The 113,679-nt window shown below is 72.3% G+C and carries 102 protein-coding genes and 1 pseudogene (1 of these 103 only partly in view); 64 read left to right on the forward strand and 39 right to left on the reverse strand.

All coding sequences use genetic code 11. From position 1 onward, the window contains the following. Positions 1-58: 58 nt before the first annotated feature. The gene (locus tag Pen02_RS11135; RefSeq protein WP_203865898.1) at positions 59-1,015 is read right to left on the reverse strand and encodes a zinc-binding dehydrogenase; all 957 of its coding nucleotides are present in this window, start codon (positions 1,013-1,015) and stop codon (positions 59-61) included. A 296-nt stretch (positions 1,016-1,311) separates the two neighbouring features. Here Pen02_RS11135 and Pen02_RS11140 point away from each other — a divergent pair, with 296 nt between their 5' ends. Beyond that, positions 1,312-2,295, forward strand: coding sequence for a pirin family protein (locus Pen02_RS11140; RefSeq protein ID WP_203865899.1), 984 nt, complete (start codon positions 1,312-1,314; stop codon positions 2,293-2,295). Positions 2,296-2,375: 80 nt separating this feature from the next. Next, positions 2,376-3,041, forward strand: coding sequence for a hypothetical protein (locus Pen02_RS11145; RefSeq protein ID WP_203865900.1), 666 nt, complete (start codon positions 2,376-2,378; stop codon positions 3,039-3,041). Between the two features lie 241 nt (positions 3,042-3,282). Here Pen02_RS11145 and Pen02_RS11150 read toward each other — a convergent pair whose 3' ends face one another. The 3 genes from Pen02_RS11150 to Pen02_RS11160 all read right to left on the reverse strand — a co-directional run bounded on the left by Pen02_RS11150 (position 3,283) and on the right by Pen02_RS11160 (position 5,655). Next, positions 3,283-3,933, reverse strand: a complete 651-nt coding sequence (locus Pen02_RS11150; protein ID WP_203865901.1) for a DUF1345 domain-containing protein — start codon at positions 3,931-3,933, stop codon at positions 3,283-3,285. 15 nt (positions 3,934-3,948) lie between these two features. Beyond that, positions 3,949-4,221 carry a DUF2795 domain-containing protein gene (locus Pen02_RS11155; RefSeq protein WP_203865902.1) on the reverse strand — a complete coding sequence of 91 codons (273 nt, stop codon included), beginning with the start codon at positions 4,219-4,221 and terminating at the stop codon, positions 3,949-3,951. A gap of 261 nt (positions 4,222-4,482) precedes the next feature. Then, positions 4,483-5,655, reverse strand: a complete 1,173-nt coding sequence (locus Pen02_RS11160; protein ID WP_203865903.1) for a CaiB/BaiF CoA transferase family protein — start codon at positions 5,653-5,655, stop codon at positions 4,483-4,485. Positions 5,656-6,021: 366 nt separating this feature from the next. On the opposite strand from Pen02_RS11160, the gene Pen02_RS11165 reads away from it, so the two are divergent. The 6 genes from Pen02_RS11165 to Pen02_RS11190 all read left to right on the forward strand — a co-directional run bounded on the left by Pen02_RS11165 (position 6,022) and on the right by Pen02_RS11190 (position 11,220). Further along, the gene (locus Pen02_RS11165) at positions 6,022-7,896 is read left to right on the forward strand and encodes a glycosyltransferase family 2 protein (RefSeq protein WP_203865904.1); all 1,875 of its coding nucleotides are present in this window, start codon (positions 6,022-6,024) and stop codon (positions 7,894-7,896) included. 43 nt (positions 7,897-7,939) lie between these two features. Then, positions 7,940-8,530, forward strand: a complete 591-nt coding sequence (locus tag Pen02_RS11170; RefSeq protein WP_203866001.1) for a molybdopterin-dependent oxidoreductase — start codon at positions 7,940-7,942, stop codon at positions 8,528-8,530. Beyond that, complete coding sequence (locus tag Pen02_RS11175; RefSeq protein ID WP_203865905.1) at positions 8,530-9,261, forward strand: ferredoxin reductase; 732 nt, start codon at positions 8,530-8,532, stop codon at positions 9,259-9,261. Before Pen02_RS11170 ends, Pen02_RS11175 begins: the two co-directional genes overlap by 1 nt. A 123-nt stretch (positions 9,262-9,384) precedes the next feature. Then, entirely contained in the window at positions 9,385-9,711 is a 327-nt protein-coding gene (locus tag Pen02_RS11180; protein WP_307837708.1) for a DUF6510 family protein, read from the forward strand. A 150-nt stretch (positions 9,712-9,861) separates the two neighbouring features. Continuing rightward, positions 9,862-10,587 carry an SAM-dependent methyltransferase gene (locus Pen02_RS11185; protein ID WP_239140467.1) on the forward strand — a complete coding sequence of 242 codons (726 nt, stop codon included), beginning with the start codon at positions 9,862-9,864 and terminating at the stop codon, positions 10,585-10,587. Positions 10,588-10,701: 114 nt separating this feature from the next. After that, positions 10,702-11,220, forward strand: a complete 519-nt coding sequence (locus Pen02_RS11190; RefSeq protein ID WP_203865906.1) for a TrmH family RNA methyltransferase — start codon at positions 10,702-10,704, stop codon at positions 11,218-11,220. Positions 11,221-11,331: 111 nt separating this feature from the next. On the opposite strand, the gene Pen02_RS11195 is transcribed toward Pen02_RS11190, so the two are convergent. The 4 genes from Pen02_RS11195 to Pen02_RS11210 are packed head-to-tail and all read right to left on the reverse strand — an operon-like array spanning position 11,332 to position 14,521. Further along, positions 11,332-12,453, reverse strand: a complete 1,122-nt coding sequence (locus Pen02_RS11195) for an ABC transporter ATP-binding protein (RefSeq protein ID WP_239140469.1) — start codon at positions 12,451-12,453, stop codon at positions 11,332-11,334. Further along, on the reverse strand, positions 12,450-13,295 hold the full coding sequence (locus Pen02_RS11200) for an ABC transporter permease (protein ID WP_203865907.1): 846 nt from the start codon (positions 13,293-13,295) through the stop codon (positions 12,450-12,452). The genes Pen02_RS11195 and Pen02_RS11200 overlap by 4 nt, the downstream gene beginning before the upstream one ends. A 3-nt stretch (positions 13,296-13,298) precedes the next feature. Then, positions 13,299-14,099, reverse strand: coding sequence for a molybdate ABC transporter substrate-binding protein (gene modA, locus Pen02_RS11205; protein ID WP_203865908.1), 801 nt, complete (start codon positions 14,097-14,099; stop codon positions 13,299-13,301). Beyond that, a complete protein-coding gene (locus tag Pen02_RS11210; protein ID WP_203865909.1) occupies positions 14,096-14,521 on the reverse strand; it encodes a TOBE domain-containing protein in 426 nt (141 codons plus the stop codon). Before Pen02_RS11210 ends, modA begins: the two co-directional genes overlap by 4 nt. Before the next feature lie 103 nt (positions 14,522-14,624). On the opposite strand from Pen02_RS11210, the gene Pen02_RS11215 reads away from it, so the two are divergent. The 3 genes from Pen02_RS11215 (at position 14,625) to Pen02_RS11225 (ending at position 19,797) form a co-directional block, all read left to right on the forward strand. Beyond that, complete coding sequence (locus Pen02_RS11215) at positions 14,625-15,692, forward strand: class I SAM-dependent methyltransferase (RefSeq protein WP_203865910.1); 1,068 nt, start codon at positions 14,625-14,627, stop codon at positions 15,690-15,692. A gap of 153 nt (positions 15,693-15,845) precedes the next feature. After that, on the forward strand, positions 15,846-17,027 hold the full coding sequence (locus Pen02_RS11220) for a molybdopterin molybdotransferase MoeA (protein WP_203865911.1): 1,182 nt from the start codon (positions 15,846-15,848) through the stop codon (positions 17,025-17,027). A 169-nt stretch (positions 17,028-17,196) separates the two neighbouring features. Then, positions 17,197-19,797, forward strand: coding sequence for a DUF4132 domain-containing protein (locus Pen02_RS11225; RefSeq protein WP_203865912.1), 2,601 nt, complete (start codon positions 17,197-17,199; stop codon positions 19,795-19,797). Between the two features lie 119 nt (positions 19,798-19,916). Here the strand turns inward: Pen02_RS11225 and Pen02_RS11230 are convergent, their stop codons facing one another. Next, complete coding sequence (locus Pen02_RS11230) at positions 19,917-21,017, reverse strand: hypothetical protein (RefSeq protein ID WP_203865913.1); 1,101 nt, start codon at positions 21,015-21,017, stop codon at positions 19,917-19,919. Positions 21,018-21,359: 342 nt separating this feature from the next. Then, positions 21,360-22,373, reverse strand: a complete 1,014-nt coding sequence (locus tag Pen02_RS11235; protein ID WP_203865914.1) for an LLM class flavin-dependent oxidoreductase — start codon at positions 22,371-22,373, stop codon at positions 21,360-21,362. A 556-nt stretch (positions 22,374-22,929) separates the two neighbouring features. On the opposite strand from Pen02_RS11235, the gene Pen02_RS41720 reads away from it, so the two are divergent. The 3 genes from Pen02_RS41720 to Pen02_RS11250 all read left to right on the forward strand — a co-directional run bounded on the left by Pen02_RS41720 (position 22,930) and on the right by Pen02_RS11250 (position 25,257). Beyond that, positions 22,930-23,277 (forward strand): SRPBCC family protein, encoded by a 348-nt coding sequence (locus Pen02_RS41720; protein ID WP_239140471.1) that lies wholly within the window; start codon positions 22,930-22,932, stop codon positions 23,275-23,277. Next, a complete protein-coding gene (locus Pen02_RS11245) occupies positions 23,274-24,449 on the forward strand; it encodes a zinc-dependent alcohol dehydrogenase (RefSeq protein WP_203865915.1) in 1,176 nt (391 codons plus the stop codon). Before Pen02_RS41720 ends, Pen02_RS11245 begins: the two co-directional genes overlap by 4 nt. Positions 24,450-24,537: 88 nt before the next feature. After that, on the forward strand, positions 24,538-25,257 hold the full coding sequence (locus Pen02_RS11250) for a VOC family protein (protein ID WP_203865916.1): 720 nt from the start codon (positions 24,538-24,540) through the stop codon (positions 25,255-25,257). A 233-nt stretch (positions 25,258-25,490) separates the two neighbouring features. Here the strand turns inward: Pen02_RS11250 and Pen02_RS11255 are convergent, their stop codons facing one another. Then, a complete protein-coding gene (locus tag Pen02_RS11255) occupies positions 25,491-26,960 on the reverse strand; it encodes a M20/M25/M40 family metallo-hydrolase (protein ID WP_203865917.1) in 1,470 nt (489 codons plus the stop codon). A 186-nt stretch (positions 26,961-27,146) separates the two neighbouring features. Here Pen02_RS11255 and Pen02_RS11260 point away from each other — a divergent pair, with 186 nt between their 5' ends. Then, the gene (locus Pen02_RS11260; protein WP_203865918.1) at positions 27,147-28,445 is read left to right on the forward strand and encodes an NAD(P)/FAD-dependent oxidoreductase; all 1,299 of its coding nucleotides are present in this window, start codon (positions 27,147-27,149) and stop codon (positions 28,443-28,445) included. Positions 28,446-28,565: 120 nt separating this feature from the next. Here Pen02_RS11260 and Pen02_RS11265 read toward each other — a convergent pair whose 3' ends face one another. Beyond that, positions 28,566-29,585: a DUF2267 domain-containing protein gene (locus Pen02_RS11265; protein ID WP_203865919.1), complete on the reverse strand. Its 1,020-nt coding sequence runs from the start codon at positions 29,583-29,585 to the stop codon at positions 28,566-28,568. Between the two features lie 407 nt (positions 29,586-29,992). On the opposite strand from Pen02_RS11265, the gene Pen02_RS11270 reads away from it, so the two are divergent. After that, a complete protein-coding gene (locus Pen02_RS11270) occupies positions 29,993-30,304 on the forward strand; it encodes a hypothetical protein (RefSeq protein ID WP_203865920.1) in 312 nt (103 codons plus the stop codon). Between the two features lie 181 nt (positions 30,305-30,485). Here the strand turns inward: Pen02_RS11270 and Pen02_RS11275 are convergent, their stop codons facing one another. After that, positions 30,486-31,334, reverse strand: a complete 849-nt coding sequence (locus Pen02_RS11275; RefSeq protein WP_203865921.1) for an aldo/keto reductase — start codon at positions 31,332-31,334, stop codon at positions 30,486-30,488. Positions 31,335-31,580: 246 nt separating this feature from the next. Here Pen02_RS11275 and Pen02_RS11280 point away from each other — a divergent pair, with 246 nt between their 5' ends. The 9 genes from Pen02_RS11280 (at position 31,581) to Pen02_RS11320 (ending at position 38,061) form a co-directional block, all read left to right on the forward strand. Continuing rightward, the gene (locus tag Pen02_RS11280; protein ID WP_239140473.1) at positions 31,581-31,946 is read left to right on the forward strand and encodes an STAS domain-containing protein; all 366 of its coding nucleotides are present in this window, start codon (positions 31,581-31,583) and stop codon (positions 31,944-31,946) included. 113 nt (positions 31,947-32,059) lie between these two features. After that, positions 32,060-32,506, forward strand: coding sequence for a response regulator (locus Pen02_RS11285; RefSeq protein WP_203865922.1), 447 nt, complete (start codon positions 32,060-32,062; stop codon positions 32,504-32,506). Positions 32,507-32,632: 126 nt separating this feature from the next. Then, positions 32,633-33,121: an ATPase gene (locus tag Pen02_RS11290; protein WP_203865923.1), complete on the forward strand. Its 489-nt coding sequence runs from the start codon at positions 32,633-32,635 to the stop codon at positions 33,119-33,121. A 195-nt stretch (positions 33,122-33,316) separates the two neighbouring features. Further along, positions 33,317-33,985: a DUF4178 domain-containing protein gene (locus Pen02_RS11295; protein WP_203865924.1), complete on the forward strand. Its 669-nt coding sequence runs from the start codon at positions 33,317-33,319 to the stop codon at positions 33,983-33,985. Between the two features lie 3 nt (positions 33,986-33,988). Beyond that, complete coding sequence (locus tag Pen02_RS11300) at positions 33,989-34,534, forward strand: DUF2617 family protein (protein ID WP_203865925.1); 546 nt, start codon at positions 33,989-33,991, stop codon at positions 34,532-34,534. Continuing rightward, positions 34,531-34,956: a DUF4247 domain-containing protein gene (locus tag Pen02_RS11305; protein ID WP_203865926.1), complete on the forward strand. Its 426-nt coding sequence runs from the start codon at positions 34,531-34,533 to the stop codon at positions 34,954-34,956. Before Pen02_RS11300 ends, Pen02_RS11305 begins: the two co-directional genes overlap by 4 nt. Before the next feature lie 134 nt (positions 34,957-35,090). Continuing rightward, on the forward strand, positions 35,091-35,513 hold the full coding sequence (locus Pen02_RS11310) for a DUF350 domain-containing protein (RefSeq protein ID WP_203865927.1): 423 nt from the start codon (positions 35,091-35,093) through the stop codon (positions 35,511-35,513). Next, the gene (locus Pen02_RS11315; protein WP_203865928.1) at positions 35,513-36,415 is read left to right on the forward strand and encodes a hypothetical protein; all 903 of its coding nucleotides are present in this window, start codon (positions 35,513-35,515) and stop codon (positions 36,413-36,415) included. The genes Pen02_RS11310 and Pen02_RS11315 overlap by 1 nt, the downstream gene beginning before the upstream one ends. Next, positions 36,412-38,061, forward strand: coding sequence for a polyamine aminopropyltransferase (locus Pen02_RS11320; RefSeq protein WP_203865929.1), 1,650 nt, complete (start codon positions 36,412-36,414; stop codon positions 38,059-38,061). Before Pen02_RS11315 ends, Pen02_RS11320 begins: the two co-directional genes overlap by 4 nt. 15 nt (positions 38,062-38,076) lie before the next feature. Here Pen02_RS11320 and Pen02_RS11325 read toward each other — a convergent pair whose 3' ends face one another. Then, positions 38,077-38,946: a hypothetical protein gene (locus Pen02_RS11325; protein WP_203865930.1), complete on the reverse strand. Its 870-nt coding sequence runs from the start codon at positions 38,944-38,946 to the stop codon at positions 38,077-38,079. Positions 38,947-39,469: 523 nt separating this feature from the next. On the opposite strand from Pen02_RS11325, the gene Pen02_RS11330 reads away from it, so the two are divergent. After that, entirely contained in the window at positions 39,470-40,417 is a 948-nt protein-coding gene (locus tag Pen02_RS11330) for an endonuclease/exonuclease/phosphatase family protein (RefSeq protein ID WP_239140476.1), read from the forward strand. 209 nt (positions 40,418-40,626) lie between these two features. Here Pen02_RS11330 and Pen02_RS11335 read toward each other — a convergent pair whose 3' ends face one another. Next, complete coding sequence (locus tag Pen02_RS11335) at positions 40,627-41,049, reverse strand: OsmC family protein (RefSeq protein WP_203865932.1); 423 nt, start codon at positions 41,047-41,049, stop codon at positions 40,627-40,629. A gap of 364 nt (positions 41,050-41,413) precedes the next feature. Between Pen02_RS11335 and kdpF the strand changes: the two genes are divergently transcribed. From kdpF to Pen02_RS11365, 6 genes are all read left to right on the forward strand, one after another. Then, on the forward strand, positions 41,414-41,503 hold the full coding sequence (gene kdpF, locus Pen02_RS11340) for a K(+)-transporting ATPase subunit F (RefSeq protein WP_203865933.1): 90 nt from the start codon (positions 41,414-41,416) through the stop codon (positions 41,501-41,503). After that, positions 41,504-43,159, forward strand: coding sequence for a potassium-transporting ATPase subunit KdpA (gene kdpA / locus Pen02_RS11345; protein WP_203865934.1), 1,656 nt, complete (start codon positions 41,504-41,506; stop codon positions 43,157-43,159). A gap of 83 nt (positions 43,160-43,242) precedes the next feature. Further along, positions 43,243-45,447 (forward strand): potassium-transporting ATPase subunit KdpB, encoded by a 2,205-nt coding sequence (kdpB, locus tag Pen02_RS11350; protein ID WP_203865935.1) that lies wholly within the window; start codon positions 43,243-43,245, stop codon positions 45,445-45,447. Further along, positions 45,447-46,352 carry a potassium-transporting ATPase subunit C gene (locus tag Pen02_RS11355; RefSeq protein WP_203865936.1) on the forward strand — a complete coding sequence of 302 codons (906 nt, stop codon included), beginning with the start codon at positions 45,447-45,449 and terminating at the stop codon, positions 46,350-46,352. The genes kdpB and Pen02_RS11355 overlap by 1 nt, the downstream gene beginning before the upstream one ends. Positions 46,353-46,394: 42 nt before the next feature. Further along, a complete protein-coding gene (locus tag Pen02_RS11360) occupies positions 46,395-48,935 on the forward strand; it encodes a sensor histidine kinase (protein ID WP_203865937.1) in 2,541 nt (846 codons plus the stop codon). Then, positions 48,932-49,612, forward strand: a complete 681-nt coding sequence (locus Pen02_RS11365) for a response regulator (protein WP_203865938.1) — start codon at positions 48,932-48,934, stop codon at positions 49,610-49,612. The genes Pen02_RS11360 and Pen02_RS11365 overlap by 4 nt, the downstream gene beginning before the upstream one ends. Before the next feature lie 165 nt (positions 49,613-49,777). Here the strand turns inward: Pen02_RS11365 and Pen02_RS11370 are convergent, their stop codons facing one another. After that, on the reverse strand, positions 49,778-50,335 hold the full coding sequence (locus tag Pen02_RS11370; RefSeq protein ID WP_239140479.1) for a GNAT family N-acetyltransferase: 558 nt from the start codon (positions 50,333-50,335) through the stop codon (positions 49,778-49,780). After that, entirely contained in the window at positions 50,332-51,753 is a 1,422-nt protein-coding gene (locus Pen02_RS11375) for an NsdA family TPR-like regulatory protein (RefSeq protein ID WP_203865939.1), read from the reverse strand. Before Pen02_RS11375 ends, Pen02_RS11370 begins: the two co-directional genes overlap by 4 nt. Before the next feature lie 323 nt (positions 51,754-52,076). On the opposite strand from Pen02_RS11375, the gene Pen02_RS41725 reads away from it, so the two are divergent. Beyond that, positions 52,077-52,466, forward strand: a complete 390-nt coding sequence (locus Pen02_RS41725; RefSeq protein ID WP_239140481.1) for a hypothetical protein — start codon at positions 52,077-52,079, stop codon at positions 52,464-52,466. 671 nt (positions 52,467-53,137) lie between these two features. On the opposite strand, the gene Pen02_RS11385 is transcribed toward Pen02_RS41725, so the two are convergent. Together Pen02_RS11385 and Pen02_RS11390 are read right to left on the reverse strand one after the other, a co-directional pair. Next, on the reverse strand, positions 53,138-53,617 hold the full coding sequence (locus tag Pen02_RS11385) for a hypothetical protein (RefSeq protein WP_203865940.1): 480 nt from the start codon (positions 53,615-53,617) through the stop codon (positions 53,138-53,140). 253 nt (positions 53,618-53,870) lie between these two features. After that, positions 53,871-54,932, reverse strand: coding sequence for an EamA family transporter (locus tag Pen02_RS11390; protein WP_203865941.1), 1,062 nt, complete (start codon positions 54,930-54,932; stop codon positions 53,871-53,873). A gap of 72 nt (positions 54,933-55,004) precedes the next feature. Here Pen02_RS11390 and Pen02_RS11395 point away from each other — a divergent pair, with 72 nt between their 5' ends. From Pen02_RS11395 to Pen02_RS11410, 4 genes are all read left to right on the forward strand, one after another. Next, positions 55,005-55,955 (forward strand): LysR family transcriptional regulator, encoded by a 951-nt coding sequence (locus Pen02_RS11395; protein ID WP_203865942.1) that lies wholly within the window; start codon positions 55,005-55,007, stop codon positions 55,953-55,955. A gap of 39 nt (positions 55,956-55,994) precedes the next feature. Continuing rightward, a complete protein-coding gene (locus Pen02_RS11400; RefSeq protein ID WP_203866007.1) occupies positions 55,995-56,297 on the forward strand; it encodes a DUF1905 domain-containing protein in 303 nt (100 codons plus the stop codon). Positions 56,298-56,491: 194 nt separating this feature from the next. Next, the gene (locus Pen02_RS11405) at positions 56,492-57,076 is read left to right on the forward strand and encodes a hypothetical protein (protein ID WP_203865943.1); all 585 of its coding nucleotides are present in this window, start codon (positions 56,492-56,494) and stop codon (positions 57,074-57,076) included. Then, positions 57,069-61,112: a hypothetical protein gene (locus Pen02_RS11410; RefSeq protein ID WP_203865944.1), complete on the forward strand. Its 4,044-nt coding sequence runs from the start codon at positions 57,069-57,071 to the stop codon at positions 61,110-61,112. The genes Pen02_RS11405 and Pen02_RS11410 overlap by 8 nt, the downstream gene beginning before the upstream one ends. A gap of 91 nt (positions 61,113-61,203) precedes the next feature. Here the strand turns inward: Pen02_RS11410 and Pen02_RS11415 are convergent, their stop codons facing one another. The 3 genes from Pen02_RS11415 to Pen02_RS11425 form a co-directional block, all read right to left on the reverse strand. After that, a complete protein-coding gene (locus Pen02_RS11415) occupies positions 61,204-62,382 on the reverse strand; it encodes a sensor histidine kinase (RefSeq protein ID WP_203865945.1) in 1,179 nt (392 codons plus the stop codon). Next, positions 62,379-63,035, reverse strand: a complete 657-nt coding sequence (locus Pen02_RS11420; RefSeq protein WP_203865946.1) for a response regulator transcription factor — start codon at positions 63,033-63,035, stop codon at positions 62,379-62,381. The genes Pen02_RS11415 and Pen02_RS11420 overlap by 4 nt, the downstream gene beginning before the upstream one ends. A 130-nt stretch (positions 63,036-63,165) precedes the next feature. Then, a complete protein-coding gene (locus tag Pen02_RS11425; protein ID WP_203865947.1) occupies positions 63,166-64,461 on the reverse strand; it encodes a retropepsin-like aspartic protease in 1,296 nt (431 codons plus the stop codon). Between the two features lie 132 nt (positions 64,462-64,593). Here Pen02_RS11425 and Pen02_RS11430 point away from each other — a divergent pair, with 132 nt between their 5' ends. Continuing rightward, a complete protein-coding gene (locus Pen02_RS11430) occupies positions 64,594-64,881 on the forward strand; it encodes a hypothetical protein (protein WP_203865948.1) in 288 nt (95 codons plus the stop codon). 66 nt (positions 64,882-64,947) lie between these two features. On the opposite strand, the gene Pen02_RS11435 is transcribed toward Pen02_RS11430, so the two are convergent. The 3 genes from Pen02_RS11435 to Pen02_RS11445 all read right to left on the reverse strand — a co-directional run bounded on the left by Pen02_RS11435 (position 64,948) and on the right by Pen02_RS11445 (position 67,523). Continuing rightward, positions 64,948-65,271, reverse strand: a complete 324-nt coding sequence (locus Pen02_RS11435; protein ID WP_203865949.1) for a hypothetical protein — start codon at positions 65,269-65,271, stop codon at positions 64,948-64,950. A gap of 83 nt (positions 65,272-65,354) precedes the next feature. Continuing rightward, on the reverse strand, positions 65,355-65,945 hold the full coding sequence (locus Pen02_RS11440) for a hypothetical protein (RefSeq protein WP_203865950.1): 591 nt from the start codon (positions 65,943-65,945) through the stop codon (positions 65,355-65,357). 423 nt (positions 65,946-66,368) lie between these two features. Continuing rightward, positions 66,369-67,523, reverse strand: a complete 1,155-nt coding sequence (locus Pen02_RS11445) for a phospholipase D-like domain-containing protein (protein WP_203865951.1) — start codon at positions 67,521-67,523, stop codon at positions 66,369-66,371. A gap of 102 nt (positions 67,524-67,625) precedes the next feature. Between Pen02_RS11445 and Pen02_RS11450 the strand changes: the two genes are divergently transcribed. After that, on the forward strand, positions 67,626-68,318 hold the full coding sequence (locus Pen02_RS11450; protein WP_203865952.1) for a helix-turn-helix domain-containing protein: 693 nt from the start codon (positions 67,626-67,628) through the stop codon (positions 68,316-68,318). A 43-nt stretch (positions 68,319-68,361) separates the two neighbouring features. On the opposite strand, the gene Pen02_RS11455 is transcribed toward Pen02_RS11450, so the two are convergent. Then, a complete protein-coding gene (locus Pen02_RS11455; protein WP_203865953.1) occupies positions 68,362-68,763 on the reverse strand; it encodes a VOC family protein in 402 nt (133 codons plus the stop codon). A 264-nt stretch (positions 68,764-69,027) separates the two neighbouring features. On the opposite strand from Pen02_RS11455, the gene Pen02_RS11460 reads away from it, so the two are divergent. The 5 genes from Pen02_RS11460 to Pen02_RS11480 all read left to right on the forward strand — a co-directional run bounded on the left by Pen02_RS11460 (position 69,028) and on the right by Pen02_RS11480 (position 75,579). Next, positions 69,028-69,195 carry a hypothetical protein gene (locus Pen02_RS11460; RefSeq protein WP_203865954.1) on the forward strand — a complete coding sequence of 56 codons (168 nt, stop codon included), beginning with the start codon at positions 69,028-69,030 and terminating at the stop codon, positions 69,193-69,195. 16 nt (positions 69,196-69,211) lie between these two features. Beyond that, complete coding sequence (locus Pen02_RS11465) at positions 69,212-70,690, forward strand: class I SAM-dependent methyltransferase (protein WP_203865955.1); 1,479 nt, start codon at positions 69,212-69,214, stop codon at positions 70,688-70,690. Positions 70,691-70,757: 67 nt separating this feature from the next. Then, positions 70,758-72,971: a sulfatase-like hydrolase/transferase gene (locus Pen02_RS11470; protein ID WP_203865956.1), complete on the forward strand. Its 2,214-nt coding sequence runs from the start codon at positions 70,758-70,760 to the stop codon at positions 72,969-72,971. Positions 72,972-73,367: 396 nt separating this feature from the next. Beyond that, entirely contained in the window at positions 73,368-74,651 is a 1,284-nt protein-coding gene (locus Pen02_RS11475) for a citrate synthase (protein WP_203865957.1), read from the forward strand. 199 nt (positions 74,652-74,850) lie between these two features. Next, entirely contained in the window at positions 74,851-75,579 is a 729-nt protein-coding gene (locus tag Pen02_RS11480) for an acetate uptake transporter family protein (protein ID WP_203865958.1), read from the forward strand. Between the two features lie 108 nt (positions 75,580-75,687). Here Pen02_RS11480 and Pen02_RS11485 read toward each other — a convergent pair whose 3' ends face one another. Next, positions 75,688-78,684: a fibronectin type III domain-containing protein gene (locus Pen02_RS11485; RefSeq protein ID WP_203865959.1), complete on the reverse strand. Its 2,997-nt coding sequence runs from the start codon at positions 78,682-78,684 to the stop codon at positions 75,688-75,690. A 320-nt stretch (positions 78,685-79,004) separates the two neighbouring features. Here Pen02_RS11485 and Pen02_RS11490 point away from each other — a divergent pair, with 320 nt between their 5' ends. Next, positions 79,005-80,003, forward strand: a complete 999-nt coding sequence (locus tag Pen02_RS11490; protein ID WP_203865960.1) for an SRPBCC family protein — start codon at positions 79,005-79,007, stop codon at positions 80,001-80,003. Positions 80,004-80,034: 31 nt separating this feature from the next. Continuing rightward, a complete protein-coding gene (locus Pen02_RS11495; RefSeq protein ID WP_203865961.1) occupies positions 80,035-81,207 on the forward strand; it encodes a zinc-dependent alcohol dehydrogenase in 1,173 nt (390 codons plus the stop codon). Here the strand turns inward: Pen02_RS11495 and Pen02_RS11500 are convergent. Together Pen02_RS11500 and Pen02_RS11505 are read right to left on the reverse strand one after the other, a co-directional pair. Then, the gene (locus Pen02_RS11500) at positions 81,197-81,553 is read right to left on the reverse strand and encodes a winged helix-turn-helix domain-containing protein (RefSeq protein WP_203865962.1); all 357 of its coding nucleotides are present in this window, start codon (positions 81,551-81,553) and stop codon (positions 81,197-81,199) included. The genes Pen02_RS11495 and Pen02_RS11500 overlap by 11 nt on opposite strands. Then, the gene (locus Pen02_RS11505) at positions 81,550-82,080 is read right to left on the reverse strand and encodes a hypothetical protein (RefSeq protein ID WP_203865963.1); all 531 of its coding nucleotides are present in this window, start codon (positions 82,078-82,080) and stop codon (positions 81,550-81,552) included. Before Pen02_RS11505 ends, Pen02_RS11500 begins: the two co-directional genes overlap by 4 nt. Positions 82,081-82,309: 229 nt before the next feature. Between Pen02_RS11505 and Pen02_RS11510 the strand changes: the two genes are divergently transcribed. Further along, entirely contained in the window at positions 82,310-83,266 is a 957-nt protein-coding gene (locus Pen02_RS11510; RefSeq protein ID WP_203865964.1) for a PrsW family intramembrane metalloprotease, read from the forward strand. A 76-nt stretch (positions 83,267-83,342) separates the two neighbouring features. Here Pen02_RS11510 and Pen02_RS41730 read toward each other — a convergent pair. Further along, positions 83,343-84,164: pseudogene (locus Pen02_RS41730) on the reverse strand (DMT family transporter); the annotation flags it as partial. A gap of 281 nt (positions 84,165-84,445) precedes the next feature. Here Pen02_RS41730 and Pen02_RS11515 point away from each other — a divergent pair. Then, positions 84,446-84,817, forward strand: a complete 372-nt coding sequence (locus Pen02_RS11515) for a DUF3817 domain-containing protein (RefSeq protein ID WP_203865965.1) — start codon at positions 84,446-84,448, stop codon at positions 84,815-84,817. Positions 84,818-84,861: 44 nt separating this feature from the next. On the opposite strand, the gene Pen02_RS11520 is transcribed toward Pen02_RS11515, so the two are convergent. Next, entirely contained in the window at positions 84,862-85,407 is a 546-nt protein-coding gene (locus Pen02_RS11520) for a hypothetical protein (RefSeq protein ID WP_203865966.1), read from the reverse strand. 261 nt (positions 85,408-85,668) lie between these two features. Between Pen02_RS11520 and Pen02_RS11525 the strand changes: the two genes are divergently transcribed. Next, positions 85,669-86,793: a baeRF2 domain-containing protein gene (locus tag Pen02_RS11525; protein ID WP_203865967.1), complete on the forward strand. Its 1,125-nt coding sequence runs from the start codon at positions 85,669-85,671 to the stop codon at positions 86,791-86,793. Further along, complete coding sequence (locus Pen02_RS11530) at positions 86,786-88,675, forward strand: thiamine pyrophosphate-binding protein (protein WP_203865968.1); 1,890 nt, start codon at positions 86,786-86,788, stop codon at positions 88,673-88,675. Before Pen02_RS11525 ends, Pen02_RS11530 begins: the two co-directional genes overlap by 8 nt. A gap of 123 nt (positions 88,676-88,798) precedes the next feature. Here the strand turns inward: Pen02_RS11530 and Pen02_RS11535 are convergent, their stop codons facing one another. Beyond that, on the reverse strand, positions 88,799-89,254 hold the full coding sequence (locus Pen02_RS11535) for a hypothetical protein (protein ID WP_203865969.1): 456 nt from the start codon (positions 89,252-89,254) through the stop codon (positions 88,799-88,801). Positions 89,255-89,513: 259 nt separating this feature from the next. Here Pen02_RS11535 and Pen02_RS11540 point away from each other — a divergent pair, with 259 nt between their 5' ends. Then, positions 89,514-90,917: a hypothetical protein gene (locus Pen02_RS11540; RefSeq protein ID WP_203866008.1), complete on the forward strand. Its 1,404-nt coding sequence runs from the start codon at positions 89,514-89,516 to the stop codon at positions 90,915-90,917. Between the two features lie 439 nt (positions 90,918-91,356). Further along, the gene (locus Pen02_RS11545) at positions 91,357-92,493 is read left to right on the forward strand and encodes a SigB/SigF/SigG family RNA polymerase sigma factor (protein WP_203865970.1); all 1,137 of its coding nucleotides are present in this window, start codon (positions 91,357-91,359) and stop codon (positions 92,491-92,493) included. A 42-nt stretch (positions 92,494-92,535) separates the two neighbouring features. Here Pen02_RS11545 and ctaD read toward each other — a convergent pair whose 3' ends face one another. From ctaD to Pen02_RS11565, 4 genes are all read right to left on the reverse strand, one after another. Further along, positions 92,536-94,563: an aa3-type cytochrome oxidase subunit I gene (ctaD, locus tag Pen02_RS11550; protein WP_203865971.1), complete on the reverse strand. Its 2,028-nt coding sequence runs from the start codon at positions 94,561-94,563 to the stop codon at positions 92,536-92,538. Between the two features lie 117 nt (positions 94,564-94,680). Then, on the reverse strand, positions 94,681-95,133 hold the full coding sequence (locus Pen02_RS11555; RefSeq protein ID WP_203865972.1) for a DUF4383 domain-containing protein: 453 nt from the start codon (positions 95,131-95,133) through the stop codon (positions 94,681-94,683). A gap of 122 nt (positions 95,134-95,255) precedes the next feature. Then, positions 95,256-96,404, reverse strand: coding sequence for a glycosyltransferase (locus Pen02_RS11560; protein ID WP_203865973.1), 1,149 nt, complete (start codon positions 96,402-96,404; stop codon positions 95,256-95,258). A gap of 97 nt (positions 96,405-96,501) precedes the next feature. Next, positions 96,502-97,509 (reverse strand): glucosyl-3-phosphoglycerate synthase, encoded by a 1,008-nt coding sequence (locus tag Pen02_RS11565; RefSeq protein ID WP_203865974.1) that lies wholly within the window; start codon positions 97,507-97,509, stop codon positions 96,502-96,504. A 263-nt stretch (positions 97,510-97,772) separates the two neighbouring features. On the opposite strand from Pen02_RS11565, the gene secA2 reads away from it, so the two are divergent. The 3 genes from secA2 to Pen02_RS11580 all read left to right on the forward strand — a co-directional run bounded on the left by secA2 (position 97,773) and on the right by Pen02_RS11580 (position 101,695). Continuing rightward, a complete protein-coding gene (secA2, locus tag Pen02_RS11570) occupies positions 97,773-100,067 on the forward strand; it encodes an accessory Sec system translocase SecA2 (RefSeq protein WP_203865975.1) in 2,295 nt (764 codons plus the stop codon). 244 nt (positions 100,068-100,311) lie between these two features. Next, positions 100,312-101,049, forward strand: coding sequence for a GAF and ANTAR domain-containing protein (locus tag Pen02_RS11575; RefSeq protein ID WP_203866009.1), 738 nt, complete (start codon positions 100,312-100,314; stop codon positions 101,047-101,049). A gap of 139 nt (positions 101,050-101,188) precedes the next feature. Continuing rightward, positions 101,189-101,695 carry a DUF2231 domain-containing protein gene (locus Pen02_RS11580; protein WP_203865976.1) on the forward strand — a complete coding sequence of 169 codons (507 nt, stop codon included), beginning with the start codon at positions 101,189-101,191 and terminating at the stop codon, positions 101,693-101,695. A 95-nt stretch (positions 101,696-101,790) separates the two neighbouring features. Here Pen02_RS11580 and Pen02_RS11585 read toward each other — a convergent pair whose 3' ends face one another. Further along, entirely contained in the window at positions 101,791-102,744 is a 954-nt protein-coding gene (locus tag Pen02_RS11585; RefSeq protein WP_203865977.1) for a DUF3500 domain-containing protein, read from the reverse strand. 413 nt (positions 102,745-103,157) lie between these two features. On the opposite strand from Pen02_RS11585, the gene Pen02_RS11590 reads away from it, so the two are divergent. Both Pen02_RS11590 and Pen02_RS11595 read left to right on the forward strand, forming a co-directional pair. Continuing rightward, positions 103,158-104,615, forward strand: a complete 1,458-nt coding sequence (locus Pen02_RS11590; RefSeq protein WP_239140484.1) for an LVIVD repeat-containing protein — start codon at positions 103,158-103,160, stop codon at positions 104,613-104,615. A gap of 214 nt (positions 104,616-104,829) precedes the next feature. Next, on the forward strand, positions 104,830-105,216 hold the full coding sequence (locus Pen02_RS11595; protein ID WP_203866011.1) for a cupin domain-containing protein: 387 nt from the start codon (positions 104,830-104,832) through the stop codon (positions 105,214-105,216). A gap of 113 nt (positions 105,217-105,329) precedes the next feature. Here Pen02_RS11595 and Pen02_RS11600 read toward each other — a convergent pair whose 3' ends face one another. Further along, a complete protein-coding gene (locus Pen02_RS11600) occupies positions 105,330-106,439 on the reverse strand; it encodes a cellulose binding domain-containing protein (protein ID WP_203865978.1) in 1,110 nt (369 codons plus the stop codon). A 186-nt stretch (positions 106,440-106,625) separates the two neighbouring features. Here Pen02_RS11600 and Pen02_RS11605 point away from each other — a divergent pair, with 186 nt between their 5' ends. Next, positions 106,626-107,333 (forward strand): N-acyl homoserine lactonase family protein, encoded by a 708-nt coding sequence (locus Pen02_RS11605; protein ID WP_203865979.1) that lies wholly within the window; start codon positions 106,626-106,628, stop codon positions 107,331-107,333. Between the two features lie 20 nt (positions 107,334-107,353). Beyond that, a complete protein-coding gene (locus tag Pen02_RS11610) occupies positions 107,354-107,731 on the forward strand; it encodes a nuclear transport factor 2 family protein (RefSeq protein ID WP_203865980.1) in 378 nt (125 codons plus the stop codon). A gap of 43 nt (positions 107,732-107,774) precedes the next feature. Here the strand turns inward: Pen02_RS11610 and Pen02_RS11615 are convergent, their stop codons facing one another. After that, positions 107,775-109,094 (reverse strand): cation:proton antiporter domain-containing protein, encoded by a 1,320-nt coding sequence (locus Pen02_RS11615; RefSeq protein ID WP_203865981.1) that lies wholly within the window; start codon positions 109,092-109,094, stop codon positions 107,775-107,777. Between the two features lie 462 nt (positions 109,095-109,556). Here Pen02_RS11615 and Pen02_RS11620 point away from each other — a divergent pair, with 462 nt between their 5' ends. From Pen02_RS11620 to Pen02_RS11640, 5 genes are all read left to right on the forward strand, one after another. Beyond that, positions 109,557-109,910: a DUF4419 domain-containing protein gene (locus Pen02_RS11620; protein WP_203865982.1), complete on the forward strand. Its 354-nt coding sequence runs from the start codon at positions 109,557-109,559 to the stop codon at positions 109,908-109,910. A 42-nt stretch (positions 109,911-109,952) separates the two neighbouring features. Next, on the forward strand, positions 109,953-110,768 hold the full coding sequence (locus tag Pen02_RS11625; protein WP_203865983.1) for a helix-turn-helix transcriptional regulator: 816 nt from the start codon (positions 109,953-109,955) through the stop codon (positions 110,766-110,768). 11 nt (positions 110,769-110,779) lie between these two features. Continuing rightward, positions 110,780-111,511 (forward strand): SDR family oxidoreductase, encoded by a 732-nt coding sequence (locus Pen02_RS11630; RefSeq protein ID WP_203865984.1) that lies wholly within the window; start codon positions 110,780-110,782, stop codon positions 111,509-111,511. A gap of 214 nt (positions 111,512-111,725) precedes the next feature. Beyond that, positions 111,726-113,024: a M20 metallopeptidase family protein gene (locus tag Pen02_RS11635; RefSeq protein WP_239140485.1), complete on the forward strand. Its 1,299-nt coding sequence runs from the start codon at positions 111,726-111,728 to the stop codon at positions 113,022-113,024. Between the two features lie 214 nt (positions 113,025-113,238). Then, positions 113,239-113,679: the start of a glycosyltransferase 87 family protein gene (locus Pen02_RS11640; RefSeq protein WP_203865985.1), read on the forward strand. The gene runs 804 nt beyond the window's last position; 441 of the gene's 1,245 nt are visible here — the first part of the coding sequence; the start codon lies at positions 113,239-113,241; the stop codon falls past the right edge of the window.

The following is a 113,679-nucleotide window of genomic DNA, read 5'->3' on the forward strand; positions in this document are numbered from 1 at the left end:
CCCGCCATCCGCGCGGAAGCCGGTCTGATCGCTGCCGTAAGGGCGGAGGCCGCCCTGATCACCCGACCGTCAGCAGCGTCTTGCCCAGCGTGTGTCGGGACTCGATGGCGGCGTGCGCGTCGGCGGCCCGGTCCAGCGGAAACCGTTGCCCGATCACCGGGCGGAGCCGGCCGGCCGCCGCCTCGGCCAGCGCGCGCCGGCTCAGTTCCCGCAGCTCCGCCGGCGAACCGGTCGGCCCCCGGCCGATGGTCACCCCCCGTTCCTTCGCGACCTCGTCCGGGACATTCGTCCACTCGCCGCTGGCCAGGCCGAAGCTGAACATCCGGCCGCCGACGCCGAGCAGTTCGAAGGCCGACCGGCCCACCGCGCCACCGACCCCGTCGAAGACGACGTCGACTCCACCGACGGCGGCCCGGACCCGCTCCGGCCAACCGGGTTCCGAGTAGTCGACCAGCACGTCGGCGCCGAGTTCACGGGCCAGTTCGAGCTTTCGGCCGCTGCCGGCCGTGGCGACGACGGTGGCACCCGCCGCCCGGGCCAACTGGACCAGCAGGCTGCCCACCCCACCGGCCGCCGCCTCGACCAGCACCCGCTCACCAGGACGGGGTTCGGCGGCACCCGCCAGCAGCAGCGCCGTACGCCCGTCCGCCAGCAACGCGACCGCGTCGTCCAGCGGCAGCCCGTCCGGTACCGGAAGCAGCCACGTCGCATCCACGGCCACCCGTTCGGCGTAGCCGCCCGTGCCGCCGAGGCCGGTGACGACCCGCCGGCCGCGCAACGCCGGGTCGACTCCCGGACCCAGTTCGGCGACTACGCCGCCGACGCCGTTGCCCGGGATCGTCGGCAGCCGCATCGGAAACGGTCCGGTACCGGCCCGGAGCTGGGTCTCCACGAACGTGATGTTGGCGAACTCGACGGCCACGACCACCTGTCCCGGCCCGGCGACCGGGTCCGGCGTCTCCGCCACGACCAGCCGTTCCGGCCCACCGAACTCCCGCAACCACACCGCCCGCATCCGCGTCCCTCCGCCCGTCGGCAATCCGGGGCCAAGTCAACAACCTCGACCGCGGTCGAGGTCAAGCCCGCGCACCGGCGCGCCACCGGCCGATGCGGGCGCCGGTGGTGCACCGTCCGCGCACCGGCGTGCGCGATCGGCCGATGCGGGCGCAGTGATGTGCCGCCAGGGCACCAGCGCGCCACTGGTCGAGGCGGGCGCCGGTGGTGCACCGTCCGCGCAACTGCAAGCCACTCGCCGAGGCGGGCGCAGTGATGCCCCGTCCGCGCGCCTGATCCCCGGCGTAGGCTCGGCCGGTGAGTATCACCGAGCCGATGCCGGGGGAGACGCTGCCGCCGGGCGCCGGGGCGGGCGCCGACGTCGAGCCGACCAACGTGCTGCTGCCCGGCCACGACGTGCCGTTGGGGCGCTACACGACGGTGCGCCGGCTGCTGCCGCAGCGTCAGCTCCGCACCGTCGGCGCGTGGTGCTTCGTCGACCACTTCGGCCCGGACGACGTGGCCAACCGGCCCGGCATGGGCATCGGCCCGCACCCGCACACCGGCCTGCAAACGGTCACCTGGCTGGTGCACGGCGAGATCCGGCACCTGGACAGCCTCGGCAGCGACCAGCTCATCCGGCCCGGTCAACTCAACGTGATGACCTCCGGCCACGGCATAGCGCACTCGGAGTACTCGCCGCCGGAGCATCCGCCGACGCTGCACGGGCTGCAACTGTGGGTGGCGCTGCCCGACTCCGCCCGCTCCGGGCCGCCCGGCTTCGCCCACCACGCCGAGCTTCCGGTGCTCACCGAACCGGACTACTCGGTGACCGTACTCGTCGGGGAACTCGGCGGGGTCCGGTCGCCGGCCGTGGTGCACTCGCCGCTGCTCGGCGCCCAGCTCTGGCTGCCCGACGGTGGCGCCGCCCGGCTGCCGCTGGCCGCCAACTTCGAACACGGCCTACTGGTGATGTCCGGCGCGGCCGAGGTCGGTGGGGTCACCCTCACCCCGGGTGCGCTGCTCTACCTCGGAGCCGGTCGTCGCGAACTGGCGGTCGAGGCCACCGGGCCGACCCGGCTGATGCTGCTCGGCGGCGAGCCGTTCGACGAGTCCCTGGTGATGTGGTGGAACTTCGTCGGCCGGTCGCACGAGGAGATCGCCGAGGCGCGGGCGGCTTGGGCGGCCGGCGATCCCCGGTTCGGCCGGGTACGGGGCGACGACTCGGAGCCGCTGCCGGCCCCGGCGATGCCGACCACCCGGCTGAAGAGCCGTGACCGGCTCGGCCGTACCGTCGGCTGAGTCCGCCCGCATTGTTCCGGTGCCACGAAAAGCACGGTCCCGGTCAGCTTTGGCCCGAGCCGTCGTGGGTAGTCGCCGGCATGGCGACGACTGCGACGACGAGCGTCGAGGACCGCAAACGGCTCGTCCGCCGGCTGGTGGGGAGCAGCCGCGGCTTCGCCGAGGAGTACGGCTTCCAGGTCACCAACAATCCGGCGAGCCTGTTCCAGATGCTCTGCCTGGCGATCCTGTTGCGCCGCACCGACGACGTGCGGCGGGCGGTCGACCCGGCCCTGGCGCTGCGGGACGCGGGCTGGGAGAGCCCGGCCCGGATGGCCCGGTCCCGGCCGGAGGCGCGGGCGGCGGTGCTGCGCGAGCACGGTCGAGGCGCCGACGCCGACCGGGTGGCCCGCACCCTGGGCGAGATGGCCGAGGCGCTGGTCGCGGGTTACCAGGGAGACCTGCGCCGGCTGCGGGCCGCCGCGAAGCACGTACCGGCCCGGGAGCGGGCGTTGCTGGCCGAGTTGCCGGGGGTGGACGCCGGGGTGGTCGAGTTGTTCCTGCGCGAGGTCCAGGCGTTGTGGGCCGAGACGGCGCCGGTCGCCGACCGGCGGGCGCTGGCCGCCGCCCGCCGGCTCGGGCTGGGGCGCTCGGCGGCCGACCTGGCGAACCTCGCCGGTGGCGGCGAGTCGGAGAAACTGGCCTGGCTGGTGGGTACGCTGGCCAGAATCGACCTTGAGGACAGCTACCACGAAATCGCCCGTTGAGGGGCGAAACAGCGTGCTTTCCCCCACAGTTTCCGCAGTTCCCCGCCAAACGGTCCGGTCCAGATCATAAGCTTGGTCAGCGGTGTTGGCCTGCCCGGTTCGGGCGGCTGCCGCTGTCCGGTGAGTTGGTCCGGTTCGGACGTGTGACCTCACCGGGGCACTGGCGGACGTGGCGCCCGGGACGCGTGTGCGAGCGCGGACGGGCGCCCCGTCCGGTGCCTTTCCGGATTCCCGCCGTGGCTCACCTGGCCAGCCCGGCCAGCAGGTTGATGGTCGCGGCGATGATGACCGTCCCGAACAGGTACGACAGCAGGGCGTGTCCGAGCACGGTGACCCGCATCGTCTTCGTGGTCAGGTCGGTGTCGGAGACCTGGAACGTCATCCCGACGGTGAACGACAGGTACGCGAAGTCGGTGTACTTCGGCGGCTCCTTCTCGTGGAAGTCGACCCCGCCGTCCGGGCCGGTGTAGTAGAGCCGGGCGTAGCGCGCGGTGAAGACGAAGTGCACGACCGTCCAGGAGAGCAGCACGCTGACGATGCCGAGTCCGATGTGCAGCTCCCGGTCGATGCCCCGGACCTCCTGGTCGGTGGCGAGCAGGATGCCGATCGCCAGCAGGCTGGCCAGGCCGGCCCCGAGCAGCACCGCGTCGCGTACCGGTCGGCTCGGGTCCTCCTGGACGGCCAGCTCGGCGGTCTGCCGCGAGTCCCGGAACCACAGCACCCGCCATGCCCACAGCAGATAGGTTCCCGCCGCCGCGTCCCAGCCGATCAGCGGCCCCAGCAGCGGCGACAGCACGAAGGTGCACGGCACGCCGACGGACAGCCCGACCAACGTGATGACGGTCATCTGCACGGAGGCCTTGGGCGGGTCGTACCAGGGTCTACGCAGCATCCGAGGTAGGTGGCGTCAGATCTGGCGCATGTGCCGGGCGACCCGCTGGTGTGTACGGTCGCGGGTCTTGGCGGCGAGTTCCGCCGGGCTGGCGTCCGGGGCCAGGTCGGTCTTGGCCGACCGGGCCACCTCCTCGGTGTTCTGGTAGTCCACCGGCGGCATGCCGCGCAGCGCCTGGAGCACCTCGTGTGGCGCCCCCGCGCGCTCGGCCTCCCGGACGATGTCCTCCTTGGGCGCCGGAAAGTCCATCGATTCCAGGTACCGCAGTACGTCCGCGTTGGTCACCATGAGATCCCGCTCCTCGCCGTTGTCTGGTTCACCGGCCGGCCGGATACCCGTTGCGCGCACGCTCACGCCTGCGCCGACGACCAGATCTCGCCCTCGCCCGCGCCACGGGATCTCGCCGTCGCCCGCGGGTCGGGATCTCGCCGTTGCCCGCGCGCCTCCGGATCTCGCCAGGCCGCCCGATCGGATCTCGGCATGGCCGTCCGACCAGATTTCGCCACGGCCGCCCGACCAGATTTCGGCAGGGCCGAGCGGCCGGGAGGGTCAGGCGACGGCGCCGTCGGCGCGGAGTCGGCTGATCCGGTCGGCGTCGAGGCCGAGTTCGGTCAGCAGTTCGTCGGTGTGCTCGCCGGGCTGCGGTGGCGGCCGGCGGATCGACCCCGGCGTACGGCTGAACCGGGGAGCGGGAGCCGGCTGCTCGGCTCCGGCGTGCGTGACGAAGACGTCCCGGGCGGCGAGGTGCGGATGCCGGGGTGCCTCCTGCCAGTCGAGCACCGGGACAGCGCAGGCGTCGGTGTGCTCCAGCAGCCCGGCCCACTCGTCGCGGGTGCGGGTGCGGAACAGTCGGGCCCAGGCCCGGTGCAGCGCCGGCCAGTTCGCCGGGTCGGTCTGGTCGAGGGCCTCGTCCGGCGGCAGCGGAAAGCCGGTCAGCCGGACCAGTTCGGCGTAGAAGTGCGGCTCCACCGCGCCCACCGCCAGGTACTTCCCGTCGGCGCACTCGTAGGTGTCGTAGAACGGGGCGCCACCGTCGAAGATGTTCACCCCACGGTCGTCGCCCCACTGGCCCGCCCGACGCATCGAATGGATCATCGTGGCGAGCAGCGACACACCGTCCACCATGGCCGCGTCGACCACCTGGCCCGTCCCGCCGCCCCGGATGTCGAAGAGCGCGCAGACCACGCCGAGGGCCAGCACCATCCCGCCGCCGCCGAAGTCGGCGACCAGGTTCATCGGGGGTACCGGTCGCTCGCCGGGCCGGCCGATCGCGTGCAGTACGCCGGTCAGCGCCAGGTAGTCGATGTCGTGCCCGGCGTACCGGGCGTTCGGGCCGTCCTGCCCCCAGCCGGTCATCCGGCCGTAGACCAGACGGGGGTTCACCGCGAGGCAGTCGTCCGGACCCAGCCCGAGCCGCTCGGTGACGCCCGGCCGGAACCCCTCGATCAGTACGTCGGCGTTGCGGACCAGGTCGAGTACCACCTGCACACCCGCCGGGGTCTTGAGGTCGACGGCGAGCGACCGCCGGCCCCGGTTCAGCAGGTCGGGATGAGGGGTGCCGAACCGGTCCGGCCGGACCTCGCCGATCCGGTCCACCCGGACCACGTCGGCGCCGAGGTCGGCGAGGACCATCGCGGCGAAGGGCCCGGGGCCGATGCCGGCCAGCTCGACGATCCGGACGCCGGTGAGTGGGCCGGCCCCGGCCGGTCGGGGTGCGATCATGCGTGCACGATAGGACACCGGACCCCGCGCGCGTTCAGACCGTGCCACCGACCGGCCGGCGCCGACTCCGTGCCGGAGGGCCGGTCACCTCCTCGACGACCTGGCCGCTGTGCGACGACCTGGCCGTTGTGAGGGGACCTGCCGCTGTGCGCGGACCTGGCCGCCCTGCGACGACCTGGCTGGGCTGCCCTGCGATGACCTGGCCTGACTGCCCTGCGACGACCTGGCCTGACCGCCCTGCGATACCTGGCTGGGCCGCCCTGCGACGACCTGGCCGCCGTGCGACCTGCTCGCGGAGTCGCGCAGGTCCGCGCGTTGCCCGCGCGGCTGCCGTTGATCGCGCGCGACAAGGCTTATCGTCACGGAGTGGAGTGGCTCGGCTACTGGCGGCTGGTTGGTGTGCCGCGACCCGGTCGGGCCGAACGGCTCGGCCGGCTCGTCGGCGTGCGCGTACTGCGGATCCCGGGCATTCGCCGGGTGCTGGTCGTGGCCGGCTCGGCCGACCGGCTGCGGGACCTGTTGGTCCTGCCCGCGTCCCTGGTCACGGCCGGTGCGGCGGTGATCGTGGTGGCGTACTGGCGGGCGCCCCGGCGCGGCTGGTCGGGCGGCATCGGGCCGCTGGAGCACCTGTGCCGGCACCGGGTGGCGCTGCCCGGCCGGGGGCGCGGGATCGCCACTGTCAGCGTCCGACTGTCCCGGCCGACGCAGCTCCGCGAGGTGCTCCGGGCGGCGCTGGACGCGCTGGCGCCGGGCCGGTCGCTGCCCGCACCGGCCGGGCCGAGCCTGACCAGCCAGGGGACGCTGCCGGCGTACCTGCCGTCGGGCGGGGCGGTGCTGCTCGGCGAGCTGGTCGACAGTACCGAGATCCGGGCCCACGACGTACTGCTGCGAGAACCGGGGAGTACCGGCACCGTGCCGGCCACGCCGCCGTACGCGGTCGGCTGGCACACCACCCGGCACGGGCTCCAGACGCCGGACGCCGCACCGGCAGTACTGGTCGACGCCCGCCGGATCAACCCGCGCGGCCGGAGCCCCGACTGCTACCTGCCGAACGCACCCCGGGTACGCCTCGACTTCACCCCGGCCGCCCGCCGGTTCCGACCCGGTTCCGGCCCGTACCCGCTGGACGGGCCGGGGGTGACCGCGCCGGTGCTCGGCACGTTGCGCCGGACGGGCGTGGTCGTCTGCCCACGGGTTCCCGACGACGAGCCGGTGGCGGTGGCGGCGCTGCTGGTCCAGATCGCGATGACCGGCGCGGTGCTGTCCACCCCGACCCTGCCGGAGCGGGTCGCCGAGCTGATCGCACCGGAGTTGCGTGCCCTGCTGACCGGCCCGCTGCCCGAGACTGGAGCGCTGGCGGTGGAGGCGCGCAGCATCCGTCAGCGGCGCGCGGCACTGCGTGGACACGCCACCGCGTTCGCCCTGCCCCGGCTTGCCTCGGCGGTGTTCCCGCAGGTCGGCCCGGCACCGTCGGTGAGCGCGATCCTGACCACCCGGCGCCCCGAACGGCTGCCGGCGGCGGTCCGGATGCTCGTCGCGCAGACGTACCCGGAGCTGGAGATCGTGCTCTGCCTGCACGGTGTCGAACTGCCGGAGCCGGTCCGGGCCACCCTGGCCGGGTCCGGCCGGCCGTACGAGATCGTCCAGGTGCCCGGCAGCGTCAGCTTCGGTGCCGCGCTGGGCGCCGCGACGCACCGGGCCCGGGGCAGCCTGGTCAGCAAGTTCGACGACGACGACAGCTACGCCGCCGAACACGTCTGGGACCTGGTACTGGCCCGGCACTACTCCGGGGCGACCCTGGTCGGCAAGGGATCCGAGTTCGTGCACCTGGAACATCGGGGTGTCACGCTGCGCCGGCCGTCCGGCGCCGCCGAGGCCGACTGTGAGGTGGTGGCCGGCGGCACGATCCTGATCGCCCGGGGAGACCTCGAAGCGGTCGGCGGCTGGCGGCCGGTACCCCGGTCCGTCGACTTCGGACTGCTCGACCGGGTACGCCGGGACGGCGGCGGCATCTACCGGACACATCCGCTCGGCTACGTCTACCACCGCCGGGACACCGGGCACACCTGGGACCCGGGAGAGAACTACTTCCTGGACAGCGCCGTCGCCTGCTGGCCCGGCCTGCCGGGCGAGGTGCTCGGCGAGGTGCCGGGCGAGGTGCCGGGTGAGGCGGCGGATGCACCGTCCGTCCGGCCGGCGCCCGACCAGCGGACCGGACCGGCCGGGAAATCGCGGTTGTAACCTGCGGTGCGGCGGGAGGTGGTAGGACTAGCGGGTGGGCATCGTGTCACCAGGCTTCCAGGGGCGGCGTCGGCCGACCGGGCCGAACCTGCCACCCGGGCAGTACCTGACCGAGGACTTTCCCGTGCTCTCCGCCGGCCCCACCCCCCGGGTGTCGCTGACGGACTGGGAGTTCGTGATCACCACCGAGACGGGCGCCGAGCTCCGGTGGAGCTGGGACGAGATGTGGGCGCTGCCCACCGAGACGCCGACCGTCGACATCCACTGCGTGACCCACTGGTCGAAGCTCGGCACCAACTGGCAGGGCGTCTCCCTGGACACCCTGCTCGACGGCGTCGACACCGCCGCCGACTACGCGCTGGTGCACTCGTACGGCGGCTACACCACCAACCTGCCGCTGGACGACCTGCGCGACGGGCAGGCCTGGGTGGTGCACCAGTACGACGGTGCGGATCTGCCCGCCGAGCACGGTGGTCCGGCCCGGCTGCTGGTGCCGCACCTGTATTTCTGGAAGTCCGCGAAGTGGGTGCGCGGCATCCGCCTCGGCCTGACCGACGAGCCCGGTTTCTGGGAGACCGCCGGCTATCACGATTACGGTGACCCATGGCGCGAACAGCGGTACCAGGGAGACTGATGAAGCGTACCGGCTGGTGGGTTGCCCGGCTGGTCGACCGCCGCGTCGAGACCGACACCTCCGCCACGCTGGTGCTGGAGGTGCCGGACTGGCCGGGGCACCTGCCCGGCCAGCACGTCGACCTGCGGCTGACCGCCGAGGACGGTTACCAGGCGGCACGGAGCTACTCGGTGTCCGCGCCCGCCGACGGCGACCGGATCGAGGTCACCGTCCAGCGGGTACCGGACGGCGAGGTGTCGCCGTACCTGCTCGACGGGTTGTCGGTCGGCGACCGGATCGAGGTGCGTGGCCCGGTCGGCGGCTACTTCGTCTGGCGGCTCACCGACCCGGCGCCGGTGCTGCTGGTCGGCGGCGGCTCGGGCGTCGCGCCGCTGATGGCGATGATCCGGGCGCGGCGGGAGGCCGGCAGCCGGACACCGTTCCGGCTGATCTACTCGGTCCGCTCCGAGCGGGACATCTACTTCGCCGACGAACTGCGCCGGAGGGTCCGGGACGACCAGAGCCTCGACGTCGCCTACGTCTACACCCGGGAGGTGCCGGAAGGGCTCTCCGCCCAGGCGCACCGGATCGGCGTCCCCGACCTGAACAGCCACGGCTGGCCGGCGCAGCTCGAACCGGTCAACTTCGTCTGCGGCCCGACCGGGTTCGTCGAGGCGGTCTCCGACATCCTGGTCGCACTCGGGCACGAGCCCCGGCGGATCAAGACCGAACGGTTCGGTCCGACCGGCTGAGCCTGATGTCCCTGCGGCGATCGTCCTGGCGGGTCCGGCTCGGCACGACTTTCCCGGCGTGACCTGCCGGTGTGACTTCCCGGCGTGACCTTCTGACGCGAGTTTCCTGGAGGTGGAGGCGAGATGACCGATCAGCTCCGACCCGACCCGGGGCGGATGGACTACCTGGACGGCAACGTGCTGGCCGGTCCACTGCGCGACGTGTTCGCGGTGGACCTGACGACGGCGACCGGCCGGTGTGCCGCGTGCGGTCAGACCGGCCCGATGGCCGCCCTGCGGGTCTACTCGAACGCACCCGGGGTGGTCGCCCGCTGCCCGAACTGCGAAGAGGTGATGCTCCGGCTGGTCCGTACCCCGACCAGCGCCTGGCTGGACCTGCGCGGCGCCACCTTCATGCAGATCCCGATGCCGGCCGAGCCGACCATGATGCCCGGCCCGACCGCGATGTAGCCGGCGACACCCGGCCCGGCTGAACCGCTCGCCGGCCCGGCGGGTCCGGCTGAATCGCTCGCCGGCCCGGCGGGCCTGGGACGTGCTTCCGGTCGGTGCCGGTGCCGTAAACGGCGTGCGGTGACGATCATGGGCTGACACACTCGGCCGGTGCCTTCCGTCGACGATCCCGCCAGCGTCCGCTACGCCCGGATGCGGTGGAACACGCCGCTCTCGGCGGAGCACGCCGACCTGCTGCTCCAGCGGCTCGACATCCCGGCCGGCGGGTCCGTACTCGATCTCGGCTGCGGCTGGGGCGAACTCCTGCTCCGGGCGGTCACCGGCAGCGGCGCGACAATCGGCGTCGGAGTGGACACCGACCAGTCCGCCCTGGCCCGGGGCCGGCGGGCCGCCCTCGATCGGGGCGCGGCGCAGGTCAGCTTCGTACGCCAGGCGGCAGCCACCTGGCGGCGACCGGCCGACCGGGTGCTCTGCCTCGGCTCGGCGCACGCCCTCGGCGGCACCGCAGCCGGGCTGGCCACCCTCGCCGAGCTGGTCGAACCCGGTGGCCGGCTGCTCTTCGGCGACGGGTTCTGGGAGCGAACGCCGTCGCCCGAGGCGGTGAAGATCTTCGGCGCCGACGTACTCAGCCTGCCGGACCTGGTCGAGCTGGTCCGCGCCACCGGTTGGCGCGTCCTGCACCTCTCAACCGCCGACCAGCGCGAATGGGACGACTTCGAGAGCACCTGGCGAGCGGGGCGCCAGGAGTGGCTGCTGGCACACCCGGACGACCCCCGGGCCGAGGGCGTACGCGACGAACTCGACACCCGCCTGCGGGAGTACGTCACCGTCTACCGTGGACTGCTCGGGCTCGGCTACTTCGTGCTCGGGCGATGACCGGCGGTCGGACCGCTACACTGGGGCGAACGGTTTCCCGTCGATGGCCCGTGTGCGCCGCGAAGCACACCTCGAAATGATCGACATCTTCTGCGGCGGAGCCGCCGTCCGCCGATGAGCCCGGCGATTCGGGTCCGTCCCCGTCGTGAACTGGCCGCCGCCCGCCGCCGCCACGCGCACCGCTGCTGGGGCCACCTCGTTGCCGCACCTCTGTGGCCGATGCACCACGCCAACCTCGGCACACTGCTGCGTACCTGCGACGCGGTCGGCGCATGTCTGGCCGTACCGCCGTGGCGGTGGGTCGACGAGGCGTTGGCGCGCGGGAACACGCTGCGCCGACCGAGTTGCGTGCACCGGGTCGGCGACCCGCTGCGCTGGTTGGCGGCCGAACGCGCGGGCGGCGCCCGGGTACTCGGCGTCGAGCTGACCGACGAGGCGGTCCGGCTCGCCGACCTGCCGATGGCCCGGCGCCGTACCGTCGTCGTCCTCGGGCACGAGGCGACCGGCATCCCGGCGGAGGCGCTTGACAACCTGGACGCGGCGGTGGAGATCCCGATGATCGGCACCGGGCTGAGCCTGAACGTCGCGGTCGCCGGCTCCCTCGTCCTGTACAAGCTCGCCGGCCTGAGCTGATCCGCCGGCCCGCTCCGACCCGCCGCGCTCCGACAGCGTGGGTCGCGGAGCTGTTCAGGGCCCGCTCCGAACCGGCCCGCTCCGGGCGCGCGGGTCGAGGAACTGTTCGGGTCATTCCGGGTGCGATCCGCCCGGCGCCGCCGGGTAGACGCGGGTCTCGGTCGCCTTGACCGCGGCCCAGAGCGGTTGCCCGGCGCCGAGGTGCAGGTGTGCGGCGGCGGCCGGAGTGATGTCGGCGACCACGTCGATCGGGCCGCCGAGTTGGACCCGCAGGTTGTCGCCGTGCCGTTGGATGCCGGTGATGGTCGCGGGCCAGACGTTGCGCGGGCTGCCGTCCGGGCGGCGTGGATAGAGGGCGACGGCGGACGGCGGGTACGCGACGAAGACCTCACCGTCGTGCCGGTCGCCGCTGGTGAGGGAGAAGTCGGCGTTGACGCGTACGGTGTGGCCGTCGGCGCGGCCCCGATGCAGGTTGAGCCCGACGAGTCGGGCGACGTAGTCGGTCCGGGGTTGTGCGGTGATGGTGGCGGCGTCGCCCTCCTGGACGACCCGACCCTGCTCGACGATGACCAGCCGGTCGGCGAGAACGAGGGCGTCCAGCGGGTCGTGTGTGACCAGCAGGGTGGCACCGGGGTGCGCGGCGAGGTGGCGTTGCAGTTGGGCGCGGGTGTCGAGCCGGGTACGGGCATCGAGAGCGGCGAGTGGTTCGTCGAGGAGCAGCAGTGCCGGATTCACGGCGAGCGCACGGGCCAGCGCCACCCGTTGGGCCTGCCCGCCGGAGAGTTGCCGTGGCTTGCGGCGGGCGTGTTCGGCCAGTCCCATCCGGCCGAGCCAATCGCTGGCGACCGCGCGGGCGCGCTGCCGGTCCAGACCGTGCCGGCGGGGCCCGAACGCGACGTTGTCCAGGGCGGTCAGGTGCGGGAAGAGAAGGTAGTCCTGGAACACGACGCCGATCGGCCGTCGCTCGGTCGCTGTCCACCGGCTCAGGTCGGGCCGGTCGAGGTCCTGGCCGTCCAGGGTCACGTACCCGTCGTGCAGCGGCGTCAGCCCGGCGAGCGTACGCAGTGCGGTGGTCTTGCCCGCGCCGTTCGGGCCGAGCAGTGCGACCACCTCGCCGGCACTGATCCGCAGTGCGAGGTCCAGCCGGAAAGCACCTCGGTCGACGACCAGACGGGCGTCGAGCATCGGGGTGCCGGCGACGGGTTCGTCCCTGGTCACGATGGGGGCGGTCATGGGCTGGTGATCCAACGGTCGCGGAGGCTGGCGAGGATGGCGACGGAGACGGTGAGCAGGATGAGACTGAGTACGATCGCGGCCTCCAGGTCGGTCTCCAGGGCGAGGTAGACGGCGATCGGCATGGTCTGGGTACGGCCGGGGAAGTTGCCGGCGAAGGTGATGGTGGCGCCGAACTCGCCGAGTGCGCGGGCCCAGCAGAGTACGGCTCCGGCGGCGATGCCGGGTGCGACGAGTGGCAGTGTGACGTGGGTGAAGGTGGTCCAGCGGTTGGCGCCGAGAGTGGCGGCGGCCTCCTCGTAGCGGGTGTCCGCGCCGCGTAGTGCGCCCTCGACGGCGATGATCAGGAACGGCATCGCGACGAACGCCTCGGCGAGTACGACTCCGGTGGTGGTGAACGGCAGAGTGATGCCGAAGGTGCTGTCGAGCCAGCCGCCGAGCAGCCCTCGGCGACCGAAGACGAGGAGCAGGGCGACGCCGCCGACGACGGGTGGCAGCACCAGCGGGACGGTGACCAGGGCGCGTACGACGCGGCGGCCGGGGAAGTCGACCCGGGCGAGCAGCCAGGCCAGGGGTACGCCGAGCAGCAGGCAGAGCAGGGTGGCGAGGGTCGCGGTCTGTAGCGACAGTCGTAGTGCGGTGAGTACGCCGGGTTCGGTGAGCCGCTGGGGGAGGGTGGTCCAGGGGGCGCGGACCAGCAGCCCGACCAGTGGCAGCACCAGGAAGAGCAGGCCGAGCGCGGCGGGTAGCAGCAGCGCGACCGGGATTCGGCCGGTGCGTCGGGGACGTGGCGGTGGCGCGGCCGGTACGGGCCGCGCCACCGGGTCGTCGAGCAACGGCATCGGTTACGGGGCCTGGAACCCGGCTGCGGTCAGGACACTCTTGCCGGTGTCGGAGAGTACGTAGGCGATGAACGCCTGTGCGGCGGTCTTGTTGGGGGCGTTCTTGAGTACGACGATCGGGTAGTCGTTGATCGCCCCGGCGGATTCGGGGAACTCGATGCCGTCGACGTCGGCGGTGGCGGACTTGGCGTCGGTGCGGTAGACGAGGGCCGCGTCGACCTCGCCGAGCTTCACCTTCGACAGGGCGGCCTTGACGTCCTGTTCGAGGGTGACCGGGGTGAGTTTCACGCTGGCGGCGTCGAGGGCCTTCTTCGCCGCCGCGCCGCACGGCACCTGCTCGGCGCAGAGCGCGACCTTGGCGTCGGGTTTGGTCAGGTCGGTCAGCCCGGTGACCCCGTTCGGGTTGCCCTTGGGTACGGCGATGACGAGCTGGTTGCGCACGAACGTGGTGGGGGCGCCGTCGCCGTTGCCGGCGTCGGTGACGACCTTCATGTTCGTCGGTGCGGCGGAGGCGAAGACGTCGGCCGGTGCGCCCTGGTTGATCTGGGTGGCGAGGGCGGAACTGCCGGCGAAGCTGAACGTGACCTTCACCCCGGGGTTGGCCGCCTCGAAGTCCTTGCCGATCTGGGTGAACGACTCGGTCAGCGACGCTGCGGCGAACACCGTGACGCTGCCGGTCACCGCGCTGCCACTGCCCTCCGGTTGCGGGCTGCCGGCGTCGTCACCGCCACCGCAGCCGGCCAGCCCCACTGCCGCGAGCGCGGTGATTGCGGCCAGGCTGGTGCGGAATCGTCGTGCGTTCACGAACTGCTCCTCCCTCTGCTACCGGCGGTCATCGTGGGCTTCTCCACCATGACCGTGGTCGACTTGATCACCGCGATCGCCAGCGAGCCGACCTCCAGGCCGAGGTCGTCGACGGCTTCCCGGCTCATCAGCGACACCAGCCGGAACGGGCCGGCCTGGATGTCCACCTGCGCCATCACCGTGTCCTTCACCACGGCGGTGACGATGCCCCGCAACCGGTTGCGCGCCGACGACTCCTCCGCACGGTCCTCCGGCTCGCCGGCCTGACCCTGGACGAACCTGGCCAGCGCCACGCCGTCGATCACCCGGTGACCGTGCTCGTCGCGACCCGCCGGCAGGCGCCCGGCGTCGACCCAGCGCCGCATCGTGTCCACGCTGACCCCGAGCAGTTCGGCGGCCTCACCGATCCGAAACATCGTCACACGGACACGTTAGTCGGCCGCAACTGCCAACGGAAACCGCCCGAACAGACCGCATCCGCAGGAGGCGCTAGCCGATATCGGCCAGCATCTGCATGATGGACTGATGGCTGGTGAACCGGTGTCCGTACCGGAATGGCAGACCCTGACCGGCGCGCAGGCCCGCCGCTGGGTCGAGATCCTCGACCATCTCGCCGCCGCGCTTCCCTCCGGCGCCGTCACCGTGGTGGTCGACGGCGGCAGCCCGCACTCCGGCGTCGTCGCCGACCGTCTCGCCGACACCCTGACCGCCGCCGGCCGCCCCTGCGCCCGCCTCACCGACGCCGCACCTCTCGCGGACGAGGACAACTGGCACGTCGAACGGACCCCGGAGACCGTGGCGATCGCCGACGGGCCGCGCTGGCACGCCCACCCGCCCAGCGGCAAGTGGGACGTGGTGGTCTGGCTGCGTACCCCTCCGGCCGGTCCGCACGCCAACGGCGACCGTGGACGCGGTCACGACGTCGTCATCGACCTGCACGATCCCGGCTGGCCGGTGATCCGGCACCTGGCCGACCGCCTCGCCCCGCGCGAACGCTGGTACGTCAGCGAGTCCCGGGCCTTCTTCGCCGTCCGCGCCGCGACCTGGGACACCAGGTTCGGCGACGACCTGCCCGCCTACACCGCCGCCGTCACCGAAGCACGGCTGCCACCCGGCGGCGTCGCGGTCGACGTCGGCTGCGGTACCGGGCGGGCGCTACCCGCGCTCCGGCACGCCGTCGGCCCGGCCGGCACCGTGCTCGGCCTCGACCTCACCCCACAGATGCTGACCGCCGCGACGGAGCACAGCCGACGGGCGGCGGCGACCCTGATCCTCGGCGACGCCCGACACCTTCCCTTCGGCACCGGCGCCGTCGACGCGGTCTTCGCCGCCGGCCTCGTCACCCACCTGCCCGATCCCGAAGCCGGCCTCCGCGAACTCGCCCGGATCACCCGGCCGGGTGGCCGCCTCGTGCTCTTCCACCCCTCCGGCCGCGCCGCGCTCGCCGCCCGGCACGGCCGCACCCTGGACCCGGACGAGCCCCTCGCCGAAGCCCCGCTGCTCCGGTCCACCTCCCGGACCGGATGGCGCCTCACCAGCTACGACGACCCGGCACACCGGTTCCTCGCCACCGCCACCCGGCTGCCGGGCTAGCCCGGCCCACCGTGCCGTCGGTGGGCGTCCGAGACGTCGTGTGCTGATTCCACCAGCATCATCGGGTGGCGGGCAGGTGGTCGAAACGACTGCTGGCGGCCTCGTCCCCGCCCGCAGGCTGCGTCGCAGCACGGACCCGTGCAGACTGTCTCCATGGCGAGCGCGGCCGACGGACCGGAGGCAAGCCGCAACATGTCCTGGTCGGCCGCCCGTGCGCTGGCCGCGCGGCTACCCGACCCGCTCAAGGCGGAGCGGGTCGAGCTGTCCGCCTCGGCCGGACGGGTCCTCGCCTCGGCCGCGTACGCCGTCCTCGCCGCGCCTCCGTTCGACGCGGCGGCGATGGACGGCTTCGCGGTGCGCGGGACCGGCCCGTGGCGGATCGTGGGCCGGGTGCTGGCCGGCGGTTCGGCCTGGTCGGGCACGCTGACCGACGGCGACGCCGTCGAAATCGCGACCGGAGCAGTGGTACCGGTCGGAGCCGAGGCGGTCGTCCCGTACGAGCAGTGCCGTCGCGACGGCCGTCTCGTGACCGCCGAGCGCGACACCCGTCGGCACATCAGGAGGGCCGGCGAGGACGCGTTGCCGGGGGACGAACTCGCCCCGGCCGGCCGGCGGGTGTCGGCCACCCTCCTAGCTGCGGCGGCGCAGGCCGGCCTGGACGAACTCTCGGTGCACCGGCGTCCCCGGGTCGCTTTGCTGATCACCGGGGACGAGGTCGTGCTGCACGGCCGGCCCGGCCCCGGCCAGGTCCGGGACGCCCTGGCGCCGGTGGTCACCGCCCTGGTCACCCGGGCCGGCGGCGAGGTCGTCGAGCACCGGCTGCTCGCCGACCACCCCGAGGCGCTGCGCGACGCGATCGGCGCGACGCAGCAGGTCGACGTCGTGGTGATCACCGGATCGTCCTCGGCCGGCGCCGCCGACCACCTGCGCGGTGTGCTCGCCACCCTGGGCGCGTACTGGCACGTCGACGGGGTCGCCTGCCGCCCCGGACGACCGCAGTCCCTCGCCAGCACCGCCGACGGCAGGTGGATCGTCGGCCTGCCCGGCAATCCGTTCGCCGGGCTGGTCGCCGGACTGACGATCCTGGAGCCGCTCGTCGCCGCCATGGCCGGGCGTACCCCGCCGGCACCAGTCGTGCTGCCGGTCACCGGAGACGCCACACCACACCCGCACGGCGTACGGCTGGTACCCGTCCGCGTCGGGCAGCGGCACGCGGAGGTCGTACCCGGCGCCCGTTCGGGCAGCCTGCGGATCGCCGCCGTGGCGGACGCCCTCGCCGTCCTCGATCCGAACTGGCGCAGCGGAACCACCGCCGAACTGCTCACACCGCCCTGACCAGACCGTACTGCTCACACCACCCTGACCAGACCGTCCGAGCGAGCCCGGCGGGTCGCCGGCAGCCGGGGCGTGGGTGTCGGAGGTCGGTCCTAGACTGCGGCGCCATGATGGAACGGGACATCCTCGACGAGACGATCGCGGAGCAGCGGCAGCGGGTCGGCCGCTGATGTCCACGGTGGAGCCGTTGACGCTGATGTCGGTGCCGCTGTCGCCGTACGCGGCCACGCTGGTGCGCCGGATGACCGACCCGGAGCAGCAGGCCGGGGCGGGCGTCGGACAGCCGGTGGAGCTGTCCCGGGTCGGTGACCGGGAGTTCGGGGTACTGCTGGCGGTCGCCTGCGGCCTGCCGCGTCGGGAGTCGGGTGTTCAGCATCCGGGCTGGGCGGTGCGCTGGGTGGTCGAGCAGGCGCTACGGGAGCGGCAGCCCCGGTTCACTCCCGAGTCGTGCGCGGCACTGCTGGCGGCGCACGCCGGTCGGGCCGGAGCCGAGCCGTACGCGGTGAACCCGCTGCTGGCCATCGGCACATTGCTCCGCTGCGACGGCCCGTGGCCGGCGTCGGCGGCACGTTCGGCAGGTGTCATCGCCCGGAGTGTGCTCGGGCACGGTCAGGTGGCGCAGCCGTACGCGGTCGCCGCGCTGGCCGGGCTGGCCGGTGGGCTCACCCGGGCGGCGCTGACCAGGCTCTTCGCCTGGTCGCTCGGCTCGCTCGCCCGGGAGGAGTTCGAGCTGCTGGCCAAGCTCGGGGTGACCGCCCAACTCCTGGTCGCCGAGGTCGGCCGGGACCGGTCCTACCTCAGCCCGCCGCAGCTTCCCGACGCCTGGCAGCGGCTGGCCGCCATCCCGGAGTACGTGTCGTTCGCCCGCCGGGCGCTCGAGGCCGCGCACGCCCGGGTCACCGCCATCCAGAGCGGGCGGCTGCCGTACGCGGCGGACAAGGCGTTCGGCAAGGACGAGGTGGAGCTGCTGGGCAGGGCCGCCCGGGTCGCGCTGCTCCGCGACGAGCCGTGGTTGCCGGAGTTGCTCCGCCCGCTGCTGCTCGGCGTCGCGGTCGCCCCGACCGGCGCCAACACCCTGCCGTCGCAGGCACTGCTCTACGAACTGGCCCGGGCGGCCGGCGAGCAGCCCACGCCGGAGGCGCTGGCGGCGCTGGTCGCCGCCCGCGGCGTGGTCCGGCACAAGGGTGTGCCTAAGCAGCTCGACCGGATGCTGAAGCGGATCGAGCGCGGCCTGGCGGAGCGGCCCGACGCGGTGCTGCGGCTGCCCGACCTCGGCTTCGACGTCGACGGCGAGTGCACTGTGCGGGTCGGCGACCATCATGCGGTGCTGACGGCGTCGGAGGAGGTGCTGTTGCGCTGGCGACGCGCGGACGGGACGCACTCGGCGACGGTGCCGGCGGCGGTGCGGCGGGACCATCCGGATCGGCTGACCGAGTTGCGCGGCCGGGTCAAGCAGGCGAAGGACCAGCTCGCGGCGCTGGCCCGGACCCTGGAGGCGGGCTTTCCGGCGGCGTCGGCGCAGCCGTACCGGCAGTGGCGCGAGGGGTTGGCGGGCAACGGGCTCGGCTGGCAGCTCGCCCGGCGGCTGATCTGGGAGTTCCAGGACGCGTCCGGCCAGTGGCGGGCCGGGCTGCCGGACGACGCCTGGCGCCCAGGCCGGCCCGGCGAGCTCGATGAACGTGGCGAGCCTGCTGGACGGGGCGGCCCTGCCGGACGCGGCGGGCCTGGTGAACGCGGCGGGCCTGGTGAACGCGGCGAGACTGCTGGACGAGCCGGGACTGGTGAAAGCCTGAAGCCCGGCGAGTCCGGTGAGTTCGGTGGAGCGGGCGAACTGTTCCGGGATGTCGCGGGGGCGCCGCTGCCGCCTCCCGGGCCCGACAGCCCGATCCGGCTCTGGCATCCGATCCGCGCTCGCGCCGACGAGGTCCGGGCCTGGCGGGACTCGCTGACCGAGCGCCGGTTGCGGCAGCCGCTCCGGCAGGCGTTCCGCGAGGTGTACCTGCTGACGCCCGCCGAAGAGGAGACCGGCGACCACTCGCTCCGGTTCGCCGCGCACGTCGTACACCACCGGCAGCTCTACGCGCTGCTCAAGGGGCGGGGCTGGACCACCGGGATGCTCGGCCCGTGGGACGGCGGGGACAGCACGCAGGCGTACCGGGTGCTGGTCGGCGGGACGTGGCGGGTCGGGCTGCACCAGGACTACCTCGGCGAGGAGGAGGGGGTGGAGTGTGCCGCTACCGGCCGGGTGTGGTTCGAGCGGAGATCCGAGAGTGCCTGGCGGCCGGCAGCGCTGACCGAGGTGCCGGCGGAGCTGTTCAGCGAGGCGATGCGCGACGTGGACCTCTTCGTCGCGGTGACCTCGATCGCCGCTGATCCACACTGGGCGGACACCCGGGCCGGGCACGTCGACTACTGGCGGGCCGAGAACAGCCGGGAACTGACCGCCACCGCGCGGGTACGCCGGGAGGCCCTGGCCGGGATCCTGCCCCGGACGAAGCTCGCCGACCGCTGCACCCTGACCGACCGCTATCTCGTCGTCCGGGGTGACCTCCGAACCTACAAGATCCATCTGGGTAGCGCGAACATCCTGATGGAACCGGACGACTCCTACCTGTGCATCGTGCCGGCCCGGCGGAAGACGTCCGGCGACATCTTCCTGCCGTTCGAGGAGGACCGGCTCGGGCTGATCCTGAGCAAGGCGTTCCTGCTCGCCGACGACGCCCGGATCACCGACGCGTCGATCGTGGCGCAGTTGCGCCGACGACGGTGATCCGGGCGCCCCGTGCGCGCGACCGTGCCTCCACCCAAGGGAGACGGTGCCCTCACCCGAGGGAGCACGGTGCCCTCACCCGAGGGAGACGGCGCCGGCAGCCGGGAGGTGGACGGTGCCTACACCCGGGAGGTGAAGGTCGAGAGGAAGCTGTGTGGAGCCGGGCTGCCGGTGTTGTCGAAACAGATCGTGTCGACCTCGGCGGCCGGAGCGGCGGTGAGCTTCCACGGCTGGGTCAGGTGACAGTAGTTCGAGCCGGAGCCGTACGCGGTGACCTGGGCGTGTGTCTCCTTCTCCGTCAGGAACGGGTACGTGACCAGGTAACGGCCGGCCGGGACGACCGGGGCGACCGAGTTGAAGCCGAACCCGCCGGCCGGATAGTTCCAGTTGGTCTGCAACGCTCCCACCGAGAAGAAGTAACCGGTGTACTTCGGTGGCCCGAACGAGCCGTAGACGGCCCGCTCGCGGTGGTACGAGAGGGTGAACTCGCTGTTCACCGGCGCACCGGCCGAGTCGAAGCAGGTGACGTACGCGATGATGTCGGCCCCGCTCGGACCCCAGCGGGCGACCTTGCAGCGGCGCGGTCCGGCGTTCGGCTGCACCGCCGTCACCTGGAGGTTGCCGGCGAACGTGCCCGCCACCCCGACCCCGCCGAGCCGGACCTCGTAGATCCCGACCCCGACCGGCGCCACGGCCACGCCGCCACCGACCGAGTTGTACGCCTGCACGATCGCCGCCGGTCCCCACTGGAGCCAGGCGTGACTGCCGTTGACCGGTGGCAGCACCCCGGAGCTGTACGTCCAGAGCACCGTGAACTGGGTGTCGTCCCGGTCGCCGCCCGGCTTGTGGCACTGCACGTCGACGAGCTCGTCCGCCCCCGACTGGCCCCAGCGGACGATCTCGCAGTAGTGCCCGGTCCGGTTGACCGGAGTGACGTGCACGTTGCCGCGTGATCCGGTACCCACCTGGGGGAACCTGATCAGATAGCGTCCGGGTGCCTGCCGCAGCCCCTCGGCGAACAGGGCCGGGAAGGCGGTCTTCCAGCTACCCCACTGCCGGGTCGGGTCGAGCACGGTCCAGACCGGCATGATCGGATTGTCGACGTACGCGAAGCCGAACCGGTCGGCGGTGGCGGCCTGGCTCGGCGCGGGCGGGCCGAGCACGGTGGCCGCCAGGGCGGCGACCAGGGACACGGCGAGGATGCGGGGACGGAGTCGCATCTCCCCTCCAATCGGGGTGGTTCGATGTGTGCCCCGGAGTGTGCGGCTCCCTCCGTGCCGGCCGCTGTCGGCTCCCCGGCAGTCGACGCGCGGCAGCGCCAAAACCCATCTGCGGCGTAGCCGGAATATGCAGCGGTATCCGGACCGTGGCGGGAGGGCGGCGATGCGTGCCGGTTGCCGCCGACATAACCGCATCGGTGCCCGGTGGTGGCCCGGCCGCCGCCGTCGGGCCAGCAGCCGTTCACCGCTCGACCCTGTCCGCTCCGGGCGGGGGACCGGCACACCCGCACCCGCAGACCACGGAGCGGCGGCAAACCGGGAAGAGGATCTTCCTTGTGGTGCCTACGGCTGCCAGCCGAGCGCCGGGCCGAGCCGGGTCGCCATGTCGGTGAGGATCTGCACGTAGTCGTCGTGTCCGAAGGTGAACGGCAGGGCGAACGCCACCTCGTCCACCTCCCGGAACGCGGGGTGCGCGTGGAGCCGCTCGGCGATTTCCTCGGACGTGCCGACGAGGTCCGGCGCGAACATCATCCGGGCCGGCCCCTGCGGTTCAGCGGTACGTGGGGTGCGCTTGGCGGCGTACTCCTGGTATTTCGCGCGCTGTTCGGGGGAGGCGCTGTCGGTAGGGATGACGACGAGTCCCTGGGAGACCCGGGCGTGCTCGCCGTCCGGGTGGTGGGCGCGGAAGGTCCGGATGTGCGAGAGCTGGATCTCGGCGAAGTCCTCGGACTCCTCCGCCTTGACGACACTGCTGGTCAGGAAGTTCATCCCGTGCTCGCCGGCCCACCGCGCGGAGCGCAGGCTTCCGCCGCCGTACCACATCCGCTGGCCGAGGCCCTTGGAGTGCGGCTGGACCCGGTCGGAGTACACCTCGAAGCCCTCGACACCACTGAAATCGCTGGCCGGCTCACCCCGGACGAAGTCCAGCAGCCGGCGTACCCGTTGGTAGCTGAAGTCCTCGACGTCGGCGGTCTCCGGATAGAGCGCCGGCTTCACCCGGTCGTAGTGCATCGGCGGGCCGACGCTGACGCCCGGATTCAACCGGCCACCGGATAGCAGGTCGACCGTCGCCAGGTCCTCGGCCAGACGCAGCGGATTCTCCCAGCCGAGCGGGATGACGGCGGTGCCCAGCTCGATCCGGCTGGTGCGCTGCGACGCCGCCGCCAGCACGGCGACCGGGGACGAGATCCCGTACTGGAGATGGCGGTGCCGTACCCAGGCGCTGTCGAAGCCCAGTCGCTCGCCCAGCTCGATCATCTCCAGCGTCGCCTCGTGGCCCGACCGGGGGTCGGCGCCGTCGAACAGCCCGATGGTGAGGAAGCCCAGCTTCCGCAGGGGTTTCGAGGTCGGCGGCACGGGGTTCTCCCATCCTGCACGGTGTCGTGCGTCGGAGTTCGCGGCGGGCTTGCTGCCGCAAGTCTGCCCCTTGATCAGCGGGCATGTCGCGCCCGTTCGTCTGCCCCTTGATCAGCGGCATGTCGCGCCCGTTCGCAGGACAGCGCACGGATGTCGCAGGACAGCGCACGGAGGAGGTCCAGCTCTCGGCCGAGCTTCGGTGATCATGGCACGAGCCGCCCGACCGGGTGACCGGGGGCGGCTCGGCGGGAGGGGCCCGTGGCGCGACGGGCAGCGTGTCGAGGCTGCCGAACATGATGATCGAGTGTCGGGATCACCTCTGTGTGTTGCGTCCGTTGTGAGAGGGTTTGCCGGATAGGGTGCCCGGTACTCCGGGAGCACCGCGTCAACCAACGACGTCGACGGGGGCCGACAGATGAGGTGGCTGATCGGAGCAACGGCAGTGGCCGCCGGTGGGTTGGTCATCCGGCGGTTGCGCGGCAGATCCGGTCGAGGCGACGGGCAGTGGCCACCGCGGCTGCCCGGCCGGCGGAGGCCACGCTGGCACGTCGCCACGGTGAACCGACCGGCGGAGACGATCGGCGCCGACGGGCGACTGCCCGAGCCGTTGACCGGGCTCGGTGACGCCGTGGAGATCCAGGTGCGGCCGGCGGCCGGCAACCGGGGTACCGAGATCGCTGTACGACTCCGGGACGGCGCCCGACTCCCCGCCTCGGCAGCCGTGCGGCGGGCCGTGGGGCGGGACCCCGACCAGGCGATCCGGGCCGCGCTGCGGGAGGCGAAGCAGCTTCTCGAAACCAGCGAGGTCCTGCATCCGGACGCACCGCCGACCACCGAGTCGACCCCGCTGAACCAACCGCTCCAGGCTGTCACCAGAGACGGGAACCGGGAGGGCCGGCTGTGAAGGCGCTGGTGTGGGAAGGGGCCAACGAGGTCGCCGTCCGGCAGGTGCCGGATCCGCAGATTCGCAACGAGCAGGACGCGATCGTACGGGTGCGCCGCACTGTGACCTGCGGGTCGGACCTGCACCTGCTCGGCGGGTACGTGCCGTTCATGGAGCGCGGGGACGTCCTCGGGCACGAGTTCCTCGGCGAGATCGTCGAGGTTGGCCCGCAGGTACGCAACCACAGGGTCGGCGACCGGGTCGTGGTCTGCTCGTTCATCTCCTGCGGCAAGTGCTGGTACTGCCAGCAACAGCAGTTCTCGTTGTGCGACAACGGAAACACGAACCCGGCGATCACCGAGAACGTGTGGGGTTCCGCGCCCGGAGGCTGCTACGGCTACTCGCACGCACTCGGCGGGTTCGCCGGCAGCCACGCCGAGTACATCCGGATCCCCTACGCCGACCAGGGTGCCTTCACCGTGCCGGAAGGGGTGAGCGACGAGCGGGCGTTGTTCGCCTCCGACTCCGCGCCGACCGGCTGGATGGGCGCGGACCTCGGCGGGGTCAAGCCGGGCGACGTCGTCGCGGTCTGGGGCGCCGGTGCGGTCGGCCAGCTCGCGGCCCGCGCGTCCGTACTGCTCGGCGCCGAGCGGGTGATCGTGATCGACCGGCTCGACAACCGGCTCGAGATGACGCGGCGGCACATCGGCGTCGAGACGCTCAACTACGAACAGGACGACATCGGCGCCGAGCTGCTGGAACGCAGCGGCGGCCGGGGGCCGGACGTCTGCATCGAGGCGGTCGGGATGGAGTCGCACAGCGGCGGCCCGCAACTCTGGTACGACCAGGTCAAGCAGCAGTTGCGGATCGAGACGGACCGCCCGGTGGCCGCCAGGGAGGCGATCTACCACTGCCGCAAGGGCGGCAGCGTCTTCGTGCTGGGTGTCTTCGCCGGCATGGTGGACAAGTTCCCGCTCGGCGCGCTGATGAACAAGGGGCTGACCCTGCGGGGCGCGCAGCAGCACGGGCAGCGGTACATCCCGATGCTGCTGGAGCGGATGGCCCGGGGTGAGCTGGTCACGGAGCATCTTGGCACGCACACCATGCCGCTGGACGAGGCGCCGCGCGGGTACGAGTTGTTCAAGCAGAAACTCGACGGCTGCGTACGGGCCGTCTTCGAGCCAGCCGCCTGAAGCCCGCGGTGCCTGGCACTCCCGTCCGCCGGGCGGTCTGTCGTACCCGTCCGGCAGGATGCGCGGAGACGACACGAGGGAGTGCCCGATGATCGGCAAGCTGGAGATGGTGGTGCTCGACGCGCCCGACATCGTCCGTCTCTCCGAGTTCTACCGGGGCCTGACCGGCTGGGTGGAGTCGGACATCGACGACGACTGGATCACGCTCGACACCCCCGACGGCTGGCAGGTCGCCCTGCAGTCGGCCCCGGACCATCAGCCGCCGAGCTGGCCCGGCCAGGCCCGACCACAGCAGGCGCACCTGGACCTGCGGGTGCCGGACCTCGACGCCGGCCTCGACCTGGCGGTCAAGCTCGGCGGCACCCTGCTGGCCAGGAACGAGACGTGGTACACGGTCGCCGACCCGGCCGGGCACCCGTTCGACCTGTGCCTGAAGGCGGACGACCCGAACACCACCCTGATGGGCGTGATGCTGGACTGCCCGGACGCGAAGCTGCTGAGCGCCTTCTACGCCGAACTGCTCGGCAAGCCGGTGACGTACGAGGCCGACGGCATGGCGATGGTCGGCAACGACGGCGAGCAGCCGGTGCTGTTCCAGCAGGTGGCCGACTACACTCCGCCGCGCTGGCCGGACCCGGCCCACCCCCAGCAGGTGCACCTCGACGTGATCGTCGAGGACTTCGACGTCGCCGAGCCGGCGGTGCTCGCCCTCGGCGCCACCAGGCAGCCCGGCGGGGGACGGACGTTCCGGGTCTACACCGACCCGGCCGACAAGCCGTTCTGCCTGACCCGACCGGGACAGTCGTAGCCCTCCGACCGGTCGCCTCCGCGATGTGCTCCATCACCCCGCCGACGTAGACCCGGCCCCCGCACGCCCCGGGCGGACACGGCGTGCGGGACCGTCGCCCAGTCGGCGGGACACAGCCGCCGTCCGGGCGGCCGTGGTGCGGACCCACCGTCCGGCGTGCCGTGGTGCAGATCCGGTGACCGGACGCCGCAGCCCGGCCCCCGCTCCGGGAGGGCCGGGCCGACACCGGCTGGTCAGCTACCGGGGCGGGGGAACGCCACCGGGCTGCGGTGCCCGGCGGTGTCGACGGCGCGTACCCCGAAGAAGACGTTGTCCTTGGACAGGTCGATGGTGGTCGTGGTGACGTCGCCGACCGGGATCACGTGGGTCCACTCCGGCGCGGTGGTCTCCCGCCAGACGACCTCGTAACCGGCCAGGTCCGGCTCGGTGCCCCGGGTCCAGCGCAGTTGGGTGTCGTTGGTCAGGTTCGTGGTGACGATGGTGACGCCCTTCGGGGTACCCGGGGCCTGGGCCAGGGACCAGAGCGCCGCCGCGTTCACCTTGGCCACCCGGGTGATGTACTCGAAGTCGCAGAACTCCGGCAGGTCGCCGTACTGCTTGCCGTCGACCACCCGGACGTCCTGGTGCTGGTGCGCGAAGTCCTCGTTCGGCTCGGTGAACCGGCCGGCCGGGTAACCCTGTTCCAGGAACGAGATGTGGTCGCTGCCGCGCAGGTAGCGGTCCCGGCGGTAGATCACCCGTACCCGCATCCCGGTGCTGTCGTTGTCGGCGACGTCGCTGACGTACCGGGCGAGTTGCCGGCTCGGCGAGTCGTTCTCGCCGCCGACGGAGCGCCGGGTGTTCCCCTCGGCCGGCGTCTCGGCGGTCGGCACGCCCTCGGCGAAGAGCCGCAGCGTACGCCGGTCCCGGGTGCCGTCGTCGGCGGTCGAACTGCCGACGATGTCGTCGCTGAACATGCCCTGGACGTCCGCGCCGGCCGCCTTGTACTGCCGGGCCATGTACCCCGACCCGTAGAGCCCCTGCTCCTCGCCGGCCACCGCCGCGAAGACGATGGTCGCCTCGCTGCGCCGGGTCGCCATCAGCCGGGCGAGTTCCATCGCCACCGCCACCCCGGAAGCGTCGTCGTCGGCGCCCGGCGAGTCGCTGGTGGCGTCCATGACGTCGGTGCACCGGGAGTCGTAGTGACCGGTGACCACGTAGATCCGGTCCGGCGAGGTCTCGCCGCGCAGCGTGGCGACGACGTTGGTGATCCGGGTCGGCACCGGGATCCGGGACGCCGGCTCCTGGACGTACGACTGGAGTTCCACAGTCATCCGGCCGCCGGACCGGGCGGCGTAGCCCTGCATCTGCTGGTAGATCCAGTCTCGGGCGGCCCCGATCCCGCGGACCGGGTCGTCCTGGCTGGACAGGGTGTGCCGGGTGCCGAACTCGGCGAGCCGGCGGACGATCGCCTCGATCCGGCGCTGGTCGATCTCGCGGAGCAGTTCCCGGAGCTCGCGGTCTGGCGACTGGGGCCGGATCGGTCGGCCGGGACCGGAGGGGCCGCCGGCGGTGGCGGCGGAGGCGGCCGAGGCGCCGGCCAGCGGTGCGGCGGCCGTGGCGGCCGCGGTGACGGTGGCGGCGGAGAGGAACGTACGGCGGCTGGGCTTCGTGGGCCCGTCGCGTCGGGAGTCCGTGGAGTCCGTGGAGTCCTGGGATGTCATGACAGGCATCGTCATCAATGCGAGCTGTGGCTGTCAACGGGCATGATCGTTTTGCCTGCCCGGTTCACCGTCGCCCCGCCCCACCCGGGCTGTGGCCTACCCCCCGGGCCGGTGCTGCGGGCCGGTCGTGACCGGGATACCCCGGCGGTGGGTTTGCCCGGCCGATGCCCGGGAACGGGCGTTCTCATGACGAAACCGCGCGTTGTCATCGTCGGGGCCGGGTTCGCCGGCTACCACGCGGCGAAGAACCTGTCCCGGATCGCCAACGGCCGGGCCGAGATCGTGCTGCTGAACCCGACCGACTTCTTCCTCTACGTCCCGCTGCTGCCCGAGGTGGCGGCCGGGATCCTGGAACCGAGCCGGGTCTCGGTCTCCCTCGCCGGCACCCTGGACGGGGTCCGGGTCGTCATCGGCGAGGCGCGGCACATCGACCTGGCCGCGAAGCGGGTCGACTACACCGGCGCGGAGGGCGACCCCGCACACCTCGACTTCGACCGGCTGATCATCTCGGTCGGCAGCGTCAACAAGCTGCTGCCGATCCCGGGGGTCACCGAGCACGCACACGGGTTCCGGGGGCTGCCCGAGGCGCTCTACCTGCACGACCACGTGGTCTCCCAGATCGAGCTGGCCGAGGCGACCGACGACCCGGCCGAGCGGGACGCCCGGACCACGTTCGTGGTGGTCGGCGCCGGCTACACGGGTACGGAGGTGGCCGCGCACGGCCAGCTCTTCACCGACGCGCTCGCCGCCCAGCACCCCCGGCTCGGCGTACGGCCGCGCTGGATGCTGCTCGACCTCGCCGAACGGGTACTGCCGGAACTCGACCAGCGGATGTCGGACACCGCCCGGCGGGTACTCGACGAGCGGGGCGTCGACGTCCGGATGGGCACCACGGTCAAGGAGGCGACGGCCGACGGGGTGAAGCTCAGCGACGGCGAGTACGTGCCGACCCGGTCACTGATCTGGTGCGTCGGCGTACGCCCCGATCCGCTCGTGGCCGACCTGGGGCTGCCCACCGAGAAGGGACGGCTGGTGGTGGACGAGTTCCTCAACGTCCCCGGCTTCCCCGACGTGTACGCCTGCGGCGACGCCGCCGCCGTACCCGACCTGACCCGGCCGGGGCAGGCGACGGCGATGACCGCCCAGCACGCCCAGCGGCAGGGCAAACTGGCCGCGCACAACGTCGCCGCCTCGTACGGGCAGGGCAAGCGGCGGCCGTACCGCCACCACGACCTCGGGTTCGTGGTCGATCTCGGCGGCACCGACGCCGCCGCGAACCCGGTGCACGTGCCGCTCTCCGGGCTGCCTGCGAAGGCGGTGACCCGGGGGTACCACCTGCTGGCGATGCCGGCGAACCGGGCCCGGGTGAGCGCCGACTGGCTGCTGGACGCGGCGTTCACCCGACAGGCGGTCCAGCTCGGGCTCGTGCCGGCGAACGCCGTACCGCTGGAGAGCGCCTCGCCGGAACTGCCGGTCCGCCGGTAGCGGCGCCGCCGGCCCGCCCGGTGGCGGCGGGTGCCCGGCAGGCCCGGGTCGTGCGGATCGAGGACCGGGGCGCGGTCGCCCTTGTCCGCTACGGAGCCGGCGGGGCCGTCCCGGCGCGGATCAAGGACCGGGGCGCGGTCCCCTCGGCCGCTCCGGAGCCGGCGGAGCCATCCCGGCGCTGACCTCGTTGATGGCGTCGTCGATCTGGTGTGCGAGCGTCACGTCCAGCGCGGTTACCGCGTCCAGCGACCGGGTCCGCACGGTGAGTACGGCGCTCGACGGCGTGTCGCGGCCGACCGTCGGCCCCCGGCCGGTCTCCGGGCGGAGCCGGGCCAGCCGGCCGAGCACCCGGTCGAGGTTTTCCGGTGGCAGCTCGATGGAGCGGGTCAGCCGGCGCCGGTCACCGGACCAGTAGGGCAGGGTCGCCAACGCGTCCCGGAGTTCGTCGTCGGTCAGTGCCGCCGTGGCGCCGGCCGGGTCGACCAGACCGCCGCCGGCCGGCGGCGGCCCGAGCAGGTCCCGCAACTCCGGGGGCAGGTTCAACGAGTCGACCAGTCCGCCGTCCTGCGCGGCGAGCGCGCTCAGCGTCGCCTGCGCCTGGTACCTCGCCTGTTCCGGGCTGCGGTGGGTGAGCCGGGCCACCTCGTCGAGAAAGCCGGCCAGGTCGCGGCGCCGGTTGCCGGCGGCCAGCGACCCGTCGTCGTACAACTGGTTCGGCACGGCGTCGAGCAGCCGCTGCCGGTCGGCGCTGTCCAGGGCCCGGGCCAGCGCGACCACGGTCGCCCCGGCGGCGGCCCGGGCCTGTTCGAAGTCGACGCCGGCCCGGCGCCCGATGTCGGAGACGAGTTCCCGGTACGCGATCACCGCGACCTCGGTGGTGGTCGTGCCGACCAGTTCGTCGGGGACCGGAGCGGGGCGCTCGGCCGGCGCCGGCGGCGGGGTGACCGGGCCGCCCCGCTCGGTGCTCGGCTTGCGGTTGCCGGCTGGTGCGGGTCCGTTGCGGCGACCCCGGTCGAGGCTCTCCAGTTGCTTGTCCGCGCCGAGGGTCGCGCCGACCTCGCTCGGCCGCCGGCCCTGCTGGCGGGCCTGCCGGGCCAGGGTACGGCGCCGCTGGTTGTCGCCCTCCATCTGCTTGCCCATGCCGTCTCCTCGCTGCGCTCGTCGTCGTCACGAGGCCCCCGGCCGTACCGGCAGAGGGCTTACGACCTCGGCTCGCTCCGCGTGTCGCCACCGCCGGCCGGCGTACGCGCCGGTAACCGGTACGCCTGCGGCGCGGTCATTCGCCTTCCCGAGGCGGCATCGGCGAAACACGCCCGGCACATCCGCGCGCCGTGCCGGCTTCCGCCGGGTGTACCGCCTCCCGACCCGCGCCCAGCCCGGCACCGAGCATGGCGCCGAACGCTCCCGCCCCACCGGGGATCCGGGCAGCTCACCCGCTCCGGGTGAGGAGTACTCACCCGTACCGCGCCGATGATCGAACCGGCTCGGCAGACCGCCGTCCCGGCCATCGACCGGGGGAGGCGTACCGCCGGGGGAGGAAGGTCGCCATGAAGAGGATCGTCGAGATCGTCCCCGCCCGACCCGGTTGGTACGCCCGCTGGCGCCTCGCCCCGGACACGACCCGGTGCTATCCGGTGTCGCTCTGGGCGCTGCTGGAGGAAACCGACGAGGGTGGTCGGGAGGTCATCGGGGTGGACGCCGTCGGCCAGTGGCCCGGCTCGGAGGAGAACGAGGCGGGTGGCGAGTTCGTCCGCTACCTGTTCCAGCCGCCGGAGAGCGGCGCGCCCGAGGATGCCGCCCAGCCGGACGAACTGGGCGTCGAGCCGACCCGCCAGCCGGCCCGACTCAAGGCGGTCTGACGATCGGGCGGTCGCGGCCCTGGCCGTGCCCGGTCGGCGTCCTCCGGGGCGGCGTTCTCGTCGGCCCGGGAACCGGCTGCAGCGCGGGTCGGGTGGTTCGAGGACGAGGGTGGCCGGGGATCTGCCAGCTCAGCACTGCTGAACCGACACACCGCTGAACCGACACCACGCACCCGCACGTTCAGAGCAGTTCCAGCGGTCGTGGACCGTCGGGTGCCGGGAAGGCCCGGTCGAGTTCGGCGAGGTCCTCCTCGGTCAGCGTCAGGTCGACCGCCGCGCGGTTCTCCCGGACGTGCTCCGGGGTGCTGGCCTTGGTCACCGTGCACACCCCGTCCCGACCGAGCAGCCAGGCCAGTCCCACCTGCCCCGGCGTCGCACCGTGCCGCCGCGCGACGCGGGCCAGGGCCGGGTGGTCGAGCATCCGGCCCCGCTCCAGCGGCGAGTACGCCATCACCGGCAGGCCGGCGGCGCGGCAGCGGGGGAGGAGGTCCCACTCGATGCCCCGCCGTACGAGGTTGTAGGGGATCTGGTCCGTCTCGACCGCCGTACCGCCGGGGATGCCGGCCAGTTCGACCACCTCCGGTACGTCGAAGTTGCTCACCCCCCAGTGCCGGATCAGTCCCTGGGTCATCAGGCTGGTGAACGCCTCGACCGTCTCCGGCAGCGGTGCGTCGCCCCGCTGGTGCAGGAGGTACAGGTCGATCCGGTCGGTGCCGAGCCGCTCCAGGCTGCGGGCGCAGGCGTCGGCGGTGCCGGTGACGTCCGCGTGCTCCGAAGAGACCTTGCTGACCAGGAAGATCTCCTCGCGCCGGTCGCCCAGCGCCTCCCGGACCAGTTCCTCGGCACCGCCGTCGGCGTATACCTCGGCGGTGTCGACCAGGGTGAGTCCGGCGTCCACCCCGGCGCGGAGGGCGGCGATCTCGTCGTCCCGCCGTCGTGGGTCCTCCGCCATGCCCCAGGTGCCCTGGCCGAGCGCGGGAATCGCCTCGCCGGACGGAAGTGTGACCGTGGGGACGTGCCGCTCGGTCATGCCGGTGCTCCTTCCTGGCCGGGCCGTGTTTGACTGCCCGCCGCTGGGGCGCCTTCCCCCGGCCCTCTCCGACAAACCGGCCTCGCTGCTCGTGCCGGCAATGAGGTACGGGCGCCGCTGCTGGTGCCGGCGTCGACGGACAGCCCTCGGTCCTCGTCCGGGCCGATCCGGAGACGGCCGGGTCGTACCGGGCCTCGATGTCGATCTAGTTGGTGCGTATACTTGCCTGACTGCAAGTATTGGCTGGTGGAGCGGACGGAGGCAGGTGTGGTTTTCTCCGTCAGGTATGTGGTGCATCCCAAGATCGTGCGCCTACACCTGGCCGGCGAACTGGACGTCACCACCGCGCCGGAACTCAGTGCCCAGATCGACGCGTTGCTCGACGCGGGGCACCGGCGTCTGCTCGTCGACCTCGCGGAGCTGGCCTTCTGTGACTCCAGCGGGCTGGCGGCGTTCGTCCGGGGCGACGACCGGGCGGGCTCGCTGGGCGGCTGGCTCCGACTGACCGGTGCGACGGGGCGGGTCGCCCGGGTTCTGGCGATCAGCGGCCTGGATGAATTGTTCCGCTATGACCAGGAGAGGCACGACCCGGCCCCGTTGGCCGATCGTTGATCGGCTAGAGTTCCCACGCCGCGTCGATGGTCGACAGCTTGCCTTAGCCCGCATCATTGGCTGGTGACGCGGGTGGCCGCCGTACCATCCCATCGACCAGAGGCAGGTATGCCGTGGACGCGACCGAGCCGGCCCCCGTACGCATCCTGGTCGTCGACGACGACCCCGGTGACGTCCTGATGATCGAGGAGGCGCTGGCCACCTCGGGCGTGCCGAAGTCGATCGACGTGGTCGGCGACGGCGAGGAGGCGATGGAGTTCCTGCACCGGGAGGGACGGCACCGCGAGGCTCCCCGGCCGGACATGATCCTGCTCGACCTCAACATGCCCCGGATGGACGGCCGGCAGGTGCTCGACAAGGTCAAGAGCGACGAGGAGTTGCGTACCATCCCCATCGTCGTACTGACCACGTCCAACGCGGACACCGACATCCTCGGCAGCTACCGACTGCGGGCCAACGCGTACGTCACCAAGCCGATCGACCTCGACGACTTCAACGACGTGATCCGGCGGATCGACGAGTTCTTCGGTCAGATCGTGGTGTTGCCGAAGCGGCGCTGAGCGAGCCGCATGTCGGATGCGGGAAGGCCGCCCGAATACTGAACAATTTTCCCGATTCGCCCCGGTGGCGCTGCCGACTGAGCAGGATCTCAGGTGGTAAGTACACCGGCTGCCTGGGGGCGAAGCATGGAATTCTCCGTCGTGGAAATCGGCTACGACCAGTACCAGGTCGACCGTTGCCTGGACGATCTGGGCGAGCGGCTGGCCCGGTTGGCGGTGCGGACGGACGCCGCCGCGCGAACCAATCCCGAACTGGCCCGGCTGCGGGCCGAGATCGCCCGGCTGGGCGAGTTGCTGACGGCACGGCCGGTTCCCGACGGCCCGTCCGGGCAGGCCCGGCAGGTCCTGCTGACCGCCGAACGGGAGGCGGCCGAGATCCTGGCCCGGGCCCGGGCCGACCTCGCGGCGGCCCGCGAGGAGGCCCGCCGGGTACGGGACCAGGTCTACGCCGAGGCGGTGCAGGCCCGACGGGACCTCGAGGCGGCGTTGCGGGCTCGACAGGTCCGCGCCGAACGGGCGGACGAGATCCTGCGTGGCGTCGGCGCCGGAGAACTGCGGATGGCCGTGGACCGGGTGGAGACCGCGACCGACGCCGTCACCGCTCCGGCCTCCTGACCGGGCGCCCGCCCGCCGGCACCGCTCCGGCGCACAGCTCTCGGCTTGGGGCGACACCGGCCACCCGGCGGCGTGGGGCAGCCGTCCGGACGGTGCTCACCCGGCCCGCCGGCTCCACTTCCGATCATGCGCTGTCGCGACGTGCGCGTGCTTGTTACCGTCGGCGCCCAAGCGGGATCGGAAGGAGTACGGGCGTTGAACGGGGCGACGGCGTACCTGGTGGCGGCGGCGGGTTGTCTGATAGCGGTGGCGGGTGTGGTGGTGGCGGTGCTCGCGCTGCGGGCCGGGCGGCGGCGGACCGCCCGGGCGCCCGGAGCACCGGTACGCGACCCGTTCCGGAGCACCGACGACGACGCCGACGCGCTGCGGGGCGATCCACGCACCCTCAAGCCCGGCGACCTGGTGGAGATCCGGCACACCTCGTACGGAGTCCGGGGCACGCTCCGGTTCAGCGAGGGCGCCTGGGGCTGGACGGAGCACCTGCTCGACGACGCGCACGGCACCAGGCTCTGGCTCTCCGTCGAGGAGGACCCCGACCTGGAGCTGGTGCTCTGGACGGCGGTGCCGGAGACCGACGTCGCGCCGGGGCCGGTCGAGCTGGACTTCGGCGGCCGGCGGTACCGGCGGGACGAGTCGGGGCAGGCCAGGTTCACCGCGACCGGCAGCACCGGACTCGACCCGACCGGCACGGTCCGCTACTACGACTACGTGTCGGCCGACGGTTCCCCGCTCAGCTTCGAGGCGTACGGCGACAGCGAGCGCTGGGAGGTCGGTACGGGCGAGCGGCTGCACCGTGCCGAGGTGCTGATCTATCCACAGGCGACGGACGGGGCCGACGACCAGGCGACGGGGCGGGTCGGCTGAGCGATGCTGGTCACCCTGGACACCCCGTACGAGGACACCACCGCCGCCGAGCTGAGTCTCGCGCTCGACACGCCCGAACAGCCCGCGCTGCACCTGCTCGACCTGGGCCGGCTGGACGACCTGGGCCAGCCCGGTACGCGGCTCCAACTCCGGCTGCTCGGCGCCTCCCATCAGGTGGTGCTCGACCGCCCCGCCGGCGGCCTGATCGAGACGGTCGCCTGCCTGCCCGGTCGGCGGCCCGAACTGCCGGCCACGCTGGCCGACCCGGGCACCGGTTACCGGTTCACGGCCCGGGTGCTGCGGTTGACCGGGGCACAGATGTCGGCCCGGACGGCCCGGCTGCGGCGAGAGCTTGCCGACGACCCGTACGCCCTGGTCGGGGTCTTCCCCGGCGGCCCGGACGCGATCACCGCGCTGCGGCTGGTGCACGGTGCCGGCGGGAGCGGGGCCGGGGGTGGCGGGGACGGCGAGATCGGCTGGCACACCTGGCACGCGTACCCGCAGAGCGGCGAACTGGTCGAGACGGAAACGGTGGTGACGGCGGTATGAAGTACCGTGGCTGGTTCGTGGTCGGCGGCGCGTTCGCGCTGGTGGGCGCCCTGCTCGCCGTCTTCGCCATCTTCCACGGCAACTTCTCGCCGCGCGGCTACGTACAGGACCGGTACGCCCGGTCGGCGGCCCAGGACATCGGCGGGGACGCGACCGCGTACCGGTCGGACAAGGCGCCGAGCGCCGTCGCCGACGAACTCACCAACGCCTGGCAGCCGGCCGACCGGTACGTCGACGCCAGCGGCGTCTATCTGCGCTACGACGAGGACTCGGTGGTGATCCTGCCGCTGGCCGGCGGTTCGCTGATCCTGCTCGAACGCGTGGTCACCGCCTATCCACGCTATTCCAGCACGGTCGGCAACGCCTGGGGCTGGGGGCGCGGCAGCACGGTCCGCGGCGGCGGCCCCGGCGCCGGCAAGTAACACCCGCACCCAGCCTCCGGCCCCGCACCGGCAAGCTACTCCGCCCAGCCCCGAACCTGCTTCGCCCACCCCCTGACGTCTCCGCGCATTCCCGGACGCACCCCCGATCCCCTCATCCCCCGGAGCCTGATGTGTTGACCACCCTCGCCACCGACCTGCTGGCCACCCTCGCCTACGGGGTGGTCGGGCTCGTGCTGATGGCCGTCGGCTACCTGCTGGTCGACATGGCCACCCCCGGCCGGCTGCACGAGCTGATCTGGGTCGACCGCAACCGCAACGCCGCACTGCTGCTCTCCTCGAACCTGGCCGGCGTGGGCATCATCGTGACCACCGCGATCGTGGTCAGCCACGACGACTTCGTCGAGGGGATCGTGAGCTGTGCCGCGTACGGGCTGCTGGGGCTGATCATCATGGCCGGGGCGTTCCTGCTGCTCGACCTGGCCACCCCGGGACAGCTCGGCGAGATCCTGGTCGACCCGGAGCCGCACCCGGCGGTCTGGGTGTCGGCCGTGGTGCATCTGGCCACGGGTGCCGTGATCGCGGCGGCGATCAGTTGATGGCCGTCGGCGGAAACGGGAGCAGCGGCCAGCGCGGGAACGGGAGCAGCACGCAGCGCGGGAACGGAGGCCGCGCGCAGCGCGGGAACGCGCCCCGGGCCGCCGCCGAGCGGGCGACGGCGGCCAAGGGTACCGCCAGGCGACTCAAGATCATCCTGGGTGTCGTGCTGAGCCTGGTCTTCGCGGGGTTCATCGTCTTCGGGGCACTGATGCCCGACGACGAGAGCACCCTGGTGCCGCCGCCCACACCCGCCGAGCGGACCGACACCGTCACGCTGCTCCAGCGGGCGCACTCCACCCAGCAGGTCTGCTACGGCTGGCGGCTGCGTACCGGCGGAGCGGCCTTCGACACCACACCGGTCAGCGTCGGCTCCAACCTCGGCGACAGCGTCGCGGTGGACAGCGATCCGGCCCGCTGCCCCCGGTGGGTGGAGGTCGACGCGGTGGTCTGGTACACCTCGGCGAGCAGCGAGTCGAGCGACAGCGCCTCCTACCGGGTCAGCAGCTCTCCCGACCTGGCCCAGATCGACTTCGACCGGGGACTGGCCCGGCTCGGCGTAGACGCCGACCAGTTCGTCGACGATCCCGGCTGGGCGGTCTGCCAGGCGGCGGTGCTGCTGCCGCTGCTGGTCTCGGAGACCGGTGCCGGCTCGGCGACCCGGGCACCGGTCGCGCCGGCCGCCGGGGCGGCACCGCCGGAGCTGCCCGATCCCGGGAACGACTTCTGGCGCAACCGCTGGCCCCTCCTGCTCGGCGCCGTCGGCGTCCTGCTGCTCACTGTCCTCTTCCTGGCGATCGGCAGGTACGAGCGGCGGCACCAGCGGCCCGAACCGGTCGGGTCCGGCACCGGGCCGACCGGGGACGCGGTCGGCGTACCCGAGAAGGGCGGTCGCAGCCGGTGACCGTCACCTCCGCCGACCGGACGGCACCCGACGGTTCGCCCGCCGCCGGACCGCCGGACGCGGCCGGGCCCGGTCCGGCGTCGGCCGCGCCGGCCGGCGGCCCGCGACGGCGCGCGGCCCGAGCCGCTGTGCTCGGCGCGGTCTTCGTCTGCGCCGCCTGCGGACTGGTCTACGAGCTGGCCCTGGTGGCGCTGGGCAGCTACCTGATCGGGGACACCGTCGGTCAGGCGTCGATCGTGCTCGGCGTGATGGTCTTCGCGATGGGCATCGGCGCGCTGGTCGCCAAGCCGTTCCAGCACCGGGCCGCTGCCGCGTTCGCGGTCGTCGAACTCGCCCTCGCCCTGTTCGGCGGGCTCTCGGTGCTCGGGCTCTACGCCGCCTTCGCCTGGCTCGACCTCTACGCCCCGGCCCTGGTCGCCACCGCACTGCTGCTCGGCCTGCTGATCGGGGCGGAGATCCCGCTGCTGATGGTGCTGCTGCAACGGATCCGGGCGCAGTCCGCCGGCAGCGCGGTGGCCGACCTGTTCGCCGCCGACTACGTCGGGGCACTGCTCGGCGGTCTCGCCTTCCCGTTCCTGCTGATGCCGTTCTTCGGCCAGCTCCGCGGGGTACTGGTGGTCGGGGTGGTGAACGCGCTGGCCGGGTTGGCGCTGGTCGGCACCGTGTTCCGGCGCGAGCTGACCGCCCGGGTCCGACTCGCGCTGACCGCCGGCACCGTGGTGGTCGGGCTCGTCCTCGGGTACGCCTACCTCACCGCCGCCGACTTCGAGGTGACCGCCCGCCAGCAGCTCTTCCGGGACCCGGTGGTGCACGCCGAGCGCAGCCGGTACCAGGAGATCGTGCTGACCCGGTCGGTGCCGCTGGTCTCGCAGGGCGTCACCGACCTGCGGCTCTACCTCAACGGGGACCTCCAGTTCAGCTCGGTCGACGAGTACCGCTACCACGAGGCGCTGGTGCATCCGGTGCTGCACGGCACCCGGGGCTCCGTACTGGTGCTCGGCGGCGGCGACGGACTGGCCGTACGGGAACTGCTGCGCTATCCCGACGTCGACTCGGTGACCGTGGTGGAACTGGACCCGGCGGTGGTCCGGCTGGCCCGGACCGAGCCGCAACTGCGGGCACTGAACGGGAACGCCTTCGCCGACCCCCGGGTCCGGCTGGTCAACACCGACGCCTTCGGCTGGCTGCGCGACCGGCCGGGCCGGTTCGACGCGGTGGTGGTGGACCTGCCGGACCCGGACGAGACGGCGACGGCAAAGCTCTACTCGGTGGAGTTCTACTCGCTGCTCCGGGCGGTGGTCGCCGACCGGGGGCGGGTGGTGGTGCAGGCCGGCTCGCCGTACTTCGCGCCCCGCTCGTACTGGTGCGTCGACGCGTCGCTGCGGTCGGCCGGGTTCACGACCGTGCCGTACCACGTCGACGTGCCGTCCTTCGGCGACTGGGGTTTCCTGCTCGCCGCCCCCGGACCGGCCGCGCCGGAGCTGGGCCTGCCGGCCGACGTACCGGCGCTGCGTTACCTGGACGCCGGCACGCTTCGGGCGGCCACGAACTTCCCGCCGGACCGGCACCGGCTGGACCTGCCCCCGTCGACGCTGCTGCACCCCCGGGTACTGGAGTACGCCCGCGCCGAGTGGCGCCGCTACTGAGCCGGCGACCCGAACTCAGACCAGCGCGCCGACCACGGTGGTGGCCCGATCCTCGTGCTGCGCGTACGCGTCGGGGAACGCCGAGATCTGCACCGCCTGGGCGGCGCCGGTGATGCTCATGTCCTGCCAGCCGGGGATCTGGAGCAGGGCGGCGTAGAACTGCTCGGCCGCGTACGCCGGGCGCATCAGGTCCGCGACGGTGCCCCAGCCGGAGCTGGGCCGCTGCTGGAACAGCCCGACCGAGTCGTGGTCGTAGCCGACACCCTGGTTGGGGTAGTCGAGCGATTCCGGCAGCACCCCGCTGGCCAGGTTGTAGAGGTTGCTCTCCTGCATCGCGGTGGCGATCGCCACCACCAGTCCCCGGCGCGGGATGTCCATCTTGAGCCCGACCTGGACGATGGTGTGCGCGTTGTCCATCTGCGCCTGAGTGAGCCCGGCGACCGGGACCGGCCGGGTCGGCTTCTTCTTCACCTTGGCGACCTTGGTGCGGGCCACGGTCGGTCGGGTGGTCGGCGTGGCGGTGGGGGTGGCGCTCGGGGTCGGGGGCGGGGTCGTCGGTGCCGGGGCACGCTCGGTGGCCCGGGACGCCGGCTGGCGTTCGGCGCTGGCGGCGCGCTCGGCGATCAGGTTGGTCGGTGCCGGATCGGTCGGCGTGGTCGCCGCCCGGGAGTCGGCGAAGACCACCGCGCCGAGGCAGCACGCCACGGCGGCGACCGAACCGACCCGGACCGGGCCCGACGAGAGCAGCGCGCGGGTCCGGCGTAGCCGGCGCGGGGCCGCGGCCCGGTGACGCCCGGTTACCTGGTCGGTGGAGTCGCTATCGACCGAACGGTCAGCCTGCGCTCCGGTGTCCTGTCCTGGATCAGCTTGTTCCCTGTGATGCACCCGCCGAGGTTAGGTAACGGGGAGCTGAATGGGGCGGGTCGGATGGGTGGCCTGCGCCACACTTTTGCCTGGTCAACCGGGCAGTCGTCGGCACCGGCGGGCGACCGGACCAGGACCGGACAGATGAGGCATGTCCGTCTTGTCGCTTGGGGTGGGTCGGCCGGGGACGGTTGGCGGTCCACTCCGGCATCGGCGCCGAAGATCACCCGACTCCGTCGTTCGGTCCAGCGCCGACGGCCCGGTCGGACCCGTCCGGACCTGGTCCGAACGGTCGCGTCGCCCGGCTCGGCCGTCGCCGACCGACCTTGGCCGCCGGTGTTCCCGCAGGCCGGTGTTCCCGCAGGCCGGTGGTCCCTGGCGGCCGGGGTTCCCGGGGTTGGGTGGTCCCGTGTGGCCCGGTGTTCCTGTGCCGGACCGGCGTGTCTGCCGACCGGTGTGCCTGGGGCGTCGGTGCTCTCGTGCGGCCGGGCGCCGTTGGTCGTCGGCGGGTCCGGCCCGGATCGGCTCCGTTACGATGCTCTCGGTGGCGGACAGCAAGATCAACCCGGCGGACGGCGGGCCGGCGGGGCGGGGGCGTCGCCGCGGCACGCTGATCCTGGTCGCGGCTGCCCTGCTGACCGCACTGATGGCCGGCCACCGGCTGATCCCCAACGTGCGGGGCCTCGGCAGCCTGGTGGACAGCGGCGCTCCCTTCCTCGGGCTCGGCGTTCCGCTGCTGGTGCTGGCCGCCGCGCTACGTCGGTCCCGGATCGCACTCGCCGGGGCGCTGGTGCCGGCCGTCCTCTGGGCGGTGCTGTTCGGCACCGCCTGGCTGCCCGCCGGTGGTGGCGGATCGGCGCAGCTGCGGGTGGCCAGCCAGAACCTGCGGGCCGGCAACCCTGACCCGGCGGGCACGGTGACCCGGCTGGCCGACACCGAGGCCGATCTGATCGGGTTGCAGGAGGTCTCCGGCGACACCCGGGCGCCGGTGGCGGGCGCGCTGGCCGAGCGGTACCCGCACCGGGCGGGCGTCTCCACGGTCGCGCTCTGGAGCAGGTTCCCGATCCGGGAGGAGCAGGGCGTGGACACCGGGCTGGCCTGGACCCGGGCCCTCCGGGCCGTGGTGGCCGCCCCCGGTGGGGACGTGGTGGTCTACGTCGTCCATCTCGGCTCGGCCCGGGCCGGGGACACCGGCACCCGGGACCGCACCGTGGCCGCGCTCGCCGGCCAGATCCGGCAGGACCCGGCCGAGCGGCTGATCGTGCTCGGCGACCTCAACACCGCCACCACGGACCGGATGATCGAACCCCTGACCGAGCTGCTGCACGACGCCCAGGCGGACGCCGGTCGAGGGCCGGGCTTCACCTGGCCGGCCGCGCTTCCGCTGACTCGACCCGACCACGTGCTCTACCGAGGGCTCACCGTGGCGTACGCCGGGGTGGTCCGGACCCCGGCCAGCGACCACCGGGCGGTGACCGCCGGCTTCCGGTAGTCCCCGCCCGGCGACCCCGCTTGGTCAGAAATAGGCTTCGCAGGAAGCGGCGATTCTCCGGCGCGGCCCGTTCCGCGGTCGTCCGGCAGCGGTTCGGGCAACCGGCCGGGCTCGGCGCCCGTGAAGCGCGGCCCCGGTGACGGCTCGGTGCCGGCGGTGTTCAGCGTCCGCGAGGGGCGGCCGGGCTGACGGTGTGGTGCCGGTCGGGCTCAGCGCCCGCGTGGCTCGGCCGGGCTGACGGTGAGGGTGTGCCGGCCGCCGTCGCTGGAGAACGGCCAGAGCCGGTCGGCGTACCGGGCCAGGTCGGTGAGCTGGTCCCGGTTCAGGCCCACCGAGGCGATGCTGGCCCGTACCTCGGCCCGGTAGAGCCCGTCCGCGTCCCTGGCCAGCCGGGCCCGGGCCCGTACCTGCACGGTGTGCGCCTCGTCGGTGATCCCGGTCGCCGCCTCCACCGCCGCGTGGTGCAGGCAGGAGGCGAACGCCGCCGCGAGCAGTTGCTCGGGGGCGAGCCCGGTGCAGTGCGGCGCCAACGGCGAGGCCAGGGTGGTGGAGAGTTCGCCGTCGTCGGTACGCAGCCGACCTCCCTCGGCCGTCGCGGTGGCCTCGTGCACCCAGGCGTCCGATTCCGGCATCCCGCACCCCCCGTGTGGCTCCCTGGCCGGGCTACCCGGCACGGTCGCCGGGAAACCAGCGGCCCGACCGCCCCACGCGGAGCAGCCCGACCGCCCCGCAGGGAGCAGCCCGACACCTTCGTCGGGAGCAGCCCGGCCGCTCCGATCGTCAAGATCACGTCAAGAAGAGGACCGGCGGCGTAGCCGGACCGTCAGAACCGGCCACCTTGCCCCCGCCTGCGCGTTTACATGGCTCGGGCGGCCGAGAACGGTCGCCTGGACGTGCGTGCTGGAGAGGACGTTCGGTGATCGACGTCGTGTTCGTGCTGCTGACGCTGGGGCTCTTCGCGGCCCTGGCCCTTCTCGCCCGGGCGGTGGAGCGGCTGTGAGCGCAGTCAACCTTCTCGGCCTGGTGCTCTCGGCCGGGCTGGCCGTCTTCCTGTTGTTCGCCCTCCTGTTCCCGGAGCGTTTCTAGATGAGTACGACGACCGCGGGGATTCTCTTCCTCGCCTCGCTCGCCGTGGTGCTGGTGGCGGTCTACAAGCCCTTCGGCGACTACCTGTACCGGGTGGTCTCCGGTACCCGGCACTCCCGGGTGGAGCGGGGCATCTACCGACTGATCGGCGTCGACGCGAAGGCCGAGCAGTCCTGGGGCACGTACGCGCGCGGCGTACTGGCGTTCTCCCTGCTCTCCCTGCTGTTCCTGTACGCCTTCCTGCGCGTGCAGGACAAGCTGTGGCTCTCGCTGGGCTTCGATCCGGTGACCGACCACGTCGCCTGGAACACCGCCGTCAGCTTCGTGACGAACACGAACTGGCAGGCCTACTCGGGTGAGTCGACCATGGGGCACCTGGTGCAGATGGCCGGGCTGGCCGTACAGAACTTCGTCTCCGCCTCGGTCGGCGTCGCGGTGGCGGTGGCACTGGTCCGGGGCTTCGCCCGGAGCCGGACCGACCAACTCGGCAACTTCTGGGTCGACCTGGTCCGGATCACCCTGCGGGTCCTGCTGCCGATCGCGGTACTCGGCACGATCGTGCTGATGGTCGGCGGGGTGGTGCAGAACCTCTCCGGCGGCACCGACGTGACCACGATCGCCGGCGGCGGCCAGACCGTCACCGGCGGCCCGGTCGCCTCGCAAGAGGTGATCAAGGAGCTGGGCACCAACGGCGGAGGCTTCTACAACGCCAACAGCGCGCACCCGTTCGAGAACCCGGCCACCTGGACCAACTGGTTCGAGCTGTTCCTGATCCTGCTGATCCCGTTCAGCCTGCCCCGGGTCTTCGGCCGGATGGTCGGGCAGAACCGGCAGGGCTACGCGATCGTCGCGGTGATGACGATCCTGGCGGTCGTCAGCATCACCCTGACCAACGTCTTCGAGCTGACCGGCGACGGTACGGTGCCGCAGGCGGTCGGGGCGGCGATGGAGGGCAAGGAGGCCCGGTTCGGGGTCTCCAACTCGGCCTCCTTCGCCGCGATCACCACGCTCACCTCGACCGGTGCGGTGAACTCGTTCCACGACTCGTTCACCCCGCTGGGCGGGATGATGCCGTTGGTCAACATGATGCTCGGCGAGGTCGCGCCGGGCGGTGTCGGCGCCGGCCTGTACGGCATGCTGATCCTCGCGGTGATCACGGTCTTCGTGGCCGGCCTGATGGTGGGGCGCACCCCGGAGTACGTCGGCAAGAAGATCGGTGCCCGGGAGATCAAGTTCGCCTCGCTGTACTTCCTGATCACGCCGATGCTGGTGCTGATCGGCACGGCGGCGGCCTTCGCCACCGGCAACAACGCCACCGCCCTGAACGTCGGTCCGCACGGCCTCTCCGAGGTGCTGTACGCCTTCACCTCGGCGAGCAACAACAACGGCTCGGCGTTCGCCGGCATCACGGTCAACACGCCGTGGTGGGACACCGCGCTCGGGCTCTGCATGCTGCTCGGCCGGTTCCTGCCGATCATCTTCGTGCTCGGCCTGGCCGGCTCGCTGGCCCGACAGAAGCCGGTACCCGCCTCGGACGGCACGCTGCCGACGCACCGGCCGCTCTTCGTCGGGATGCTGGCCGGCGTGACGGTGGTGCTGGTGGCGCTGACCTTTCTGCCGGCGCTGGCGCTCGGCCCGCTGGCCGAAGGGTTGTGAGCCCGATGGAAGTCCTGAATGACCCGGTGGGAGTCCCGAACGTCCCGATGAGAGTCCTGAACGACATGGTGAGGAAAGGGAAGATGACTGTCAGCCCGGTGGTGCCCGCCCCCTCTGGTGGGCTGCCGTCCTCCGGCCCCGCGAGCGGTGGCCGGGTCGGCGGTGGGCTGTTGGACCCCCGGCAGTTGCTCCGCTCGTTGCCGGATGCGGCCCGCAAGCTGAACCCGGCAACGCTCTGGCGCAACCCGGTGATGTTGATCGTGGAGGTCGGCGCGGTCTTCACCACCGCGCTGGCCATTGCCGACCCGACCGGCTTCGGCTGGGCGATCACCGTCTGGCTCTGGTTGACGGTGCTCTTCGCCAACCTGGCCGAGGCGGTCGCCGAGGGCCGGGGCAAGGCGCAGGCGGCGACGCTGCGGCAGGCCAAGCGGGACACCGTCGCCACCCGGCTGACCGGCTGGTCGCCCGGGACCAAACCGGGCGCGTACCGGGACGAGGCGGTCGCCGCCACCGAGTTGCGGCACGGCGACGTCGTACTGGTCGAGGCGGGGCAGATCATCCCCGGCGACGGTGACGTCGTCGAGGGGATCGCCAGCGTGGACGAGTCGGCGATCACCGGCGAGTCCGCCCCGGTGATCCGGGAGTCCGGCGGTGACCGCAGCGCCGTCACCGGGGGCACGAAGGTGCTCTCCGACCGGATCGTCGTACGCATCACCCAGCAGCCGGGGCAGAGCTTCATCGACCGGATGATCGGCCTGGTGGAGGGCGCGAACCGGCAGAAGACCCCGAACGAGATCGCGCTGAACATCCTGCTCGCGGCGCTGACGGTGATCTTCCTGATGGCGGTGGTGACGCTCCAGCCGTTGGCGATCTTCTCCAAGGGTTTCCAGGGCGCGGCGCCGGACACCGCGGCGATCAACGCGGACGGGGTCACCGGAATCGTGCTGGTCTCCCTGCTCGTCTGCCTGATCCCGACCACCATCGGCGCGCTGCTCTCGGCGATCGGCATCGCCGGGATGGACCGACTGGTTCAGCGGAACGTGCTGGCGATGAGTGGCCGGGCGGTCGAGGCTGCCGGTGACGTCAACACGCTGCTGCTGGACAAGACCGGCACCATCACCCTCGGCAACCGGCAGGCGGCGGAGTTCGTCCCGGTCGAGGGGGTCACCGCCGAGCAGGTCGCGGACGCGGCCCAACTCGCCAGCCTGGCCGACGAGACCCCGGAGGGGCGCTCGGTGGTGGTGCTGGCGAAGAACGCGTACGGGCTGCGGGAGCGGGAGCCGGGGCTGATCCCGCACGCCACCTGGGTGGCGTTCACCGCGCAGACCCGGATGTCCGGCGTCGATCTCACCCCGGACGCAGGAGTCGACGGCGGGACCAGCGGTCCGGCCAGGCAGGTCCGCAAGGGCGCGGCGGCGGCCGTGATGAAGTGGGTACGCGACAACGGCGGACATCCGACCGAGCAGGTCGGGGAGATCGTCGACGGGATCAGCGGCGGTGGGGGTACGCCGCTGGTGGTGGCCGAGCACGTGGCCGGCGAACCGGCCCGTGCCCTCGGGGTGATCCACCTGAAGGACGTGGTCAAGTCCGGGATGCGCGAGCGCTTCGACGAGATGCGTCGGATGGGCATCCGGACCGTGATGATCACCGGTGACAACCCGCGTACCGCGAAGGCGATCGCGGACGAGGCCGGGGTCGACGACTTCCTCGCCGAGGCGACCCCGGAGGACAAGCTCGCGCTGATCAAGCGGGAGCAGGAGGGCGGCCGGCTGGTCGCGATGACCGGTGACGGCACCAACGACGCGCCCGCGCTGGCCCAGGCCGACGTCGGGGTGGCGATGAACACCGGCACCACGGCGGCCAAAGAGGCCGGCAACATGGTCGACCTCGACTCCGACCCGACGAAACTGATCGAGATCGTGGAGATCGGCAAGCAGTTGCTGATCACCCGGGGCGCGTTGACCACGTTCTCGATCGCCAACGACATCGCCAAGTACTTCGCGATCATCCCGGCCATGTTCGCCGGGATCTATCCCAGCCTGGACGCGCTGAACATCATGCGGCTGTCCAGTCCCGAATCGGCGATCCTCTCGGCGGTGGTGTTCAACGCGATCATCATCGTGGTGCTGATCCCGCTCGCCCTGCGCGGTGTCCGGTACCGCCCGAGCAGCGCCAGCAAGCTGCTGACCCGCAACCTGTGGGTCTACGGCCTCGGCGGCATCGTCGCGCCGTTCGTCGGCATCAAGATTCTCGACCTACTCCTCTCGCTCGTCCCAGGGATCTCGTGATGCGTCTACCCACCTGGCTCGCCCAACACCTGGCCGCGTTCCGGGCCGTGCTGGTCTTCACCGCACTGCTCGGGCTGGCCTACCCACTGGTCATGGTCGGCGTCGGGCAACTGCCCGGCCTGCATGACCGGGCCGAGGGCTCGCTGGTCCGCAGCGCCGACGGAAATGTCGTCGGCAGCAGCCTGATCGGCCAGTCCTTCACCGATGGTGACGGCAACCCCGTGCCGCGCTACTTCCAGAGCCGCCCGTCGGCGGCCGGCGACGGCTACGACCCGACCGCCACCGCCGCCAGCAACCTGGGGCCGGAGAGCGTCGAGGACACCCTGCCGGTGCCCGGCGCGGTCGACGCCGGGGGAAACCCGGACGAGGGTACCCAGAGCCTGCTCACCCAGGTCTGCGCCCGCAGCAAAACGGCCGGCGAACTCGACGGGGTGGACGGCCGGCGGCCGTTCTGCACCACCGACGGGGTCGGCGCGGTGCTGCGGGTCTTCCACCGCGACGGCCTGACCGGTCCGGTGACCCGGGCGGTCAGCGTCAACCAGCCCTGCCCGGCGACCCCGTTCGTCGGCACCTTCGGCGGGGTGCCGGTGGAGTGTGCCGTCCCCGGGCAGGACTACTCCGGCGGACTGGTCACCCCGGTCCGGGGCGACGCACCCGCCGAGCCGGCGGTACCCGCCGACGCGGTCACCGCCAGCGGCAGCGGCCTCGACCCGCACATCAGCCCGGCGTACGCGAAGATCCAGGTGACCCGGGTCGCCCGGGAGCGGCACACCACCCCGGACCAGGTACGCCGGCTGGTCGAGGAGCACACCGCCGGACGGGATCTCGGCTTCCTCGGCGAGCCCCGGGTCAACGTGCTGGAACTCAACCTCGCCCTGGACCGCCAGTTCCCGGTCGGCGGCTGATCCGCACCGGGCGGCTCCGAGAGATAAGGCAGGATCGGCAGCGTGGCACGCGGGCAACTGCGCATCTACCTCGGGGCCGCCCCGGGCGTCGGCAAGACGTACGCGATGTTGGAGGAGGCGCACCGCCGGGCGGCGCGCGGTACGGACGTGGTCGTGGGTCTGGTCGAGACCCACGGCCGCCGGCACACCGCGGCCATGCTCGGCGACCTGCCGGCGATCCCCCGCCGGACGCTCCGCTACCGGGACAGCGACTTCACCGAGCTGGACGTCGACGCGGTGCTGGCCCGCCGGCCCGAGGTCGCGGTGGTGGACGAACTCGCCCACACCAACGTGCCCGGTTCACGCAACGGCAAGCGCTGGCAGGACATCCAGGAGCTGCTGGACGCCGGGATCGACGTGCTCTCGACGGTCAACGTCCAACACCTGGAGTCGCTCAACGACGTCGTGGAGCAGATCACCGGGGTCGCCCAGCGGGAGACCGTGCCCGACGGCGTCGTACGCGGCGCCGAGCAGGTCGAACTGGTCGACATGACGCCGGAGGCACTGCGTCGACGGATGGCGCACGGCAACATCTACCATCCGGACAAGGTCGACGCGGCGCTGGCCAACTACTTCCGGATCGGCAACCTCACCGCGCTGCGCGAACTGGCGCTGCTCTGGCTCGCCGACAAGGTCGAGGACCAGCTCGACCGGTACCGGGCCGACCAGGGCATCTCGGCCCCGTGGGAGACCAGGGAACGAGTGGTGGTCGGGCTCACCGGCGGGCCGGAGGGGGACACGCTGATCCGCCGGGCGGCCCGGATCGCCGCCCGGGGCAGGGGCGCCGAGCTGATGGCGATCCACGTGGCCCGCAGCGACGGGCTGCTCGGCGCCGACCCGGGCACCCTGGACCGGCAGCGGTCCCTGGTGGAGCGGCTGGGCGGCAGCTACCACCAGGCGATCGGCGCCGACATCCCGACCGCGCTGCTCGACTTCGCCCGAGGGGTCAACGCGACCCAGATCGTGCTCGGGGCCAGCCGCCGGGGCCGGTTCGCCCAGATCCTCTCCCGGGGCGTCGGCGCCACCACCACCGCGTTCTCCGGGCCGATCGACGTGCACCTGGTCACCCACGAGCGGGCCGGACGGGGCCGGCTGACGGCGCCGCCGGCCGCGCTGTCCCGGCGGCGCCGGCTGAGTGGGCTCGGACTGACCGTGCTCGGCATCCCGCTGCTGACGTACCTGCTCTGGCTGCTCGCCGACGAGCTGTCGCTCACCAGCGACCTGCTGCTCTTCCTCGCCGCCGTGGTCGGGATCGCCCTGGTCGGCGGCTGGTGGCCGGCGCTGCTCGCCGCCGTACTCAGCTCGCTGCTGATCAACTTCTTCTTCACCCCGCCGATCCGGCGGTTCACCATCGCCGAGACCGAGAACCTGCTGGCGCTGGTGGTCTTCCTGCTGGTCGCCGCCGCCGTCAGCGGAGTGGTGGACCTGGCCGCCCGGCGTACCCGGGAGGCGGCTCGGGCCAGCGCCGAGGCCCAGTTGCTCGGCGCGGTCGCCGGCAGCGTCGTACGCGGTGCCCGGCCGTTGACGGCGCTGCTGGAACGGCTGCGGGAGACGTTCGGACTCGGCTCGGTGACCCTGCTGGAACTCCTGCCGGAGGCAGGGGAGCGGCCGGACCGGCAACGCGACCCGCGCGCCTGGCGGGTCGCCGCCAACGTCGGCGCGCAGCCGTGCCACACCCCGGCCGCCGGGGACGTCGAGGTAGGCGTCGACGAGGAACTGCGGCTGGTGCTGCGCGGCCGGGTACTGCCGGCGGCCGACCGGCGCATCGTCGAGGCGTTCGCCGCGCAGGCCGCCGTGGCGCTCCGGCAGGAACGGCTGGCCGAGGAGGCGGCTGCCGCCAGGCCGATCGCCGAGGCGGACCGGCTGCGTACCGCGCTGCTGGCGGCGGTCAGCCACGACCTGCGTACCCCGCTCGCGTCGGCGAAGGCGGCGGTGACCAGCCTGCGCAGCGCCGACGTCGAGTTCGACGACACCGATCGGGACGAGTTGCTGGCCACTGCCGAGGAGTCGCTGGACCGGCTCACCCGACTGGTGGCGAACCTGCTGGACATGAGCCGGCTCCAGGCCGGGGCGCTGGGGCTGCGGCCGGCCCTGCTCGGGTTGGAGGACGTGGTGCCGTCGGCCCTGGACGAGCTGGGCGAGCCGGCCCGGCAGGTCCGGGTCAGCCTGCCCGCGCACCTGCCGGCGGTCCGTTCCGACCCCGGCCTGCTGGAACGGGTCCTGGTCAACCTGGTCGCCAACGCGCTCCGGTTCAGCCCGCCGGACCGACCGCCGGCGATCACCGCCAGCGAACACGGCGGGTTCGTGGAGCTGCGGGTGGTGGACCAGGGCCCGGGACTGCCGCGTGACCAGTGGGAGCGGGCCTTCCTGCCGTTCCAGCGGCAGGGCGACCGGGGCAACCACGCCGGCATCGGGCTCGGGTTGGCGCTGTCCCGTGGGCTGGCCGAGGCGATGGGTGGCAACCTGGAACCGGAGGAGACTCCGGGCGGCGGGCTGACCATGGTGCTGCGGCTGCCCGTGGCGGACGAGGAGGATGCCGGGTGACCCGGGTACTGGTGGTCGACGACGAACCGCAGATCCTCCGCGCCCTGCGGATCAACCTGAAGGCCCGACGGTACGACGTCGAGGTGGCCGGGGACGGCGCTGCCGCCCTGCGGCTGGCGGCCAGCCACCGCCCCGACATCGTGGTGCTCGACCTCGGCCTGCCGGACATGGACGGGGTGCAGGTGATCCGGGGGCTGCGCGGCTGGACCAACGTGCCGATCATCGTGCTGTCCGGCCGGGCCGGCAGCCAGGACAAGGTGGCGGCGCTGGACGCCGGAGCCGACGACTACGTCACCAAGCCGTTCGGGGTGGACGAGCTGCTGGCCCGGGTACGCGCGGTGACCCGGCGGGCCGCCGGGGCGGGGGAGGAGGTGCCGGCGGTGGAGATCGGCCGGCACACCGTGGACCTCGGCGCGCACGCGGTGCGTACCGGCGACGGTGCCGAGGTGCGGCTCACCCCGACCGAATGGCACCTGCTGGAGATCCTGGTACGCCACCCGGGCCGGCTGGTCAGCCAGCGTCAACTGCTGCACGACGTGTGGGGACCGCAGTACCAGTCGGAGACGAACTACCTGCGGCAGTACATGGCCCAGTTGCGCCGGAAACTGGAGGACGATCCGGCTCGCCCTCGGCACCTGCTCACCGAGCCGGGCATGGGCTACCGCTTCCAGCCGTGACGCCCACCGGGGCGGTTGCCGCCGGTGACGATTGCCAGTGGCCGCTCCGGCGAGGTCTGCCAGGCACCGGCAGGTACATCGGCGTCGGGCGGTGTCCAGGCGAAGTCTGCCTCGCGGACTGTCGAGCTGCCCCGCCTGTGCACCCACCAGTCGGTGAGTTGGCGCTTATCGAATGCTGGCATGCAGATCGTCCGGGCCGCTCTCCATACCCCAACTGATCAGCGACTTGGCGTAGGCCCGGTTGATGTCGGGATCCCGATCGGCGACGTACGGGGCGGTGGGGTGGTACCCAAGGGAACGGAAGAGCTGGACAGCGGACTTGTTGCGCACGCCCGTCTCCAGGATGGCCTGACGTGCCCCGCGCTGAAACCCGTGCTGTTCGAGCGACGTCAGGATGATCCGCCCGATGCCGAGTCCGCGCGCGTCCGAAAGTGTGTAGAGCTTCTTGATTTCGATGACGCCGGTCGGCTGCTCACACCAGCGATAACCCCCACAGCCGGCGGGGGTGCCTTGGTGGTAGGCGACGACGAAGATGCCCCGGGGATGGGTGTACTCGATCGGATCCGCCTCGATTGGATCCGCGAATCCGTAGCGATCGACTTGCTCCTGGTAAAAGGCCATCAACAGTCGAACCGTGTCCGGATGGTCGTAGGTGTGCTCAACCACCTCGATGTCGTCGATCTTCTGAATCGGCGGCTGCGGTCGATGAGACCTCATCGTCATGCACGTGATAATGCCTCATCGAGCTGCGGAAGGAACTCGGCGACGAGGCGGGATCGTGTTCGGCGGGCCAGGGCGGGGCGTAGGGAGCGTAGGTACGTACGGCCACGCGGCGACTGGACCCGAGCGAGCAGTCCGACAGCGGTCCGCATCGCATCGACCGCTGCGGGGAGGTCTCTGTTCAGCAGGTAGGCCCGCGCGAGGAAGGTCGTGTGCAGCAGCGCCGAGCGCGGATAGGCGGTTACCGGTGCCGCCGTCCCTGCTGCTGCGAGCGAGCCGACCGCGCCGCTGAGCGTGTCAATCGCCTCACCAAGTAGGCGTTTCCTGTTGGATGTGGCTTGCTCCGCGAGAGCGACGAGCCCTTGGCCGGCTTCCGCCGCGAGTTGCTCGGGGGCGAGGTAATAGAGGAAGGCGGGGGCGTCGGATCGCTGACGTTCGACCAGCAACCGCATCGCCTCTTCGGAACTGCGCCGAAAACGGGCCAGGTCGCCGTCCGCTGCGGCAGCGGTGGCTTCGCGGCCGAGTAGGCGAGCGTGCAGGATCCGGTCGCCTCTGCCGGACTCGCGTTCGGCGGCCTCGGCGAGTAGGAGCGCCTGACTGCCGTGGTCGGCGAAGGTGGACACGTAACTGAGCATGCCGATGGCGTTGGCGGCACGGTCAGCCGCCTGAACGGCGCGGCAGACGCCGATGCTGAGCAGAAGATAGCGCTCGGCGGGGCCGTAACGCCCGGAATCGAACTGGAGCCAGCCGAGTAACTGTGCGAGGTCGGCGACGATGGTAAGCAGTCGGCGGCCGATCTTCGGTTCGTAGTTGGCGTATTGAAAGAGGTCGAGCACGCTCCGGAACTCTGCGGTGACGTACCGCAAGCTCAGGGCTCCGCCGCCATGCCGGTCATCGAGGCGCCGCAGTGCGGTGACGTGCGTGGAGATGAGTTCAACCTGTTCGGGCAGGACGCGCTCACGGCCCAATTGGTCGCGGGAGGTGAAGGCCACGTTGCGGAGCTGGTCGAGCACTGCCATCGTCAGATCCGGGCCGGAGGAGCCGACGAACCGCGTCTGAGATGTCGTGGCGGTGGCGCTGAGGTCGTTGAGGTGGCCGACCAGATCGTCAAGACAGGAGATGCTGTCGAGGCTGTCGGCCGCACCGCGAACTGCATCACCGGCGCCTTCCCGTCCTGGCCAGAGCTGGGTGGCCGACACGGCGAAGCCGAGCTGTTCGGACAGCACGGCCGCCGCCAGGTCGGGGATTGGCGGACGGGGCCGGAAGCCTCGCCGCACCCAGGGGTACGCCGCTGTCGGGTCGAGCCGGTACTTGTCGCGGCCCTGAAGCGACAGACGGCTATTGATCGCGGCCACCAGTTGGCGTGGTCCCCACTCGGCGAGCCGCAGGGCGTCCGCGAGGGATATCGGCGTCTGGACCATTGGCACCTCCCGCTGTCGCCTCCCAACCGCACCGTAGCCGTCCCCTCTCGCCGCGCCTACCTGGAATAACGGTGGACGGCCAAGTTCACGGAATTCACGCAATGGTCACCGATGTTCCCACTGTTCACGACATCGTTGCCGGTCGACCAACTGCGGCCGCTGATGTACTTAGCCGTGAGCAGGCATCGAACGACGGCGCATTCGTCCGAACTCGCCGGCGCAACGATGTGCACCTCGGCGCTGACCAGCCGGCGGGTCACAGGGGTGGCAGGTCGAATGGTGTTCGACAACCGCTGGGGCTGCGTCCGCCAAAAGGAGTAGGGATGAGTGACCACGAACCAACCGTCCCCGGATGGGCATGTGACACATGCGGGGCCGACTGGCCGTGCGTGACCCGGCGCAAGGAGCTGAGCGCCGAGTTTGCCGGTGCCTACACGGCAAAGGTGCTCTATCTCGCGTGTCTGCTGATGGAGGCAGCCGAGGATCTACCCCACGTGCCTGCCGGGTGGCTGCACAACCGGTTTGTCGGCTGGACGAACGATGTTGGCGACCCTCCGCCATTCACCTCGGTACAGATCCTGGTCGAGAGCTACAGGCTGGCCAACGAGCACAGTCCCGACGCTGAGGGTAGGTGTCCTGTCTGCGGTGACCTGGCGGACTGCTGGGTACGCATCAATCCCGACGGACCGGGCTTCCTGATTCCGGTGCCCTGATGCGCGAGCCACCCCGACCCGGCGACCTGGTGCGAGTGGACGGGGCGGCGAGTGTGCAATTCGCCGGCCCACGCGCCCTGTGGATCCGAGTGACCAACGTCAGTCAGAAGCCCACCTACCACGGATGGTGTTGGTTGACCGGGTACGTGCTCGACCGAACCGGCGAAGCGATCGTGAGACGCGAGATCTTCGTACAACTCGCGGGGCTACGCCCGGCGCCTGGGCCGAGCGGTCCGCTATCCCGGTCAGGCTATGCAGCGGCAGGCGGGGTGCCAGTCTGGACCAGACCATCGGAGTGGTCAGCGCGGCCACCCTGGCGTAGCCGGGCCGAGGGTCCGTGATGGAAGCCGATCAGCTCAAGCCGCCGTCCGCAGCAGCTCGTACTGCCGCGTCGTGCGCGCCCTGATCCTCGGATGCAGCGCCAGGGCATCACCGCAGCCAAACAGTGCGGCGTTACTCCGGCTGCAAACCCGCCCTCACACGAGCTGGTGGAGCAGTTGCGCGAGCGTGCCACCGCTGGCGAGCGGGAAGCCCGCACTTGCCCGGGAGTCCGGCGTCAGCCGCGAGACGGTCTACAACTACCTGCGCCCGGCGGTCGCCACCGGCCGGCCTCGGGCGCCATCCGATGTCGAGGCTTGCTGTCGGTGGTGCCCTCCTGGCGTTGACCTCTGCTAGTCGCAGAACCGCCACTGGGTGCTGGTGGTGCCGTAGATTCCTCCGCCGTAGATGGCTTCGATGGATCCCGTCCACCTGATGCAGGTGTTGGCGGCATCGCCGCTGACCGCCGCGTAGTGGGCGTAGTTTCCTTCGTCCCGAAGGGTGCTCATGCCCTGACGCTCAAGCACGGCCTCCGTGTAACTGGCGACGCCGTCTGCCCGGCCAACCCTGAGGGTGACCACGCAGTTTTCCTGGTAGCTGTTGCTCCACAGCACGTAGACCTCGCCCAGCGGCATGTTGTTTCCGTCGTCCCAAAGATCTGACCTGATGAGCTGCGTGTAGGCACCGTTCGACCAACCGCAGCCCTGCGCCGAAACGACGGCTTCGCGCAGGGTGTGGGCCGAGGCGGGCGAGGCCACCAACGTGATCGAGCCGAGAACAAGGGCCAGGGTCAGACTGAGACGCGCGAGTAGGCGCCGGTAGGTCCGAGACATCGCAGATCCTCTCTGGTACCGCTACATCCACTCCGGCAGGAACCATCCCGGTACGCGGGGCGCTCGTCCGGCCGAGCCGCCCTGAAGGACGGAGATCGCCGGATGGACGTGGGTCGAATCCCCCGCCGACCTGATTCCAGTATGCGTGCGCCACGCGTACCTGGTCCTTGACGGAGCACCCTTCGGTTTCGTGACACAGATGTCTGCCGAGCCCGCTGCCAGTGGTCGCCGACGGCCGGGCAGGCGACGACGATCAGCTCCCTGTTCCGCGTTCGCCGTCCGAGCGACCCGTCTGTGGGCGCCAGGGCGCCTGCTTCGGCGAGCGCGGTGGCCCCACGACGTCGGTGAGCATGCCGGCGGGAACTGCCGCGTTCAGATCTGTGTCTGCGGGCTGGGGTAGAGCCAGTGGCGTTGACGCCGGTCGGGCTGGAGCTCCGCCGGCTGAGGTGTCGGCGCCTCGCGGCGCCGGAGTACGCACCACCAAGGCCAGCCCGACCAGTACGACGGCACCGGCCACGATCTCCGTCCACGTGATCGGCTCGTCGAGCAGCAGCGCGGCGGCGGCCAGCCCGAAGATCGGCACCAGCAGGCTGAACGGGGCGACCCGGGCCACCGAGTACGTGCCGATCAGCCGGTTCCAGATGCCCCAGCCGACCAGCGTCGACAGGTACCCGACGTAGCCGACCGCCAGCACCGCGCTCCAGGACATCCCGGTGATCGCGTCGAAGACGACCCGTGGCCCGTCCACCACCCCGGCCAGCCCGAGCAGCGGCAGCGGCGGTACCAGGCTGGACCAGACCAGCAGCGACAGTGGCCGGGTCTCGCCGCTGGCCCGGACCACCACGTTCGCCAGCGCCCAGCTCACGGCGGCGACCAGGGTGAGCGCGAAGCCGATCGCGGTGGCGTGCCCGCCCACACCGACCGCCAGCAGGGCGATCCCGGCCGACCCGACGAGTACCCCGGCGAGCTGCGTACCGCCGGGGCGCTCGCCGAGGAAGGCCGTGGCCAGCATCACCGAGACCAGCGCCTGGGTCTGCAACACCAGCGAGGCGAGTCCGGGCGGCATCCCGGCGTCGATGGCGACGAACAGGATGCCGAACTTGCAGACGCCGAGGATGATCCCGTAGCCGAGTACGTAGCGGAACCGGGCGGTCGGGCGGGGTACCAGGAAGACCAGCGGCAATGCGGCGGCGACGAACCGCAGCGCGGTCAGCACCAGCGGCGGCAGGTCGCGGAGGCCGACCTCGATGACGACGAAGTTGATCCCCCAGAGGGCGGCGACCAGTACCGCCTGCATGCGGTGCGGAAATCTCATGCCGACCACGCTGCCGGCCAGCACGGTTAAGGTCCAGTTCAGGATTCTTAACCAGCGTTGTAGCGTGGCTACATGGATCTGGACGTCCGGCGGCTGCGGGTACTGCACGAGGTGGCGTTGCGCGGCGGGGTGACCGCTGCCGCCGCAGCGTTGCACGTCACCCCGTCGGCGGTCTCCCAGCAGCTCGCCCAGCTCGCCCGGGAGGCCGGCTATCCACTGGTCGAGCGCTCCGGCCGGGGCGTGGTGCTGACGTCGGCCGGGCAGGTGCTCGCGGTGCACGCCGAGCGGATCCTCGGCGCCGTCGAGCAGGCGGTCACCGGGCTGGCCGTCGCGCACCGGCGGGTCGCCGGGACCGTCCGGGTCGGCTCGTTCCCGTCCGCCGCCGGAGCCCTGGTCGCGCCGGCCGCCGCCCGGGCGATGGCCGCGCACCCCGACCTCGACGTACGGGTGAGCGAGGCCGAGGACGAGCAGAGCCGGCTGGACCTGCGCTCGGCCGTACTCGACATCGCGGTCCTCCAGGAGTACGACCACGTGCCCGGGATCGCCACCGCCGAACTGGACCGGCACCCGATCGCCACCGACCCGATGCACCTGATCACCCCGTCCGGCTGGGGTCGGCACACCGGGCGGCTCGGCGACCTCGCCGACGTGCCCTGGGTGGCCAGTGCCGCGTACACCCCGTGCGGCCGGTCCACCCTGCACGCCTGCCACCTGGCCGGTTTCGAGCCCGACATCCGGCATCGGGCGATCGACTTCGCGCTCACCCTGGACCTGGTGGCGGCCGGGCTCGGCGCCGCACTCGTACCCGGGATGGCGCTGCGGAACGTGCCGGCCGGGGTACACGTCGAGCCGCTGGTCCGGCCGGTCACCGGTCGCCGGATCTTCGCGGTGACCCGTCCGCGCGGCGACGGCCCCGTCCATCCGGCCATCGCCGCCGTCCTCGACGCGCTGGCCCAGGTACGCCCACCCGCCGGCACCCAGACCACCCGGCTCGCGGCCGGCGTGGCGGCGGCGATGCGGTAGCCGGCCGATCTGTCGGTGCCGGATGTGATGATGGCCGGCGTGATCGTCGTCTTCGAGGCCGAGCTGTGGATCTGGGAAGCCCGTCGCGACGAGAGTTGGACGTTCGTGAGCCTGCCGGTCGACGCGTCCGAGGAGATCCGCGAGCTGACCGCCGGCCGGCGCCGGGGCTTCGGCTCGCTCCGCGTGCGGGTCACCCTGCGCGGCAGCGGGTGGTCGACCTCCATCTTCCCGGACAGCGCGCGCGGCTGCTTCGTGCTGCCGGTCAAGCGCGCCGTCCGCCGGGCCGAAGGGCTCGACGTCGGTGACGTCGCCACCGTCACCGTCGAACTCCTCGACCTCTGACAGTGAAGATGTAGGAGCGGGTCACCCGAGGGTCTGACCCGACCTCTGACGGTCGGCTGGACACGACCGGCGGATGCGGCCGGCTGTGGGCGACCGGCGGACACGGCCGGTTGAGGGCGACTGGCGGATAGCGGACAGTCTGCTGCCGAAACGGCCGGCTGGCCGCACGGGCATGGATGCCTATCATCGGGTCCATGCCGCCGGTCGCGATGGTCGCCGTGGAACAGGCTCCCACGGTCACCGACTGGATGGAGGGCGTCGGCGCCCTGGTCACCGCGCTCTTCGCACTCACCGCGATCGCCGTCTCGGTGGCACTCGGCCGGCAGGACCGTCGCCGCGCCCAGCAGCAACTGCACGAGGAACAGCGGCGGCACGAACAGGTGCTGCAACACGAGCGGCAGCGCTTCGCGGACGAGCGGGAGGCGGCCGAGGCGCGGCTGCGGACCGAGCACCAGCGGCTGGCCGAAGAGACCCGACGGCAGTTCCACCTCCAGACCCTGCAACGGGTCGTCGACGCGTACGCCCAGCTCGGCACCGCCCCCGTCGACGGCCATCCGGCGCTCGGCCGGCTCCAGGTGGATCTGCGGGCTCTGCCGGACGACGCGGTGAGCCTGCTGCGCTTCCAGTACGGCATCGCCGACAACTCCGCCGCGCGTAGCAAGCGGGCCGGTATTGCGCAGGCCCGGTCCGCCGAGATCCGCCGTCCCGTACCGGCCGACTGGATCTTCGCGGAGCTGGCCGACGACGCGCTGCGGCTGCTGCACGGGACCGGTGCCTGAGGTGGGCGCCCCGGCACCACCCGGCCGGCGACTCCTGGCGGTGCTGGCCGGCCCGGTGCCCGCCCCGAGCCTCGCCGAGCTGGTCCAGGTGCTGACCGGCGACTTCGGATACCGGCACGAACTGCCGCACCTGGCCGGCGTCAGCGGCCCGGAGGCCGTACCGGAGCTGGAGCGTTGGCTCGCGGGCCCGGCGGCCGACGACGATGGCGTGCCGACGAACGCGCTGGTCTACTGGGCCGGCGTGCCGGCCCGGAACGTGCCGCTCGCCGACCTCGCCTCGGCGGTCTCGCGCGGCGGGCTGGCCAACTGCCTGCTGATCGTCGACGCCTGGCGCGAGCCGGGGGAGGACGGGCCGGCCGTCCCGACGGAGGCGGCGCGGCCACCGTCGAGGACCTGGACGGCGATGTTCGTCCGGTCGCCGGAGGAGGTCGCCCGGCATCCGCTGGCGCACGCCCTCGTCGCGGAGTTGCGGGACGTTCGGCACGGTTCGGTGACCCAGCCGGAACTCGACCTCCGGTCGCTGCTGGCCGGGGCGGGGCGCAGCATCGGCGAGACGCCGCAGGTCGTCGACGGGCTCGCGGTGCGGGCCGCGCTGCTGCCCAATCCACGCCACCGGCCCGACGTGCCGCCCGGGCTGGACATCGCCACCCAGCGCCGGCTGCTCAGCCGCGCGGACCTGGCCGGACACTGGGGACCCCGGGCCCGGGGAATCGAGACGGAGGCCGAGCGGGGCTGGCACTTCACCGGCCGTACCCGGGCGCTGCGCGAGCTGACCGGCTGGCTGGAGGCGGCGGATGCCGATCCGCGGATGCGGGTGGTGACCGGTGGCCCAGGCTCCGGCAAGTCCTCGGTACTGGCCCGGATCGTCACGTTCGCCGATCCGGAGTACCGGGCCGGCATTCCCGCCGCCGAGGTGCCGTCCGACGGGACCGTGCCGGCGGCGGGCAGCATCGACGTCGCGGTGCACGCCCGGGCCAGGTCGGTCCGCGACCTGGTCGCGGCGATCGGCGAAGCCCTGGGGGTACCCGCGGCGGAGCCGTCGATCTTCGTCAACGAACTCGTGGCCGGCCGGCCACGGGCGACCATCGTGGTGGACGCGCTCGACGAGGCGGAGGATCCCCGACAGGTGGCCCGGACACTGCTGGCGCCGTTGGCGGCGGCGCGGGTACCCGGGCTGCGGCTGCTCGTCGGGACCCGCCGCGAACTGCTGCCGGCGCTGGGGGCGGCGAAGCGGGTGCTGGACCTGGACGATCCCGGCTACATCGAGGTGGCCGACGTCGAGGAGTACACCTACAAGCTGCTCGTCGCGGACGAGGGGCCGTACCGGGCGCGGCCCCGGATCGCGCGGCAGGTGGCGACCGCCGTCGCCGTACGGGCGGTGCCGAACTTCCTGGTGGCGCGGATCGTGGCCCGCACCCTGGCAGAGTCGGACGAGTTGGTCGACGTACGGCGGCGCGACTGGCGGGTCCGCTTCCCCGACACCGTCGGCGACGCCCTCGACATGTACCTGGAACGCTTCGGTGCCGACGAGGAGCGGGTACGCGACCTGCTGACCCCGCTCGCCTACGCCTGGGGGGAGGGGCTGCCCTGGGAGGACGTCTGGGCGCGGTCGGCGTCCGCACTCTCCGGGCGCGTATACACGGACCATGACGTGGTGTGGCTGCTGGCCCGCGCCGGGGCGTACGTCGTGGAGACCGCCGAGGACGGCAGGTCCGTGTACCGCCTCTTCCACCAGGCGCTCGCCGACCACCTGCGCGCGGCGGGCCGGGCGGCGGCGGCACACGGGCACCTGGCCCGGTCGCTGGTCGCCGGGAGTCCCACCGTCGCCGGGTCGGGGCGTACCGACTGGGTGCGGGCGCATCCGTACGTCCGGCGGTACCTGGCCCAGCACGCCGCCCGCGCCGGGCTGCTCGACGAACTGGTGACCGACCCGCTGTTCCTGGTCGCGGCGGCGCCGGACGAACTCGTCGGCGTGCTGGACACGGTCCAAACGGACGCCGCCGCCCGGCCGGCCCGGATCTACGGCCAGGCCGCGCACCGGCTGAGCTGGGAGGGGTACGGCGGCAACGCGGCGATCCTCGAACTGCTCGCCCAGGCCGAGCGGGAGCCCGATCTGGCCAGCGCGTTCCGGCTGCTGAACCTGCGGCAGCCGTGGACGGTGCCGTGGGCGTGGTGGACCCCGAGTCACCGCTACCGGCTGGTGGGCCGGCACGACGGCGCGGTGCGGGCGCTGGCGCTGACCGAGATCGACGACCGGCCGACGGCGGTGACCGGCGGTGCCGACGGCACGGTCCGGCGCTGGGACTGCCTGGCCGGCACCCTGCTGGACGAGCCGCTGTCCGGCCATGCCGGGCCGGTGACGGCGGTGCTGGTGGTCGACGCCGACGGCGAACGGTTGATCGTCTCCGGCGACGCGACCGGGGTGATCCGGCGGTGGAGTCTGCTGGACGGCACCCCGGCCGGTCTGCCGGTCACCGCCCACACCGGTTCGGTCAACGCGCTGACCGTCGACGGCGACGGGACCGGCCTCCTCTCGGCGGGCGCGGACGGCACCGTGCGGCGGTGGCGGCTGCTCGACGGTGCTCCGGCCGGCGACGTGGTCGAGGTACCCGGTGGGCCGGTCACCGCCCTGACGGTGACGGGTGCCGGCGAGGACGCCGTGCTCGTGACGGCCGGTGTGGACGGTGCCGTCCGGCGCTGGCGGCTCTCCGACGGCACCCCGGCCGGGCCGGCGCTGCCCGGTCACCGGGGCGCGGTGACCTGCCTCGCCAGCGCGGGACTGCCGGCCGGTGACGTCGTGCTCTCGGGCGGTACCGACTGGAACGTGCGTAGCTGGGACCTGGCGGATGAGTCCTCCGTCGAGATGTCGGGTCGGCACGACGACGTCATCCTGGACATCTGCCTGGCGACCGTCCGGGGCACCCCGTGGCTCGCCACCGCCAGCTCCGACAACACCCTGTTGCTGGGGCGCTTCGACGACGAGGAGGGCGGCGGATTCCGGCTCTCGCACGACAGCGCCGTCACCGCCGTGGTGATCCTCGAACACCAGGACGCTCCGGCGGTGGTCACCGCGAGCGCCGACTCCACGGTCCGGTTCTGGACGGTGGACGACGGCGACGGCGGTGACGGCCTGGCGGACAACCCGTACGCGACCTCTACTGTGGACGTCGGGTTCCGGGACGGCCGTCCGCTGCTGGCCACCGGCCACAAGGACGGTGCGGTCAGGGTCTGGGACGCCGACACCGGGCTGCGGATCGGCGTCGACGGCGGCGTCGGGCACGGCGACTGGATCAACGAGCTGATGGTGGTGCCCACGCTGTCCGGCGGCGTCGTGCTCTCCGCCGGTGGCGACGGCACGGTACGCGAGTGGGCGCTCGCCGACGGGCGGCACCGGCGCGTCTGCCTGACCCGGGAGAACGGCACCTGGATCAACTCGGTGGCGACGTACCAGGACGGGGAGCGTACCGTCGCGGCGGCCGGCGACTACGACGGTCTGGTGCACCGCTGGGACGTCGAGACCGGCGAGCCGGTGGCCGCGCCGTTCCAGGCCAACGAGGGTTCGGTGGCAACCGTCGCCGCCATCGGCGGGGTGCTGCTCACGGCCGGCAACGACGGTGTGATCCGGCGCTGGGACCCGCGTACCGCCCAGCGCCTCACGCCACAGCTCACCGGCCACGCCTCCGCCGCGTGGTGCGTGGCGGTGGGTGTCCACCGTGGACGCCACATCGCGGTCTCCGGCGACGGCGACGGCGCGATCCGGGCCTGGGACGTGCGGGCCGGCACCGTTCTGGGGCACATCCCGGCCGCGCACGACGGCGTCGTGTACGGGCTGGCCTTCGGCACCCTGGCGGGGCGGCCCCGGATCGTCTCCGGCGGGGCGGACGGCATCCTCAAGGTGTGGCGCTTCCCGGACCGGCTCGACCTCGCGGTACGCCTCGGCAGCGGCATCATGAGCGTGGCCCTCGCCGGGCCGGACCAACTCGTCGCCGCCACCTGGCGCGGCACCGTCGCCTTCCGGCTGCTGCCCGGCGGCTAGGGCTGTCTCGTGGATCTCCACCGATATCCACGAGACAGCCCTAGCCGGTCGTGCCGGCGCCACCTCGGCGACGCCGGCCGAGGGGTCCGGATCAGCGCCGTTCCGCGCCCTCGGACAGCTTCCGCGTCGGATCGAGCGGCAGGTGGATTCTGATCTCCACCCCGCCGGTCCGGCCTGGGGTGTTCGAAACCTCGCCGTGGTGCGCGACGGCGATGGCGCGGACGATGGACAGGCCGAGCCCGAGCCCGTTGTCGGCGCCGGTGCGTGCGGCGACGCCTCTGACGAAGGGCTCGAACAGTTCGTCCAGCTCGTCCGGCGCGATCGGCGGACCGGTGTTGGCCACCTGGAGATACGCCCGCTCCCGGGTCGTGCCGGTAACCAGGCTGACGTGGCCTCCGGCGTGGTTGTGCCGGATCGCGTTGTCGAGGAGGTTGCCGACCATGCGGTCCAGCAGGGCCGGTTCCCCGTTGGTCGGCGCGGGGTGCAGGTCCGTCCGCACGGTGATGCGGTGAGCCTCCGCCTGCGTACGCAACGCGTCGAGGCTCTCGCCCACGACGTGCGCGAGGTCGATCGCCGACCGTCTGGTGGGTCCGGCCTGGCTGCGGGCGAGGGTGAGCAACCCGTCGAGGGTGCGCTGGCTGCGCTCGACCGCGGTACTGATGTCGGCGGCCATCGCGAGCAGTTCGTCGGTGTCGGGTCGGCCGTCGAGGGTGACATCGATGGCGGTACGCATGGTGGTCAGCGGGGTCCGCAACTCGTGAGCGGCGTTGGCGACGAACATTCGTTGGCTGTGCAGGAGCCGGTCCCGGTCGGCGATGCCCGACTGGATGCGGTCGAGCATCGCGTTGACGGTCTCCGCCAGCGCGGCGAGTTCGTCCGCCGGGGCGGCGATCGGTACTCGCTCGGACAGGTTCTCCGCCGAGAGCCGCCGGGCGGTCGCCGAGATGCTGCGGATCGGTCGCAGCGTCCGCCCGGCCACCAGCCAACCCAGCACGGTGGCCAGTCCGGTGACGACCGCGAGCGCGACCGTCGACTGGGTCAGCAGTTCGGCCAGGGTCTCCGCGTGGACCTGCCCGGCCACGGCGGGAGAGACGTCCACCGGTAGCCGGGTGGGCGCGGCGGACGGGTCCGTCCTGAGCAGGATCCAGCGGTCGGCCAGGCTGCGTCGTACCAGGACGTAGGTCAGCGCGGTCAGCATGACCCCGGTGGCGAGCACGATAGCGGTGTGCAGCAGCGCCAGCCGGCTACGGGCGGAGAGCCGGACCGTCATGGGCCGATCCGGTAACCGGCGCCGGTGACGGTATGGATGACAGCCGGCTCGCCGAGCTTGCGGCGCAGCGTGCCGACCGTGATCCGGACCGCGTTGGTGAACGGGTCGGCGTGTTCGTCCCACACCTTGTCCAGCAGCGTTTCCGCGCTCACCACGTCACCGTCGGCGGCGAGGAGTTGCGCGAGCACGCCGAACTCCTTCGGCGTCAGGTGCAGCGGCCGGCCCCCGCGCTCCGCCACGCGCCGGGCGGGGACGAGCCGGATGTCGGCGGCGTGCAGGATCGGCGGCCGGGCCGGGGCGCTGCGGCGTACCAGCGTGTGTACCCGGGCGACCAGTTCGGAGAACGCGAACGGTTTGCCCAGGTAGTCGTCGGCGCCGAGGGTGAGCCCGTCGACGCGGTCCTCGACCGCTCCCGAGGCGGTGAGCATGAGGATGCGGGTGGTGCCCCGCTCCGCCACCCGTCGACAGACCGTGTCACCGTGCACCACGGGAAGGTCGCGGTCCAACACCATCACGTCGTACGGGACGACCTCGCACTTGTCCAACGCGGTCCGGCCGTCGCCGGCGACGTCGACGACGAAGCCCTGCCTGCGCAGCCCGGCGGCGATGTACCCGGCCAGCGGCTGCTCGTCCTCGACCAGGAGCACTCGCACCGGACCAGTGTCCCAGCGACCGTATATGGACCACGTATGGCCCACACCGACGCCCGGCCACCGCCGTGCTGGTCGTGCCGCCCGGACCAGAACGTCGGCCCGGCCGGCACGGGCACCGCCCGGTGGCACGTCAGGCGGGACGCGAGAGGTAGAACCGCATGCCGGAGAAGTCGAAGGTGATCGTGTACGGCTTGAAGAAGGCGTGGGTGAAGTTGGCGACCGGATCGAAGCCCAGCCGCTCGTACGCGGCGGGACTGGTGCGGGCGACGCTGTAGGCGCCGTTGGCGACCCCCGTGCCGAGTCGCGCCTCCTCCGGATAGCAGGGATAGGCGGGGATCCGGTTGACCGCGATCGGGCGGTCGTAGTCCACCCGCACCCGCAGCCGCCTCGCGGTCGCCTCGGTCATGGCGAGGCAGTTTCCGGCCGCGCCGCCGGTGTCCATGCAGACCACCCGGGGGCCGTGGCCGTTGACCCTGCCGAGGGTGAACGGGAAGTGGTCACCCGCCAACCACAGCGGCAGGGGTGTGACACCGGCGAGGCTGGCCTCATGCCGGAAGGAGTCGAGCTGTGTCGCGGTCTTCCGGCGCAGCACCAGCGCCTGGTTCGCATAGTCCAGGGTTGTCAGGAAGTGGTAGAAGATGTGCGTCCCGATGACGCCGGCCGGCTGCGGGTCACCGAGTTGGGTGGGCTTGTCGATGTCCGCCCAGTGGACGGGGAAGTTACGCAGCTCGATGTCGCCCAGCCGGAACGAGTCCAGCACACCGAAGTACATGGTGACGGTCTGGCCACCGGCCTGTCCCCGGCCGGTCGAGACCGCACGCAGGCCGGCCTCCTCGGCTGCCTCCATCGACAGGCTCAGCGACGTTGCGCCGGTGTCGTACATGAACCGTTTCGGCGCGCCGCCGCTCACCGACGCCTCGACCAGCGGCATCGGATCCATGGCGACGAACGGCAGCCGCGTGGCGTCCGCACCGTGCACCTGGTACGGCGTTCCCGTCACCGCCTCGAGCTGCCTCGCGTACGGCTCGTTGCCCTGAGCCCGCAGCACCGGCACCGCGCGGGCGAACTGGTCCTGCCGCACGTAGCAGTCGGCCAGCAGTTGCCTGGCGAACTGGTCGTCGGGGGCCAGCTCGACCGCCCGGCCGAGGAAGCTTTCGGACTCGCCGAAACGGTTGGACAGCAGGGCGATGTAACCGCGCCGAGCGGTCGCGTGGGCGTTGGTCGGGTCGGTGCGCAGGATTCCTGCGTAGCCCTGGTCGGCCTCGGCGAACCGACCCGCCCTGAACAACTCGTCAGGGTCGCCGCCGGCCCGCGCGGAACTGCTCGCGCCCACCGCCGGAAGCACCGCTGCGGCACCGGCGACCAGGCCGGCCCGCCGGATGAGAGTACGCCGCTTCCAGCCGCCGACTGCGCGCTGATCTGCCATCACAAGCCCTTCGTGGTTCGTCGCCGAGGTGACCCTGCGGCCGGTGCGCACCTCCGCCCACACCGCCGGCCGCCGCCAGTTCTACCGATCAGGACCGATCGGCGACCGATCACGGGACCGTAGGAAACCGATATGCCGGAGCCCTCGTTCCGTCCGTCAGCGTCGAACTCGTCGATCTCTGAACGGCTGTCGGCGACGGGCTCCGTTCGTCGGCGCCGGACAGGGCACGAGTGGCTCGACACCGCGTTGCAGGTGTTCGTCGCAAACGACGATCTCGACGTGCGGCGGTGCATCCTGCCGGGACTGAGCCTGAGGGTGGAGCGATATCCTGAGGAACTGCGCCCGATGGTCGAGGAGGCCGTCCGCATCGCCCGTACCTCCGACGACTACCTCCGGCACCGCGTCGAACACCAGGTCTGACCAGATCCCGACGCGGTGACGTGGTTGCGCCACGGTTCGGTGCCGGCGGTCGGTCGGCGACGCAACTCACCGCATCGCGTAGAACCAACTGCTCTCGTAGTCGCGGTCGACGGTCTCCTGCGACTGGGCGATGGTGTCGAGCCCGGTCAACTGGGCTGCCGTGAAGCCGGTGCGCCGCAGGATCTGCCGGACCTCGTCGATTGCCGGGTTCGGTGTCCCCAATGCCTCCCGTTCGGCGTCGGTCCCGGTGCACAGCCAGACGGTGAAGTAGTCGAAGTTGGGAAAGGCGGCAATGTACTCGATCCGCTCGACGCCACGATCGGCGAAATGCGCGAGGAGTTCCACCTGGGCCAGGGTGAGCAGATGCCACCTCGGGTCTTCCGAACTCATCCGTTCCTCCGATCAGGATGGTCGAGGACCGTGCCGGTGGGGCACCGCTGCGCTCCACCGCCCCGGGTGGCCGGTGGCCGGGGTCATGACCGACCGCCGGCCGGGATCGGGACCGACTCCCGGAGCAGGACGGCGAGGTCCGGCCAGGTATCGGTGACCGTCGCCCAGTCCGGCACGTCCCCGGCCGGCGGCCGGTCGTCGATACCGCCGCCGAACAGGTAGCGGTGCGGGACCGCCTCCAGATACGCCAGTACGTCGAGCCGGTCGTCGACGAAGTGCGTGATGCCGAGCCGCTCGCACACCGGAGCCTTGTCCCGGCGTTCCCGCACGAAGTGCAGGTTGCCGGCGGGGATGCCGGTCCGGGCGAAGAAGTCGTGGTGGGCCAGCCAGGCGCGGGTGTTCGTGGCCACCTTCGGGCCGGCCTTGGAGACCAGGTGCACCCGGCCGGCGAACGGTTCGGCGGTGAGCGCGGTCAGGGCCTCGAAGACTCCCGGCACCGCCGGGGTGCGCAACGGCTGGCCGCCGAAGAACGAGGTGTCCTCGTCCCGCCCGGCGAGGGTCACCAGCACACCGCCGACGTCGACCCCGAGCGTCGGCGGGCGGCTCCGACCCGGACCCCGGTACGGCCCGGGTTGCCCACCCGGTCGGCGCTGCCCGACCCGCTGCCGTGCCACGTCGACCTCCGACCCGCAGTTCCTGGAACTGTCCAGCGCCTCGCCCGTCCGGTCAGACCGCCCGGGAAACGTCGACCCGGTGCCGGGAGGCCCACAGCCCAACCCGACCGAGGTTCTCCGCGTGCCCAAGGCTAGTGCTGCGGATCAAGCCGATTACGCCGCCGGCAGGTCCATGTCCAGGTCGAGGCCGAGCCAGCCGGCCAGGTCCCTGATCTCCCGGGTCACCGCAGCCGTCGTCGACCTCGAGCAGGGTCAACCGGCGTACGACGTCGAGCAGTGTCGCCGGCCGGTCCCGGTCCAGCAGTTGGGCCCGTACGGCGATCCCCGCGCGTCGCGTCGGGAGAGCCGGTGCACGCTCATCCGGCCCCGGCGAGGCGAGCCCCCCGCTGCGAGTTGCCCGGCCCAGGGGTTGCCCGGCCGGCGCTACCGCTGGCCGAGGAAGCGCTGGCCGGCGAGTTCGATCCGTTCGATCTCGGCCCGGAAGAAGGCGGTGATCTCGGCACACCGGTCGAGGTTCGTCGGGCCGCCCTCCCGACGGGGCAGGTCCGGGTACGGACTGCCGAGCACGAAGATGTTCTCGTCGTTGTACTGGTTGGCCGGCGCCGTGTAGTTGAACGAGCCGGCGATCACCACCGAGTCGTCGATCACCATCAGCTTGTGGTGCAGCTTGCCGAAGGCGGGGGACCGGATCGGGGCGTACAGCGCGATGTTGGCCCGGTCGAGGTCGTGGGTGGCGGCCCACTTCTGCACGCCCTGCCCGGGGTCCACCGCCCCGGTCACGGTACGCCCGGCGGCGGCCAGCGCGATCATCGCGTCGTCGATCCCGGACGAGCCGGAGAAGGTGAAGATGGCGAAGTCGACCCGCCCGGTCGCCTTCAGCATCTGCTTCATGATCTCCAGCTCCGGGGTGTGGTCCGGCGCGAACAGCACCCGCACCGGCACGCCCCCGACGTTGTACGCGTTCGGCACCCGGCCGTGTTCGCCGCGCCCGAACCGCCCCTGCCGGAGTTGGGCGAACTCGTCGGCGTACTCCTGGCAGATCCGGGTGTCGTGGAAGACGACCACGTGGTTCAGATTGCGGTGGCAGTCGGTACCGGTGAAGTTCGCCGAGCCGGAGAGCACCGCCGCCCGCCCGGCGGACCGCAGCCGGTAGTCCCGGACCACGAACTTCTGGTGGAAGATCGCCGGGTTGTAGTCGGCCTTGACGTCGACATTGCAGCGCAGCAGGGCGGCGACGATCCGCCGGTTCGGCTCCAGGCTGCGGCTGCCCGGCTCCGGGTCCCACTGGATCCGGTGTCGGGCGTCCGCCTCCGGCTCGCCGGGCCGGACGGTGACCCGGGGCAGCTTGGCGGTACGCAGGTAGTCCTGTTCCAGCACCATCCGGACGTCGACGCCCCGGAACCGGGCGTCCAGGATCGCCTGGGCGATCGGCTCCGAGTCGAGTTCCTGGACGGCGATGTCCAGGCTCTCCCGGGCGCCGCCGATGAAGTCGACCACGACCTGTTCGAGGTCGTCGGCCGCGCCGAGTTCCCGAGGCCCGACGTACGCCTCGATCTTCTTGCCGGCGAAGGTCGCCATGCCGGACAGGCTCGCACCCCGGGCCCGCCGGCGGTGTCGCCTCGGCTACAGACTCGGCCCGCCCCGGGCAGCCGTGCCCGTTCGGGTGGCACGCTGGGAGCCGTGTATCGGGAGCGGATGTCCGAGCTGGCCGGCGCCGTCGTCTGGACGGTCACCCGGACCGCCGACGCGGGCTCGGGCCGGGTCCTGCCGGACGGCTGCATGGACCTGATCTGGTCGAGCCGGTCCGGTCTGCTGGTGGCCGGCCCGGACACGGTCGCCCAGGTCGCCGCCGGGCCGGCCGGCGAGCGGTACGTGGGTCTGCGCCTTCCGCCCGGAGTCGGGCCGGCGGTGTTCGGGCTGCCGGCGCACGAACTACGGGATCAGCGGATCCCGCTCGGCGCGCTCTGGCCGGCGCCGGAGGTGGCCGCGCTGGCCGAGCGGGTGGCGCTGCACGACCGGCCGGGCCGGCTGCTGGAGTCGACCGCCGCCGACCGGCTCGCCGCCGGAGGTGGCCCGGACCCGATCGCCGCGCCGCTGGCCGCCGGGCTCGCCGCCGGCCGGGACGTCGCCGGTGCGGCCGACGCGCTCGGGCTCGGCGCCCGGCAACTGCACCGGCGCAGCCTGGTGCTGTTCGGGTACGGCCCAAAGACGCTGGCCCGGATCCTGCGGATGCGCCGCGCGCTGGCCCTGGCCCGATCCGGTACGCCGGCCGCCGAGGTCGCCGTCCGGACCGGGTACGCCGACCAGGCCCACCTGTCCCGCGAGGTCAGAAGCCTGGCCGGGGTACCACTGCGGCAGCTTGTCGACTCCTAGCCGGCGACCGGAACCCCTTCCAGTCGGGCTGCCGGCGTCTTTCCTAGCCGGTTGCCGACTCCAGCGGGGCGTACAGGTCGACGCCGTTGCCGTCCGGGTCGCGCAGCACCGCGTACCGCTGGCCCCAGGGCGTGTCCCACGGCTTGAGATGCCCCTGGTAGCCGGCGTCGGTCATCTCGGCGTACACGCTGTCGACCTCGGCCGGGTCGGCGCAGCGGAGGGCCAGGCTCATCTGCGAGCCGCCCGGCGGCGACCAGTCCGGCTCGAACGAGCGGACCGTCTCGACGGTGTCGAACATCAGGCGCACCCCGCCGGGCAGGGTGAACTCCACGTGCGGCTCGGTGTCGGCGCCGGCCGGGATGTCGAGTCCCACCTTCCGGTAGAACGCGAGAGATCGGGCCATGTCGGCCACGACCAGGCCGAATGCGTCTAGTCTCGGTGTCATTCGGCCAGCGTAGGAGCCGGTTCCGCCCGCGTCTTGAACGAATCGGACCTGCCGGCCCGGTGTTCCGGGTGCCGGTGCGGCCGGCGGATCATCGGCGTACGGTGTTCTTAACGGCATCCGACGTTTCGCTTTCCGCCACCTTGCCGGCGGGTTGCGGTTCGTCGGCGCGTTGCGTGCGTTCGGGTCGGGTCGTCCGGGAAGGCGACCGGGCACGGCGCTCTTTTTTCGGGTACGGGGGTAGACAGAAAGGGAGGTGGCCGGGAGATGAGAAGTCTGGCCTACCTGGATGCGGGATCGGGCAGCCTCATCGTGCAGGCCGTGGTCGGCGGCGTCGCCGGGGTCGCGGTGGCGGCGAAACTCTACTGGCGCAGGTTGACCAGCCGGTTCCGCAAGCAGCCCGCACAGCCCTCGCAAACGTCGAAGCAGGACTGAGGGCGGTCCACACCCGATGGTCGCACCACCTCCCGTCCCGGCAACGTCCACCACCACTCCCGCCTCCACTCCCGCCCCCCGAGTCGATCCCGGCTCCTTCCGCGACCCGGCGAACCGGGTCTTCCACGCCGACGGGCAGGTCTTCCGCGGCCTCGGTCCGCAGGGCGCCGAGGACTGGCGGGCGCTCGCCGGTACGGACTTCTTCGGCCGGCTGCTCGCCGAGGGCAAGGTCTGCGGCACCGAATTGGCCGACCCGGAAACGCTGCCGGCGAGCGTTGCCGGGCAGTGGACCACCGTCCTCCGGCACGAGCGCATCCCGTTCGTGTCGTACCCGTACGAGTGGTCGTTCGCGATGCTCCGGGACGCCGCCCTGCTGCACCTGGAGATCCTCCGTACCGCCGTACCGGCCGGGTTCACCACGAAGGACGGTTCGGCGTACAACCTCCAGTGGCGGGGCGCCGAGCCGGTCTTCATCGACATCGGTTCGTTCGAGCCGGCCCAGGACGGCGAGCCGTGGGCCGGCTACCGGCAGTTCTGCCAGACCCTGCTCTATCCGCTGCTGCTCCAGGCGCATCTCGGGCTGGACTTCCAGCCCTGGCTGCGGTCCCGGATCGACGGGATCGAGGCGGCGGCGCTGCGCCGGCTCTTCGGCGGCACCCGGCGGTTCCGGGCCGGGGTGCTCAAGCACGTCCACCTGCACGACGCGATCCAGTCCCGGTACGCCGGAGCCAGCACCGGCAGCGTCCGGGAGGAGTTGAAGGACGCCGGCTTCTCCCGGGAACTGGTGCTGGCCACGCTCCGGGCGCTCGACAAGCTGGTGCGCCGGCTCGACTGGCAGCCGCCGCCCAGCCACTGGTCCGGATACCAGGAGACCTGCACCTACTCGACGGCGGACCGGGAGGCCAAGGAGCGGTTCGTCACCGAGGCGCTGGCCGAGGGTGACCGGCCCCGGCTGGTACTCGACCTGGGCGCCAACGACGGCACGTACTCGCGGCTGGCCGCCCGGCACGCCGACTACGTCGTCGCGGTGGAGAGCGACCCGGCGGTGGTCGACCAGCTCTACCGGCGGCTGCGGTCCGACGGTGAGCGCCGGGTGCTGCCGCTGGTGATGGATCTGGCCGATCCGTCGCCGGGCGGTGGCTGGCGCGGGGTGGAACGCGGTTCCTTCGCGGCCCGCGCGGACGCGGACGCGGTGCTGGCGCTCGCCGTCATCCACCACCTCGCGATCGGGCGCAACGTCCCACTGCCGGAGATCGTCGACTGGCTGGTCGGGCCGCTGACGGCGGCCGGCTCCGGTGGCCGGCTGGTGGTCGAGTTCGTGCATCCCGACGACCCGATGGCGGTCCGGCTGCTGGCCAACAAGCCGGCCGGGCTCTTCCCCGACTACCGCCGGGAGGAGTTCGAGCGACTGCTCGGGCAGCGGTGCACCGTCGTCCGCCGGCTCGAACTGCCGTCCGGCACCCGCACCCTCTACCTCGGGACCCCGCGTGGCTGAACCCGGGACGTCGGGGCAGCAGCCGGCCGACCCGGACCGACCGGCGACGGCAAACCAGCCGGACGAGATGGAGCGACAAGCGGCGTCGGAGCCGTCAGGGGCGCCGGCCCGGCAGGACGAGGCGGATCGGCTGGCGGTGTTGGAGCCGTCAGTGACGCCCGACCGGCCGGACGAGGTGGATCGGCCGACGGTGTCGGAGCCGTCAGGAGCGGCGGCGGTTCGGCGGCCGGCGGGGCGGGTGGAGTTGCGGTCCCTGGTGGAGATCGTGGCGCTCTGCGGGCTCGTGATCACCCAACCGTTGCTCGACGTGACCGGCAAGAGTCCGGACTTCTTCCTCTTCCACGGTGCCGGCAGGCGGGAGATCCTGCTGCTGGTGGCGGCGTACACGGTGCTGCCGCCGCTGGCGCTGTGGGGGGCCGGTGCACTGGTCGGGCTGCTGGCCCGCCGGATCGCCGGCCCGGTCCGGGGCCGGTTGGTCCGGACGGTCCTGCACACGGTGACCCTGGGCCTGCTGCTCGCCGCGTTCGCCGTCCAGGTGGGCAAGCACCTCACCCCGGTACGCGGGGCGCCGCTGGCCGCGATCGCGCTGGCCGTCGGCGCCGCCGGGGCGTACGCCTACCGGCGCTGGCAGGTGACCGGCCAGGTGCTCCGGGTCGCCGCCGTCGGCCCACTGGTCTTCGTGCTGCTCTTCGTCTTCGCCTCACCGGCCTCGGCCGTGGTGCTGCCGGGGGAGCGGTCCGGGGCCGGTACGGGTGCCAGCCGGGGCGCCGCCACCCATCCGCCGGTGGTGATGCTGATTCTCGACGAGTTCCCGCTGGCCTCGCTGCTGGACGAGAAGGGCGTGATCGACGCCCGGCGCTATCCGAACTTCGCCCGGCTGGCCGGCGAGTCGACCTGGTACCGGAACGCGACCGGGGTGAGCGGCTACACCCCGTACGCGCTGCCGGCGATGTTGACCGGTCGGTATCCGGCCGAGCAGCAGGCGCCGCACCACTCGCGCTATCCCGACAACCTGTTCACGGCCTTTGCCGGCCCGTACCAGATCCGGGCGCAGGAGAGCATCACGCAGCTCTGCCCGCCGAAACTCTGTCCGGACCGGTCCGCCGGTTCGGCCCGGGGTGGCCTGCCGACGTTGCTGCGGGAGAGCGCCACCCTGCTGGAGCAGATCGTCTCGCCGTCCGAGACGGGGCAGCGCGACCCGGAGGACTCGTACCGGGAGATCACCCGCCGCGAGGCCGGCGACGCCGACGAGCCGCCGCCGCCGACCGATCCGCAGTTTCGCTGGGGCGCGTTGGACGAGAACCAGCCGGCCCGGTTCGCCGACTTCCTCGACACGCTCCGGCCGACGGTCCGGCCGACGCTGCACTTCCTGCACCTGCTGCTGCCGCACTCGCCGTGGAACTACCTGCCGTCCGGGATCCGGTACGGGTCGCCGGACGGGATGCCCAACGACGGCGACGGCTGGGTCGAGCTGGCCTACCAGCGGCACCTGCTGCAACTGGAGTACACCGACCGGCTGCTCGGCGAGACGCTGCGCCGGCTGGACGAGACCGGACTCTACGACGACGCGCTGGTCGTGCTCACCGCCGACCACGGCGTCAGTTTCACTCCGGGGGTGCAGGGGCGTGGGCTCGGTGCCGTCGAGCGGGCGCCCGGCGAGGTGCTCTGGGTGCCGCTGTTCGTGAAACGGCCGGGGCAGCGGGCCGGCGCGGTCGACGACCGGAACTGGGAGCACGTCGACCTGTTGCCGACCGTCGCCGACCTGGCCGGGGTCGAGGTGCCGTGGCGCACCGACGGCGCCTCGGCGCTGCGTACCACCCGGGCGCCGGGGGACAAGCACTACTACGACCAGCCGGGGCAGCCGCGTACGGTGCCCGCCGGCACCTTCGCCGAGCTGGTCGCGGGGCGGGCGAGACCGGTGTTGCCGGCACAGCCCCGACCGGAACTGATCGGGCGGGCCGTCGCCGAACTTCCGCTCGGTCCACCGGCAGGTCGGGTCACCGTGCAGAACCGGGCTGAGTTCGACCATATCGACCAGGCGGGTGGCCGACTGCCGGCACTGGTCTACGGCACCGTGCCCGACTCGGTGCGGAACGGGACCCTGCTCGCGGTGGCGGTCAACGGCCGGGTCGGTGCGGTGGCCCCGGTGGTGGCGCCGGACCCGGGCGGGCAGCGGTTCGGCGCCCTGGTGCCGGACGAGTCGCTCTTCGTGCCGGGCCGGAACACCGTCGACGTGTTCCAGGTCACCGAGGCCGGCCAACTGCGTCCGCTCGACGACTGACCCCAGATCCGGGCGACCGGCGTACCGCCCAGATCCGGGCGGTACGCCGCCGTCGTCCGGGGTAGGCCATCGGTGCAGGTCGGGCGGTCGGGCCGGGTCGACCGAGCGAACCTGCCGGTCCGGCCGGGAATCCGGCCCGGGACGGCGTCGACGGGTACGCCGGGCTCGGTGGGACCGGGCCGGGCGGGTGTCGGCGGGTGCCACCGGACGATCGGCCGGCGCACGTTTTGCGGCCGGAAACACCGTGGCTAGCAGGTTTCGGGCCGGGCGCAAACGTGTGACCAGCGTGATCCATCACTCACCGCCCGACCACGCAAGGTTCTCCGCTACCCTGCACGATTACCGTAAAAAGTGAAGGCAATTCAACGTAGATTCTGCCGGCGAAGCGAGGATCACATGACTGATGTCAAACTCGACCACCCGGGCGGCCAGCTGTCGATACCGGTCAAGCCCGCGGTCGACGGCCCAGCCGGCATCGCCACGGGCAACCTGTTGAAGGAGACGGGGTACGTCACCTACGACCCCGGTTTCGTCAACACCGCCGCCTGCTCCTCCGAGATCACCTACATCGACGGCGACGCGGGCATCCTGCGTTACCGGGGTTATCCGATCGAGCAGTTGGCCGAGAAGTCCTCCTTCCTGGAGGTGTCGTACCTGCTCATCTACGGCGAGCTGCCGACCGCGCAGCAGCTCGGCGAGTTCGACGAGTGGATCCGGCGGCACTCGCTGCTGCACGAGGAGATGCGACGCTTCTTCGACGGCTTCCCCCGGGACGCGCACCCGATGGCGGTGCTCTCCTCCGCGGTCAGCGCCATCTCCACCTTCTACCAGGACAGCCTCGACCCGTTCGACCGGGAGCACGTGGAGATCTCCACCGTGCGGCTGATGGCGAAGGTGCCGACGATCGCCTCGTACGCGTACAAGAAGTCGATCGGGCAGGCGATGCTCTACCCGGACAACTCGCTCGGGTACGTCGACAACTTCCTCCGGATGACCTTCGGGGTGCCGGCCGAGCCGTACGAGGTCGACCCGGTCGTGGCCCGGGTGCTGGACATGCTGCTGGTGCTGCACGCCGACCACGAGCAGAACTGCTCCACCTCCACGGTCCGGCTGGTCGGTTCGAGCCAGGCGAACCTCTTCGCCTCGGTCTCCGCCGGGGTGAACGCGTTGTTCGGCCCGCTGCACGGCGGCGCCAACCAGGCGGTGCTGGAGATGCTGGACCAGATCAGGGCCAGCGGCGGGGACGTGCCGGCCTTCGTCCGGCGGGTGAAGGACAAGGAGCCGGGCGTCAAGCTGATGGGCTTCGGACACCGGGTCTACAAGAACTACGACCCCCGGGCCGCCATCGTGAAGAAGGCCGCCCAGGACGTACTGGCCCGGATGAACAAGCCGGACCCGCTGCTGGACCTCGCGATGCAGTTGGAGGAGATCGCCCTCGCCGACGACTACTTCGTGTCCCGCAAGCTCTACCCGAACGTCGACTTCTACACCGGCCTGATCTACAAGGCGATGGGTTTCCCGACCAAGATGTTCACCGTGCTCTTCGCGCTCGGCCGGCTGCCCGGCTGGATCGCCCAGTGGCGCGAGATGATCTCGGACCCGGAGACCAAGATCGGCCGTCCCCGGCAGCTCTACACGGGCGCCCCCGAGCGGGACTACGTACCGGTCGAAAAGCGCTGATCCACCCCAGGCCCACCGGGCCAGGTCGTTCACCGGCCGCCGACGCGTACCGTGCGTCGGCGGCCGGTTCCGTTGCGGCCCGCCCGGCGACGCACGAAGTCGCCCTTCCGTGTAATGGGGCTCACGTTGGGTAGTCGGCGGTGGCCACGTGCCCGACCGCGTCGAAGCGGTGCGAACCGCTGCGTAGAAGGAGCCTGTGATGACCCACATGTCACGATCGGCACAACCCAGCCATGACGGCGAGTTCGAATTCTGGCGTAACCACGCGACGATCTCCCTGCAGCCGGTGGCCGCGCCATCGATCCTGGGACTCTTCGGGTACGCGGCCGCCACCTTCGTCGTCGCCACGAACCTCGCCGGCTGGTACGGCAACGTCACCACCCAGACCTTCCTGTTCCCGTTCGCGGCCATGCTGGGCGGGCTCGCGCAGTTCCTGGCCGGGATGTGGGCGTACCGGGCCCGGGACGGGCTGGCCACCGCCATGCACGGGATCTGGGGCGCCTTCTGGCTCTCCTACGGCCTGCTCTACCTGCTGATCGCGATCGGCGTACTGGTCCAGCCGACCCCGTTCGTGGCGCTCGGCTTCTGGTTCGCCGCGCTCGCCGCGATCACCTGGTCCGGCACGGTCGCCGCGCTGGCCGAGAACATCGGGCTGGCCCTGGTGCTGGGAACGCTGGCCGCCGGGGCCACCTGTCTGGCCGTGGGCCAGATCGCCAACATCTCTCCGTGGCGGACCGCCGGTGCCTACATCCTGATCGCCTCGGCCGTGATCGGCTGGTACACCGCGACCGCGATGATGCTGGAGGGCACGTTCCGCCGGGTGATCCTGCCGATCGGCAAGGTTCGCGGCCCGAACGTGCCGGGTCGGGAGCCGCGCCAGGTCATCCAGTTCATGGAGGGCGAGCCCGGCATCAAGGTCGGCCAGTAGGCCGACCGGTCGGCGTCCGGGTCGGGCCGACAGCGCTGGCGGACGGGCTCCGGTCGAGCGGCCGGAGCCCGTCCGCGTCGTCCCCGGCGCCGCCGATCGGGTCCGCCCCTAGAGCACCGAGTGGGTCACGATCGCGGTGTAGGCGCCGGCCACCACCGTGCCGGGCAGCAACACCGTGAGCGTCGGATTCCAGGACGCCGAGTTCATGCTGGCCTGGCCGCTCCAGCTCGCGGCGACCCGGAAGGTGTCCAGCGGTGCGCCGAGCTGCGGGGTGAACGTCCCGTTCCCGCTGGTCTGCACGGCCGGGCCGGACTGGTAGGCGATGTTGTCGTTGTCGATCCGCTCGCCGGTCGAACCGGCGCCGGTGGTGAGGTCGGTACTGGAGACGACCGTGGTCCAGGTCCCGGACATCGGGCCACGGTCGTCGACCACGGTGACCAGCCCGAGCTGGCCCGAGGCGGAGCTCACGTTCGACCGCACCGTACCGAGGGACGCCACCTCCGGTGCGCTGATGGTGAGCCCGCCGAGCGGTGCGATCACCAGCGTGACCGGGCGGGTGGCGGTCACCCCGGACGCGTCGGTCAGCTGCACGGTGAACGTGAAGCTGCCGGCGGTGGTCGGTGTCCCGGAGAGCAGGCCGGTGCTCGGGCCGAGGGTGAGCCCCGGCGGCAGCGTCCCGGCACTCACCGACCAGGTGTACGGCATGGTGCCGCCGGCAGCGGTCAACTGCACGCTGTACGGCACGCTCACCTTGCCGCTCGGCGGTGCCGGGAAGGTCAGGGTCGGTGGCGGGTTCGGGGTGACCGCCGCCGAGGCGGCGGAGGTCGGGCCGGTGCCGGCGGCGTTGGTCGCCGCGACCCGGAAGGTGTAGCTGGTGCCGGCGGTCAGCCCGGTCACCGTGACACTGGTCGAGCTGCCGGAGAAGACCTGGGCGGGTTGGGCCACCCCGCCGACGAACGGGGTCACCGTGTAGCTGGTGATCGCCGAACCGCCGTTGGACGGTGCGGTCCAGCTCAACTGCGCCGAGTTGGTGCCGGCGCTGACCGAGGTGATCGTCGGCGTGCCGGGCAGCGTGTAGGGGACCACCGCCGCCGAGGCCGGGCTGGGCGCCCCGGTCCCGAAGCCGTTCACCGCAGCCACCTGGAAGGTGTACGACGCCCCGGCGGTCAACCCGGTCAGCGTACGGGTGGTGGTGGAGGCGTCGAACGAGAGCGTCGGCTGGACGACGCCGTCCCGGGTAGGGGTGAGCAGGTAGCCGGTGATCGTACTGCCGTTGTTCGGCGGGGCGGTCCAGCTCACCGTGGCGCTGGTGATCCCGGCGACGGCGGTCGGCGCCGCCGGGGTGCCCGGAACGGCCGCGTAGACGTAGCTCGCCGAGGCGGCCACGCCCCGGGTCACCACGGTGAGGTTGACGGTCCCGGTGGAGGCCCGGGCCGGCATGGAGGAGATGCTGAGGGTGCCGTTGGCGTTGACGGTGAAACATCCGGCGGCCGGGGTGGAGACGCACGGCAGCAGTACCACCGGGTTGCCGGCCTGCTGCTCGGCGGTGGTGCCGATCTCGATCGCGGTCGCCCCGGCGATGTTGCTGCCGCCGACCGTCACGGCGGTACCGCCGGAGACCGAGCCGGTGGCCGGGCTGACGGTGATGCCGCTCGGCGCGGTCGGCAGGGTGCCGGCGGTGGTGCTCGACGAGTAGCCGGGGTTTCCGCCGCTGGACGAGGCGGTGGCCACCGTCGCGGTCTGCACCAGCGCCGGGGTCACGCTGCTGCCGGTCACGATCGCCACCACCGAGATCGGTGCCAGCGAGCTGCCGCCGACGAACGGTCCGCTGCTGTTGGTGCAGGTGATGCTCTGCCCGACCGGCGCCGCGCAGACCCAGCCGGTGCCGAAGGCACCCTTGGGCACGACGCCGGCCGGCAGGGTCTGGGTCACCGAGATCGGGCCCGGGTCGGTGGCCCCGGCGTCCACTCCGGCGGTGACGACGTAGTTGACCGGTGCACCGGGCGACAGGGTCGTGCCGGTGTAGCTGACCTGGCTGACGTTCAGGTCGGGGACCTGGTTGAAGCTGACCGCCTTCGCCTCGTCGATCTCGTGGAAGTCGGTCACCGAACCGGTCGAGCCGACCCAGCCGAAGGCGAGCTGCCGGGGGAACCCGTTGGCGTTCAACCAGGTCGGTGACGGATAGAGCGTCGAGGACACCAGCGGCAGCGCGCCCGCCAGGGTCCGCGCCGTGCCGCCGACCGGGGTGAACCGGACCCGGTACTCGCCGGCCGGAACTGTGATCCCGGTGGTGGTGGTGACCGACGCGCTGGTGGTGTTGATCACGACCTCGACGGGTACCACCGAGGCGGCCCGGGTCGACGCGCGCAGCGGTACCGCCGCCGACGAGGTGGTGGTGGCGGTGCTGTTGATCGCGCAGTAGCCGACGCTGCCCCGGCCGGGGCCCCGGATGACGACCTGCCCCGGCACCCGCCCCCCGGTGGTCGAGATGTACGCCGGATTCGTGCAGCCGGTGCCCTGGTAGACGCTGTTGCTGAAGTTGCCGTACACGTCGAGGCCGATCCCGAGGTAGCCGTTGGACAGCCCGGCCGAGGTGCCGCTGAACGCGGCCGAGTAGCCGAGGGCACCGCCGGGCTGGCCGATCAGGGCCGGTGACAGTGGATTGGCCGGGTCGACGGCGGCCAGCGCGAAGGCGATCCCGTCGGCACCGCCGCCGCCGTACTGGTAGGCGTTGAAGGTGACGTGCAGCCCCTGTGACGTCGGTACGCTCACCGCGCCGAACAGCCCGCCCTCCTTGCTGACGGTGGCATCGGTCAGCCGGAGTTTGCCGGACCCCTGCGGATCGGTGCTGGTGAGGCAGCTCCGCACCACCCCGGTGGTCAGGTTGCCGGAGGCGGTCAGGCAGGCCGAGTTGGTCAGTGAGGTGACCGGTACGCCGGGCAGCGCCACCGCGCCGACGCCGTTCGCGGTGTTGTTGTGGAACGGCTGGTCGAACAGCGTCGACCCGGCCGCCACCGCGAAGGGTGCTGCCAGGATGGCTCCGGCGGCCAGCAGGACCGTCAGCGCGGTGGCGGTGAACAGACGCGCGTGGCGGACTGACGACATGCTGCTCCTCGTTCGACCCGGAACCTTCGATGGGACGACCTGACGGAGAACGGCAGACTCCGGACAACTATCCCTTCTCGTAACGATATCGACATTTGCGCTATTCAACCTAAAAAGTGCAAACATGGATGTGACCCGCATTCACGATTGGCGATGTGGAATGCGTGCACGTGCCGGACGGGTCGGCCGGACGCCGTTCGTGCGTGCTCTGGGTAAAGTTCCTGGTTCGCCACTTTCCGGAGGTTATTCGGGTTGATACCTATATGGTGATGGTGCGTGGCGCCCACGACGGCGACCGGGCGAGGGCGAACGGGGGAACCATGCGCGAAGTACCGCTGGACGTGCCGGAGGGGAACCCCGTGGGCCGGCTCCTGCCCCGGGCGCTCGGCCTGCTGAGCCTCGGCCTCGGCGTCGCGGCGGTCGCCGCACCCGAGCGACTCGCCCGGATCATCGGGCTGGACGACGCGGCGCCGGCCAGATCGGCGGCGCTGCGGATGACCGGGATCGACGACGCGGTGCTGGCCCGCAGCGTGCTGCTCCGGATGATCGGTGCCCGTGAACTGCTGCCGGTACCCGGGCTGCTGGCCGCGCGCCGGCCGGCCGGCTGGGTCTGGGCCCGGGTCGCCGGGGACGTGCTGGATCTGGCGCTGCTGTTCCGGGCACTGCCGCAGCGGCGCGGCGACCGCCGCCGAAGGGTCGCCGCGACCCTGGGCGCCGTCGCCGGGATCACCGCCGTCGACGTGCTGGCCGCGCTGCGCAGCGGCCGGGCCGCCGGCTCGCGGCGCCGGGCGGTGGCGGCCAGCGGCACCGTCACCATCAACCGGCCGACCGACGAGGTCTACCGGTTCTGGCGCGACTTCGAGAACCTGCCCCGGTTCATGTACCACCTGGAGTCCGTCCGCACCGACGGCGACGGACGGTCGCACTGGACGGTCAGGGGTCCGGGCGGGCGCCGGATCGAGTGGGACGCCGAGCTGGTGGAGGACAACCTCAGCGAGATGATCGCCTGGCGTTCCGTGCGTGGCGCCCGGGTGCCCAACGCGGGTCGGGTCCGGTTCGCCCGCGCCGCCGGCGGCCGGGGCACCGAGGTCCGGGTGGAGTTGGCGTACGCGCCGCCGGGCGGAGCGGTCGGTCGGGCCGTCGCGCAGATCTTCGGCGAGGAACCCGGCCAGCAGATCCGGGACGACCTGCGCCGCTTCAAGCAGGTCATCGAGACCGGCGAGGTGGTCCTGTCCGACGGCAGCCCGGCCGGGCTGGCCACCCCGCAGCAGGTGCTACAGCGGCCGGCCCGCCCGCAGGCCGCCCGCCCGTCCCGTTGACCGACGGCCGACATCCGGAGGTGGTGGTCCGATGAGAGCGACCTGCTGGCAGGGCCGGGAGGACGTACGGGTCGAGGAGGTGCCCGATCCGCAGATCCTGAACTCGCGCGACGCCGTCGTACGAGTCACCAGTACCGCGATCTGCGGCTCCGACCTGCACCTCTACCACGGGTACATCCCGACGATGAAGCACGGCGACATCCTCGGGCACGAGTTCATGGGCGAGGTCGTCGAGGTGGGGCCGGAGGTGGACAACCTGCGGATCGGCGACCGGGTGGTGGTGCCCTTCCCGATCGCCTGCGGCAACTGCCTGGCCTGCCAGACCGGTCTCTACTCGCTCTGCGAGAACTCCAACCCGAACGCCGGGCTGGCGGAGAAACTGCTCGGGCACTCGCCGGGCGGCCTCTTCGGCTACTCGCACATGCTCGGTGGCTACGCGGGCGGCCAGGCCGAGTACGCCCGGGTGCCGTTCGCCGACGTCGGACCGATCAAGATCCCCGACGACCTGCCCGACGAGCGGGTACTGCTCCTCTCCGACGTCTTCCCGACCGGCTACATGGGAGCCGAGATGTGCGGGCTGACCGGCGGTGAGATCGTCGCGGTCTGGGGTGCCGGCGCGGTGGGCCTGCTGGCGATGCGCAGCGCGTACCTGCTCGGGGCGGAACGGGTGATCGCCATCGACCGGTACCCGTACCGGCTGCGGATGGCGCAGGAACGGGCCGGTGCGGAGCCGCTGAACTACGAGGAGGTCGACGTGGTCGAGGCGCTGCGCGAGATGACCGGCGGCCGGGGGCCGGACGCCTGTATCGACGCGGTCGGGATGGAGGGGCACCACTCGTCGGCGATGCTCCAGGGCTACGACCGGGCCAAGCAGTCGGCCCGGCTGGAGACCGACCGGCCACACGCGCTCCGCGAGGCGATCAGAAGTTGTCGCAACGGCGGCACGGTCTCGGTGATCGGGGCGTACGCGGGCTTCGTGGACAAGTTCCCGATCGGTTCGCTGATGAACCGGTCGTTGACGCTGCGCAGCGGGCAGTGCCACGTACAGCGCTACACCCGGCTGCTGCTGGACCGGATCCGGCGGGGCGAGATCGACCCGAGCTTCGTGATCACCCACCGGTTGCGGCTCGACGACGCGCCGACCGGCTACGAGATGTTCCGGCAGAAGCAGGACGAGTGCGTCAAGGTGGTACTCAAGGCGTGAGCCGGGTCTGGCCCGGCCGGGCTCGGGCGACGATCTGGTCGAGCGCGGCGACGTGCCCGTCGAACGCGGCCAGGCCGGCGTCGGTGAGGCTCACCCAGGTACGCCGGATGCCCCGGCCCCGGTTCTCCTTGTGCACTGCGACGTAGCCGGCCGCGACGAGCGCACCGATCTGCTTGGACAGCGCCGAGTCGCTGAGTCCGAGCTGCTCGCGCAGGTAGCTGAACTCGACCGCGTCGGCCGGTGCGAGCAGCGCGACCAGCGAGAGCCGGGCCGGTGCGTGGATCAGCTCGTCGAACCGGGGCTCGCTTCGCGGTCCCCGGTCCGGGCTGGGTTCCCTCGGTGTCATCGGTCCCCGGTCCGGGGCGGGTTCCGCCGGTCCGGCTCCGTGCCGGGCGTCCCGGCCGGCCCCGGCTCGTCGGACGGGGGTCCGTAGGCGACGCCGTACAGCCAGCGGGCCATCGCCGCCATCAGCACGGCGGACGGGATCGCGCCGAGTACCGAGGTCGGCCCTTCCGGTACGACCGGCTGGAGCAGCAGCCGGGTCAGCGCGTACGTCCCGGCCAGCCCGACCACCCAGCCGGCGGTGGTCAACAGGATGCCGGGGCGCCACGCGTCCCGCCGGTACCGCACCCGTCCGCCGGCCGACCGCCCGGTCTGGGCGAGGTGCCCGGCGAGCAGCAGCGCGGCGCCGACCGCCAGGGTGAGCAGCGGTACCGGGAACGGGAAGTCCAGCCCGGCCATGGCCAGGTAGTAGCCGCCGACCGTCAACAGGGTGGCCCGCCAGCCGGGGCGTTGCCGGGACAGCTCGGCCCGCACCTGCTGGTCACGGCTGCGAACCTCGTCGAGCGCGACGCGGGCGTCCTCGGCGTCCATCGATCCTCCTCGCTTACCGGGTGGGCGCCCGATCCCGGGCACACCTACTTTCCAGGTAAGAAAGTAGCCCCTACTTTCCATCAAGGAAAGTTAGTGGCGGCGCGGCCGGGCACCGCCGGACGTTCGACCACAACCGCAACGGGTACGCCCCGAACCCAGCCCCGGATCGTGGCCACCGAACCGGGGCGTGCCGGACGGCCCGGGGCGGGATGGACGGTGCGGAGGCGGAATGGACGGCGTCGGCAGGCAGTGGACGGCGGCGGTCCCGGTCACGCCGCGCCGTCAGTGGCTACGGATCTTCCTGGTCGGCCTGGCGCTCTGGCTCGCCACGGTGGCGGTGATCTTCCTGACCGGGAACCCGACGCTGCTGCCCACCCTGGTGCTGCTCGGCAGTTTCCTGGTGCCGGTGACCTTCGTGGCCTGGGCGTTCCAGCGCCGGGACACCGGCGAGGTCACCGTCAGCCTGGTCTTCGGCACCTTCCTCGCCGGAGGCGTACTCGGGATCCTCGCCTCGGCCGTGCTGGAGTCGTACCTCCTCCGCCCCTCGGTGCTGCTCTTCCTCGGGGTCGGTCTGATCGAGGAGGCCGCCAAGCTGGCCGCGCTGGCGCTGCTGACCCGGCACCTGCTGGCCAAGACCATCCGGGACGGGATGATCCTCGGTGCGGCGGTCGGCTTCGGCTTCTCCGCGCTGGAGTCCGCCGGGTACGCCTTCATCGCGCTCTTCACCGTGCAGGGACTCTCGGTGGTGCAGGTGGTGCAGACGGAGATCCTGCGCGGCCTGGTGGCCCCGGTCGGACACGGGCTGTGGACCGCCATCCTCGGCGGTGTGCTCTTCGCGCCGAGCGGCCGGGAGCACTTCGTGGTCGGGCTCCGGCTGCTCTTCACCTATCTGGGCGTGGCGATCCTGCACGCGCTCTGGGACGCGATGCACGTCATCGCGTTCTACCTGACGCTGCTCCTCACCGGAGCGCGCGGCCTGCTCACCCTGGACGGGTCGTTGGGCCAGCCGTCCCCGGTCCAGGCGGTGTTGATGCCGGCGCTGGAAGGGCTTGGGCTGGCGCTCGTCGCCGTGGTCGGGGTCGTCTGGCTGGTGGTGCTGTGGCGGTCCGGCCGGAACGGACCTGTGCGAGCGGCGAGCGGCTGGCGGGTACCGACCGGCTCGGGCAGGTCGGCACCGCGCCCTTGAACCGTGCCTTGCCCCGCCGACCGGGCCGGTACCGGCGCCGACGCGGCGCGGGCTGGTCGGCGGCGGCCAGTTGCAGTACGCCCCAGGCGGCGAGAACGGCGCCGAGCGCGGCGACGGCACCGCCCCAGTACCCGCCGGCGGTCCGCTCGCCGAGCAGCAGCATGGCGATCGCGGCCGAGGCGACCGGATTGGCCAGCGTGACGGTGGCCAGCGGAGCGCCCAGCCCGGCACCCCGGTAGGCGACCTGGGACAGCAGCAGCCCGGCCGCGGCCATCCCGACCACCGCCACGGTCAGGCCGACGGTGGAGAGCAGCGCGCCGCCCTCGCCGACGAGCCCGGCGACGACCTGGGTTAGTGCCGAGCCCACCGCGAAGGCGATGCCGGCGGCGGTGGCGGTGAGCAGGCTGCGCGGCAGCGGTCCCCGACTGGCCCGACCGGCCAGCACCAGCACGGCCACCAGCGCGGTCGCCACTGCGGTCAGCGCCCAGCCCTGCCCGGGCCGGAGTTCGTGGTCGCCCGCGCCGGGCAACGTCAGCGCGAGCAGCAGGGTCAGCCCGGCCACGGTGGCGCCCGCCCCGAGCCACTGCCGGCCCGAGGCCCGCCGCCCGATCGTGGCCGCCGCGATCGGCAGCGCCAGCACCAGGGTGAGTACGCCGAGCGGCTGCACCACCGAGAGCGGCCCGTACGCCAGCGCGGCGACGTGCAGCGCGGCTCCCGTGCCGTTCCCCGCCACGGACAGCCACCAGCCGGAGCGGCGCAGCACGGTGCTGAGGTAGCCCCGTCCCGCGTCCCCCGTCGGCCCGGCCTGTGCGGCGAGCCTTTCCTGTAGTACCGCAGCGCCCGCGTAGGCCGCCGCCGAGGCCACCGACAGTACGATCGCCAACACCAGTGCGATCACGGCCGGCCCCCGAAGCCATGGATCGTCATGACCTCATGATCCTCCGTAATCGCGCTTCTGACGTCCCCCCGTGGTCGGCATCACCAGTACGCCCCTGGGTGTAGACGGGCTCCGTCCGGTTCACCCGGAAGGGTGAGATCCTCCTCCTCGGGTGCCGGTGTCGGTGCCGCCGACACCGGTCCGGCCGGTCGCCCGACCGACGTCGCCTAAGCTGTCAGCCGGACCGGAGCGGGAACGGTCGGCCGGCGAGGTCGTCGGCGGGACCGGTGGGAGGCAAACGGATGCACCGTACGGCGGTGAGGCTCTTCGTGGTGGCGGCGGTCGCCGAGGCGATCTCCTGGCTGGCGCTGCTGGCCGGGATGGCGGTCAAGTACGGCCCGCCCGGCAACGAGATCGGTGTCAAGATCTTCGGTCCGGTGCACGGTGGACTCTTCCTCGCGTACGTCGCGCTGGTGCTGCTGGTGGCCCGGCTCGGCCGGTGGGGTTGGCTGACCGTCGGCGTCGCGCTGGTCTGCGCGGTGCCGCCGTTCGCCACGCTCGGCTTCGAGCGCTGGGCCCGCCGCCGTGGGCTGCTGACCGTCGCCGGCCCGGTCGCCGGTGCGGGGGAGTCGGCCGACGGCGACCGCCCGCTGGCGGACTCCACCCGGCGCTGACCCCGGCACCGCCGGCCTCGGTGGATCCGGGCCGGCGTCGGCGGCTAGCGTCCGACGACGATCCAGGCGAGGATTCCGCCGATCAGCAGCAGCCCGACGGCGGCCTGGGTCAGCAGTGCCGGCCCGAGGTGTGACCAGAGGGTCGGGACCCGTGGGGTGAGCAGTTGCCCGGTGGTGAGGTTGACGATCCGCTCCACCCGGGGAGCGAGTCCGGCGTCCTTCTGCGAGCGTACGGTCACCTGGACGTGGTCCGACGGTTCCAGGGCGCTCTGCGGCAGGTGGCCGTGGATCTCCATCTCGCACAGCACGCCGCTGCCGTCCCGCAGTCGCAGCGGCGTCACCAGGAACTCCGGCCCCTTGCGCAGGTCCTTCCACTTCCGGCTGGCGCCCGCCGCCGCACCCGCCCGGAGCACCGAGGCGAGCAGCAGGAGCACCACCTTGAAGACCCCGGCCGTGCTGAGTACGGCGACGAGGACGGGTTGCCCGATCCGGACCTCCCGGGAGTACCCCTCCATCAGCCGTACGACGTGACCGGTGATGACCGGCCCGGGACGCCAGGCGACCCGCTCGGGAAACAGTTCACCGTCCATATGTTCACCACCGAGAGTCCGCTCCCGAGCACAAATGGTATCGATCATGGCGAATGAACGGGCAGTGAGTGAATATTTTTCTCGCTATGTGACGACCCGCTCACTCCTGGCTGCTGGGCGCGGTTCTGGACGAGCCACGCGGTTCCGGGCGGACGGTTCGCGGGGTTCCGGAGCGGACAGCGGGCGGTTCCCGGTGGGCGTCTCAGGTGACAAGCCGACCGGCGTGGGTAACCCCGGCGCGAGCTTGGAGAGGGGACGACCATGCAGCTGTCCTTCCTGCGGCCGATCTGTGCCAGTCCCGGCCCGTGGACGTCGGTCTACCTGGACGCCTCCCGGGACACCCACGATGCCCATCCCGCGCTCGACCTGCGCTGGCGGGCCCTCCAGGAACGGCTGGCGGAGCAGCGGGCCGACCCGCGCACCGTGGCGGCCCTCGACGACGTGGTCCGGGGACACGAGCCGATGCCCGGCGACTACGGACTCGCCGCGTTCGCCGCAGACGGCGAGGTGGTACTGACCGAGTACCTCTCCGCCCCGCCGCTGAAGGACATCGCCGCGCACGGGCCGCTCGCGCACACCATGCCGCTGGTCGCGCAGCGCGGTGAGCAGGTGCCCTGGGTCCGGGTACTGGCCAGCCGCACCGGCGCGGACGTGGACGCGGTGAGCGCCGGTGGGGTACCCCGGCACGCGCACGTCAAGGGCGGCAACCAGTTCCCGCTGCGCCGGGTCCAGCAGGGCGGCTGGAACCAGTCCCACTTCCAGCGCAACGCGTTGACGTCCTGGCGACGCAACGCCGGAGACGCCGCCTCGGCCACCGCCGCCCTGGCCGAACGGGTCGGCGCCGAGGTGATCGTGGTCGCCGGGGAGACCCGGGCCCGGCAGTTGCTCGCCGCCCAGCTACCGGAGTTCTGGCAGGACCGGGTGGTGCAGACCGACGCCGGCTTCCCGGCCGACGGGGCCAAGCAGTTCAAGTTCGACGACGTCACGGTGCAGGCCATCGCCGAGGTCGCCGCCGCGCACACCGACGTGGCGCTGGACAAGTTCGGCATGCAGCGCGACGTCGGCAAGGGGATGGACGCGGTGGTGGCCGCGCTGCAACGCCGTCAGGTGGACACCATGCTGATCGTCGACGACCCGTCCTCGACCGAGGAACTCTGGATCGGCCCGGAACCGACCGACATCGCCACCGGCCGGGACGAACTCGTGGCGATGTCCGTGGCCCAACCGCAACGGGTACGCGCCGACGCCGCCCTGGTCCGGGCGCTGGTCGGTACCGACGCCGGGGTCACGGTGCTCGACCCCGACCAGGCGCCGGACCTCGCCGACGGGGTCGGCGCGGTGCTCCGCTACGTCGACGCCAGCACCCCGGCCGGCGGCGATGGCTGACCCGGGGCGGGCCGCCGTGCGGGCGGGTGCGACGACCAGCGACCGGACCATCGCGGACCTGCTGGTGGAGCGGCTCCGGGCCTGGCGGGTGCCCCGGGTGTTCGGGCAACCGGGCGAGGGGGTGGCGCTGATCGTCGAGGCGCTGCGCCGGGCCGGCGGCGACCCGGCGTTCGTACCGTCCCGGCAGCCGGAGGGGGCCGGCTTCATGGCCGCCGGGCACGCCAAGTACACCGGTGGGGTGGGGATCTGTCTGGCCACCCAGGGGCCGGGCGCGCTGCACCTGCTCGGCGGCCTGTACGACGCCAAGCTGGACGGCAAGCCGATGGTCGCGCTCGTCGGGCAGCAGACGTACAGCGCGCTGGGCAGCGCGTACCAGGAGATCGAGCTGCCCCGGCTGTTCAGCGACGTCTGCGCCCAGTTCCTGCGTACCGCCGCCGTGCCGGAACAGGTGCCGTACCTGCTGGACCAGGCGATCCGTACCGCCGTGTCGACCCGCAGCCCCACCTGCCTGGTGGTGCCGCACGATCTGCTCAATCAGGTCGTACCCGACGGGATGCCGCACCCCGACGGCGGCGGCGTGCTCGCCTCGGCGCCCGGCCTGCCACCGGCCCGGGTGATGCCGCACGAGACGGACCTGAACGCCGCCGCCCAACTGCTCGCCGCCGGGCAGCGGGTGGCGATCCTGGTCGGCCAGGGCGGTTACGGCGCCGCCGACGAGATCATGGAACTGGCCGACCGGCTCGACGCCGGGGTGGCGACGTCGCTGCTCGGCAAGCCGGTGCTGGACGAGCGGCTGCCCTACCACACGGGCGTGCTCGGTCAGGTCGGCACGGCCGCCAGCGCGCAGTTGATGGCCGGCTGCGACACCCTGCTGATGGTCGGCACCAACGATCCGTGGACCGGCTACTACCCGGTGCCGGGCCAGGCCACGGCCGTGCAGATCGACATCGACGGCAGTCGGCTGGCCAGCCGTTACCCGATCGACGTCCCGCTGGTCGGCGACGCCCGGGAGACGTTGCGGGCGCTGCTGTCCCGGGTGCCGCAGCGGCGCAACCGGGACTGGCGGGACATGATCGAGGGAGCCGTCGACCGGGCCCGCACCGAGTGCGACGCCCGGGCCGAGGAACGGACCGACCGGTTGAACCCCCGACTGGTACTCCGCGAGCTGTCGCCCCGGCTGCCGGCCGATGCCTCGGTGGCGGTCGACGTCGGTTCGGTGACCTACTGGTACGCCCGGCACCTGCAACTTCCGCCGGGCACCCGGGCGCACCTCTGCGGCACCCTCGCCTCGGTCGGCTCCGCCGTGCCGTACGCGATCGCGGCCAAGTTCGCCCGACCGGACCGGCCGGTCTTCGTACTCCTCGGCGACGGCGCGATGCAGTCCGGTGGACTGGCCGAGCTGATCACCGTGGCCCAGCACTGGCCGGAGTGGCCGGACCCCCGGCTGGTGGTGCTGGTGCTGAACAACTCCGACCAGGCCGGCCGGGGTGGCGAGCCGGAGCGGGGGCCGGACACCGCACCGGTGACGGCGCCCGGGGCGGAACTCGACCGTCCCGCCGCACCGGGGATGCCGCCACCCGACGCCGTACGCGGCGGGAACATCCCGTACGCCGGTTGGGCCCGGTTGCTCGGCCTGCACGGGATCGGGGTCGACCGTCCGGAGCAGATCGGGCCGGCCTGGGAGGAGGCGATGGCCGCCGAGCGGCCCACCCTGATCGAGGCGGTGGTCGACCCGTCGATCCCGCTGGACGCCCCGGAGCAGCCCTTCGCCGACCTGCGCGGCCTGACCGCCGGTGGACTCGACGAGGCGGCCGGCACGGCGGTCCAGGGTCGGGCCCGCGCTCTGCGGAACCGGGCCACGAACGGCGCCGACCTGGTCTGACTGTGAGCATGGCGGGGTCGGTCCAGTCGGTCTGTCCGCACCTGCGCCGGGACCGGTCGATCCAGTCGGTCTGTCCGCACCTGCGCCGGTCGGGTGGGGCGGTGCGGCTGGTGGGCCGCCGGGTCAGGCGGGTTCCACCGATCGGCCGGACCACTGCTCCACGAGCCGGATCGCCTCGTCGGCCGGCACGTCCGCCCGGTCCACCGAGCCGAGCCAGACCGGTGCCTTCGCCCCGGCCGGCCAGGCCGCCAGCAGGCGCTGCCCGTCGGCTCCACTGTGCAGACTGACCCGGTTCACCCGGGGCCAGGCGAGGACGTCCTGTCCGCCGGTACGGATCCCGTCCGGCCCCGCCGAGCGGCCGGCCCGGCTCCGCCGCTCGGCGAACACCAGCCCGACCGCGACCAGCAGACCGGACAGGCTGGTCACCACGGTCGCCACCGCCAGGGCGGGCGCGATGTCGCCGGATGTCGCCTGCCAGCCGGCGACCGCCGCCACGACCAGGGCGAACGGGACGACGGCGATGGCGAAGTAGCTGGCGTACCGCGGTCCTCCGGCGGGACCGAACCTCAACTGGCTCACAACCGCCGATCATCCGTCGCCGCCCCCGTCCGGGGCAACTCGACCGGCTCGGACACGCCGGGAGCAAACCGGATCCGTCTCGCGGCGGCTTCGAGTCGAGCGGGTCGTCCCGGACGTACCGGGTCGGCCGACCGAGAACGGATCAGGTGCGCCGGGTCCTCCGAATTCCGCCCGCCAGGTTGCTGATCGCCCGTTTGAACCTGATTGGGGCGGGAAGGCCCCGGCAGCGCGGACGAGGGAGGTGGGCCCGGTGCGGGAGATGCAGGAGTGGCTGGCCGCGGGCGGGTCCGGGCTCCCGGGACCGGATCGGATCGTGTCGGCGGAGAGCACCGGGCGGGTACTGCTGGCCGTGGCGTCCCGTGCCGTCCGGGGCCGGGACTGCGCGGACCTGGGGTACCACCCGCTGCTGTCCCGCTTCCGGGGCGCGCCGGAGGCGGTCCGCCGGGCCGCGCTGACCCGGGCGGCACTCCGGTCGGCGCTCCCCGCCGAGCAGGCCGGTGCCGTCGACGCCGAACGGGTGGCCCGGTGGATCGTGCAGCACTATCCGCCGCGCTGGTACCCGGGCGTGGTGGTCGGCTCACCACACGGCGCGGCCGTACACCTGGCCACCGCGATGGGCGTGCCGTGGCTGCCGGCCGGCTTCGACGTGGCGGTGCAGTGGCCGGGCGGCCAGGTCGACAAACCGGCCGAGGCGGCGGCGTACGGCAGCCAGCTTGCGGCCCGGCTGATCCGGCACAACCCCGGGGTACGGGTGCGGCAGGTGCACGATCCGGCCGCTCGGGGCGTACTGGCCGGCTCGACGGTGTCCCTGGTGGTCCGCTGGCACCGGCTGCCGGACGCCTACCAGGAGTTCCTCGGCGGCTGTCTGGCACCGGGCGCACCGGTGCTGCTGCTGCGCGACGTGCGGACCTGGCCGGTACTCGACTCGGGCGGCGGGCACACCTTCCAGCTCGGTGCGCCGGCCAGCGGGCTGGAGCCGGCCGACTTCGGCCCGGACAGCGAGGTGCTTCCGCAGGTGCTCCGAGGTGCCGGCGGGGATGGTGCGAGCTGGGACGCCCCGGCGGGCGGCCGACCCGGGTACGCCGAGCAGGGCGTCGAACCGGGCTTCGAGAGCAGCCTGCTCGACTGGGTACGCGGGGCCGGCAGCCCGCTGCACCGGGTGCTGTTCCCGGGCCCGGACGCGCTGAGTGCGGCTGCCGCCGACGTCTACCGGAGCTGGTTGCGGGCGGCCGGCAAGAGTGGTGACCGGTGCGTGGTGGAGTGCGGGCGGCTGATCGACCCGTGGCAGGTGGTCCGGGCCGGGCTGGTGCCGTACTGGTGCGAGAACGCCACCCAGCGCAGTGTGACCGGCGCGGAGTGGTGGTTGGCCGGCAGCGCGCCGTTCAGTTCGCTGGACGTGCTGCCCGAGCCGCCCGGACTGCGTTCGCCGGCCCTCGCCGGGCTGCCCCAGTGGCTGGCGGTTGCCTCGTTCGGGCGCCGCCGCCGGGCGGTCGACCGGGTCGCCGCCCGGGGCTATCCGGTGACCTCGGTGGCCACCCGGCACGCCACCGAGGTGCTCCGGGGCCAGCCCTACGACCTGCCGGCGCCCGCGCCGCTGCGCATGGTGGAGGCGCTGGCCGGGCTGCGGGCCAGCGGCACCCCGCAGGGCCTGCTGGTCTGCTGAGTTCCCACCCGCCGACCCCTGCGCCCGCCGGCTTTCCCGCCCACCCACCCCTCCGCCCACCGACCCCTCCGTCCGCCCGTCGACGATCGTCGGCTGGTGTCGTTCCCGGGCTGCTCGACTGCGTCGTTTCGCCTGTGCGGGCGGGGATTGCGGCCGGCTGGGCGGTCCGTCGGCGCAGCTTCGGCGGTCGGTGCGCTGCCTGCCCGTAAAACTCCTCGGAGACGTCACGTCCCGTGATTGAGTACCTACAGAGCGGGAAGAACGCTGGCTGCTACTGGTCGGCCGACTGCTACCGGTCGATCGGGCTGCGCGCATCGCAGTCGGCGTTCGCTCGCTCGGTTTCGACTACGTCTTCGCTTCCGGCAGCGGTCCGTTCCGTACGGCACCGATGACCGGATTCGCATCCCGGGCGGGGGACCTTCCTGAGGGGGAGGCGCGGATGTTCGGACAGATCACCACCACACCACCGGCCGAACGCGGGCTGGAGGACCTGGACGCGGCGGCCCTGGCGTACGCGGCGCGGATCGCCGGCCTGCCACCGGAACGCCGGCAGGAGGCCCGGGACGACCTCGTCCGGTTCGCCCTGCCGTTCGCCGGCCGGTTGGCCCGGCGCTACCGGGGCCGGGGCGAACCGCTGGAGGACCTGGAGCAGGTGGCCCGGTTGGGGCTGGTGAACGCGGTCGACCGGTACGACCCGGAACGGGGTTCGTTCACCGCGTACGCCGCGATCACCATCGTCGGCGAGATCAAGCGACACTTCCGGGACCGTACCTGGGGAGTGCACGTACCCCGGCGGCTGCGTGACCTGATCCTGGAGGTCGGCCAGGCGACGGCAGCGCTGACCAGCGAGCTGTCCCGGTCGCCCAGCGTGGCCGAGTTGGCCGCCCGGCTGGAGACGCCGGAGGAGGAGATCCTCGCGGCGCTGGAGTCGGCGGCCGGCTACAGCCCGGCGTCGCTGAACGCACCGGTCGGCGGGGAGAGTTCGGCGGAGTTCGGCGACCTCGTCGGCGAGTCCGACACCGACCTGGAGTCGGTGGACGACCGGGTGACGGTGAGCGGGCTGCTCGGCCGGCTGCCCTGGCGGGAGCGGCGGATCCTCGCCATGCGCTTCTACGGCAACCAGACCCAGGCCGAGATCGCCGCCCGGTTCGGTATCTCGCAGATGCACGTCTCCCGGCTGCTCTCCCGGGCGCTGACCTGGCTGCGGCAGGCGATGCTGGCCGACTCGCCGGCACCGTGGCAGGCCGGAGGGGCCGAGGCGGCCGGCCAGCCGGCCCGGCTGTCGGTGCGCGAGGTGGGCGAGCGGGTGGTGGTCGAGGTGACCGGGGAGATCGACCTGGACACCGCCGAACAACTGCGCCTGGCGGTGGTCGAGGCGGTCGCCGGCCGGCATCCGGCGGAGGTCGCGATCGACCTGACCGACGTGGCGAAGTTGGACGGGCCGGCGCTGGCCGCGCTGGTGGCCGGCCGGGACGCCGCCCACCGTGCCGGGGTACGGTGGCGGCTCGCTCGGGCGCAACCCGTGGTCCAGCATTCGCTCAGCGCCGCCGGCCTGGTCGCGCTGCCGGCGGACTGACCGCCGCCCCGGATCCTTCCGGTACGCCGTCCGGCCGCGTCCTCATCGCCGGTCCTCCCCGTCGTCCTGCTCGTCGTCGTCGGCAGGGGCCCGGCCGGTCCGCCACCGCGGACTCTCCGGTCCACCCCGGGCGGCGTCGTCGACGCCCTCGTCCGGCTCGCTCGGCTCGAACGCCGGCCGGCGTACCTCGTCCGGCTCCGGCACCTCGATGGGCCGGGCACCGGACCGGGCCGGTGGATGGTGCGCGACGGCCGCCTCGGCACCGTGCGCGCCCTCCGGCGCGGCGACCTCGGCCTCCGGGTGGCGAACCTCGTGCCGCAACTCGTCGCGGATCACCTGTGGCGGTCGGGTCGACCGCTGCGGCAGGTCCCGGCCCAGGTCCGCGACGAGCGGCCCGTACTTGTCGTCGAAGGCGGGGCGTTCGGAGCGGATCCGGGGCATCCGGTCGAAGTTGCGCAGCGGGGGTGGGCAACTCGTCGACCACTCCAGGGAGTTGCCGAAACCCCACGGGTCGTCCACGTCCACCATCCGGCCGAACCGCCACGACTTCCAGACGTTGTAGAGGAAGAACAGGGTGGAGGCGCCGAGCACGAAACTGCTGACGGTGGAGATCACGTTCAGCACGGTGAAACCGTCCGTGGGCAGGTAGTCCGCGTAGCGGCGGGGCATGCCCTCGTTGCCGAGCCAGTGGTGCACCAGGAAGGTGCCGTGGAAGCCGAAGAACATGGTCCAGAAGTGCACCCGGCCGAGCCGCTCGTCGAGGAGCCGGCCGGTCATCTTGGGGAACCAGAAGTAGACCCCGGCGAAGGCGGCGAAGACGATGGTGCCGAAGAGTACGTAGTGGAAGTGGCCGACCACGAAGTAGGTGTCGGTGGTGTGGAAGTCGACCGGCGGGCTGGCCAGCAGCACCCCGGTCAGGCCGCCGAAGAGGAAGGTGACCAGGAACCCGATCGAGAAGAGCATCGGCGTCTCGAAGGTCAACTGGCCCTTCCACATCGTGCCGATCCAGTTGAAGAACTTGACCCCGGTCGGTACCGCGATCAGATAGCTCAGCCAACTGAAGAACGGCAGCAGCACCTGGCCGGTACCGAACATGTGGTGCGCCCAGACGGTCATCGAGAGGATCGTGATCGCGATGGTCGCGGCGACGATGCCCTTGTAGCCGAAGATCGGCTTCCGGCTGAAGACCGGGATGATCTCGGTGATGATGCCGAAGAACGGCAGCGCCACGATGTAGACCTCGGGATGGCCGAAGAACCAGAAGAGGTGCTGCCAGAGCAGCGGCCCGCTGGTGGCGGGGTCGTAGACGTGCGCGCCGATCCGCCGGTCGGCGTAGAGGGCCAGCAGGGCGGCGGCGAGCAGCGGGAAGACGAGTACCACCAGCAGGGCGGTGAAGAGCATGTTCCAGGTGAAGATCGGCATCCGGAACATGGTCATCCCGGGGGCCCGCAGGGTGAGGATGGTGGTGATCAGGTTGACGGCGCCGAGGATCGTGCCGAGTCCCGACAGGACCAGCCCGATCACCCACATGTCCGGGCCGATCCCCGGCGAGTGCTGGTCGCGGCTCAGTGGCGCGTACGCCGTCCAGCCGAAGTCCGCCGAACCGTTCGGGGTGAAGAAGCCGAGCAGCACGAGCGAGCCGCCGAGCAGGTAGAGCCAGTACGCCAGCGCGTTGAGCCGGGGGAACGACACGTCCGGGGCACCGATCTGGATCGGCACCACGTAGTTTCCGAACGCGAAGGCGAGCGGGGTGGCGAAGAGCAGCAGCATGATCGTGCCGTGCGCGGTGAAGAGCTGGTTGTACTGCTCGGTGGAGAGGAACTGTAGCCCCGGGTGGCCCAGTTCGGCCCGCATCAGCATCGCCATCACGCCGGCGACGATGAAGAAGCCGAACGCGGTGGTCAGGTAGAGCAGGCCGATCTGCTTGGCGTCGGTGGTGCCGAGCAGCTTGATCAGGTGGGCGCCGGGGACCGCCTTGCGGACCGGACCGGGATAACCGCCGGACCGGGCGGGGGCCAGGATCAGTGGCCTGCGCTCGCGCCCGGGCTCGGTGACCACCCGTTTCGGCATCTTGCTCACCCCGTACCCGATTTCCGCCAGAACGAGGGGTGGCTACCCGGTTATCCAACGGCAAAACCGGCAGGTCGCCAAATTCCGCTCTCTGTGCCCCTAACGGGTGAAACCGGGCTACCGGCCGCGACGCCGCCCGGTGAGCGCGCCGAGCCCGATCATGGCAATCCCGAGAACCAGGTGCAGCCAGTTGTCCGCGTCGTCCACCGGCAGGAAGTTCGCCAGGCTCTCCTTCTCGATGGTGATGCCGTACACGAACAGCACCAGGTAGACGGCGCCGCCGCCGACCAGGAAGGTCCGCGCGCCGGTGGCCGTCCGGGCCAGCGCCAGCCCGATCACCCCGGTGACCAGGTGTACGAGGTTGTGCAGCACGGAGACCTCGAAGAGCCCGAAGAGCCGGGCGTCGGACAGGTGTCCGGCCAGCCGCATGTCGTCGTAGTTGCTGGTGATCTCCGGAATGAAGCCGAGCACCCCGAGCGCGAGGAAGACGACCGAGACCGCGATCGCCGCGTTGCTCACCGGTGACCGGCCGGTGTGTGGCCGGGAGACTGTCGAACTGGCTCTGTGCACCGCGCTGGAACCTCCGTCCTCGTCTGCTCGTGCCGTCGTTTCCTCAAGTCCTCGTCTGCTCGTGGAGTCGTCTGCCTCGGGTCCTCTTCCCCGGGCTCGTGGCCGGGACCGCGCCGGGCGGCTCAACCCTGGCTGGCGGCGGCCGACCGGCGTACCTGGTCGTACAGCTCGACGTAGCGCTCCGCCATCATTGCGGGGGTGAACCGGAGGCTGGCCTCCTGCCGGCAGTCCCGCTCGTCCAGCCCGGCGACCTCCCGGACCAGGTCGGCGAGACCGTCCTCGTCGTCGGCGAGCAGCCCGGTCCGGCCGTGCTCGATCAGCTCCGGCAGGCAGCCCCGGCCGATCGCCAGCACCGGAGTGCCCAGCGCCAGCGACTCGATCACCGCCGTACCACCCGGCTCCTCCCAACACAGCGGGAAGAGGCTGGCTCGGGCAGCCGCCACCAGGTCGTCCCGGGCGGCACCGGCGACCATCCCGACCCAGCGCACCCGATCGCCGTCGACCAGCGGGGCGACCTCGTCGCGCCAGTACCGTACGTCCGGATTCTGTCCCGCCTCCGGGCCGGCGGTGGCCAGTTCCTCCGGTCGCCGGTACGGCCCGACCGGCCCGGCCAGCACCAGGTCGAACCCGGCCTGGTGGGCCAGCCGCGCCCCGAGGTGCTGCCCCTTGCCCGGTGTGATTCGGCCGAGGATCACCAGGTGGTCGGACTTCTCGACCGGCGCCCGACGGTTGGCGTCCACGGCCAGCGGGGTGGCCAGGTGGACGTGCCCGACCGCGTGGTCGCGCAGCGCCTGCGGCGCCCGGGCGAGCTGGGCCGCCGAGACCCCGTTCACCCGCACCCGGTCGCCGCCGTCCAGATAGCCGTACAGGTCCGGGTGCTTGCCGAGGTCCCAGTGCAGGGTGTGCAGCGCCGGCCCGCTGCCCGGACCCATCGCGGCCAGCACCGCCAGCCCGACCGCCTCCACGTGGTCGTGCACCAGGTCGACGTCGTCGCGTTCCCGCAGCGCCCGGACCACCCCGTTCAGGTGCGCCTGCGAGATACCGCAGACCTGGTTGTACGGCCGTTGCAGCGCACCGAACTGGCCGTCGGGGAAGACCGACAGCAGTTCGTCGACCGGGAGCGTGGCGTCCGCCGTCGAGGCCAGCACCACCCGTACGCCGAGCCGGCGCAGTTCGGGTACCAGCGTGGCGACAATGTTCTCGATCCCGCCGTACCCGGGCGGCGGCACCGGCAGCCACGGCCCGGCGTTCATCAGCACGGTGAGGCTCATCGGCCCTCCCCGGCACGTCGCTGCTTGCCGGCACGTCGCGCCCCGCCCCCGGTCCGTCGCTTCTCGCCGGCACCGTCGGGTTGGGCGGCGGGCCCCGTCACACTGCGGCCCTGCGCAGGGCCGGGCGGAGCTCGGCCAGCGGCGGGCGTTCCCGGACGGAGACGTCGCTGACCACGATCTCCCGGTCCAGGTTGGGCAGCGCGGTGCTGCCGTCCCGGCGGAACTGCACGAGCAGGTTCCCCGGCGGTACGGTCTCCTCGACCAGGCCCCGCCGGCAGAGCCGCTGCCACACGGTGTGCAGGATCTGCCCGGACATCCGGCCGAGCGCCTCGGTGTCCTGGTGCCGGTGCAGGCGCTCGCCGAGGTCGACCTGGGCGAGCGCGTCCAGGCCGCACATCTCCAGCAGGTCGATCAGCATCGCCGTCTCCACCCCGTAGCCGGAGACGAACGGCACCCGTTCGAGTACGTCCCGCCGGCCGGCGTACTCCCCGGCGAGTGGCTGGACGAAACCGGCCAGTTCCGGCCAGAAGAGGTTGAACAGCGGGCGGGCCACCAGTTCGGTCACCCGGCCGCCACCCTCGGCCTCCACGCCGCTGGTGCCGACCAGCGGGCGGTGGTAGAAGCCCTTCACGAACGCGACGGACGGATCGGTGAGCAGCGGACCGAGCAGTCCGGTGACGAAGTGCGGCTGGAACTCCCGCAGGTCGGCGTCGACGAAGACGACCAGGTCGCCGTCCGAGCCGGCCAGCCCGGCCCAGAGCGCGTCGCCCTTGCCGTCCAGCCGGGGCAGGCCCCGGGTCATCTCGTCCTGACTGATCACCCGTGCGCCGGCCGCCGCGGCGACGACAGCCGTACCGTCGCTGGACCGGGAGTCGACCACCACCAGCTCGTCGACCAGCGAGACCTGTTCCACCAGGCAGGCCCGGATCGCCGCCACGATCGCCCCGACGGTGGCCTCCTCGTCCCGGGCCGGGATGACGACGCTGACCGTACGCCCCTCCTTCAGGTACGCGAGCTGTCGTGGCGTCCACTGATCGGCCACGCCGGTGCGGTGGCTGGACCACGCCTCCAGCGCCGGTGACACGGCGGTACGCGAGCGCCGCATGGGACCGACCTCCCAACTGCCTCGCCCGGACCCCGGCCGGGGTACCGGTGCAGCCCTGCAGCCTTCCCCGCCGGTCCCGGATCAACCGTCCCGCCGCCCCGCCGAGAGTCGCCCCGGGCCGTGCTCGGGCGCCGCGCCGCATACCGCCCACCCGGGCACATTCGGGCGGTACGGACATCCCGCCACCGGCCTTCCGAGAGCGGACACCGCACCCGGCCGGGCGGGCCGCACTTTGCCGGAGAGTTCGCGTACCGTTGCCCGTCATGGGTGTGTCGCAACGGTTGAAGACCAGGGTCCGGCGTTTCCTCCAGCGTCCGGGCACCACAGTTGATCTGGCGCCGCTGGAGAAGCTGCTGCCCACGATCGAGGCGCGCGAGGAGGAGCTGACCGAACTCGGCGACGAGGAACTCACCGAGGCGGCCGGCAAGGCCGAGGACTACGTCGAGATCTGTGCCGTCGGCCGGGAGGCCGCCCGGCGTGGGCTCGACCAGCGGCCGTACGACGTGCAGTTGCTCGGCGCCATGTCGCTGCTGGCCGGCAAGGTCGCCGAGATGGCCACCGGTGAGGGCAAGACGCTGACCGCGACGATCGCCGCGTACGGGCACGTCCGGCGCGGCAACGGCCCGGTGCACGTACTGACCGTCAACGACTACCTGGCCCGCCGGGACGCCGAGTGGATGGAGCCGGTGTACCGGCTGCTCGGCCTGAGCGTCGGCTGGGTCACCGAGGCGTCCACCCGGGAGGAGCGCCAGGCGGCGTACGCCTGCGACGTCACCTACGTGTCGGTCAGCGAGGCCGGCTTCGACTTCCTCCGCGACCAGCTCGTCACCGACATCGACGACCGGGTGCAGCCGCCGCTGACCACCGCGATCGTGGACGAGGCCGACTCGATCCTGATCGACGAGGCCCGGGTGCCGATGGTGCTGGCCGGTGCGGTACCCGGCGAGCAGGACCCGGTGCACCAGGCCGCCTCGGTGATCCGGGGACTGCGGTCCGGCCGGCACTACACGGTCGCCGACGACGGCCGCAGCGTCGCCTTCACCGATGCCGGGCTGGCCGAGGTCGAGTCCCGGCTCGGCGACGTCGACCTCTACGACGACGAGCACGTCGAGCAGCTCTCCGCCGTCAACGTCGCCCTGCACGCGCACGCCCTGCTGCACCGGGACGTCGACTACATCGTCCGCAACGACGGCGTCGAGCTGATCGACGAGATGCGCGGCCGGGTCGCCCAGCGCCGCCGCTGGCCGGACGGGCTCCAGGCGGCGGTGGAGGCGAAGGAGGGGCTGGACGCCACCGCCGAGGGCGAGGTGCTCGGCACCATCACCGTGCAGGCGTACGTCGCGCTCTACCGGACCGTCTGCGGGATGACCGCCACGGCGGTGCTGGTCGGCGACCAGTTGCGGGAGTTCTTCTCGCTCGAGGTCGCGGTGATCCCGCCGAACACCCCGTGTGTCCGGGTCGACGACCCGGACCGGATCTACGCCACCCGGGGTGAGAAGGAAGAGGCGCTGATCCAGGAGATCCAGGAGCAGCACGAGACCGGCCGTCCGGTGCTGATCGGCACCCTGGACGTGCAGGAGTCGGAGCGGCTCGCCGAGGCGCTGCGCGAGGCCGGCGTGCCGTGCACGGTGCTGAACGCGAAGAACGACGCCGAGGAGGCGGCGATCATCGCCGAGGCCGGCAAGCACGGCGCGGTGACCGTCTCCACCCAGATGGCCGGCCGGGGTGTCGACATCCGGCTCGGCGGCAGCGACCAGGCCGACCGGGACCGGGTGGCCGAACTCGGCGGCCTGTTCGTGATCGGCAGCGGCCGGCACGACAGCCGGCGGGTCGACGACCAGCTCCGGGGCCGGGCCGGCCGGCAGGGCGACCCCGGTCGCTCGGTCTTCTTCGTCAGCCTCGAGGACAACCTGGTCATCCGGCACGCCCCGGACGCGATCCCGCCGTCGCCCCGGATGAACGCCGACGGTCTGGTCACCGACGAGCAGGTCGACTTCGCCATCGAGCACGCGCAGCGGATCGCGGAGGGCGTCAACCACGAGATCCACCGCAACACCTGGCGGTACAGCGTGGTGATCGAGCAGCAGCGCAAGGCGCTCGCCGAGCGTCGGGAGCGGCTGCTCACCAGCGAGGTGGCGGCGCAGATGCTGACCGAGCGTTTCCCGGACCGGGCCAAGGAGATGGACGAGGAACTCCTCTCCCGGGTCGGCCGGTCGATCGCGCTGTACCACCTCGACCGGCTCTGGGCACACCACCTCGCCGAGCTCTCCGAGGTACGCGAGGGCGTGCACCTGCGGGCGCTCGGTCGGCTCGACCCGCTCGACGAGTTCCACCGCTCGGCGGTGCCGGCGTTCAACGCGCTGGTGCCGGAGATCGAGACCCGTACGGTGGAGACCTTCGAGGAGAACGAGTTCGACGAGGACTGGCAGCCGGGCGGCGACGAGCTGGTCCGGCCCAGCGCCACCTGGACCTACCTGGTCCACGACAACCCGTTCGGCTCGGAACTCGACCGGCTGATCGCCGCCGTCGGGCGTCGGCTCACCTCCGGCTCGCGCTGAGCCGTACCGCACCGGGATCTTCCGGGGTGGCCGTCGGATCGCTGACGGCAACCCCGGACCGGTCGGGATCGTTCTCCCACTGGAACGGGTGGTTTGTCCACCCGGCGCTCGGGTAGTAGCGCAGGTCCGTACCGGCGCGGGACCGGTATCGGCGGGGGAGAGGCGACATGGAACAGGCGACGGCACGAACCGGGCGTACCGCGGTGACCGCGGTGGTGGCGGGGGTCCCGGAACGGTGCTGAGGCTGAGGACGACGACGGAGCCGTCGACCGAGGCCCCGGGCGTGCTGGAGACCGCCGCCCTGCTCCGCGAAGTGACCGCCGGGCTGATCGCGAGCGACGACTTCGACGTCGCGCTGGACCGGCTGGTGCGTACCGTCCGGGACGCCATGCCCGGGGTGACCTGGTGCGGGGTGACCGTGCTGCGCGCCGGGGCGCCCGCGTCGGTGGCCGCCTCGGAACCACGACTCGGCGATCTCGACGACGTGCGGCACGGGCCGGACGGGCCGGCGATGGTGGCGATCCGGTCCCGGGAACTGGTCTGGTCGGCAGATCTGCGCACTGAGACCCGGTGGCGGCCGTGGACCGGTCGGGCGCTGGCCCTCGGCGTACGCGGCGTGCTCGCCGTACCGGTCGACGTGGACGACCACGTGGTCGGCTCGATCAACCTGTACGCCCGCGAGCCCGGTGTACTGACCGCAAGTCAACAGCTCACCGCGATGCTGCTGGCCGAACACGCCGGGCTGCTGCTCGGCGCGGTCCGGGACCGCTCCCGGCAGGTCGGCTCGGCCGGCGAACCCGACGACACGCTCACCGCCGGACAGGTCATCGACCAGGCGGTCGGGGTTATCATGACCCAACGTGGCTGTCCGGCCACGGAGGCGCTACGGGTGTTGCGGTCCGCCTCGGCGGCCCTGGCCATCCCACTACGGGACGTGGCCGAGCGGCTGGTCACCTCGGTGGCCCGGCGCCGGGACACCTGACTCCTCCGCCGGCCCGTACACCGCGATCGCGATTCGCTTCGGGCCGGTGGCGGTACGGCGTCTGCGGCGTCGTTTCGGCGGAGTTGCCCGGGGGTAGCACGCTGGGGCTGGTCGAGGAGTGAGCCGGGGAGGCGCCACCATGCAGAGCCGCCTGCGGGTGCACGGACATCCGATCCAGCCGATGCTGGTGACGTTTCCGTTCGGGCTGTTCGTCTGCGCCACCGTCTTCGACCTGGCCGACGTGCTCGGCGGTCCGGCGATCCTGGGGCTGGTCGGCTACTGGACGGTGGTGGCGGCGCTGGTCGCGGCCGGGCTCGCGGTGGCGGCCGGCATGGTCGACCTGTGGGACGCGCCGGGCGACGCGACCCGGCGTACGGCGGTGACCTTCAACCTGGTGAACGCGGCGGTCGCGGTGCTGTTCGTTTTCGCCTGCCTGATCAGGGCCGGCGTGCCGGAGCACGGGGCCACCGGCGGCCTGGTGGTGGTCGAACTGCTCGCCCTGCTGCTCGGCGCGGTCGGGGTACGGCTGGGTGGCAGCCTGGTCCGCCAGTTCGACCAGGGGCGCGGCGAGCCGACCAGCTTCGACGGCTTCGGGCCGCCGGCCAGCTCGGTGGCCAGCGGCTTCGGCCGGCGCCGGGGCGGCTGACCGACGGACGACGCACGGAAGCCCCCTGCGCCGGACCGGCCCGCCCGGTTCACGACCGACCGGCGGCGCGATCTCACGGCCGCGGCGGCGCGATCTCACGGGTGGTCGGCGGCCAGGTGCTCGGCGAGCAGGTCGGCACCGAAGTCGCCGTACGGGCGGCGGAGCACGGTGTGCGCGTGGTTGCCGTCCTCGCTGGTGTTGTCGTACTCGACGAGCAGGTCCTCGCCCTGGATCCGGTAGTAGTGCCGCCCGCCCGGCCGGGTCGGGCCCTCCCAGGCGAACCAGAGGTCGCCCCGGCCGACCCGGGCCGCCTCCTGCGCGGCCAGCTCCGGCGGAAGCCGGTCGAGGTAGAGCGCGACGAGCTGGTCGAGCAGGGCCCGGCCGGTCGGTCCGAGCGTGCCGGCCCGGAGCCCGGGCGGTTCGATCCGGCTGTCGAAGCGCGCCCGGGTGCCGCTGCGGATGTCGGCGGGTGCCTCGTCGGCCACGATCGCCGTGCCCCTGCCGTCCGGGCCGATCGCGTCGAGCAGGGCGCGGGCGAGATCCTCCTCGGGCGCGAGTGGCCGGCTGACCGGGCGTCCGGCGTAGCTCACCGTCGCCGGATTGGCGCCGAGGAAGAGCGGTGCCGGCGAGACCCTGTCCCCGGCGACGGTCATCGTCACCGACAGGTGGTGTCCCTCGAACCGCCAGCACCAGAGGTCGTCCCGGGCCGGGTCGCCGAAGACCACGATCCGGTAGTCGTCGCTGTGCCGGCCCCGCCGCCAGTCCTCCTGGCGGTCGAGGACCTCTTCCAGGGCCATGATGGTGGCCGCCTGCGCATACGCGTGTGGACTGAGCGCGGTCGCCAGCAGCCGGTGCGTCGCCTTGCGACCGGTCCGGTCGAGATCGGCGAGGCAGGCGCCCGGCCGGGGCAGCGGCCGGTACTCGATCCAGCGGCGACCGCCCTCGTCGGCGAACGGTCGGACGGCCTGCGGCCGGGCCGGCCCCGGGAGCGCGTCCAGCAGTGCGGTGGCCGCCGTCCGCATCTGCCCGGCCAGGGTGGTGTTGCGCATTCTCCCTGTATACCGGCTGTCCCGGCGGCACCACCGGCCAGCCTCCCGGCGGAGCGGGGTGGGCATCTCGACGTCGCCTCCGGTGGAGCGCGGTGGGTGTCTCGACGGCGCTTCCGGCCGGATCGGGATCGGCACCCGGCGGCGCTCCCGGCGCAGCGGAGTGAGCATCCGGGCGGTGCTCCCGGTGGGGTACCCGGCGGAGCGGGGCGGGGAGTTTGTCCAGCTTGGAAGCCTTCGATCCGCACTTGACCGGGCTCGACACGCCCGATCGGTGCCTTGTGGACCGGGCTTGGTCGCGCGATGATCAGTACAAGTTCCTTGATCGTTAATTATGTGACTGGAGTCACATCGACCTATCCTGTTCGCAGGTAAGGTCTGCACAATCGTCAACCCCTTTCGAAGGGTGCCGCCAGATGTTCAGACTCTCCCCACAAGGGCCGCGGCGACTCCGGATCGTCGGGCTCGCCGCTCTCTCCTTCCTGGTGGTGACCGTTGCCGTTGCTCCGGCGAGCAACGCCCAACCCGTGGCCGCAACGGGTCCGACCACAGCGGACGCAGCCACCCCGCCGGGCGTGGATGAGATCGCCAGCAGCCCCAACCTCCGCCAGATCGCCAACATCCCCAAGCAGGGCACCTTCGCCACCGAAGGCGCGCTCGGCTCCGACCTCGCCTTCCAGGGCCGGTACGCCTTCGCCGGCAACTACGAGGGCTTCGTCATCTACGACGTCAAGAACCCGTCCCGGCCGTCCATCGTGTCCCAGGTGCAGTGCTCGGGATCGCAGAACGACATATCGGTCTACGGCGACCTGCTCTTCCTCTCCACCGACTCGCCCCGCAGCGACGACTCGTGCGCCAGCACCGGCGTCCCGACGAGCGGAACGGTGTGGGAGGGCATCAAGATCTTCGACATCAAGGACAAGCGCAACCCGCGCTACATCAAGTCCGTCAAGACCGCCTGCGGCTCGCACACCCACACCCTGGTGCCGAGCAAGGACAAGAAGTCGGTCTACGTCTACGTCGCGTCGTACGGTGCCAACAGCACGTACGTCGGCTGCGCGCCGCCGCACGACTCGATCTCCATCATCAAGGTGCCGCTGAAGAAGCCGACCACGGCGTCGGTGGTGGCGGTGCCGAACCTGTTCCCGGACGGTGGCAACCCGGGCGGCAACGGCAGCTCGAACACGACCGGCTGCCACGACATCACCGTCTACCCGAGCAAGGACCTCGCCGCCGGCGCCTGCATGGGTGACGGCATCCTGATGGACATCGCCAACCGCGAGGCTCCCCGGGTGATCAACCGGGTCCGGGACACGGTGAACTTCTCGTTCTGGCACTCGGCGACGTTCAACAACGCCGGCACCAAGGTGGTCTTCACCGACGAACTGGGTGGCGGCTCCGGCGCGACCTGCGTCGAGACGGTGGAGCCGACCCGTGGCGCCAACGCCATCTACGACATCGCCGGTCGGGGCGACGGCCGCAACCTGGTCTTCAAGAGCTACTACAAGATCCCGCGGCTGAACACCACCCTGGAGAACTGCGTCGCGCACAACGGTTCGCTGATTCCGGTACTCGGCCGGGACATCATGGTCCAGGCGTGGTACCAGGGCGGCATCTCGGTGTTCGACTTCACCAACTCGGCCCGCCCGGTCGAGATCGCCTACTGGGAGCGGGGCCCGCTCTCGGCGGAGCGCCGGATCACCGGTGGCTCGTGGTCGGCGTACTGGTACAACGGCAACATCTACTCCAGCGACATCCAGAAGGGCCTGGACGTGCTGGAACTGCGGGACTGGCGGGTCTGGACGGCGCACCTGGTCAAGTTCAAGGAGCTGAACGTGCAGAGCCAGCCCAGCTACCTGGGCAGCAACTGGTAGGCCACGGCCACCAGGCACGACACCGGACGGCCCGGTTCCCCGAGGGGGACCGGGCCGTTCCACGTCGTCGGCCTGATCATCGTGGCCACCGCCGCGCGTGATAACTTGCCCGACCGGTGGAGGGGAGGGGCCGGTGAACGAGGTCAGCTACGCCGGGCCGGGCGAGGTCAGCCAGGTCGGGCCGGACGAGGTCAGCTACATCGGGCCGGGCGAGATTGGCTGCGTCGAGCAGGGCGCGGGCGTCTACGTCGGGCAGGCCGGCGTCGACGGTGCGGGCAACGGCGGCTGGTTGCTCGGCCACTTCATGCCGTCCGGTGTGGACGTACGGCACAGCGCCGACGTCGAGGTCAAGTGGGGCGTGCACCCGGCCGGCGACACCCGGGCGGAGTGGGTCACCGGGGAGCGGCGTACCGCCCTGCTGGTGTTGGTCTCCGGCCGGTTCCACGTCGAGTTGCGGGACCGGACCGTCGTGTTGACCGAGCCCGGCGACTACGTGGTCTGGGGACCCGGCGTCGACCACTCGTGGCTGGCTCCGGAGCCGGCGGTGGTGCTCACCGTCCGCTGGCCCTCGGTCGCCGGCTACAAGGTCGCGGCGGACTGATCGGCCCGGCTCGCCGGCCGGGGACGCCCGCTCCCCGTGACCCGGACACCGGCCGTCCCGACGGGGGCACCCGGCGCCGGTTCCTGGTCACGGGGACGTGATCGCGGTGCGGGTCAGCCGAGCGTGCAGCTCAGTACCGGGGTCGGATTGCTGCCGGTCCAACTGCCGATGAAGCCGAAGGTGGCCGTACCGGCGGGGGCGAGCGAGCCGTTCCAGCCGACGTTCCGGGCGGTCACGGTGCTGCCGCTCTGGCTCACGGTGGCGTTCCACGCCTGACTGACCTGCTGGCCGGCGCCGAACGTCAACTGGGCCGTCCAGGACCGGCTCGCCGTGCTGCCGTTGTTGCGTACCGTCACCTCACCCTGGAAGCCGCCCTGCCACTGCCCGACGCTCCGGTACGTCGCCGCACAGCCGCCGGCCGGCGGTGCCGTGGTGGTGCCCGGCGGCGGGGTCGGGGTCCGGGTCGGCGGCGGCGTGGGCGTCCGGGTCGGTGGCGGGGTCGGGGTGACGCCGTCCAACGCCGCCGTCAGCGCCGGGTACCACCGGTCGGCCATCTTCTGGTCACCGGCCGCGTTCGGGTGCACGCCGTCGTAGGTGTCGCTGCCGGTGCTGAAGCCGGTCCACTGGTCGACCACCACGATCGGGGAGGCCGAGGTGGTCTTCGACGCCGCCCAGCCCGGGATGGCGTCGTTGAGCGCCACCGTACGCTGGCCACACTCGGCGCAGGAACTCGGCGCCATCGGAATGATCTTCGCGACCAGCACCTTCATGTTCGGGTTGCTGGCCCGCATCTGGTCCACCAGCTTGCCGTACGCGGCGAGGATCGTCGCGGGTGCCCGGTTGCTCCAGACGTCGTTGGTGCCGAAGTGCATCAGCACGATGTCCGGGCGGGTGGCGGCGAGCCAGGGCGGCAACTGGTTCTGGTCGGCCACGGTCGTCACCAGCGCGCCGCCGTGTCCCTCGTTCTCCCCGTCGTACGGCGCCCCGCAGCCCTGCGCGGGGAGCGTGCCGACGAAGTCGACGTTGGTGTAACCGGTGTTCTGCAAGCGGTTCCAGAGCATGGCGCGCCAACAGCCGGGCGAGCCGGTGATCGAGTCGCCGAGCGCCATGATCCGGACGGGTGCCGGTGCCTCGGCGGGTGACGCGGGTCGGGCGACGACGACCGTGCCGAGCGCGACGACGAGCGCGGCCAGCACGGTACTGAGCAGGGGCCTGCGGAGCATGGTTGTCTCCTAGTCACGGTGAGATGGTGGTTCGTACCGGCCCTTTGCCCCCGAGACATTCAAGCAGGTAACTGGACCGGAACTCAACCGGTCAAGTTGGCGTACCGCTGGCCGTCGCCGCGAAACGATTACGCCGGTGGTGAACCGGTCTTTCGTCGGTGCGCCACAGGAGGTGAGGATGGGGCGGTGAGCGAGCGGAACGCGGCGGTACGCCGCCTCGACCTCGGCTACTTCGTCCGGCCCGCGACCGAGGCCGGCGAGCCGCATCCCCGAGTCGAACCGGCGTACGGCTATCTGGTCCGGCGGCCCGAAGGGCTGCTGCTGTTCGACACCGGCATCGGCGAGGTCGACCCGGAGACCGAGGCGCACTACCGACCGGTCCGCCGCCCGGTGCTGGCGGCACTGGCCGCCGCCGGGATCGGGGTCGACGAGATCTCGCTGGTGGTCAACTGCCACCTGCACTTCGACCACTGCGGCGGCAACCCGGCGCTCGCCGGCCGTCCGGTCCTCGTGCAGCGGGCCGAGCTGGCCCTGGCCAGGGAACCCGGGCACACCATCGCCGAACTGGTCGACTTCCCGGCCGCCCGGTACGAGGAACTCGACGGCGAGGCGGAGATCTGGCCGGGGGTGTGGGTGCTGCCCACTCCCGGGCACACCGTCGGGCACCAGTCGTTGGTGCTGCGCCAGCCGGACGGCACGGTGATCCTGGCCGGGCAGGCCCACGACTTCGCCTTCCAGTTCGGCTCGGCCCGGCTGGCCCTGCGCGCGGCCCGGGACGGGGTGGCCGGTCCACTGCCGCCGGTGCCGGAGTGGCTGTCCCGGCTGGTCGACCTCGATCCGGCCCGGGTGCTCTTCGCGCACGACGGCGCGGTCTGGGAACCTTCCTCCAGGTGACACAGCGAAGGGGTGCGTGGATGTCCGACGACAACAGGGTCGAGACGCTCCGGGCGGCCGAGCGGCGACTACAGGCCGCCCAGCTCGCCTCGGACGTCGCCGAACTGGACCGGTTGATCGACGAGCGGCTCGTCTTCACCGGTCCCGACGGCCGGCTCTACGGCAAGCAGGACGACCTGCGGGTAAACCGCACCGGGGAGCAGCGGCTGAGCCGGGTCGACCAGGAGGAGTTGACCGTCCTGGTCGACGGGGACACCGGCGTCACCTGGTTTCTGGGCACTCTGGCGGGGACACTCGCCGACACGTCGTTCACCGCGCGGGTCAGGTACACCCGGACCTGGATCCACGACGACGCGCACGGATGGCGCCTGCTGGCGGCACACGTCAGCTCCGCGTGACCCGGCCACCCGGAGACGTGTGACCCCGTCACCCGAGCCGCCGCTACGCCGGCTTGCCGGCGGCGTGCGCCAGTTCCCGTTCCCGCCCGGCCGGCGCCGGCCCGGTGTCGTCGGTCGACGACGGCCACGTCGGCTTCGGCAGCAGCGGTCCGGCCATCGCCGTGGTGACCAGTGCCATGATCACCATCATGGTGAACATCTGACTGTCCAGCACGCCGAGGCTCACCCCGACGTTCAGCACGATCAGCTCGGTCAGCCCCCGGGTGTTCATCAGGATGCCCAGGGTGCGTGCCTCCCGGGCGGGCAGGCCGAGCGCCAGGGCCGGCGTGGCCGCGCCGATGGTCTTGCCGGCCACCGCGACCAGGATGATCGCGCCGAGTTCCAGGTAGTTGGCGAAGGTCAGCGAGGCGATGTCGACACTCAACCCGGTGACGATGAAGAAGACCGGCAGCAGCACCATTCCGATGTGCTCGAACGGTTCGCGGATCTGTCGCCCGAGCTGCTCGACCGGCTCCCGGGGCATGATGAGGCCGAAGATGAACGCGCCGAAGATCGCGTGGATGCCGACCCAGGTCGTCGCGTACGAGGAGAGGAACACCCCGGCCGCGATGAAGACCACCAGGAACGCCGGCCGGTTGAGTAGCGCGACCCGGCGGACGAAGGCGGCCAGCAGCGGACGTACCACTGCGATCATGACGGCGATGTAGGCGGCCGACAGCGCCGCGATCTGGACCAGGTCGACGCCGTCCCGGGCGGTGGCGATCGCCGCGACCAACGCGAGAATGCACCACGCGAGAACGTCGTCGATCGCCGCACTCGCCAGCGCGAGAGAGCCAACCTCGGTGTTCACCAGCCGGCGATCCTTGAGAATGCGGGCCAGTACCGGAAACGCGGTAATCGACATCGCCGCGCCCAGAAAGAGAGCGAAGGCCACGAACGGTACCTTCTTGCCGGCCACCACGGCGTGGTCGTCGTAGATCAGCGCGGCGAGCCCGACACCGAGCGCGAAGGAGAGGGCAATCGAACAGAGCGAGACCGAAACGGTCATCGTCTTGCGCCGGGCCAGCACGCGCCGGTCGAACTCCCAGCCCACCAGGAACATGAAGAGCAGGAGCCCCACCTGGGATATGGCACTGAGGTAGGGCCGGGCCTCGGCGGGGAAGATCACCGCCGTGGGATTGCCCGGCAGTAGTCCGAGCAGGCTCGGGCCGAGCGCGATACCGGCGAGGATCTCGCCGATGACCACCGGCTGCCCCAACCTGCGTAGCCACCGCCCGAAGACGTAACCGACGACCAGGACGATGGCGACATCCGCCAGGACCGTGGCGACCGTCAGTTCCCCCGGACTAGCCAATGACTGCATGTCATCCTCCACATAACCGTCCAGCGCCTACCGACCGTCGCCAATGCTCGAAAATGGGCGCACCACACCGGACGCGACTCCTCCTGTCGGGCGTCCGTCAGTCGCCCGCGAGGGGCATCGATTACCGCAACCGTAGCGGGCTTCTTGTGGCCGCGCAGTTCATGGATAACGCCGGAATAAGAGACCCCCTGATCCGCCCGTGCGCGGAGCTGATTCCCGTGCGCGCGGGTAACACATTTGCCGACTTTCCACACGCTATGGCGGAATCGTTTTGCGGTCTTCCCCCGAGATGATGAGAAGCGGGCTCATCCGCGTGGTGGGGCACCGACCCGGACGGCCGTCGCCGCCGCGCGCTGCCGCAACAGCCTCGCTGCCGAGGAGGCCCCGGGGGCAGACCTGGCAGCAGTGTCCAGATCGGACGTGGCGCACCGCCGAGCGTACGGCCGGGGCTAGTGTCGCCCGATGGTGACCTTTCCCGTCGACGCCGTCAGCTCGGCGGCCGAGCCGCTGCCCACCCGCCCGCTCGGGCAGCTCTTCGACGACGCGCTGGTGGTCGGCGGTGACCCGGCGCTGCCGGTGCTCGCGCCGAACGGCGTACATCCGCTGCTCGGCGCGGTCGGGCGGGCGTTCGCCGAGCACCGCCCGCTGGTGTTGTCGCCGGACGCGGTATGGCTGACCATCGCGCAGGGCGCCGCCCAGCAGGACGCCGCCCTGGACTCCGGCGGCGACCTCGGACACCTCGAAACCGGCCGGCTCGACGTGCTGGCCGAGACCGTCGTCGACTGGCGGCCGACGGTGCGGGAGGCGGAGGACTGACGGGGAACGGCGGTACTGCCCGGTCGGCCATGATGGTGGTTGATGGCCCGGCTGACGCAGATCCATTCGATACCGGCGGAACCGCAGGACGTGCCGTGCGAGACGATCGTCCGGCACCCACATCCACGGCTGCGGCAGCACGTGTTGGGCTACGCGGGATTCCGGGCCGGTGCCCGGCGCAGGATTCCGCACCGGCTTCTGCCGTTGAGCTACGCCATCCTGCTGGTCGACTTCGCCGACCCGTACACCCTGGTCACCGGGGCGCGGAGCAGAGCGACGGTGGCCGGGCGCACCGACTGGGCGTACGGGGTCAGTGTCGGGTTGACCCCGGTCGGGGCGTCCGCGCTGCTCGGCGTACCGATGCCGGAGCTGGCCGGGGTCACGGCCCCGCTGCCGGACCTGGTCGGCCCGCGCGCCGACGGGTTGGCCGAGCGACTGGGCGCGGCCCCGGACTGGCCGAGCCGGTTCGGCCACCTCGACCGGGTACTCGCCGGTTGGCTGGCCGGAGCACCGGCGGATCGGCAGGACGGGCTGGTCAGCGCGGCCTGGTGGCGGCTCTCGCACAGCCCGCAGCGGCTCCGGGTCGGCGCCCTCGCCGACCGGCTCGGCGTCAGCCGCCGCTACCTCGAACTCGGTTTCCGTCGCCAGGTCGGCCTGTCCCCGGCGACCGTGGCCCGGACCGCCCGGTTCCAGCACGCGCTCGGGCTGCTGGTCGAGGGTGCGGACCTGGCCGGCGCGGCGGCCGACACCGGGTACGCCGACCAGCCGCACTTCACCCGCGAGGTGCGGGCGCTCTCCGGTCTCACCCCGACCGAGCTGTGCGCATTTCTTCAATACCCTCCGGTGCCGACCGGCTAGCGTTTCGGCGCATGACGCGGCTACCACAGTTGTCCGGCCGGACGGCACTCGTCACCGGCGGTTCCCGGGGCATCGGCCGGGCGATCGTGCGACGGCTGGCCGAGGCCGGCGCCCGGGTGGTCTTCACCTACCGCAGCGACGAGGCGGCGGCCGACGAACTCGCCGCCGGGTACGACGACGTGGTCGCCGTCCGCGCCGACCAGGCGGACCTGGCCAGCCTCGACCCGATGTTCGCCCCGGTACGCGACGGCCTGGACATCCTGGTCAACAACGCCGGGATCGGTCCGACGGCGCCGATCGCCGAGCTGACCGGGGAGGAGTTCGACCGGGTGATGACGGTCAACGTGAAGTTCGCGCTGCTGGCGATCCGCGAGGCGACCACGGTGCTGCGGGACGGCGGCCGGATCGTCAACATCTCCACCCTCAACACCGTGCTGCCGGCACCCGGGCTCGCCCTCTACTGCGCCAGCAAGGCGGCCCTCGAACAGGTCACGGCGGTGGCCGCCCGGGAACTCGGTCCCCGGCGCATCACCGTCAACACCGTGTCGCCCGGCGCCACCGACACCGACCTGCTCCGGGCGTCGAACCCGGCCGAGGCGCTGACCCGGGCCGCGACGCTCACCGCACTGGGCCGGCTCGGGCGGCCGGAGGACATCGCCGCCGTCGTGGCGCTCCTCGTCGGACCCGACGCCGGGTGGATCACCGGGCAGAACATCCGGGCGACCGGCGGCCTGCTGATCTGACGCATCCACGCCGACGGCCGCGTGCGCGTCTCGCGCGTACGGGGTGTCCGGCACGGCACCGAACGAGCAGCTCCGAGCAGGAACCGCCGGCGGCGGCGGTAGGGATAGCCCTCGGTCGAAGAGACGGGCTGCCTTCAGTGCGTTCGCGCCACTGGACGCGACAGACTTCGGTTGATCGACTGCCGGGGGCAGTCGCGCTTCCGCTGGAGGAACCATGTCGAACGCGAACTCGGAACGCCACGTCGTCAGTCGACGCGCCGTGCTCGGTGGTGCTGCTGTCGCCCTGGCCGGGGTCGGACTCGCACCGCCGTGGGCCGCACACGCCGGCAACGGTTCGACGTCCAGGTCGTTCGACCAGGCTCTGCTGGACGCCACGGCGTCCCGGCTGGACCGGAGCCTGGTCGAGCTGCGTCGCGACATCCACCGGCATCCCGAGATCGCGGGGCAGGAGCGGCGTACCGCCGGAGTGGTGGCGCGGCGACTTCGCGCGGCCGGCCTCGACGTCCGGACGGGCGTCGGCGGGTACGGGGTGGTGGGGATCCTCCGTGGCGCCCATCCCGGCCGGACGGTCGGCTACCGGGCCGACATGGACGCGGTACCGCCGGACGAGCAGATGGCGGGCGGCCCGGAGCCGGCCCACCTGTGTGGACACGACCTGCACACCACCGTCGGTGTGGGGGTCGCCGAGGTACTGGCGCTGCTGCGCCACCGGCTCGCCGGCACGGTGGTGTTCGTCTTCCAACCCGCCGAGGAGGCGCTCAGCGGCGCCGCCGCGATGCTCGACGACGGCGTGTTCGACCGGGCCCGCCCGACGGAGATCCACGCCCTGCACTGCGGTCCGTTCCCGGTCGGCCAGTTCCTCGTGATGCCCGGATACGGGCTGCCCGGCCTCGATCGTGGGGTCGTCACGCTCACCGGCTCCGACGCGACGGTGCGGGCTCGGCAGCTCGCCGCCGAGATCAACACGCTCGGCACGGTGGCTCCACCCCGCACTCCCGCCGACCTCGAACAGATCGTGGCGGACCTCCAGACCCCGGACGGGCCGCTGGCCGAGTTCGTCTTCATGGGGGCGCAGCCGGTGGAGACGGACGGTGCGGCCGAGGTCCGGGTCTCCTTCCGCTGCTGGCCGGAGCACCGGTACGCCGAGATCCGCGAACGGATCCAGCGTCTCGCGACCGCATCCGGCGGGGCGTCGGTGGCCTTCCCGAACGATCCCTTCCCGGCCATGATCTGTCCCGAGCGGGAAGGGCTGGCCCTCGAACGGCACCTGCACCGGACCGTCGGCCGCGACGGGGTGCGGAGGATGCACGCCGCTGTTCCGTTCAACGGTGAGGACTTCGCGTTGTTCCTCGACCGGATGCCCGGCACGTTCACCTTCCTCGGCGTACGCGCGCCCGGTGCCGCCATCGAAACCAGCTATCCGCACTTCGGCGCCTTCAACCCGGACGAGCGGGCCATCGGCTACGGCGTCCGTGCGATGGCCGGTTGGCTGGCCACCCGTACCCGCAGCTAGCGTGGCGCTGGCCGCATATCCGTACGGGTACTCAGGTGTGCTCCGGGTCGGGGGTCGGCGGCAGCAGATTCTGCAACCGGGGTGTCCGGCCGCGCGCCGGACCTAGACTCCATCCGCCGGCATTGACCTCGACGGATGGGCGGAGCGGGTGCCGACAACCGGTCGCACAGGTGGACAGTCGTATCTCAGCAGTCGATCGTGGTGGATAACCGGAGTGGTCGGGGTCTGGATCGCCAGCCGGGCGGTGTTCGTCCTGATCTACGCGAACGTGGTCAAGGCGCCGGTCGGGAACGTCTTCGCCGACGTGGCGCTCTACCACCGCTGGACCGACGTACTGCTCGACTGGCAGGTGCCCCGGGACGATCCGATGTGGCAGTACCCGCCCGGCGCCGCCGCGTTCTTCCAGGCGCTCTGGCACCTCGCAGGGGACTCGGTCGGCGGGTACGAGATCACGTTCTTCACGCTGGCCGTCCTGGCCGACCTGCTGGTCCTGCTCACCCTGCTCCGACTCGCCCGGGGCGATGGGCTGCTCCTCGGCGCCTGGGCCTGGGCGCTGGCGGTTCCGCTGCTCAACCTGCTGACGTACGCCCGGTACGACATCTTCGTCACGGCCGTCGCGGTCGTCGGGCTCGCCGCCACGGTCCGGCGTCCGGTG

This window comes from Plantactinospora endophytica, from assembly GCF_016862915.1.
GTDB lineage: Bacteria > Actinomycetota > Actinomycetes > Mycobacteriales > Micromonosporaceae > Plantactinospora > Plantactinospora endophytica.

What these genes read in the sequence shown, in the direction of transcription:
- Pen02_RS11135 (WP_203865898.1), bottom strand. Translation starts at nt 1,015, where the DNA reads ATGCGGGCGGTGTGGTTGCGGGAGTTCGGTGGGCCGGAACGGCTGGTC.
- Pen02_RS11145 (WP_203865900.1), top strand. Translation starts at nt 2,376, where the DNA reads ATGGCGACGACTGCGACGACGAGCGTCGAGGACCGCAAACGGCTCGTC.
- Pen02_RS11150 (WP_203865901.1), bottom strand. Translation starts at nt 3,933, where the DNA reads ATGCTGCGTAGACCCTGGTACGACCCGCCCAAGGCCTCCGTGCAGATG.
- Pen02_RS11155 (WP_203865902.1), bottom strand. Translation starts at nt 4,221, where the DNA reads ATGGTGACCAACGCGGACGTACTGCGGTACCTGGAATCGATGGACTTT.
- Pen02_RS11160 (WP_203865903.1), bottom strand. Translation starts at nt 5,655, where the DNA reads ATGATCGCACCCCGACCGGCCGGGGCCGGCCCACTCACCGGCGTCCGG.
- Pen02_RS11175 (WP_203865905.1), top strand. Translation starts at nt 8,530, where the DNA reads ATGAAGCGTACCGGCTGGTGGGTTGCCCGGCTGGTCGACCGCCGCGTC.
- Pen02_RS11180 (WP_307837708.1), top strand. Translation starts at nt 9,385, where the DNA reads ATGACCGATCAGCTCCGACCCGACCCGGGGCGGATGGACTACCTGGAC.
- Pen02_RS11190 (WP_203865906.1), top strand. Translation starts at nt 10,702, where the DNA reads ATGAGCCCGGCGATTCGGGTCCGTCCCCGTCGTGAACTGGCCGCCGCC.
- Pen02_RS11195 (WP_239140469.1), bottom strand. Translation starts at nt 12,453, where the DNA reads ATGACCGCCCCCATCGTGACCAGGGACGAACCCGTCGCCGGCACCCCG.
- Pen02_RS11200 (WP_203865907.1), bottom strand. Translation starts at nt 13,295, where the DNA reads ATGCCGTTGCTCGACGACCCGGTGGCGCGGCCCGTACCGGCCGCGCCA.
- Pen02_RS11215 (WP_203865910.1), top strand. Translation starts at nt 14,625, where the DNA reads ATGGCTGGTGAACCGGTGTCCGTACCGGAATGGCAGACCCTGACCGGC.
- Pen02_RS11220 (WP_203865911.1), top strand. Translation starts at nt 15,846, where the DNA reads ATGGCGAGCGCGGCCGACGGACCGGAGGCAAGCCGCAACATGTCCTGG.
- Pen02_RS11225 (WP_203865912.1), top strand. Translation starts at nt 17,197, where the DNA reads ATGTCCACGGTGGAGCCGTTGACGCTGATGTCGGTGCCGCTGTCGCCG.
- Pen02_RS11230 (WP_203865913.1), bottom strand. Translation starts at nt 21,017, where the DNA reads ATGCGACTCCGTCCCCGCATCCTCGCCGTGTCCCTGGTCGCCGCCCTG.
- Pen02_RS11250 (WP_203865916.1), top strand. Translation starts at nt 24,538, where the DNA reads ATGATCGGCAAGCTGGAGATGGTGGTGCTCGACGCGCCCGACATCGTC.
- Pen02_RS11255 (WP_203865917.1), bottom strand. Translation starts at nt 26,960, where the DNA reads ATGACATCCCAGGACTCCACGGACTCCACGGACTCCCGACGCGACGGG.
- Pen02_RS11260 (WP_203865918.1), top strand. Translation starts at nt 27,147, where the DNA reads ATGACGAAACCGCGCGTTGTCATCGTCGGGGCCGGGTTCGCCGGCTAC.
- Pen02_RS11265 (WP_203865919.1), bottom strand. Translation starts at nt 29,585, where the DNA reads ATGGGCAAGCAGATGGAGGGCGACAACCAGCGGCGCCGTACCCTGGCC.
- Pen02_RS11270 (WP_203865920.1), top strand. Translation starts at nt 29,993, where the DNA reads ATGAAGAGGATCGTCGAGATCGTCCCCGCCCGACCCGGTTGGTACGCC.
- Pen02_RS11275 (WP_203865921.1), bottom strand. Translation starts at nt 31,334, where the DNA reads ATGACCGAGCGGCACGTCCCCACGGTCACACTTCCGTCCGGCGAGGCG.
- Pen02_RS11290 (WP_203865923.1), top strand. Translation starts at nt 32,633, where the DNA reads ATGGAATTCTCCGTCGTGGAAATCGGCTACGACCAGTACCAGGTCGAC.
- Pen02_RS11300 (WP_203865925.1), top strand. Translation starts at nt 33,989, where the DNA reads ATGCTGGTCACCCTGGACACCCCGTACGAGGACACCACCGCCGCCGAG.
- Pen02_RS11305 (WP_203865926.1), top strand. Translation starts at nt 34,531, where the DNA reads ATGAAGTACCGTGGCTGGTTCGTGGTCGGCGGCGCGTTCGCGCTGGTG.
- Pen02_RS11315 (WP_203865928.1), top strand. Translation starts at nt 35,513, where the DNA reads ATGGCCGTCGGCGGAAACGGGAGCAGCGGCCAGCGCGGGAACGGGAGC.
- Pen02_RS11335 (WP_203865932.1), bottom strand. Translation starts at nt 41,049, where the DNA reads ATGCCGGAATCGGACGCCTGGGTGCACGAGGCCACCGCGACGGCCGAG.
- kdpA (WP_203865934.1), top strand. Translation starts at nt 41,504, where the DNA reads ATGAGTACGACGACCGCGGGGATTCTCTTCCTCGCCTCGCTCGCCGTG.
- kdpB (WP_203865935.1), top strand. Translation starts at nt 43,243, where the DNA reads ATGACTGTCAGCCCGGTGGTGCCCGCCCCCTCTGGTGGGCTGCCGTCC.
- Pen02_RS11355 (WP_203865936.1), top strand. Translation starts at nt 45,447, where the DNA reads ATGCGTCTACCCACCTGGCTCGCCCAACACCTGGCCGCGTTCCGGGCC.
- Pen02_RS11370 (WP_239140479.1), bottom strand. Translation starts at nt 50,335, where the DNA reads ATGACGATGAGGTCTCATCGACCGCAGCCGCCGATTCAGAAGATCGAC.
- Pen02_RS11375 (WP_203865939.1), bottom strand. Translation starts at nt 51,753, where the DNA reads ATGGTCCAGACGCCGATATCCCTCGCGGACGCCCTGCGGCTCGCCGAG.
- Pen02_RS41725 (WP_239140481.1), top strand. Translation starts at nt 52,077, where the DNA reads ATGAGTGACCACGAACCAACCGTCCCCGGATGGGCATGTGACACATGC.
- Pen02_RS11385 (WP_203865940.1), bottom strand. Translation starts at nt 53,617, where the DNA reads ATGTCTCGGACCTACCGGCGCCTACTCGCGCGTCTCAGTCTGACCCTG.
- Pen02_RS11390 (WP_203865941.1), bottom strand. Translation starts at nt 54,932, where the DNA reads ATGAGATTTCCGCACCGCATGCAGGCGGTACTGGTCGCCGCCCTCTGG.
- Pen02_RS11395 (WP_203865942.1), top strand. Translation starts at nt 55,005, where the DNA reads ATGGATCTGGACGTCCGGCGGCTGCGGGTACTGCACGAGGTGGCGTTG.
- Pen02_RS11405 (WP_203865943.1), top strand. Translation starts at nt 56,492, where the DNA reads ATGCCGCCGGTCGCGATGGTCGCCGTGGAACAGGCTCCCACGGTCACC.
- Pen02_RS11415 (WP_203865945.1), bottom strand. Translation starts at nt 62,382, where the DNA reads ATGACGGTCCGGCTCTCCGCCCGTAGCCGGCTGGCGCTGCTGCACACC.
- Pen02_RS11425 (WP_203865947.1), bottom strand. Translation starts at nt 64,461, where the DNA reads ATGGCAGATCAGCGCGCAGTCGGCGGCTGGAAGCGGCGTACTCTCATC.
- Pen02_RS11430 (WP_203865948.1), top strand. Translation starts at nt 64,594, where the DNA reads ATGCCGGAGCCCTCGTTCCGTCCGTCAGCGTCGAACTCGTCGATCTCT.
- Pen02_RS11435 (WP_203865949.1), bottom strand. Translation starts at nt 65,271, where the DNA reads ATGAGTTCGGAAGACCCGAGGTGGCATCTGCTCACCCTGGCCCAGGTG.
- Pen02_RS11445 (WP_203865951.1), bottom strand. Translation starts at nt 67,523, where the DNA reads ATGGCGACCTTCGCCGGCAAGAAGATCGAGGCGTACGTCGGGCCTCGG.
- Pen02_RS11455 (WP_203865953.1), bottom strand. Translation starts at nt 68,763, where the DNA reads ATGACACCGAGACTAGACGCATTCGGCCTGGTCGTGGCCGACATGGCC.
- Pen02_RS11460 (WP_203865954.1), top strand. Translation starts at nt 69,028, where the DNA reads ATGAGAAGTCTGGCCTACCTGGATGCGGGATCGGGCAGCCTCATCGTG.
- Pen02_RS11465 (WP_203865955.1), top strand. Translation starts at nt 69,212, where the DNA reads ATGGTCGCACCACCTCCCGTCCCGGCAACGTCCACCACCACTCCCGCC.
- Pen02_RS11470 (WP_203865956.1), top strand. Translation starts at nt 70,758, where the DNA reads ATGGAGCGACAAGCGGCGTCGGAGCCGTCAGGGGCGCCGGCCCGGCAG.
- Pen02_RS11475 (WP_203865957.1), top strand. Translation starts at nt 73,368, where the DNA reads ATGACTGATGTCAAACTCGACCACCCGGGCGGCCAGCTGTCGATACCG.
- Pen02_RS11480 (WP_203865958.1), top strand. Translation starts at nt 74,851, where the DNA reads ATGACCCACATGTCACGATCGGCACAACCCAGCCATGACGGCGAGTTC.
- Pen02_RS11485 (WP_203865959.1), bottom strand. Translation starts at nt 78,684, where the DNA reads ATGTCGTCAGTCCGCCACGCGCGTCTGTTCACCGCCACCGCGCTGACG.
- Pen02_RS11490 (WP_203865960.1), top strand. Translation starts at nt 79,005, where the DNA reads ATGCGCGAAGTACCGCTGGACGTGCCGGAGGGGAACCCCGTGGGCCGG.
- Pen02_RS11495 (WP_203865961.1), top strand. Translation starts at nt 80,035, where the DNA reads ATGAGAGCGACCTGCTGGCAGGGCCGGGAGGACGTACGGGTCGAGGAG.
- Pen02_RS11500 (WP_203865962.1), bottom strand. Translation starts at nt 81,553, where the DNA reads ATGACACCGAGGGAACCCAGCCCGGACCGGGGACCGCGAAGCGAGCCC.
- Pen02_RS11505 (WP_203865963.1), bottom strand. Translation starts at nt 82,080, where the DNA reads ATGGACGCCGAGGACGCCCGCGTCGCGCTCGACGAGGTTCGCAGCCGT.
- Pen02_RS11510 (WP_203865964.1), top strand. Translation starts at nt 82,310, where the DNA reads ATGGACGGCGTCGGCAGGCAGTGGACGGCGGCGGTCCCGGTCACGCCG.
- Pen02_RS11515 (WP_203865965.1), top strand. Translation starts at nt 84,446, where the DNA reads ATGCACCGTACGGCGGTGAGGCTCTTCGTGGTGGCGGCGGTCGCCGAG.
- Pen02_RS11520 (WP_203865966.1), bottom strand. Translation starts at nt 85,407, where the DNA reads ATGGACGGTGAACTGTTTCCCGAGCGGGTCGCCTGGCGTCCCGGGCCG.
- Pen02_RS11525 (WP_203865967.1), top strand. Translation starts at nt 85,669, where the DNA reads ATGCAGCTGTCCTTCCTGCGGCCGATCTGTGCCAGTCCCGGCCCGTGG.
- Pen02_RS11530 (WP_203865968.1), top strand. Translation starts at nt 86,786, where the DNA reads ATGGCTGACCCGGGGCGGGCCGCCGTGCGGGCGGGTGCGACGACCAGC.
- Pen02_RS11540 (WP_203866008.1), top strand. Translation starts at nt 89,514, where the DNA reads ATGCAGGAGTGGCTGGCCGCGGGCGGGTCCGGGCTCCCGGGACCGGAT.
- Pen02_RS11545 (WP_203865970.1), top strand. Translation starts at nt 91,357, where the DNA reads ATGTTCGGACAGATCACCACCACACCACCGGCCGAACGCGGGCTGGAG.
- ctaD (WP_203865971.1), bottom strand. Translation starts at nt 94,563, where the DNA reads ATGCCGAAACGGGTGGTCACCGAGCCCGGGCGCGAGCGCAGGCCACTG.
- Pen02_RS11560 (WP_203865973.1), bottom strand. Translation starts at nt 96,404, where the DNA reads ATGAGCCTCACCGTGCTGATGAACGCCGGGCCGTGGCTGCCGGTGCCG.
- Pen02_RS11565 (WP_203865974.1), bottom strand. Translation starts at nt 97,509, where the DNA reads ATGCGGCGCTCGCGTACCGCCGTGTCACCGGCGCTGGAGGCGTGGTCC.
- secA2 (WP_203865975.1), top strand. Translation starts at nt 97,773, where the DNA reads ATGGGTGTGTCGCAACGGTTGAAGACCAGGGTCCGGCGTTTCCTCCAG.
- Pen02_RS11580 (WP_203865976.1), top strand. Translation starts at nt 101,189, where the DNA reads ATGCAGAGCCGCCTGCGGGTGCACGGACATCCGATCCAGCCGATGCTG.
- Pen02_RS11585 (WP_203865977.1), bottom strand. Translation starts at nt 102,744, where the DNA reads ATGCGCAACACCACCCTGGCCGGGCAGATGCGGACGGCGGCCACCGCA.
- Pen02_RS11590 (WP_239140484.1), top strand. Translation starts at nt 103,158, where the DNA reads ATGTTCAGACTCTCCCCACAAGGGCCGCGGCGACTCCGGATCGTCGGG.
- Pen02_RS11600 (WP_203865978.1), bottom strand. Translation starts at nt 106,439, where the DNA reads ATGCTCCGCAGGCCCCTGCTCAGTACCGTGCTGGCCGCGCTCGTCGTC.
- Pen02_RS11610 (WP_203865980.1), top strand. Translation starts at nt 107,354, where the DNA reads ATGTCCGACGACAACAGGGTCGAGACGCTCCGGGCGGCCGAGCGGCGA.
- Pen02_RS11615 (WP_203865981.1), bottom strand. Translation starts at nt 109,094, where the DNA reads ATGCAGTCATTGGCTAGTCCGGGGGAACTGACGGTCGCCACGGTCCTG.
- Pen02_RS11620 (WP_203865982.1), top strand. Translation starts at nt 109,557, where the DNA reads ATGGTGACCTTTCCCGTCGACGCCGTCAGCTCGGCGGCCGAGCCGCTG.
- Pen02_RS11625 (WP_203865983.1), top strand. Translation starts at nt 109,953, where the DNA reads ATGGCCCGGCTGACGCAGATCCATTCGATACCGGCGGAACCGCAGGAC.
- Pen02_RS11630 (WP_203865984.1), top strand. Translation starts at nt 110,780, where the DNA reads ATGACGCGGCTACCACAGTTGTCCGGCCGGACGGCACTCGTCACCGGC.
- Pen02_RS11635 (WP_239140485.1), top strand. Translation starts at nt 111,726, where the DNA reads ATGTCGAACGCGAACTCGGAACGCCACGTCGTCAGTCGACGCGCCGTG.